The 112,475-nt window shown below is 68.2% G+C and carries 109 protein-coding genes and 1 pseudogene (1 of these 110 running past the window's edge); 46 read left to right on the top strand and 64 right to left on the bottom strand.

What is annotated here, in order from left to right; all coding sequences use genetic code 11:
- On the top strand, nt 1–336 hold the 3' portion of the coding sequence (locus LCL61_RS24920) for an AraC family transcriptional regulator (protein WP_340681954.1). Its footprint begins 603 nt before the window's first position; the window shows 336 of its 939 coding nt (coding positions 604–939); its start codon lies beyond the left edge, outside the window; its stop codon occupies nt 334–336.
- Here the strand turns inward: LCL61_RS24920 and LCL61_RS24925 are convergent.
- Together LCL61_RS24925 and LCL61_RS24930 are read right to left on the bottom strand one after the other, a co-directional pair.
- The gene (locus LCL61_RS24925) at nt 315–1,268 is read right to left on the bottom strand and encodes a YafY family protein (RefSeq protein WP_340681955.1); all 954 of its coding nucleotides are present in this window, start codon (nt 1,266–1,268) and stop codon (nt 315–317) included. The two genes, LCL61_RS24920 and LCL61_RS24925, sit on opposite strands and share 22 nt — an antisense overlap.
- Before the next feature lie 121 nt (nt 1,269–1,389).
- Nucleotides 1,390–2,193 (bottom strand): pentapeptide repeat-containing protein, encoded by an 804-nt coding sequence (locus LCL61_RS24930; RefSeq protein WP_340681956.1) that lies wholly within the window; start codon nt 2,191–2,193, stop codon nt 1,390–1,392.
- Between the two features lie 260 nt (nt 2,194–2,453).
- Between LCL61_RS24930 and LCL61_RS24935 the strand changes: the two genes are divergently transcribed.
- Nucleotides 2,454–3,635, top strand: coding sequence for a S8 family peptidase (locus tag LCL61_RS24935; protein WP_340681957.1), 1,182 nt, complete (start codon nt 2,454–2,456; stop codon nt 3,633–3,635).
- Nucleotides 3,636–3,781: 146 nt separating this feature from the next.
- Here LCL61_RS24935 and LCL61_RS24940 read toward each other — a convergent pair whose 3' ends face one another.
- Nucleotides 3,782–4,612: an SGNH/GDSL hydrolase family protein gene (locus tag LCL61_RS24940; RefSeq protein ID WP_425342064.1), complete on the bottom strand. Its 831-nt coding sequence runs from the start codon at nt 4,610–4,612 to the stop codon at nt 3,782–3,784.
- Between the two features lie 152 nt (nt 4,613–4,764).
- On the opposite strand from LCL61_RS24940, the gene LCL61_RS24945 reads away from it, so the two are divergent.
- The gene (locus tag LCL61_RS24945) at nt 4,765–5,997 is read left to right on the top strand and encodes a helix-turn-helix domain-containing protein (RefSeq protein ID WP_340681959.1); all 1,233 of its coding nucleotides are present in this window, start codon (nt 4,765–4,767) and stop codon (nt 5,995–5,997) included.
- Here LCL61_RS24945 and LCL61_RS24950 read toward each other — a convergent pair.
- Nucleotides 5,947–6,798 carry a helix-turn-helix transcriptional regulator gene (locus tag LCL61_RS24950; protein WP_340681960.1) on the bottom strand — a complete coding sequence of 284 codons (852 nt, stop codon included), beginning with the start codon at nt 6,796–6,798 and terminating at the stop codon, nt 5,947–5,949. The genes LCL61_RS24945 and LCL61_RS24950 overlap by 51 nt on opposite strands.
- 85 nt (nt 6,799–6,883) lie before the next feature.
- Here LCL61_RS24950 and LCL61_RS24955 point away from each other — a divergent pair, with 85 nt between their 5' ends.
- Together LCL61_RS24955 and LCL61_RS24960 are read left to right on the top strand one after the other, a co-directional pair.
- Nucleotides 6,884–7,663 (top strand): glucose 1-dehydrogenase, encoded by a 780-nt coding sequence (locus LCL61_RS24955; protein ID WP_340681961.1) that lies wholly within the window; start codon nt 6,884–6,886, stop codon nt 7,661–7,663.
- 96 nt (nt 7,664–7,759) lie between these two features.
- Nucleotides 7,760–9,409, top strand: a complete 1,650-nt coding sequence (locus tag LCL61_RS24960; RefSeq protein ID WP_340681962.1) for a WXG100 family type VII secretion target — start codon at nt 7,760–7,762, stop codon at nt 9,407–9,409.
- A gap of 12 nt (nt 9,410–9,421) precedes the next feature.
- Here the strand turns inward: LCL61_RS24960 and LCL61_RS24965 are convergent, their stop codons facing one another.
- The 8 genes from LCL61_RS24965 to LCL61_RS25000 all read right to left on the bottom strand — a co-directional run bounded on the left by LCL61_RS24965 (nt 9,422) and on the right by LCL61_RS25000 (nt 19,684).
- Nucleotides 9,422–9,769 (bottom strand): MarR family winged helix-turn-helix transcriptional regulator, encoded by a 348-nt coding sequence (locus LCL61_RS24965; RefSeq protein WP_340681963.1) that lies wholly within the window; start codon nt 9,767–9,769, stop codon nt 9,422–9,424.
- A 429-nt stretch (nt 9,770–10,198) separates the two neighbouring features.
- Nucleotides 10,199–11,323: a response regulator receiver protein gene (locus LCL61_RS24970; protein WP_340681964.1), complete on the bottom strand. Its 1,125-nt coding sequence runs from the start codon at nt 11,321–11,323 to the stop codon at nt 10,199–10,201.
- A 303-nt stretch (nt 11,324–11,626) separates the two neighbouring features.
- Complete coding sequence (locus LCL61_RS24975) at nt 11,627–13,054, bottom strand: methylmalonyl-CoA mutase family protein (protein ID WP_340681965.1); 1,428 nt, start codon at nt 13,052–13,054, stop codon at nt 11,627–11,629.
- An 11-nt stretch (nt 13,055–13,065) separates the two neighbouring features.
- Nucleotides 13,066–14,367, bottom strand: a complete 1,302-nt coding sequence (gene ccrA, locus LCL61_RS24980) for a crotonyl-CoA carboxylase/reductase (RefSeq protein ID WP_340681966.1) — start codon at nt 14,365–14,367, stop codon at nt 13,066–13,068.
- Between the two features lie 14 nt (nt 14,368–14,381).
- Nucleotides 14,382–15,959, bottom strand: coding sequence for an amino acid adenylation domain-containing protein (locus LCL61_RS24985; RefSeq protein WP_340681967.1), 1,578 nt, complete (start codon nt 15,957–15,959; stop codon nt 14,382–14,384).
- Entirely contained in the window at nt 15,956–16,615 is a 660-nt protein-coding gene (locus LCL61_RS24990) for an FMN-binding negative transcriptional regulator (RefSeq protein WP_340681968.1), read from the bottom strand. The genes LCL61_RS24985 and LCL61_RS24990 overlap by 4 nt, the downstream gene beginning before the upstream one ends.
- 12 nt (nt 16,616–16,627) lie before the next feature.
- The gene (locus LCL61_RS24995) at nt 16,628–17,974 is read right to left on the bottom strand and encodes a lysine N(6)-hydroxylase/L-ornithine N(5)-oxygenase family protein (protein ID WP_340681969.1); all 1,347 of its coding nucleotides are present in this window, start codon (nt 17,972–17,974) and stop codon (nt 16,628–16,630) included.
- 318 nt (nt 17,975–18,292) lie between these two features.
- Nucleotides 18,293–19,684: an MFS transporter gene (locus LCL61_RS25000; protein ID WP_340681970.1), complete on the bottom strand. Its 1,392-nt coding sequence runs from the start codon at nt 19,682–19,684 to the stop codon at nt 18,293–18,295.
- A gap of 43 nt (nt 19,685–19,727) precedes the next feature.
- Here LCL61_RS25000 and LCL61_RS25005 point away from each other — a divergent pair, with 43 nt between their 5' ends.
- From LCL61_RS25005 to LCL61_RS25015, 3 genes are all read left to right on the top strand, one after another.
- On the top strand, nt 19,728–20,849 hold the full coding sequence (locus LCL61_RS25005) for a GNAT family N-acetyltransferase (protein WP_340681971.1): 1,122 nt from the start codon (nt 19,728–19,730) through the stop codon (nt 20,847–20,849).
- A 63-nt stretch (nt 20,850–20,912) separates the two neighbouring features.
- Nucleotides 20,913–22,115, top strand: coding sequence for a cytochrome P450 (locus LCL61_RS25010; protein ID WP_340681972.1), 1,203 nt, complete (start codon nt 20,913–20,915; stop codon nt 22,113–22,115).
- The gene (locus LCL61_RS25015) at nt 22,108–22,326 is read left to right on the top strand and encodes a ferredoxin (RefSeq protein ID WP_340681973.1); all 219 of its coding nucleotides are present in this window, start codon (nt 22,108–22,110) and stop codon (nt 22,324–22,326) included. Before LCL61_RS25010 ends, LCL61_RS25015 begins: the two co-directional genes overlap by 8 nt.
- Here LCL61_RS25015 and LCL61_RS25020 read toward each other — a convergent pair.
- The 10 genes from LCL61_RS25020 to def form a co-directional block, all read right to left on the bottom strand.
- Nucleotides 22,310–26,050, bottom strand: a complete 3,741-nt coding sequence (locus tag LCL61_RS25020) for an amino acid adenylation domain-containing protein (RefSeq protein WP_340688672.1) — start codon at nt 26,048–26,050, stop codon at nt 22,310–22,312. The two genes, LCL61_RS25015 and LCL61_RS25020, sit on opposite strands and share 17 nt — an antisense overlap.
- Nucleotides 26,050–27,903 carry an asparagine synthase (glutamine-hydrolyzing) gene (gene asnB / locus LCL61_RS25025; protein WP_340681974.1) on the bottom strand — a complete coding sequence of 618 codons (1,854 nt, stop codon included), beginning with the start codon at nt 27,901–27,903 and terminating at the stop codon, nt 26,050–26,052. The genes LCL61_RS25020 and asnB overlap by 1 nt, the downstream gene beginning before the upstream one ends.
- 42 nt (nt 27,904–27,945) lie before the next feature.
- Nucleotides 27,946–29,499, bottom strand: coding sequence for a glutamine synthetase family protein (locus tag LCL61_RS25030; RefSeq protein WP_340681975.1), 1,554 nt, complete (start codon nt 29,497–29,499; stop codon nt 27,946–27,948).
- A 9-nt stretch (nt 29,500–29,508) separates the two neighbouring features.
- The gene (locus LCL61_RS25035; protein WP_340681976.1) at nt 29,509–30,927 is read right to left on the bottom strand and encodes an amidase; all 1,419 of its coding nucleotides are present in this window, start codon (nt 30,925–30,927) and stop codon (nt 29,509–29,511) included.
- Complete coding sequence (locus LCL61_RS25040) at nt 30,920–32,650, bottom strand: hypothetical protein (protein WP_340681977.1); 1,731 nt, start codon at nt 32,648–32,650, stop codon at nt 30,920–30,922. Before LCL61_RS25040 ends, LCL61_RS25035 begins: the two co-directional genes overlap by 8 nt.
- A 62-nt stretch (nt 32,651–32,712) precedes the next feature.
- Nucleotides 32,713–33,117 (bottom strand): GNAT family N-acetyltransferase, encoded by a 405-nt coding sequence (locus tag LCL61_RS25045; RefSeq protein ID WP_340681978.1) that lies wholly within the window; start codon nt 33,115–33,117, stop codon nt 32,713–32,715.
- On the bottom strand, nt 33,104–34,381 hold the full coding sequence (gene purB / locus LCL61_RS25050; RefSeq protein ID WP_340688673.1) for an adenylosuccinate lyase: 1,278 nt from the start codon (nt 34,379–34,381) through the stop codon (nt 33,104–33,106). The genes LCL61_RS25045 and purB overlap by 14 nt, the downstream gene beginning before the upstream one ends.
- 47 nt (nt 34,382–34,428) lie before the next feature.
- Nucleotides 34,429–36,492: a condensation domain-containing protein gene (locus LCL61_RS25055; RefSeq protein WP_340681979.1), complete on the bottom strand. Its 2,064-nt coding sequence runs from the start codon at nt 36,490–36,492 to the stop codon at nt 34,429–34,431.
- Between the two features lie 17 nt (nt 36,493–36,509).
- A complete protein-coding gene (locus tag LCL61_RS25060) occupies nt 36,510–36,725 on the bottom strand; it encodes a phosphopantetheine-binding protein (RefSeq protein WP_340681980.1) in 216 nt (71 codons plus the stop codon).
- A 565-nt stretch (nt 36,726–37,290) separates the two neighbouring features.
- On the bottom strand, nt 37,291–37,911 hold the full coding sequence (gene def, locus LCL61_RS25065; RefSeq protein ID WP_340681981.1) for a peptide deformylase: 621 nt from the start codon (nt 37,909–37,911) through the stop codon (nt 37,291–37,293).
- A gap of 372 nt (nt 37,912–38,283) precedes the next feature.
- Between def and LCL61_RS25070 the strand changes: the two genes are divergently transcribed.
- From LCL61_RS25070 to LCL61_RS25080, 3 genes are all read left to right on the top strand, one after another.
- Nucleotides 38,284–38,724 (top strand): cobalamin B12-binding domain-containing protein, encoded by a 441-nt coding sequence (locus LCL61_RS25070; RefSeq protein WP_340681982.1) that lies wholly within the window; start codon nt 38,284–38,286, stop codon nt 38,722–38,724.
- 137 nt (nt 38,725–38,861) lie between these two features.
- On the top strand, nt 38,862–40,055 hold the full coding sequence (locus LCL61_RS25075; protein WP_340681983.1) for a tyrosine-type recombinase/integrase: 1,194 nt from the start codon (nt 38,862–38,864) through the stop codon (nt 40,053–40,055).
- Nucleotides 40,056–40,237: 182 nt separating this feature from the next.
- On the top strand, nt 40,238–41,377 hold the full coding sequence (locus LCL61_RS25080) for a DDE-type integrase/transposase/recombinase (RefSeq protein ID WP_340681984.1): 1,140 nt from the start codon (nt 40,238–40,240) through the stop codon (nt 41,375–41,377).
- 741 nt (nt 41,378–42,118) lie between these two features.
- Here LCL61_RS25080 and LCL61_RS25085 read toward each other — a convergent pair.
- Complete coding sequence (locus tag LCL61_RS25085; RefSeq protein WP_340681985.1) at nt 42,119–43,024, bottom strand: NADP-dependent oxidoreductase; 906 nt, start codon at nt 43,022–43,024, stop codon at nt 42,119–42,121.
- Nucleotides 43,025–43,116: 92 nt separating this feature from the next.
- Here LCL61_RS25085 and LCL61_RS25090 point away from each other — a divergent pair, with 92 nt between their 5' ends.
- Nucleotides 43,117–44,091 (top strand): AraC family transcriptional regulator, encoded by a 975-nt coding sequence (locus tag LCL61_RS25090; RefSeq protein ID WP_340681986.1) that lies wholly within the window; start codon nt 43,117–43,119, stop codon nt 44,089–44,091.
- Here the strand turns inward: LCL61_RS25090 and LCL61_RS25095 are convergent.
- The 3 genes from LCL61_RS25095 to LCL61_RS25105 form a co-directional block, all read right to left on the bottom strand.
- On the bottom strand, nt 44,037–44,762 hold the full coding sequence (locus tag LCL61_RS25095; protein WP_340681987.1) for a TetR/AcrR family transcriptional regulator: 726 nt from the start codon (nt 44,760–44,762) through the stop codon (nt 44,037–44,039). The two genes, LCL61_RS25090 and LCL61_RS25095, sit on opposite strands and share 55 nt — an antisense overlap.
- A 66-nt stretch (nt 44,763–44,828) precedes the next feature.
- Nucleotides 44,829–45,518, bottom strand: coding sequence for a class I SAM-dependent methyltransferase (locus LCL61_RS25100; RefSeq protein WP_340688674.1), 690 nt, complete (start codon nt 45,516–45,518; stop codon nt 44,829–44,831).
- An 11-nt stretch (nt 45,519–45,529) separates the two neighbouring features.
- A complete protein-coding gene (locus LCL61_RS25105) occupies nt 45,530–46,096 on the bottom strand; it encodes a CGNR zinc finger domain-containing protein (protein ID WP_340681988.1) in 567 nt (188 codons plus the stop codon).
- Nucleotides 46,097–46,177: 81 nt separating this feature from the next.
- Between LCL61_RS25105 and LCL61_RS25110 the strand changes: the two genes are divergently transcribed.
- Entirely contained in the window at nt 46,178–47,323 is a 1,146-nt protein-coding gene (locus LCL61_RS25110) for an epoxide hydrolase (RefSeq protein WP_340681989.1), read from the top strand.
- 286 nt (nt 47,324–47,609) lie between these two features.
- Here the strand turns inward: LCL61_RS25110 and LCL61_RS25115 are convergent, their stop codons facing one another.
- On the bottom strand, nt 47,610–48,353 hold the full coding sequence (locus tag LCL61_RS25115; protein ID WP_340688675.1) for a dienelactone hydrolase family protein: 744 nt from the start codon (nt 48,351–48,353) through the stop codon (nt 47,610–47,612).
- Nucleotides 48,354–48,405: 52 nt separating this feature from the next.
- A complete protein-coding gene (locus LCL61_RS25120) occupies nt 48,406–49,173 on the bottom strand; it encodes an MBL fold metallo-hydrolase (protein ID WP_340681990.1) in 768 nt (255 codons plus the stop codon).
- Nucleotides 49,174–49,270: 97 nt separating this feature from the next.
- Between LCL61_RS25120 and LCL61_RS25125 the strand changes: the two genes are divergently transcribed.
- Entirely contained in the window at nt 49,271–49,861 is a 591-nt protein-coding gene (locus tag LCL61_RS25125; protein ID WP_340681991.1) for a CGNR zinc finger domain-containing protein, read from the top strand.
- On the opposite strand, the gene LCL61_RS25130 is transcribed toward LCL61_RS25125, so the two are convergent.
- Nucleotides 49,852–50,985 carry an NAD(P)/FAD-dependent oxidoreductase gene (locus LCL61_RS25130; protein ID WP_340681992.1) on the bottom strand — a complete coding sequence of 378 codons (1,134 nt, stop codon included), beginning with the start codon at nt 50,983–50,985 and terminating at the stop codon, nt 49,852–49,854. The genes LCL61_RS25125 and LCL61_RS25130 overlap by 10 nt on opposite strands.
- The gene (locus LCL61_RS25135; protein ID WP_340681993.1) at nt 50,982–51,656 is read right to left on the bottom strand and encodes a TetR/AcrR family transcriptional regulator; all 675 of its coding nucleotides are present in this window, start codon (nt 51,654–51,656) and stop codon (nt 50,982–50,984) included. Before LCL61_RS25135 ends, LCL61_RS25130 begins: the two co-directional genes overlap by 4 nt.
- A 214-nt stretch (nt 51,657–51,870) precedes the next feature.
- Here LCL61_RS25135 and rox point away from each other — a divergent pair, with 214 nt between their 5' ends.
- Together rox and LCL61_RS25145 are read left to right on the top strand one after the other, a co-directional pair.
- The gene (gene rox, locus LCL61_RS25140) at nt 51,871–53,298 is read left to right on the top strand and encodes a rifampin monooxygenase (protein WP_340681994.1); all 1,428 of its coding nucleotides are present in this window, start codon (nt 51,871–51,873) and stop codon (nt 53,296–53,298) included.
- A gap of 70 nt (nt 53,299–53,368) precedes the next feature.
- Nucleotides 53,369–53,758, top strand: coding sequence for a VOC family protein (locus LCL61_RS25145; RefSeq protein ID WP_340681995.1), 390 nt, complete (start codon nt 53,369–53,371; stop codon nt 53,756–53,758).
- Nucleotides 53,759–53,782: 24 nt separating this feature from the next.
- On the opposite strand, the gene LCL61_RS25150 is transcribed toward LCL61_RS25145, so the two are convergent.
- Nucleotides 53,783–54,229 (bottom strand): Lrp/AsnC family transcriptional regulator, encoded by a 447-nt coding sequence (locus LCL61_RS25150; protein WP_007034427.1) that lies wholly within the window; start codon nt 54,227–54,229, stop codon nt 53,783–53,785.
- 93 nt (nt 54,230–54,322) lie between these two features.
- On the opposite strand from LCL61_RS25150, the gene LCL61_RS25155 reads away from it, so the two are divergent.
- The 3 genes from LCL61_RS25155 (at nt 54,323) to LCL61_RS25165 (ending at nt 57,088) form a co-directional block, all read left to right on the top strand.
- Nucleotides 54,323–55,192 carry an LLM class flavin-dependent oxidoreductase gene (locus LCL61_RS25155; RefSeq protein ID WP_340681996.1) on the top strand — a complete coding sequence of 290 codons (870 nt, stop codon included), beginning with the start codon at nt 54,323–54,325 and terminating at the stop codon, nt 55,190–55,192.
- Nucleotides 55,189–55,614, top strand: a complete 426-nt coding sequence (locus tag LCL61_RS25160; protein WP_340681997.1) for a nucleoside deaminase — start codon at nt 55,189–55,191, stop codon at nt 55,612–55,614. Before LCL61_RS25155 ends, LCL61_RS25160 begins: the two co-directional genes overlap by 4 nt.
- Before the next feature lie 559 nt (nt 55,615–56,173).
- Nucleotides 56,174–57,088, top strand: coding sequence for a tyrosine-type recombinase/integrase (locus LCL61_RS25165; RefSeq protein WP_340688676.1), 915 nt, complete (start codon nt 56,174–56,176; stop codon nt 57,086–57,088).
- On the opposite strand, the gene LCL61_RS25170 is transcribed toward LCL61_RS25165, so the two are convergent.
- The gene (locus LCL61_RS25170) at nt 57,079–57,267 is read right to left on the bottom strand and encodes a hypothetical protein (protein ID WP_340681998.1); all 189 of its coding nucleotides are present in this window, start codon (nt 57,265–57,267) and stop codon (nt 57,079–57,081) included. The two genes, LCL61_RS25165 and LCL61_RS25170, sit on opposite strands and share 10 nt — an antisense overlap.
- Nucleotides 57,268–57,292: 25 nt before the next feature.
- On the opposite strand from LCL61_RS25170, the gene LCL61_RS25175 reads away from it, so the two are divergent.
- Nucleotides 57,293–57,805, top strand: a complete 513-nt coding sequence (locus LCL61_RS25175; protein WP_340681999.1) for a CGNR zinc finger domain-containing protein — start codon at nt 57,293–57,295, stop codon at nt 57,803–57,805.
- Between the two features lie 9 nt (nt 57,806–57,814).
- On the opposite strand, the pseudogene LCL61_RS25180 reads toward LCL61_RS25175, so the two are convergent.
- Both LCL61_RS25180 and LCL61_RS25185 read right to left on the bottom strand, forming a co-directional pair.
- Nucleotides 57,815–58,028, bottom strand: a pseudogene (locus tag LCL61_RS25180) (hypothetical protein); the annotation flags it as partial.
- 53 nt (nt 58,029–58,081) lie between these two features.
- Entirely contained in the window at nt 58,082–59,041 is a 960-nt protein-coding gene (locus tag LCL61_RS25185) for a zinc-binding alcohol dehydrogenase family protein (RefSeq protein WP_340682000.1), read from the bottom strand.
- 122 nt (nt 59,042–59,163) lie between these two features.
- On the opposite strand from LCL61_RS25185, the gene LCL61_RS25190 reads away from it, so the two are divergent.
- Nucleotides 59,164–59,766 carry a TetR/AcrR family transcriptional regulator gene (locus tag LCL61_RS25190; protein WP_340682001.1) on the top strand — a complete coding sequence of 201 codons (603 nt, stop codon included), beginning with the start codon at nt 59,164–59,166 and terminating at the stop codon, nt 59,764–59,766.
- 50 nt (nt 59,767–59,816) lie between these two features.
- Here the strand turns inward: LCL61_RS25190 and LCL61_RS25195 are convergent, their stop codons facing one another.
- Nucleotides 59,817–61,037 carry a hypothetical protein gene (locus tag LCL61_RS25195; protein ID WP_340682002.1) on the bottom strand — a complete coding sequence of 407 codons (1,221 nt, stop codon included), beginning with the start codon at nt 61,035–61,037 and terminating at the stop codon, nt 59,817–59,819.
- A gap of 152 nt (nt 61,038–61,189) precedes the next feature.
- Between LCL61_RS25195 and LCL61_RS25200 the strand changes: the two genes are divergently transcribed.
- Nucleotides 61,190–61,945 carry an SDR family oxidoreductase gene (locus LCL61_RS25200; protein WP_340682003.1) on the top strand — a complete coding sequence of 252 codons (756 nt, stop codon included), beginning with the start codon at nt 61,190–61,192 and terminating at the stop codon, nt 61,943–61,945.
- A gap of 51 nt (nt 61,946–61,996) precedes the next feature.
- The gene (locus LCL61_RS25205; protein WP_340682004.1) at nt 61,997–62,872 is read left to right on the top strand and encodes a LysR family transcriptional regulator; all 876 of its coding nucleotides are present in this window, start codon (nt 61,997–61,999) and stop codon (nt 62,870–62,872) included.
- On the opposite strand, the gene LCL61_RS25210 is transcribed toward LCL61_RS25205, so the two are convergent.
- Nucleotides 62,869–63,327, bottom strand: coding sequence for a MarR family winged helix-turn-helix transcriptional regulator (locus LCL61_RS25210; protein ID WP_340682005.1), 459 nt, complete (start codon nt 63,325–63,327; stop codon nt 62,869–62,871). The two genes, LCL61_RS25205 and LCL61_RS25210, sit on opposite strands and share 4 nt — an antisense overlap.
- Before the next feature lie 91 nt (nt 63,328–63,418).
- Here LCL61_RS25210 and LCL61_RS25215 point away from each other — a divergent pair, with 91 nt between their 5' ends.
- Nucleotides 63,419–64,522 carry an epoxide hydrolase family protein gene (locus LCL61_RS25215; protein ID WP_340682006.1) on the top strand — a complete coding sequence of 368 codons (1,104 nt, stop codon included), beginning with the start codon at nt 63,419–63,421 and terminating at the stop codon, nt 64,520–64,522.
- A 208-nt stretch (nt 64,523–64,730) separates the two neighbouring features.
- Here the strand turns inward: LCL61_RS25215 and LCL61_RS25220 are convergent, their stop codons facing one another.
- Nucleotides 64,731–65,456, bottom strand: a complete 726-nt coding sequence (locus tag LCL61_RS25220) for a TetR family transcriptional regulator (protein ID WP_340682007.1) — start codon at nt 65,454–65,456, stop codon at nt 64,731–64,733.
- A gap of 100 nt (nt 65,457–65,556) precedes the next feature.
- On the opposite strand from LCL61_RS25220, the gene LCL61_RS25225 reads away from it, so the two are divergent.
- A complete protein-coding gene (locus LCL61_RS25225; protein ID WP_340682008.1) occupies nt 65,557–66,012 on the top strand; it encodes a glycogen operon protein GlgX in 456 nt (151 codons plus the stop codon).
- A 9-nt stretch (nt 66,013–66,021) separates the two neighbouring features.
- Here the strand turns inward: LCL61_RS25225 and LCL61_RS25230 are convergent, their stop codons facing one another.
- The 7 genes from LCL61_RS25230 to LCL61_RS25260 all read right to left on the bottom strand — a co-directional run bounded on the left by LCL61_RS25230 (nt 66,022) and on the right by LCL61_RS25260 (nt 76,014).
- Nucleotides 66,022–66,744 carry a VanZ family protein gene (locus LCL61_RS25230; protein WP_340682009.1) on the bottom strand — a complete coding sequence of 241 codons (723 nt, stop codon included), beginning with the start codon at nt 66,742–66,744 and terminating at the stop codon, nt 66,022–66,024.
- Between the two features lie 124 nt (nt 66,745–66,868).
- Nucleotides 66,869–67,474 carry a TetR/AcrR family transcriptional regulator gene (locus LCL61_RS25235; RefSeq protein ID WP_340682010.1) on the bottom strand — a complete coding sequence of 202 codons (606 nt, stop codon included), beginning with the start codon at nt 67,472–67,474 and terminating at the stop codon, nt 66,869–66,871.
- A 28-nt stretch (nt 67,475–67,502) separates the two neighbouring features.
- Entirely contained in the window at nt 67,503–68,546 is a 1,044-nt protein-coding gene (locus LCL61_RS25240; protein WP_340682011.1) for a hypothetical protein, read from the bottom strand.
- Nucleotides 68,543–70,006, bottom strand: coding sequence for an FAD-dependent oxidoreductase (locus tag LCL61_RS25245; protein ID WP_340682012.1), 1,464 nt, complete (start codon nt 70,004–70,006; stop codon nt 68,543–68,545). The genes LCL61_RS25240 and LCL61_RS25245 overlap by 4 nt, the downstream gene beginning before the upstream one ends.
- Nucleotides 70,007–70,170: 164 nt before the next feature.
- Complete coding sequence (locus tag LCL61_RS25250; RefSeq protein WP_340682013.1) at nt 70,171–74,547, bottom strand: HAD-IC family P-type ATPase; 4,377 nt, start codon at nt 74,545–74,547, stop codon at nt 70,171–70,173.
- A gap of 79 nt (nt 74,548–74,626) precedes the next feature.
- Nucleotides 74,627–75,289, bottom strand: a complete 663-nt coding sequence (locus LCL61_RS25255; RefSeq protein WP_340682014.1) for a hypothetical protein — start codon at nt 75,287–75,289, stop codon at nt 74,627–74,629.
- A 2-nt stretch (nt 75,290–75,291) separates the two neighbouring features.
- Entirely contained in the window at nt 75,292–76,014 is a 723-nt protein-coding gene (locus LCL61_RS25260) for a MerR family transcriptional regulator (protein ID WP_340682015.1), read from the bottom strand.
- Between the two features lie 130 nt (nt 76,015–76,144).
- Between LCL61_RS25260 and LCL61_RS25265 the strand changes: the two genes are divergently transcribed.
- The 3 genes from LCL61_RS25265 (at nt 76,145) to LCL61_RS25275 (ending at nt 79,107) form a co-directional block, all read left to right on the top strand.
- A complete protein-coding gene (locus LCL61_RS25265) occupies nt 76,145–77,617 on the top strand; it encodes an alpha/beta hydrolase (RefSeq protein ID WP_340682016.1) in 1,473 nt (490 codons plus the stop codon).
- Nucleotides 77,618–77,909: 292 nt separating this feature from the next.
- Complete coding sequence (locus LCL61_RS25270) at nt 77,910–78,401, top strand: hypothetical protein (RefSeq protein ID WP_340682017.1); 492 nt, start codon at nt 77,910–77,912, stop codon at nt 78,399–78,401.
- Complete coding sequence (locus LCL61_RS25275; protein WP_340682018.1) at nt 78,349–79,107, top strand: SGNH/GDSL hydrolase family protein; 759 nt, start codon at nt 78,349–78,351, stop codon at nt 79,105–79,107. The genes LCL61_RS25270 and LCL61_RS25275 overlap by 53 nt, the downstream gene beginning before the upstream one ends.
- On the opposite strand, the gene LCL61_RS25280 is transcribed toward LCL61_RS25275, so the two are convergent.
- The 5 genes from LCL61_RS25280 to LCL61_RS25300 form a co-directional block, all read right to left on the bottom strand.
- Nucleotides 79,098–79,670 (bottom strand): TetR/AcrR family transcriptional regulator, encoded by a 573-nt coding sequence (locus tag LCL61_RS25280; protein ID WP_340682019.1) that lies wholly within the window; start codon nt 79,668–79,670, stop codon nt 79,098–79,100. The genes LCL61_RS25275 and LCL61_RS25280 overlap by 10 nt on opposite strands.
- Before the next feature lie 64 nt (nt 79,671–79,734).
- A complete protein-coding gene (locus LCL61_RS25285; RefSeq protein ID WP_340682020.1) occupies nt 79,735–80,151 on the bottom strand; it encodes an SRPBCC domain-containing protein in 417 nt (138 codons plus the stop codon).
- Nucleotides 80,152–80,171: 20 nt separating this feature from the next.
- The gene (locus LCL61_RS25290; protein ID WP_340682021.1) at nt 80,172–80,489 is read right to left on the bottom strand and encodes a metalloregulator ArsR/SmtB family transcription factor; all 318 of its coding nucleotides are present in this window, start codon (nt 80,487–80,489) and stop codon (nt 80,172–80,174) included.
- Nucleotides 80,489–80,875 carry a VOC family protein gene (locus LCL61_RS25295; RefSeq protein ID WP_340682022.1) on the bottom strand — a complete coding sequence of 129 codons (387 nt, stop codon included), beginning with the start codon at nt 80,873–80,875 and terminating at the stop codon, nt 80,489–80,491. The genes LCL61_RS25290 and LCL61_RS25295 overlap by 1 nt, the downstream gene beginning before the upstream one ends.
- A 32-nt stretch (nt 80,876–80,907) precedes the next feature.
- Nucleotides 80,908–81,912 (bottom strand): hypothetical protein, encoded by a 1,005-nt coding sequence (locus LCL61_RS25300; protein WP_340682023.1) that lies wholly within the window; start codon nt 81,910–81,912, stop codon nt 80,908–80,910.
- Nucleotides 81,913–82,032: 120 nt separating this feature from the next.
- Between LCL61_RS25300 and LCL61_RS25305 the strand changes: the two genes are divergently transcribed.
- Genes LCL61_RS25305 through LCL61_RS25315 form a run of 3 tightly spaced genes read left to right on the top strand, consistent with a single transcriptional unit; the run spans nt 82,033 to nt 84,433 of the window.
- Entirely contained in the window at nt 82,033–82,617 is a 585-nt protein-coding gene (locus LCL61_RS25305) for an NAD(P)H-dependent oxidoreductase (protein ID WP_340682024.1), read from the top strand.
- Complete coding sequence (locus LCL61_RS25310; protein ID WP_340682025.1) at nt 82,614–84,062, top strand: DHA2 family efflux MFS transporter permease subunit; 1,449 nt, start codon at nt 82,614–82,616, stop codon at nt 84,060–84,062. Before LCL61_RS25305 ends, LCL61_RS25310 begins: the two co-directional genes overlap by 4 nt.
- Nucleotides 84,059–84,433 (top strand): MerR family transcriptional regulator, encoded by a 375-nt coding sequence (locus LCL61_RS25315; protein ID WP_340682026.1) that lies wholly within the window; start codon nt 84,059–84,061, stop codon nt 84,431–84,433. The genes LCL61_RS25310 and LCL61_RS25315 overlap by 4 nt, the downstream gene beginning before the upstream one ends.
- A 214-nt stretch (nt 84,434–84,647) precedes the next feature.
- Here LCL61_RS25315 and LCL61_RS25320 read toward each other — a convergent pair whose 3' ends face one another.
- The 6 genes from LCL61_RS25320 to LCL61_RS25345 form a co-directional block, all read right to left on the bottom strand.
- Complete coding sequence (locus tag LCL61_RS25320) at nt 84,648–85,955, bottom strand: SPFH domain-containing protein (protein ID WP_340688677.1); 1,308 nt, start codon at nt 85,953–85,955, stop codon at nt 84,648–84,650.
- 58 nt (nt 85,956–86,013) lie between these two features.
- Nucleotides 86,014–86,445 carry an NfeD family protein gene (locus tag LCL61_RS25325; protein ID WP_340682027.1) on the bottom strand — a complete coding sequence of 144 codons (432 nt, stop codon included), beginning with the start codon at nt 86,443–86,445 and terminating at the stop codon, nt 86,014–86,016.
- Between the two features lie 95 nt (nt 86,446–86,540).
- Nucleotides 86,541–87,356, bottom strand: coding sequence for a DUF3097 domain-containing protein (locus LCL61_RS25330; RefSeq protein WP_340682028.1), 816 nt, complete (start codon nt 87,354–87,356; stop codon nt 86,541–86,543).
- A gap of 97 nt (nt 87,357–87,453) precedes the next feature.
- Nucleotides 87,454–88,353 (bottom strand): aminoglycoside phosphotransferase family protein, encoded by a 900-nt coding sequence (locus LCL61_RS25335; protein WP_340682029.1) that lies wholly within the window; start codon nt 88,351–88,353, stop codon nt 87,454–87,456.
- Nucleotides 88,338–89,120, bottom strand: coding sequence for an SCO1664 family protein (locus LCL61_RS25340; RefSeq protein ID WP_340682030.1), 783 nt, complete (start codon nt 89,118–89,120; stop codon nt 88,338–88,340). Before LCL61_RS25340 ends, LCL61_RS25335 begins: the two co-directional genes overlap by 16 nt.
- Nucleotides 89,121–89,124: 4 nt before the next feature.
- Nucleotides 89,125–89,700, bottom strand: coding sequence for a DUF3090 domain-containing protein (locus tag LCL61_RS25345; RefSeq protein ID WP_340682031.1), 576 nt, complete (start codon nt 89,698–89,700; stop codon nt 89,125–89,127).
- Nucleotides 89,701–89,821: 121 nt separating this feature from the next.
- On the opposite strand from LCL61_RS25345, the gene LCL61_RS25350 reads away from it, so the two are divergent.
- From LCL61_RS25350 to LCL61_RS25365, 4 genes are read left to right on the top strand one after another with little or no spacing between them, the layout of a single operon-like run.
- A complete protein-coding gene (locus LCL61_RS25350; protein ID WP_340682032.1) occupies nt 89,822–91,762 on the top strand; it encodes a S9 family peptidase in 1,941 nt (646 codons plus the stop codon).
- Nucleotides 91,759–92,646 (top strand): LD-carboxypeptidase, encoded by an 888-nt coding sequence (locus LCL61_RS25355; protein WP_340682033.1) that lies wholly within the window; start codon nt 91,759–91,761, stop codon nt 92,644–92,646. Before LCL61_RS25350 ends, LCL61_RS25355 begins: the two co-directional genes overlap by 4 nt.
- A 48-nt stretch (nt 92,647–92,694) precedes the next feature.
- Nucleotides 92,695–93,318 (top strand): class I SAM-dependent methyltransferase, encoded by a 624-nt coding sequence (locus tag LCL61_RS25360; protein WP_340682034.1) that lies wholly within the window; start codon nt 92,695–92,697, stop codon nt 93,316–93,318.
- 14 nt (nt 93,319–93,332) lie between these two features.
- A complete protein-coding gene (locus tag LCL61_RS25365; RefSeq protein ID WP_340682035.1) occupies nt 93,333–93,749 on the top strand; it encodes a TIGR03668 family PPOX class F420-dependent oxidoreductase in 417 nt (138 codons plus the stop codon).
- 566 nt (nt 93,750–94,315) lie between these two features.
- Here LCL61_RS25365 and mptB read toward each other — a convergent pair.
- From mptB to LCL61_RS25395, 6 genes are all read right to left on the bottom strand, one after another.
- Nucleotides 94,316–95,878 (bottom strand): polyprenol phosphomannose-dependent alpha 1,6 mannosyltransferase MptB, encoded by a 1,563-nt coding sequence (gene mptB / locus LCL61_RS25370; protein ID WP_340682036.1) that lies wholly within the window; start codon nt 95,876–95,878, stop codon nt 94,316–94,318.
- A 14-nt stretch (nt 95,879–95,892) separates the two neighbouring features.
- A complete protein-coding gene (gene nikE, locus LCL61_RS25375; protein ID WP_340682037.1) occupies nt 95,893–97,563 on the bottom strand; it encodes an ABC transporter ATP-binding protein in 1,671 nt (556 codons plus the stop codon).
- On the bottom strand, nt 97,560–98,465 hold the full coding sequence (locus LCL61_RS25380; RefSeq protein ID WP_340682038.1) for an ABC transporter permease: 906 nt from the start codon (nt 98,463–98,465) through the stop codon (nt 97,560–97,562). The genes nikE and LCL61_RS25380 overlap by 4 nt, the downstream gene beginning before the upstream one ends.
- Nucleotides 98,462–99,493: an ABC transporter permease gene (locus tag LCL61_RS25385; protein ID WP_340682039.1), complete on the bottom strand. Its 1,032-nt coding sequence runs from the start codon at nt 99,491–99,493 to the stop codon at nt 98,462–98,464. Before LCL61_RS25385 ends, LCL61_RS25380 begins: the two co-directional genes overlap by 4 nt.
- Before the next feature lie 8 nt (nt 99,494–99,501).
- The gene (locus tag LCL61_RS25390; protein WP_340688678.1) at nt 99,502–101,286 is read right to left on the bottom strand and encodes an ABC transporter substrate-binding protein; all 1,785 of its coding nucleotides are present in this window, start codon (nt 101,284–101,286) and stop codon (nt 99,502–99,504) included.
- A gap of 391 nt (nt 101,287–101,677) precedes the next feature.
- The gene (locus LCL61_RS25395; RefSeq protein ID WP_340682040.1) at nt 101,678–103,468 is read right to left on the bottom strand and encodes a hypothetical protein; all 1,791 of its coding nucleotides are present in this window, start codon (nt 103,466–103,468) and stop codon (nt 101,678–101,680) included.
- A gap of 111 nt (nt 103,469–103,579) precedes the next feature.
- Between LCL61_RS25395 and LCL61_RS25400 the strand changes: the two genes are divergently transcribed.
- The 4 genes from LCL61_RS25400 to LCL61_RS25415 are packed head-to-tail and all read left to right on the top strand — an operon-like array spanning nt 103,580 to nt 105,949.
- Nucleotides 103,580–103,945, top strand: coding sequence for a hypothetical protein (locus tag LCL61_RS25400; RefSeq protein WP_340682041.1), 366 nt, complete (start codon nt 103,580–103,582; stop codon nt 103,943–103,945).
- On the top strand, nt 103,942–105,165 hold the full coding sequence (locus LCL61_RS25405) for a hypothetical protein (RefSeq protein WP_340682042.1): 1,224 nt from the start codon (nt 103,942–103,944) through the stop codon (nt 105,163–105,165). The genes LCL61_RS25400 and LCL61_RS25405 overlap by 4 nt, the downstream gene beginning before the upstream one ends.
- Entirely contained in the window at nt 105,162–105,308 is a 147-nt protein-coding gene (locus LCL61_RS25410) for a hypothetical protein (RefSeq protein WP_340682043.1), read from the top strand. The genes LCL61_RS25405 and LCL61_RS25410 overlap by 4 nt, the downstream gene beginning before the upstream one ends.
- A 56-nt stretch (nt 105,309–105,364) precedes the next feature.
- Nucleotides 105,365–105,949 (top strand): dihydrofolate reductase family protein, encoded by a 585-nt coding sequence (locus LCL61_RS25415; RefSeq protein ID WP_340682044.1) that lies wholly within the window; start codon nt 105,365–105,367, stop codon nt 105,947–105,949.
- A 4-nt stretch (nt 105,950–105,953) separates the two neighbouring features.
- Here LCL61_RS25415 and LCL61_RS25420 read toward each other — a convergent pair whose 3' ends face one another.
- Both LCL61_RS25420 and LCL61_RS25425 read right to left on the bottom strand, forming a co-directional pair.
- Nucleotides 105,954–106,988: an RNA polymerase subunit sigma-70 gene (locus LCL61_RS25420; protein WP_340682045.1), complete on the bottom strand. Its 1,035-nt coding sequence runs from the start codon at nt 106,986–106,988 to the stop codon at nt 105,954–105,956.
- Nucleotides 106,978–107,544, bottom strand: a complete 567-nt coding sequence (locus tag LCL61_RS25425) for a TetR/AcrR family transcriptional regulator (protein ID WP_340682046.1) — start codon at nt 107,542–107,544, stop codon at nt 106,978–106,980. Before LCL61_RS25425 ends, LCL61_RS25420 begins: the two co-directional genes overlap by 11 nt.
- A 93-nt stretch (nt 107,545–107,637) precedes the next feature.
- Between LCL61_RS25425 and LCL61_RS25430 the strand changes: the two genes are divergently transcribed.
- Together LCL61_RS25430 and LCL61_RS25435 are read left to right on the top strand one after the other, a co-directional pair.
- A complete protein-coding gene (locus tag LCL61_RS25430) occupies nt 107,638–107,922 on the top strand; it encodes an antibiotic biosynthesis monooxygenase (RefSeq protein ID WP_340682047.1) in 285 nt (94 codons plus the stop codon).
- Complete coding sequence (locus tag LCL61_RS25435) at nt 107,919–108,497, top strand: DUF2867 domain-containing protein (RefSeq protein WP_340682048.1); 579 nt, start codon at nt 107,919–107,921, stop codon at nt 108,495–108,497. Before LCL61_RS25430 ends, LCL61_RS25435 begins: the two co-directional genes overlap by 4 nt.
- A gap of 46 nt (nt 108,498–108,543) precedes the next feature.
- On the opposite strand, the gene LCL61_RS25440 is transcribed toward LCL61_RS25435, so the two are convergent.
- A complete protein-coding gene (locus LCL61_RS25440; protein ID WP_340682049.1) occupies nt 108,544–108,990 on the bottom strand; it encodes a helix-turn-helix domain-containing protein in 447 nt (148 codons plus the stop codon).
- 88 nt (nt 108,991–109,078) lie between these two features.
- Between LCL61_RS25440 and LCL61_RS25445 the strand changes: the two genes are divergently transcribed.
- The 5 genes from LCL61_RS25445 to sigJ all read left to right on the top strand — a co-directional run bounded on the left by LCL61_RS25445 (nt 109,079) and on the right by sigJ (nt 112,436).
- Complete coding sequence (locus tag LCL61_RS25445; protein WP_340682050.1) at nt 109,079–110,260, top strand: thiolase family protein; 1,182 nt, start codon at nt 109,079–109,081, stop codon at nt 110,258–110,260.
- Complete coding sequence (locus LCL61_RS25450) at nt 110,257–110,874, top strand: hypothetical protein (RefSeq protein WP_340682051.1); 618 nt, start codon at nt 110,257–110,259, stop codon at nt 110,872–110,874. Before LCL61_RS25445 ends, LCL61_RS25450 begins: the two co-directional genes overlap by 4 nt.
- A 4-nt stretch (nt 110,875–110,878) precedes the next feature.
- Nucleotides 110,879–111,223: a hypothetical protein gene (locus LCL61_RS25455; protein ID WP_340682052.1), complete on the top strand. Its 345-nt coding sequence runs from the start codon at nt 110,879–110,881 to the stop codon at nt 111,221–111,223.
- A gap of 115 nt (nt 111,224–111,338) precedes the next feature.
- On the top strand, nt 111,339–111,482 hold the full coding sequence (locus tag LCL61_RS25460; RefSeq protein WP_340682053.1) for a hypothetical protein: 144 nt from the start codon (nt 111,339–111,341) through the stop codon (nt 111,480–111,482).
- Nucleotides 111,483–111,548: 66 nt separating this feature from the next.
- Nucleotides 111,549–112,436, top strand: a complete 888-nt coding sequence (gene sigJ / locus LCL61_RS25465; RefSeq protein WP_340682054.1) for an RNA polymerase sigma factor SigJ — start codon at nt 111,549–111,551, stop codon at nt 112,434–112,436.
- The last annotated feature ends 39 nt before the right edge of the window (nt 112,437–112,475 follow it).

Genomic DNA, 112,475 nt, shown 5'->3' on the forward strand with positions numbered 1-112,475 from the left:
TATCGCGCGCACAGCGACCCGGTCGTCGGGCGAGCGCTGAAACTGTTGCAGCACAAGCCTTCCGAACCATGGACCGTGGCGAGCCTCGCGGCCGACACCGGAGTTTCCCGCGCCGCGTTCGCCCGCCGGTTCACCGCCGCCGTGGGCGAACCGCCGATGGCCTACCTCGCGAGCTGGCGTATCGCGCTCGCCGCGGATCTCCTGCGTCAGCATCCCGATGTCACGATCGGCGCGGTCGCCCGCCAGGTCGGCTACGGCAGTTCGTTCGCGCTCAGCACCGCGTTCAAACGCGAGCACGGCGTCAGCCCGCAGGGTTACCGCGCCGGCGTCGCGTAACGCTCGACCAGTTCCGCGCCGATCCGCGCGAGTTCCGCCTGGACCGACGGCGGCCCCAGCACTTCGATCATCGAGCCCCAGCCCGCGAGCTGCTGGGCGATCATCCATGCCACCGGCGCCGACACCGTCACCCGCACGCGTCCATCGCCGAGCTTCTCCTCCACAGTGGACTGCCGTCCGAAGTGGTCCTGGAGGATCGGCAGATGCCGCTCGGCGATGAGCACGGTCGCGTCCAGCCCGGAACGGCGTTCCTCGACCCGGTCGACGACCCGTTCCCACGCTCTCGACAGCTCGAAGTCGTCCGGGCGACCGGCGGGCAGGTCGCTGACCTCGGCGTCGGACATGCGGTCGACCCGGAAGGTGCGCTGGCCCTTCTCGGTGCCCGCGATGAGGTACCAGATGTCGTCCTTGTCCACGAGTCCCCACGGATCCACGATCCGCTCGACCGGTTCCGCGCCCTTTTTCGCGTAGCCGAAGCGGACTTTGCGGCGGCGGACGATCCCGGCCTGCAGCACGGTGAGCAGTTCGGGCCGTTCCTTCTCGCGCTCGCCCCACCGGGACGGGTCGATGACGACGGCGTCCGCGGCGGCCTGCGCGTCGGCGCGGAAGGTGTCGGGCAGGGCCCGGACCAGCTTCCGCAGCGCGGATTTGACCTCGGGTGAGATCGACGCGGCCGGGCCCGCGAGCAGGAACAACGCCTGAGCTTCCGGCGCCGACAGTCCACTGAGGTCGGTCCGCGCACCGCCGACCAGCGACCATCCACCGCCACGGCCGGGCTGCGGGTACACCGGCACGCCCGCGGCGGACAACGCCTCCAGGTCACGCCGGGCGGTGGCGACCGAGGTCTCGAGCTCCTCGGCCAGTTCGGCAGCCGTGACGCGGCCACGAGCCTGCATCAGCAGGAGGGTGGCCACCAGGCGATCGGCACGCATGCGCCCAGTCTCGCAGCCAAACCGCTCACCCGATGCACACTTTGCTCTCCCGCGTTTCGTCCTCCGAATGCGGTGGTTCGCGATGCCAACCACCGCATTCAGAGGACGAAACGCGGGGGGGTTACCAGCGCGCGGGGTGCGCGAGCGACTCCGGCAGCTTCGTCGTCGCGTCACCCTTCGCCGCGTCCAGCTGGGACTGGATGAGGAAGAGCGCGTCACGGAAGTCCGCGCCGCGGATATCGGCGTCACGCAGATCCGCTCCGGTGACGTCGGCCTGCCGGAGATCGGCTCCCCTCAGGTCCGCGCCGATCAGGTACGCCCCGCGCAGCAGCGCGCCGCGCAGGTTCGCCCCCTTCAGCTTCGCGCCGATGAGGTCGGCGCCGCGCCGGTCCTTCTTCTTGCCGGGCACGACGGCGCGGGCGAGTTCGCTCGCGCGCACCAGCAGCCCGTTCACCGCCGCCCGATGCGTGGGGACGTCGAGCTTCCTCAACACGCCGGGCGTGTCCAGTGTCATCCGCTCGGTCCGGTCGATCATCTCGGCCAGGTCGTCGCGGATGGGCGCGGACGTCGGCAGCGCCGCCGCCTCGGTGAGGTAGTAGAGCAGTTCCTGCAGATCCCGCATGACCGGGAAGACCGCGAACATCGACTTGGCCGTCTTCGGCGCCTTCCGCCAGTCCTCGCCGTCGAAGGTGACCTGGGAGACCTTCTGGCCCGCGCCGAAGCAGTCATAGACCGTGCAGCCGGTGAAACCCTTCTTGCGGAGCTTGTCGTGGATGCCGCACCGGGAATCCTCGCGCAGGTTCGGGCACGCCTGACCGGCCGGTTTGGTGATCGCGAAATCGGCCGACGCCGCGAAGGCCGGGACGACACAGCACAGGCCGAAGCAGTTCTCGCAGTCGGCCCGCAGGCTGGAAAGGGCTGGCACGGTGGTTCGGACTCCAGATTTCGGCACGGTGTTCCAGCCACAGGGTACGGAGCGCACTTTCCGTGCAGGGCACCCGCCGCCAATGGCCGCCAGACGAAGGTCGGGTGCTGCCCCGTTCAGTCGATATCGGACATCTCGGCCGCTCAATAGCCTCGATCTTCGTGGGATTCGGCAGGTGCCGCCCCATGCGGTCGTGCCGGACCGCTTTCCGCCGCTGTGGTCCTGACCGGCCGGTCCCCTGCGAACGACAGGACGAACACATGCGAGAGACGAGACAAGCGCGTTGGCTGTCGCGTGCCGGAATGGTGAGCGCGGTCGCGGTGGCGGTCAGCGTGACCGCCGCTCCGGCCCAAGCCGCCGAAGGACGGATCCTCGCCGCGGGATCCGCCGAAGCGATCCCGAACAGCTACATCGTCACGCTGAAGGACGGCGGCATCGTCGACGCGCTGGCGAACCGCTTCGGCGCGAAGGTCGAGCAGGTCTACAGCAGCTCGCTCAAGGGCTTCTCCGCGACACTGTCGGAGCGGCAGGCCAAGCGGCTCGCCGCCGACCCCTCGGTGGCGTCCGTCGAACAGAACCAGCTCGTCCACGCGGACGCGACCCAGACCAACCCGCCGTCCTGGGGTCTCGACCGCGTCGACCAGCGCAACCTCCCGCTCGACAAGAAATACACCAGCACCAGCACCGGCGCCGGCGTGAACGTCTACGTCATCGACACCGGCGTGCGGATCAGCCACCAGACTTTCGGCGGCCGCGCCCGCAACGGCTACGACTTCGTCGACAACGACGCGGTCGCCCAGGACGGCAACGGCCATGGCACCCACGTCGCAGGCACCATCGCCGGATCGCAGTACGGAATCGCCAAGGGCGCCACCGTCTACGGCGTCCGCGTCCTCAACAACTCCGGCAGCGGCACCACCGCCGGGGTCATCGCGGGCATCGACTGGGTAACCAAGAACCACGTCAAACCGGCCGCGGCCAACATGAGCCTCGGCGGCGGCGCCTCCAGCACGCTCGATGACGCCGTCCGCCGGTCGATCGCCGCGGGCGTCACCTACGGCGTGGCCGCCGGGAATTCCAACTCGAACGCCTCGGGATTCTCCCCCGCCCGCGTGACACAGGCGATCACCGTCGGCTCGGCCATCGAAACCGACGCGCGTTCCAGCTTCTCCAACTACGGCAGCGTCGTGGACATCTTCGCGCCGGGCACGAACATCACGTCGTCGTGGAACACCAACGACACCGCGACGAACACCATCAGCGGCACCTCGATGGCGACCCCGCACGTGGTCGGTGTCGCGGCCCGCTTCCTGCAGAACAACAAGACCGCCACACCCGCGCAGGTGGCCACCGCGCTGATCAACGCGGCCACCCCCGGCAAGGTGACCAACCCGGGCTCCGGTTCCCCGAACCGGCTCCTGTACTGGGCGCCGTCCGCCTGAACACCTCGTGAGTGTAAGACGGTTCTGGCGGACCGGCGCTAGGCCGGGGCTTGTCCCGTGTCCATGAAGGATTGGGGACGACGAGTGTCCCCAATCCTTCATGGACAACCCCGTGCACCCCCTTGGCCTTACCGCTCACTAGCCCGCTACAGCACCTTCCGGATACTCGGCACCACGGCGGCGAGACCGGCGGCGTTCGGGTGCAGCGGAGCGAAGCTGTTGTTCACCACCGACGGGATGAGCCCCTCGATCCACTTGACGCCGATCGGCTGACAGGCGTCGTGCCCGATGCTCGGCGTCCGGATGTCGACGTACTTTGCGCCGTGCGCGGCGGACTGCTCGGCCATCCGCGCGTTGAGCCGGTCGATGTTGGCCTGGATGTAGTCGGCGTCCTGCGGCAGGACCGGGACGAGCGGCCAGCATCCGCCCGGCTTGATCCCGGTCGGGTAGCCCACCATGACGACCTCGGCGCGCGGGGCGCGCTGGCGGATCTGCTCGATGACCGTGCCGTAGGTCGCGGCGAAGGCGTCGATCTTGGTGGCGTACTTGTCCACCCCGCCCGTGGTGTTGGCCGCCTTGCAGGAGGCACCCACCGGCAGCAGGTTCACGCACGACGTCGCAAGCCCGACCAGGCCGACGTCGTTGCCGCCGATCCCGACGGTCACCAGTGTCGTGTCGGCCGAGAGCGCGTCGTACTGCGGCGGGTTGGTTCCGGAGACGATGCCCTTCTGCGGGTTGCCGAAATGGGACGTCGTCGCCGCGCCGCAGGTGACGTCGCGCAGTTCGTCGACGTCGAGCTGCTTCGCCAGCAGGCCGGCGTAGTTGATCGCCGACCGGGCGCAGGTGAGCAGATCGGACTGCGGCAGGACCACCGAGCCTGCCGAGAACGAGTCACCCATCGCGACGTACACCTGGCGTTCCGCCGTGGCGAGGGCCGGTGTCCCGATTCCGGCGAGGGTCAGTGCGGTGCCCGCCACCGCGGCGATCCGGGCGAGTCTTCCCCAGCGCGTACGTGTCACTGCCGCCTCCTGCATGCGTCGTCGAATGCCGCGATCAGCGTCCGCCGACCCGCGGAGAACCACTAGAACGGAGGCGCGCGTTCTTGATCGGGGTTTTGTAGGTTCCCTCTATGACGAAGGCGCCGGCACGGCCCTGGCGCAGGCTGGACGCTTCAGTGCTGACACGGCTGGAGCCGGACACCGCCGCGATCGCGTCCGCCGCGATGGACCAGGTCCGCGCCGGGCTCCGGACCCCGCTGGACGACCGGACGGCGGCGAACCTCCAGGTCACCCTCGACGTCGCCTTGCACGCCTTCTTCAGCGAGATCGGGCATCCCGACATCACGACCGACCGGGAGGTCTACCGGGCGCAGGGCCGGGCCCAGCACACCGCCGGCCGCAGCCTCGAGGAGATGCTCGGCTTTTACCAATCGGCGGCGCTGGGCGTCTGGCGGCAGCTCACCTCGGCGGCGCCCGCGGTGGATCTGCCGACCCAGGCGATCGTCGAACTCGGTGAAGCACTGTTCGCCTTCATCGCGGAACTCTCGGCCGCGGCCGCCGACGGGTACGCCGAAGCGCGATCACAGGCGGCGCGAGCCGGGCAAGCACGGCGCGACCGGCTCCTCGGCCTCCTGCTCGCCGAACCGGCCGCCACCCGCGACCAGCTCGACGACGTCGCGAACCAAGCCGCATGGGTGCTGCCCGGTCGGCTCGTCATCGCCGTCACCAGCGCCGATATGGCACCGCAGCTGCTGGACCGGATGCCGGGACGGGTGCTGGTCGGCCGTCACCATGATCTGACCGCGATCGTCATGCCCGCCGACCGGCTCGAGTGGTACCTCGGCCGGTTGCGGGACCTGCTCGGCGACGACCAGGCCGGCGTCGGCCCGGTCGTACCGCTTCGCTCGGCCGCGCTCAGCGCCCGCCGGGCGAGCGCGCTGTGGCGGCTGACGCGCACCGGCGCGCTCGGCGACAGCCCGCTGGTCCACACCGTCGACCACCGCATCGATCTGCTGCTGACCGCCGATCCCGAACTCGCCGCCGAGTTCGCGAAGGACGTCCTCGCGCCGCTGGCCGGTCTGCCCGAACCGGCGAGGCAACGGCTCACCACGACCCTCGCGGCGTGGCTCGCCCGGCCGGACCAGCCACAGGCGATCGGCGTCGAACTGCACGTCCACGTCCAGACCGTCCGGTACCGGATCCGGCAGTTGCGGACGCTCTTCGGCGGCACGATCGACGATCCGGCCGGGCGCTTCGCGCTGGCGATCGCGCTGAGAATCGATCCGCTGGTATCGAGGGAACCTACAAACCGCTCAGAGCGGGGCGTCCATCCGCTGCGTCCCGACGACGGACAGCAGGCGTAAGGCGTTCTCCGACGGCGTTCCGGGGTCGGCGGTGTAGATCACGACCTGCTGATCGCGGTCGGAAATGTCGAGGACGTCGCAGTTCACGCTGACCGGGCCGACCACCGGATGCCGGAAGATCTTGCACAGGGTGGGCGCGGCGCACACGTCGTGCGCTGCCCACAGCCGGGCGAATTCCTCGCTGCCGTCGAGGAGTTCCCGGATCAGCCCGGTGACCTCGGGGTCGTCGGGATAACGACCCGCGGTGGCCCGGAGGTTGCGGACCGCGCTCGCGGAGAACTCGTCCACATCGGACACACCGTAGAGCCGCCGCCCGTCCGGCCGCGGCGCGAGGAACGCGCGGCGCACGAGGTTACGGTCCCGCCGCGGCAGTGCGGAGAAGTCCTCCATCAACGCGGCGGCGAGGTCGTTCCAGGCGAGCACCTCGTAGGTCGCCGACAGTACGATCGCCGCCGCCTGCGGAAGACGGTGCAACAGCGCGAGAAGGCTCGGCCGGACCTCCCGGGACGGGCCGGGCGGTGGTCCCGGCGGCGCGCCGGCGAGGTGATGCAGGTGATCGCGTTCCACGTCCGACAACCGAAGGGCCCTACTCAGCCCGGCCAGCACCTCACGAGAGGGCCGTGGACCACGGGCCTGCTCCAGCCGGGTGTAGTACTCGGTCGAGATGAACGCCAGCTGCGCCACTTCCTCACGCCGCAGCCCGGGAGTACGGCGGCGGCGCCCGGCGGGGAGGCCGACGTCCGAGGGAGTGATCCGCTCGCGCCTGGTGCGCAGGAAGTCCGCGAGTTGTCGTCTGTCCACCACTCCAGTGTGGACGATGGCGGTACGTCAGCCAGGTACCGCCGGTGCCTGGATACGCGCCGACGGCGGAGGAACTCTCGGTGCCATGACCAACACAACGACTGTTCCAGGCCTGCTCGACGGCAAGGTCGCCTTCATCACCGGCGCCGGCCGCGGTATCGGCGCCGCCGCCGCGCGGCTGTTCGCCAGGGAAGGCGCCCGCGTCGTGCTCGCCGCCCGCACCGAGTCTCAGCTGAAAGCCGTGGCCGAGGAGATCCGCGCGGAGGGCGGCGTCGCGGACCACGTGGTGTGCGACCTCGGCGACGCGTCGAGCATCCGCGCGGCCGTCGGCCGTGCCGTGGAACTGCACGGCAGGCTCGACGTCGCGTTCAACAACGGCGCGACGAACGTGCCGCCCGGCCCGATGGACCAGGTGACCGATGCCGATTTCGACCACATCTACGCGGTGAACCTCAAGGGCCCGTGGCTGGCGATGGTCGCCGAGATCGAGGCGATCCGGGCCACCGCGAAAACGGGGGCCATCGTCAACAACACCAGCGTCGGCAGCCTGATGGCCAACCCGGAGCTCCCCGCGTACGGGGCCATGAAACGTGGCGTCAACAGCCTCACCGCCTCGGCGGCCACCACCTACGGCCCGGAGGGGATCCGCGTCAACGCCGTCGCCCCCGGCACGACGTTGACCGAGATGTTCGACGAGTGGGTCAAGAGCTCGCCGGACATCCTCGACCGGCTCAACGCGCGCACGCCGCTGGGCCGGGTGGCCGAACCCGAGGAGATCGCCGAGGCCGCCGCGTGGCTGCTGAGCGACCGCGCCTCCTATGTGACCGGGACGGTCCTGCGGGTGGACGGCGGCATGCTGTCCTGACCCTGGGGCGGGGTGGGTGATGCGGGGGAACCGGTGCCGTCCTTCCGGCGTCTGAACGCGACCCACCCTGCCCACGGGTTGCCCGAGGAGAAGCCGATGCCGTTCCTGGATCCCGAACCGCTCTACGCCAAGCTCACGTCGGGGGACGCGGCGGGCATCGCCGAGGTCGGCGCCACCATCGCCGACGCCAAGACGTCGTTGCAGACCGTGGCGGACGGGATCTCCGACGGCGCCCTGCGAGCGGCCAGATCCTGGCGCGGTACAGCGGCGGCGGAGTTCGTCGGCAAGGCGAAACAGTCCTCGGGCACCGTCGCCGAGGTGTATGCCCAGCTCAACACCGCCGAGGCGGCGGTCAAGGGCGCTGCCTCGGCGTACTCCGCGCTGCGAGCGTCGGCCGACACCGCCATCGGACCATGGCGCAAGCTCGGCCTGACCGACCTCCTCGAGGCGCCGGAGATCGCGATGAAGACCATCCGGGCACTCACGGTCGCGCAGCAGACCTACGAAAGCAGGCTCAACGCGCTGGCGGCCACGACCGACGGCGGCGCGAGCGAGGGCTGGGACAGCGAGGGCAACGCCGACATCAGCGGCGTCGATCCAGGGCAGCCGTGGACTTCCCAAGGTCTGGCCTACGACGGCAAGAACCTGCTCGTCGGCTCGTACCACGACGGCAACGGCGACGGAACGGGCGACAGCCCGATCGGCCCCGGCCTGACTCCCAGCAGGCTGACCTACGTCGACTACGAGACCGGAGTGGAAGCGGGGAACGTCTACCTCAACGGCAACGGCGAGGTCGGCGCGCCCACGCACACCGGCGGTGTCGCGACGGACGGCAAGCACGTCTGGGTTTCGTCCAACGGATACGTGTACGTCTATGACAAGACCGAACTCGACGCCGCGCAGGACAGCGGGGTGCCCGTCGACGCCGTGGACGTGGTCGATACGCCCGCCCACAGCTACGTCACCTACGCGCAAGGCAAACTCTTCGTGGGCGACTACGCCAACAACCGGCTCTATGAAGTCCCGGTCGGCCCGGACGGTTCGCCCCGCCCGGACGAGGCCGGAGATCCGATCGAGACTCCGAACAACGTCCAGGGCGTCGTGGTACGCGCCGACGAGTTCATCTTCTCCTCGTCCGATGGTCACAGCGGCAAGTTCTTTCGGCAGGACCGGACGCCGGAGTGGTACGACCTCAACGATCGCGAGGAGATCGAGCTGAAGGGCGGCGAGCCCGGCAACGAAGACGGCTACGACTCGCACGGTGTGGAGGAAGCCGTCGAGATCGACGGGGAGATCGTGCTGGCCCACGAATCCGGCGCCTACGGCTACCAGAAGAACCCGGGTTCGAAGTGGGACGAGCCCGAGCTGACCAGGATCTCCTTGGAGGAGCTGGGGCTCGATCCGGACGGCGCGCTCTCCCCAGGCGACGCCGGATACGAAACCGATCCCGATTCACTGGTCGGTGCCGCGGGTGTTCTGGACGGGGCGACGTCGACGTTGAGTACGGCGGCCGGCGCGGTGTCGCGACTGCAACTGGTGTCGCACCTGCTCGGCGAGGTTCCCGCTGCTACCACCTTCAGCGACGCACTGACCAAGCACATCAGCGCCGCCGGGGATCGGCTGACGGCGGGTGTGGACACGGTCGGTGGCATCGCCGACAGCCTGGTCACGGGTGCCGACACGTACCGGCGGATCGAGGACGGGATCCGCGAGGGGCTGGACAAGCTCGGCGAAGCTCTCCCCTGAACAGGCCGCTCTTCAGCCGGCGGGTGTGCCGATCCTGTCGTGTTCGAGCGCGGTCAGGAGTTGCCGCAATGCCTGCGCGGGGTCGAGGGCCGTCTGGACGAGCGCGCCGATGGCCGCGAACGTCTCGTCCGCTTCGTGGACGAGTTGCGTGCCGGTGTCGGTGAGTTCCAGTAGCGAGGAGCGGCGGTCGGCGGGATCCGGAAACGCGCCTGACCAAGCCGCGCCCTTCGAGGCGGTCGATTCCCTTGTTGGTCGCTCCGACGCCGATGGCGAAGAAGGCCGCGAGGTCCCCGACGCGTGCGTCCGGGTGGTCGCGCAGGTAGCGACGGCCGGCGTGCCGCACGTTTTCCAGTCCTTCATCGGCCGACTCGACGAATCCGACCAGGCCCCTCGTCCTCACCCAGCACGTGAACGCCTGAAGCAGCGCCGCGCGTCGATGTGACGTCTCACGGCAATGAGACATCACGTCTCACTTAATGTGAAATCGAATCTGAGTGAATCGCCCCGGGTTCGGTAGAGACTCGTTGTTGGGGTCAGGCGACCAGGCTGATCAGGTCGCCGTCCTCGTACAGGGTCTCGAACTCGACGGGTGGCCGGTCGCCGCATGCTCCGTGGAGTCGCTGGGTGTTGTAACACTCGATCCACGCGGGGCACCGGAGTGGTCGCCACGATCCGGCAGAAACCGAGCAGGACAACGGCGTCCGCTTTCGGCAGTTCATTCGTGTCCGCGAAGGACACAAGGGTCCGCTTGGAGCAACAGGAACGGCAGCCACAGGAGGAAACCTACCTCTACGACAGGTCAGGATCCCTCGACGCTGGACTCTCCGCGGTGTCGTCACGGAGAAGAATCCCCAACAGGTCGTTTCGCAGCGGCGCCGACGGTTCCTCTGTCGCGGCGAGGGCGCGTTGGCGGATGCGGGACAGTGTCGCCGTGGTCTGATCGTGCACTGCCTGGAATTGAGTGAGCCGAAGCTGGGCCGCGGCGAGTTGCTCGCGCGCTGTGGTCAGTTCAGCTTGAACGTCCGCGAGCTGCTCGCGCGAAGCCGTGTCACGCGCTGCCTGCTCGGCGACAGCTTCCCGATGACGGACGTCTTGATCTCGCAGTTCTCCCCGGACTACGTCCAACTCCGCGGTCAGCTCGCGCTTCTGCGTGTCCACGAGCCGCTCCCATGTTTTGCGACGCTCGTCTGACTCGGCCAACGCAGTCTGTGCGGCGTCTCGCTCGGCGGTCCGTGTCGCCAGTTCCTCACTGCGGGCCGAGAGCGCGGCCGCCAGCTCCTCGGCTCTGGTTCGCAGTGCCGCCGCTTCCTCGCTGACCTCCTTCACACGCCGGGTGATCACAACGGTGGCCGACTCCGCTTTGGCTTGAGTCAGCTGGGCGGCAACCCGGGCCTCGGCCGCCTCGTCCGCGGTCGCCTTGGCCAGTGACTCGGCGTGCTGAGCCGTCCGAGCCGCTTCCAGCGCCGCCTCGGCTTCGGCTTCGGCTTCGGCCGCTCGTGCCAGCGCGGCGTCCCGTTGCCGATCGGCCTCCACCGCGGCCTTATGCGCGGCGTCGGCCTGACTAACGGCCGCAGCGATCTCATCCCGCAGATGGGCCGTGACCGCGTCCAGCGCGTTGCTCAACGTGCGGAGGGGATCGATCAGCGCGGCAGCCGCCTGATCGAAGTCCTGACCGGCGTCCACCAGAGCCGCTGACGGCACGGCGTCGTCCCCCAGCGCCTCCCGCAGGGCCTGCTCCGCCGCGGCCAGCTGCTTGCAGCTCTTCCCGCCGGGCCACGTCCGGTCCGGGCAGAACTCATAAGGCCTGCCTCCGCGCGGTCCCGGCGGCGGCAGCGGATCCCGGCACTTGCGAAACCCGCATCGTGCCTGCTCAGGCACACCTTCCTCGGCGACCGCGTCCTCGTTTCCGATCATGTCCAGAGGGTACCTTAAGGGTTATTTAACCTATGACTTCGGTTGCAGTAATTCTAACTACAACCTAACTCAGCTACAGAAGATACATTTTGTAGCTAAGTTTGGAGACTGCTCTGCAGAGCTTCGAGTTCTACCGCGTGGGGCCCTGATCGCCACCCGAAACGGGCTTGAACGACCGTTCTGAAAACGCGTTTGGCGTTACGGCCGGTAACAGGTTCAGCCCGCCATGCCAGATGGCCATCCCATTTCGTCACGGTGACGGTCTGAAGCCGCCACCGTGACGCGGCGCCCGCACACCAGGGGTCAGTCTTGCGGCGCCATTGCCTCACACATCTGGCCGAGACTGGCACGAGCCCGTGCCGCCTCGATCAGGGTGGGCATCACGTTGACGCCACTCGCCACCGCGTCTCGTATCGCCTTCAACTCGGCATCGCAGGCCCGACGCTCCACCCCTCGTTGAACCGACGGCAAGGGTTTATGGCGCTCCCGCTGGAGAACGACCTCTTCGGTCTCGGACCGAAGCTGGTCCTTGACCCCCACCCGGGGCCCTGGTTCACGTTGAGCCAGATCCTCGATCTCGGACTCCAGCCACCCGCTCCGGATACTGCCGAGCATGCCGCCATGGTCCTCGATCCGGCGGAGCCAGTCCTCCACCTCGGACCTCATCTCCGCCGCGATCCGCTCGATCACCGCCGAACCACCTAGCGGATCGACGTACCGGGCGACGTCCGTCTCCTCCGCCATGATCTGGTGGGTTCGCAGCGCGATACGGGCACCCAACTCCCCCGGCGTCTGATAGGCCTCGTCGAAACTGCACACGTGCAGGGACTGCACCCCGCCCAGCACGGCCGCGAGCGCCTGGATCGTGGATCGGACCACATTGTTCAGCGGTTCTTGGTGTGCGAGCGCGGAACCGAAAGTGTTGACCTGTACCCGCATCTTCATCGCGCGTTCGTCTGTCGCTCCCCAGCGTTCCCGCAACCGCTGCGCGTAGAGCGACCGCACCACACGAAACTTCGCGGCCTCCGCCAGCAATTCCATGTGCGCACCGAAGATGAAGGTGAACCGTCGAGCCACCTCGTCCACCCCCAGACCGCGGTCGACCATGCCTTGGAGGTACACCTCCGCGTCCGCGATCCCACATGCCACCTCAAGCGCCCGGCTGGCCCCCGCCTCGCGCGCGTGTCCACCGGACAAAGACACCGGATTCACTGTCGGCAGGTGGCGAATACAGTGCTCCAGAACATCGAGCGAATAGCGCATGCTGGTGTCGATGTCGTAGATGTAGGCCTTGCGTGCCAGAAACTCCTTCGGCATCTCGTTCTGGAGCGTCCCGCGCAGCGAAGCCGGATCGACACCCGACTCCTCGGCCACCACCACCCACATGGCCAGCAGTATCGGTGCCGTGGCGTTGATGGTCATGGACACCGAGAGCCGGTCCAAGGGAATACCTTTGAACACCTCCGCGAGGTCGTCGACGGTGGCAATCGAAACACCCGTACGACCGACTTCGCCTTCTGCTCGGGGGTCGTCGGGGTCGAGGCCGAGTTGCGTCGGCAGGTCGAACGCCAGCGACAGGCCGGTCTCGCCAAGGCCCAGCAGATAGTGGAAACGTTCGTTCGTAGAGCCGGCAGTGCTCAAACCGGCGAGCTGGCGCATGGTCCAGACTTTGGTGGTGTATCCGGTCGGGTGGATACCCGCGTCATAGGGGTACTCGCCGGGCTCTGCCATTCATGCCCCCTTCAGGCCATCAACGGCGCGATGTCCGCACCGAATTTTTCGCGCATCACCGGATCGGTCACGCCGAGTCCTTCTTCGGGAGCCAGCGCGAGCACACCGACCTTCCCGAGATGAAGGTTCTCTTGCACCAGCCGTGCTGCTTCGGCGGCTTCGGCCAAGGGATAGACGACCGAAAGGGCTGATTTGACGCGTCCGAGGGTGATGAGCCGGTTGACCTCCCATTGCTCTTGGAGATTCGCCCCATGGCTGCCGATCACCCGCTTGAGGCGCATCCACAAATAGCGATTGTCGAACTCGTGCTGAAAACCGGTACTCGATCCGCAAGTCACGATCGTCCCGCCACGCCCGGCGACGAAAACCGAAAGGCCGAACGTTTCGCGCCCCACATGCTCGAAGACGACGTGCGGATCGTCACCGACCGCTTTTCGGATTCTCTTGCCGAGTTGTTTTCCACCTGTCACCGGATCTTCGAGGTCGAGTTCGCGCCGGTTGATGACGTGCTCGCAGCCCATCAACCGAGCACTTTCCGCGCGCTCTTCCGAGCTGACCACACCGACCGCGATGCCACCACCGTTCCGGACGAACTGTGCCGCGTACACGCCGAGCCCGCCGGCCGCGCCCCAGATCAAGACGACATCGCCCTGCTTGATGCGCGCCCCGTGCTCACCGACCAGCATGCGATAAGCGGTACCCGCGCACAGCGGACTGGCGGCGGCCTCCTCCCAGGTCAGATGAGGGGGCTTCGCCAGCAGTTGACTCGCCCGGACCACCGCGTACTGCGCCAGACCGCCGAAATTCGTCTCGAAACCCCAAGCGCGTTGCTCGCCGCCGAGCATGCTGTCTCCGTGCGTCGATGGCTCCTCATGGTCGACATGCGCCGTCGCGACCACGACATGATCGCCGACGGTCCAGCGGCGAACGCCGGAGCCGGCACGCACCACGACGCCTGCCGCGTCCGAGCCCAGTACATGGAACCGCTGGTCGTGACGAGCCGCGTCACCGCCCTGCCGTCCGAAATACTTGAGGAAGGCGAATGTCGGGACGGGATCAAAGGTCGCCGACCACACGGTGTTGTAGTTGATACCGCTGGCCATGACCGCGATGAGGACCTCGTCCGCCGCCAACGCCGGCATCGGCACCGGACCGATTCTCAACGAGCGCCGGACATCCTTGTCCTCGACACCTTGGAACATACCGACGTCTTCGGTGCGTGTGTGGACCGCGACGAATTCGTCAGGCACCGGTATGCGTTCCAAATCCTCCCTGGGCGCACCTTTGACTACAGCTTCAGCGAGAGCGTCCAAGATCCCATCCAATCTCATCGGTTTCGGATGTCTTCGACAATGAGCGCGGCGACCGCGTCGCGGTCTGTCTTCCCGCTCGGCGTACGAGGCAGATAGGGCAGAACAGTCAGCGACAAAGGCAGCGATGCCTCGGGAAGCACTTCGCTCAGATAGGCGAAAATGGCGTGCCAGTCCGGTGGCGGACCTTCCTCCGACGCGGTGACGGCTGCCCGCAGGGTTCGCGTACCGGTACTCGCCTCGACGACTACACAGGCCGCGGCCTCGACGCCGGGCCTGCTCAGCAGATGGACGTCGATCTCCGTCAGGTTCACGCGGTACCCGCGGATCTTGACGTCGCTGTCCAGACGGGACATGAACTGCACGACACCGTCCTGGATGCGCACCAGGTCGCCTGTGCGGAAGACCCGCGTGTGGCCATGAGGCGTGGGGGCGACGGTGACGAAGCGTTCCGCGTTGAGTTCCGGCCGGTGTGTGTAGCCCAGGGAAACCGGTGATCCGGCTACGAGCAACTCACCGACGTCCGGCGATTCTTCGTCCTCCGGATCGATCAGCAGCTCACAGCCCGGCAAGGGAACACCGATCGGTGGCAGAGCAGGCCATTCGTCGGGATCGGCGGGCAGGATGTGCGACGACACCATCGCGGACTCGCTCTGGCCGTAATGGTTGACCAACCGGGCACCGGGCAGCCGTCGGAACATCGCACGGATCTGCTTGGTGGCCACCAGTTGCTCGCCCGCGGTATTGACTTCGATCAGCTGGATCCCGGCCAGATCAGGTGTCGCCTCCGCCACGATCGCCAGCATCTGCAGGGCCACGTAAGGCAGGAACATCCGCTCGACGCGGTGTTCCATCAGCCAAGCGAGCAGACCGACCGGGTCACGGCGCAGCCGTTCCGGCACGACGACCACCGTGCCGCCACCGCGAAGTGTGCCAAGTACCTCCTGGAAGTAGACATCGAAATTGAGCGGGGCGAACTGAGCGGTGCGCAGGTCCCGACGCGGTGAGTGCGAGGCCTGCCACTCCACCATGTTGTCCAGGCAGCCATGCGGGATCGCGACACCCTTGGGCCAGCCGGTTGAGCCCGAGGTATAGATGATGTAGAAGGCGGTATCCGGGTCGCAGGTGGCGGGCGGCTGGAAGACGACCACTTCGTCGGCGACGGAGAGCGAGTCGAAAGCGGGGATCGGGAGCGGTACCGGCGAATCGCTCAAGGCCGGGTCCGGTCCACTGTGGAGCAGCACCTTGGCGCCGCTGTCCTGGAGCATGTACTTCAGCCGCAACTCCGGATAGGCGGGATCGAGAGGTACATAGACGGCTCCAAGCAGCCCCGTCGCCAGCATCGCCGCGATGGTGGGCGCACCACGCTCGCCCGTGACGGCGACAGGGTCTCCTGTGGCGACGCCTTGCTCGTCGAGCAGAGCGGCGAGGCTCTGGGCCCATCGCAGAAGTTCCGCGTAGGTGAACCGGTCCACGCCGTCGACGACCGCGATCGCTTGCGGCTGCCGGGCGGCTGTCCGCAGCAACGCGGTGATGAGGCAGGTCGGATTCGAGTCGCCACCCCACAGGGAGACCGGGAGACCGGCGTCCCTCATGCCCCCGCCTCCTGGCTCACCGCACAGGGTCCGTGCTCGCGCATCAGGCGCCCCAACTTCCGACGGTTTCCCTCACGGTCTTCGAAATGCCGGATCACCAGTTCCCGCATCTCGGCGGGCATCTCCTGGCTGAGCTTGAACATCGCGTCGACACCCTCGATCTCCAGGCGGAACGCCCCGACCCCCGGCAGAATCCGCCGGAAGTATTCCAGCGATGACGTCGGATCCCACTCTTCGCCTTGCGTGCTCTCCAGCTGTTTCACGGTCGCCAGGATGACTTCGAATGTCTCCTCGCGGTCCTGTACGAGACGGAGCCGGCCATGAAGGTGGATGGAGACGAAATCCCAGGTGGGGGCCGCCGGGTCCAGGCCATACGTCGCCGGAGTCACGTAGGCGCCCGGCCCCTGGAACACCAGCAGGGCCCGCATCCCGTCGGAGAGGGATCGCCAATGGGGATTGGCCCGATTCAGGTGACCTATCACTTCCGAGCCGACCAGCGGCGCATCGTCCGGAATAGCGGGCGCGAGCAGAGCCGGGAGATGCGTGGAATAGGGAACGTCCGCCCCATTGGTGTTGAGCGTCGCCAGCGGATGGTCCCGCATGACGTCGCGCAGCCACGTCTCGTCGCGTACTTGATAGAGCTCGGGAACGAACACCGGATCACTCCTTCAGTGTTCAGTCAGAGACACACTCGACGATCGATTACGGGGATGCCGGGCGGGTCTTCCGGACGCCTCCAGCGCATCGGCGATCTCCCCCGCTCGTACCGCCACATTGGAAAGAAGGCTGGACGAGATGCCGTGACTGTGTTCGGTGGAACCTTGCAGGAAGATGTCGACTTTCACGTCGTCCGTCGTCCGGACCCGGTAATCGCGCCCCACCTGGATGTTCCCGCGCTCGTCGCGCAGGCATCGCGTTCCGAGCTCGCCGAGCAATCGCAGCGGATCACCGGGGCGGTAGCCGGTCGCGTAGACGATAGCGTCGGCCCGGACCGCCGTGACATCGCCGGTCGGCAGGAACTCGAGCCGGACGTTCACGTCGTCGGTACCGACCTCTTGACCGCGCACCCGGGACACATTGTGGACGTGCAGACGCCGGACCCCGCTGAGGCTTTCCCGGTACACACGGTCATACAGGTCTCGTATGGTGTCGTCATCGACGACCGCGTAATTGGTGTTGGAATGGTAGTCGAGCAGCATCGCCTTCACGTCCGGCGGAGAAGTGAAATACCGGTCGACGGCGACCGGGTCGAAGACCTCGTTGGTGAACGAACTGTCGTCTGCGACGCTGAAGCCGTACCGTGCGAAAACCGCGTGCACCTCCGCCTGCGGGAAACGTTCGTGCAGATAGCCGACCACTTCCGCGGCGCTCTGCCCGGCGCCGACCACGACGAAACGGGCAGGTGTCCCTGTTGCCGCCTTCTCCGCCTGGTAGAGCAAGTCCGAGCTGTGCCATATCCGGTCCCCCGCCTCGATACCCGCGGGAAGGACCGGCTCGAGCCCGGACGCGACGGCGATGGCTCGCGTCCGCACGGTCGACAGCGCACCTTGTCCGCGGACGACCACGTCGACGGCGGCCGTGGTGCCGCGAGCATCCGTGACCGGTCGTATTTCGACGACCTCACTGCCATAGTCGACATCGTCGGCGAGCTGATCGGCCGCCCAAGCCAGATAGTCGTGGAACTCGGTACGAAGTGGATAGAAGGACTTGCGGTTGAGAAACGTGGCGAAACGGCCTTTGGCGTGCAAGTAGGACAAGAATCCGAACCGGCTCGTCGGATTGCGCGGCGTGACCAAGTCCTTGAGGAATGACACCTGCATCGTCGCGCCGTCGATCAGCATGCCGCGATGCCAGCCGAACTCTTGCTGCTTCTCGAAGAAGCGCGCTTTGAAGACGGCCGCGGCGGATTCGGCCGATGCCCGTTCCCTGAGGGCTATGGCGAGTGCCAGGTTCGCCGGACCGAAACCCACGCCCACGACGTCCGCCGTATCGTCCGCCTCTGACTCGTACGCCATCGGTGATCCCTCCGTCGTTTCGTCACGGCAGCAGCCGAACTACGCCAACCAGCCGGGTCTACCGGGACTGCGGCGAGGGCTGCCGGAGACGGTGGCAGAGACCGACGGCCTCGGGGCTACGGGATCGAAGCGTCTACAGGCGATGGCACATAGCATCTATTCCCCCATTGCGAATCAGCCGTTCCCGTGAAAGGAGGAGCGACCCATCAGGGTTCGTCCGTCTCCACGATGCCCCATACTGCCGTGCGAATACGTGGTGCGCAAACATTCCGATTGCGAAGGCCAGGGAGCGGGCACGGTGAATCCGGTGTCCGGTCCTCACGGCTTTGCCATACGAGCAGGTTGCGGTGCCAGGACTTCCGGCGTCGGTGTCGCCCTGAGCCGGGAAAGGTAGTACAGCGTCGAGAACACCAGCACCGTCACCATGAAGATCAGCATCGGCCCGTGTCCGATCGTCCCGATCGTCAAGGAGCCGAGCGCGATGAATCCGGCCTGTGGCAGGCTGATGAGTGAATCGGCGACCGCGGACACCCTGCCGAGCATCCTGTCCGGGGCGAGATGCTGCACCTGCGTGTAGAAACCCACGATCACCGGGGCGATCCCGCCGCCGATCACGACGAATCCCGCGATCGCGCTGATCGGGACCGGTATCAGGAGTGCGGCGTGTCCTGCGATGTAGAGGAGCAGCCCGCAGAGAAGCAGCCGACGGGCACCAAGCCGGTCGACCATTCGGACGGTGACCATTCCGCCGACGATGGCGCCGACCGCTTGACAACTGCTCAGTACGCCCACAAAAGTGACAGAGAGCTGCAGGCCGTTCGACACAAGGGCGAACACGGTCGGCTGGATCAACCCGAAGACGGCGAGCACGCCCACCAGTGTGAAAGCGGTCTCCCGAAGTGGGGCGCACTGCCACAGGAATCGCGCGCCGGCGGTCATCTGGCGCACGAGAGGCTCACCACGCTCGTACTGTGGCTTGGGGTCATCGACGTCCACCAGCCAAACGCACACCGCGGCGACCAGATAGGTCGCGGCGTTGATCACCACCACCGCTTCCACGCTCGACGCGGCGAAAAGCGCGGTGCCGACGACTGGCGCGAACAAACGACTGATCTCTTTCAGGGTGCGCAGTTTCGCGTTCGCCCGGCCGATCCCCTTCGGTCCGGCGATCCTCGGGAGCAACGCGCCACCCGCGGCGTTGTGCAGACTCGTCCCGAACCCGGTGATCACCAGCACCGTGTAGATGATCCACACGTCCGAACTCGTGGTGGCGAACAGCACCAGACACGTGACGGGAGCGAGCACGAGGTTGATCGTCAACACGAGCCGCTTGCGCCGCACCCGATCGACGACCACTCCGAACAGCGGCGCAATGATGCCGGGGGCGAGATAAGCCAGGAAGGTCATACCCGCCGCGCCGTCACTGCCGGTCAAACTCTTCACCCAAAGGGCCGCTACCAGCCAAAGTGCGCTATCGCCGAACAGCGACAGACTCACGCCGGACAACCACAGGTTCAGGCTGCGAGTGCGGTGAGGGTTGGGTTCCTCTTGCAAGGGCTCTGGAGACATCCGGACCGGCACGGTATGACAATGTATCGGATGGCAGTCGTCGACGCGCAGCCTTCGACTCCTCGATCTCCGTTTCCGTGAAAGGCCGCTTGTGAACCCGAGCAATGAGAGAACAGCCGCACCGATGACCACCTGGGTCACGGCGGACTCGATCGACGAGATCGCGCCGGCCGAGTGGGACGCCGTGGCCGAAGGCTCCTCGCTTTTCGCTTGTCACCGCTGGCAGCGGTTTCTCGAAGACCGGCTCACCACGAAAATCGCGTATCTGCTGTGGCACGACGAGGACGGCAAGTTGATCGCGGCCCTGCCGACTTACTCCGGTGGGCCGGACGAGACACCGTCGCCCTTCACACTGACTAAGGTCATCCACTCGGAAGCCGCGCCGCCGTCGGGATTCGCAGTTCTGGGTGGGACGGCCTACGGATATCACAACGATGGATTGCTCATCCGGCCCGATGTGTCCGCCGGGGAGCGCGCCTCACTTGCTCGGACTATGGTCGAGACCTTCCGGGAGTTCGCGACTTCTCTGGGAGCCGACTACACCGCTTTCCTCTGCGTGCCACAGGCGCGGCTCACCGAACTCTCCGAGGCGGGGTATGGGCACCCGTCGGTCGGACTGCTGAACACCGTCGCCACGCTGGATCTCCAGGCCACGACTTTCGAGGGGTATCTCCACACTCTCCCGAAGCGGCGGCGCCAGGAAATCGGCCGAGAACGCCGCATCTTCGAAAACAGTGGGCTCGTGTGGGGCCCCGCCACTTTACCGGATGATTTCGACGAGATCGCCGCGCTTTTCGAATTCACCTACCGCCAACATGGCTATCCCCCGGCCGACCCGGCAGGGCTCCGCCAGAACCTGGAGGCGCAAGCGCGCTGCTTCGGCGAGGACACCTTGGTCCTCACCTGCCGCGACGAAGGGCGCCTGGTCGGCGCGGTGAGCGGATTCGTGAACGGGTCGCAATGGGTGGTCCCGTGGCTGGGCTTGGACTACGAGGTGGCGCGAAGGACGGCGCTCTATTTCAACCTCGGCTATTATCTGCCCATCGAATGTGCGCTGGCACGAGGGGCGACGACGATCGACTTCGGGATCAAAGCGCTGCACGCCAAAGTGTCGCGAGGAATGACGATCGAGCCGAAGTGGGCACTGGTCGAACCGTCATCCGAAGGAGCAAGTGGTTGGTCGGCCGCCGTTCGCGAACACAACCGCCGGAGCTTCGACGAGTTCCAGGAGGAGAACGGCGAGCGAGCGACGGAGTTCCTCACCGCGAAGTGGAGTCCCCAGGCGCCGCTCCCCGGCGCCGATTGATCGGACGCCCGGTTCGATAACGAATCCCTTGGCGATCGATCGGATCCCGGCTACGTTTGTTTCATGGTGGAGATGATCCCGGAAATCCACGGTCTTCCGATGACGCGCTCCTGCCCCTTCGATCCGCCCGACGAGCTCAGCGAGCTCAGGGAGCAAGCACCCCTTTCGCGGCTGATATTCCCCGATGGCCACCGCGGCTGGCTGGTGACCAACCATGCGCTGGCCCGGACCGTTCTCGCGGATCCACGGTTCAGCAACCGCAACGAATTCCGGCACTGGCCGGTCGAACGCGCGCGGACACAGACACGGCACGTGCCGACGCTGCCGGGGATGTTCAGTCGTCTGGACCCGCCGGAGTACACGCGCTATCGCCGTCTCCTCGCCGGGCAGTTCACGGTACGGCGCATGGCGACGCTCGAGCCGAGGATCACCGAGATCGCCGACGCCTGTGTGGACGAGATGCTCCGGGTCGGGCCTCCCGCCGATCTCCAACGCGATTTCGCGGTGCCGATCCCGTCGCAGATGATCTGCGAGTTGATCGGTGTGCCGCTGGAAGACCGCGAGGCTTTCCTCGAACGGACGAACGTGCTGGTCGACATGAAGTCGACCAGCACGGGCTCCGGCCATGCCTGGGCGTACATCCATGACTACGTCCGCAAACTGGTCGCCGCCAAGCGGGCCGATCCGGGCGAGGATCTGCTGAGTGGTTTGACCGAGAGCGACCTCACCGACGAGGAACTGACCGGGGCAGGGGTGACGCTCATCGTCGCCGGCCTGGAGTCGACCGCGAACATGATCGCGCTCGGCATCCATGCGCTTTTGCAGAACCCCGACCAGCTCGCCCTGTTGCTCGATGACATGACGCTGCTGGAAAACGCGATCGAAGAGTTGGTGCGCTACCAGACCATCATCCACATCGGGCCGTTCCGCGGCGCGCTGGAGGACGTCGAATTGGAAGGCGTGCAGGTCAAACGGGGCGAAGTGGTGCTGGTGTCGCTTCCCGCCGCGAACCGTGATCCGCTGAGGTTCGACGACCCCGACCGACTGGACCTGCGGCGCACGACGACCGGTCACGTCGGCTTCGGTCACGGCATCCACCAGTGCATCGGCCAGCAGCTGGCGCGCGCGGAGTTGCGGATCGGCTACTCCGTACTGCTCCGGCGGCTTCCCGGCCTGAGGGTGACCCTTCCGCCGGAGGAGATCGCGATGCGGCACGACATGGGTGTGTACGGGGTCAAATCATTGCCGGTGGAGTGGGATGCCTGACCAGTTGAAGATCGAGACGGACGTCGATGTCTGTATGGGCACGGGAGTCTGTGCCCTGACGGCTCCGGCGGTGTTCACGCAACGGGAAGACGACGGAACCGTCATCGTCAGGGTGGCCACGCCGGGAGCCGAGTTGCACGAAGTGACGCAGGCGGCGGCCTACAACTGCCCGTCCGGCGCGATTCGGCTGAATGTCAGCGAGACTCCGTGACGAAGTCCGTCATCAGAGCGGTCAGCCGACCGACAGCGGGTCCCGTCACCAGGCCGAAGTGATCGCTGGAAAGCGTTTCCTCGATCACTGCCCCGGTGAGGAATTCAGTCCACTTCCTCGTGGGTGCAACGGTTTCCGATGCCGACACGAGCAGTGTCCGTACATCGACCGGGGCAGGCCGGTGGCGGTGGACCGCACGCACGATCGCCGAGTAGAGCCGGCGCCGATGCCGTAGTTCCGGAGACTCGCTCACGTCACGGTTGTCGAGCGTCAGCGCGATCTCAGCACGGAAATCGCTCGCGAGTCTTTTCTCATCGGGGAGTGAGCCGTCTGGCAGGACGGCGTCGACGAGAACGAGTCCGGCGATTTCGTTTTGCTGCCGCTGCCGCAGCCGGTGGGCCACGGCCTGCGCGATGATCCCGCCGAAGGACCACCCCGCGATGTACACCGGTCGGTCGGCGCAGAACCGGATGATCAAGTCCGCGTACTGGTCCGCCATGGAAGTCACGGACGTCGGAAGAGGTCCTCCCGGCCGTTCCTCCGCTCCGATCCCCCAGCACTGGAATCTCGAGCCGGCCTTTTGCGCGAGCGGGGCGTAGCAGAGCGCCGAGCCTGAACTCGGGTGAATCAAGAACACCGGTGCTGCCTCGCGGTCGAGCCGAGCGCTACTGGTCAGGGCGGAAATCTGTGCCGGGAGCGCCTGCTGGGGCGCGACCGCCACCCGGTCCGCGAGCGCCGCGACGGTCGAAGCGGCGTAAACGTCGCCCACGGGCAAGGAGATCCCCAGCCGGCGCCTGAGCTCGGCCAGCAGGCGCACGATCCGGAGCGAGGTGCCGCCGAGTTCGAAGAAACCGTCGTGGATCCCGACCTGTTCGATGCCCAGTGTCGCGGCGAACGCCTCGGCGACGTGCCGTTCCGCGGTTGTCCGCGGCTGAGCCATCGGGGAACCGGCGGATGCGCCCGGTGACGGGAGCGCGGACCGGTCGACCTTCCCGTGCGGGGTCAAGGGGATGGCGTCGATCACGTCGACCGAGCTCGGCACCATGTAGTGGGGAAGCGACTCGCCGAGCCATTGCCGCAGCCGGGCAGGGTCACAGCTACCGCCTGGAGCGGGCACCACCCAGGCCGCGACCCGGGCATCGGCGCCGGAACCCACTAGGTGAACCACCACCTGCTGCACGTCAGGATGGCCGGCGAGAACCGTTTCGACCTCCCCGAGTTCCACCCGGAATCCGCGGATCTTGACCTGACTGTCGAGCCGGCCGCGAAAGGTCAGCTCACCGTCGCGACCCAGAACGCACCGATCTCCCGTCCGATAGACCGTCCCGCGACCGGGGACGAACGGATCCGGCACGAAAGCCTCACGGGTGGCCTCCGGGGCGTTTTCATAGCCTTCGGCCACACTCACTCCCCCGATCCACAGCTCGCCCGGGACCCCGACCGGGGCCAAGTCTCCGAAGGCGTCGACCACGTAAGCGTGGGAATTGGCCCGCGGTCGCCCGAAAGGCAGGGGATCGACCTCGTCCGGCCCGCAGCGATGCCAGGCCATGATGACGGTCGCCTCCGTGGGCCCGTAACTGACCACCACCTCCCGTCCCGGCGCCGCCCAGCGAGCCGCGAGTTCAGCGGGGAACGCCTCGCCACCGATGTCGAGCAACCGGAGCGGCAGGTCGGGCCGGAGTGGCACGAGATCCACGAAGGTCGGTGGCAGGACCGCCACGTCGATGCGCGCGTTCTGCAGGTAGTCGGAGAGATCGTCTGGTGCGCGGATCACTTCGAGAGAAGGCATGCACACGGTCCCGCCGCGGCACAGGGCGGTGAAGATTTCCAGGACCGAGACGTCGAAGGTGAGGTTCGAGAACTGGAGGACCCTGGTTCCTTCACCGATGTCGAAACAGTCGCCGTACTGGCGCACGAAGTCGGCTGCGGCCTCGTGGGACACCAGTACGCCTTTGGGACGTCCGGTCGAACCGGAGGTGTAGAGGACGTAGGCGGGACGGCGCCGGTCCTCTCCGGACGGACTGCGTATATCCCCCGCGCCGACCGCGCGCACCTCCGTGCCATCCACCATGACTCGGACACCTGAGTCGGCGAACTGCTTGTCCACCCGTTGCCGAGGCGCTTCCGGATCCACCGGCAAGTAGGCGGCTCCGGTTTTGAGAACGCCGAGGACAGCGGCCAAGAGCGCTACCCCGCGATCGGCCTTGACGGCCACCCGGTCCCCCGGCTCGACGCCGGCGTGCCGCAGTTTCTCGGCGACGGTGTTCGCCCTGATGTCGAGCTCGGCGTAGGTGAAGGTGCCGTCCGGACACTCGGCTGCGATCCGCGATGGTGCTACGTGCACCCAATGTGCAAAGGAGTCGTGCAGGTCCACCGTGGGCACCGGCCGCTCCGGGCCGGTCAGAGATTTGATGAGCTCTTTTCGAGTCGCGGGGTCCGTCAGCGTGATCTCCCGCAAGGGGCTCCGCGGTTTGGCGACCGCCATCGTCACGACGTGTTCGAAGTGGTCCAGGAGCTGTTCGATCCGCCATCGGTCGAACAGATCGCTGGAGTACTCCACATAGAGAAGCGAACCGTCTCCGGCCGCCGACACCTGGATGTCGAGATCGAACTTCACCTGCCCGGTCGCGATCTCCCGGCTGTCTCTTGGCCGCAAGACCACCCCGGGCGCCAGAATCTGGTCCGGTGTTCCGCGCTCGAAGCCGAGCGCTGTCTGGAACAACGGGTTCGCACCTCGATGACGCGGCGGGCCGACCACCTCGACAACCTGGCTGAACGGGACCTCGCGGTGGCCGAGATCGGCGAGAAGGGCGTCCCGTGTCTGCCGGAGGAATTCGGCGAAGGGCAAGGTCTCGTCGATCCGGTTGCGGACGGCGAGCATGTTCACGAACAGGCCGACGGTGTCGAACGACTCGGCACTCGCCCGGCTTGAGGTCGGCACACCGATCGGGATGTCGGTACTGCCGGTCGTGCGGCTCAGCGTCCAGGCGAAGGCGGCGAGGATCACCATGAACGGCGATACCTGCTCACGCACCGCCAGATCCTCGACGTCGGCCATGAGCCCCGGCCGCAGTTCGCGTCGAAGCAGTTCGCCGTGATGTGCCCCCGCGGTGATCGGCCGAGGCCGGTCCGCGGGCAGTTCCACGTCTTCGAGGCCTGCGAGCCGCTTCTGCCAATATGCGAGATGCTCGCCGATCGCCTCCTCGCTTCCGGAGGCGCGCTCCGTCCGGACGTGGTCGGCGAACTGCGGCGGCTCGATCGCCGAGGTGTCCTTTCCCCCGGCCCGGTAGTGCCGTCCGATCTCCTCGACCATCAGCTGCACCGACCAGCCATCGGCCACAATGTGATGAAACATCAGGAGCAGCACATGATGCCCGGCGCTCAAGCGATAGAGGGTGACCCGCAAGCGGTGCGGTCCGCCGAGATCGAGCGGCCGGAAACACTCCGCGCGCAGGGCTTCCCGCAGCTCCGGCTCGCCCGACGTCAGTTCCACCAGCGGGCACGCAAGTGGCGTCGGAGGCCGTACCCGGGCCGTGGGGATGCCGTCGACGTCCACGTACTCCGTGCGCAGGATCTCGTGGCGTTCGACCAGCGTTCCCAGTGCTTCACGCAGTACCTCGACGTCCAGCGCTCCGATGACGTCGTAGGCGATCGGAACGGTGTAGGCGGCCGACGGCTCCATCCGGTGAAGGAACCACAGTTGTTCTTGGGAATGAGACAGCATCAGAAGTCCAACTCGACGCCACAGTCCGTGGTCCAGTAATAGAGCTGGATGGCGGCTTCGATACTCAGCCGATTCACGCCCGCGCCAAGCCCCTCGGACGGATCCGACAGCACCGCCTCGACCCGCTTGGCGTCCAGCAAGCCGGCGATACCGCTGGCCTTGTCCTCGCTGATCACTTGGAGCTGTTTGCGCAAGGATTGGCGATAGGCCGGATCCTGCGCCGTCGGAAAAGGAGACTTGCCGCGCCACAGGATACTTTCCGGCAGCAGGTCGGTCACCGCGGCACGCAGCAGGCCCTTTTCCCTGCCGTCCAGATTCTTCATGGCCCAAGGGATGTTGTAGACGTACTCGACGAGGAGGTGATCGCAGAAAGGCACACGTCCTTCCAACGGGCCAGCCTGGCCCATGCGGTCTCGTCGATCCAGAACCGTCCGTAGATACCTGGTGAGATTGAGATAGGTGATCTCCCGCATCCGCCGTTCCTCGGCGGTCTCCGTTCCGGTGAGCGGGGTCTCCGCGATCGCCTCCCGACAGCGCTGGTCGATGTAGCCGGGCAGATCGAGCTCCTGGTAGAGCTGCCGATCGACGAGCCCCGAGTACATCTCCATTCCGTGGAAAGGCCCGATCCAGGGAAAGGTCTTGGCCCGGACATACCAGGGATCCTGGAACCAGACGTAGCCGCCGAACAACTCGTCCGCGCCGTCGCCGCACAGCGCCACCGTCGCGGTCGGCTGCATCCGGGCCGCCAGCCGGCGGAACGCGACATGCGTGTCCAGGCCTACGACCGGCCGGTCCATCCCGCTCACCACGGCCAGCTGTTCCAGCGGATCCATCAGGTCGTCGGTGGTCACCAGCAGTTCGCTGTGGTCGGTGCCGAGGCGTTCGACCATCGTCGCCACGTGAGGACTGTCCGGGGACTCGTGCATCTCGTTGCGACGGAAGTGTGCGAGGTTGTAGCCGTACTCCATCGAGAAGGTGCGCAACCGGTCACCACCGGCCCCCGCGCCGACCTCACGGTCCACGAGCGTGGACACGATGCTGGAGTCGAGGCCACCGGAGAGCATCACCCCGAGCGGTACATCGGAGACCACCTGGCGTTTTATGCTGTCTTCCAGCAGCTCCCGCACCGTGCGGATGGTCTCGGACAGGCTTTCGGTGTGCTCCCGGGCGGGGAGCTGCCAGTAATGGCGCCTGCTGAGCCCGTCTCGGCCGAAGGTCACGATCTCGCCGGGCATCACCTCCCTGACACCTCGGAAGACCGTGAGGCCGGGGGTCGGCGTATAGCCGAGAAGTTCGCGCAGGCCGTCGTGGTCGACGACGGGCCGTGCCTGTCCGGTGTGGAACAGCGCTTTGGGCTCCGACGCGAACGCGAATCCTTCGTCGGTCAGCGTGTAGTGGAGCGGATAGATCCCGAACCTGTCACGGATGAGGTGGAGCTGTTCCTTCGCCGCGTCCCAGACCGCGAACGCGAACATCCCCCGCAGCCGCTCCGCGCACGCGGGCCCCCATTCCTCGAAGGCACGGAGCACGACCTCGGTGTCGCTTCCCGTGATGAAGCGGTGCCCACGCCCGGTCAGCTCCCGGCGCAGGTCCACGAAGTTGAAGATCTCCCCGGTGTACGCGAGGACGGCCGGTTCCGCACCGTCCTCGGCATCTGCGCCCACCATCGGCTGCCCACCGCCGATCGGGTCGATGACCGCGAGCCGGGTGAACACCAGCAGCGCATGCCGCCCCAACCAGCGGCCGCCCGACTCGGGGCCGCGGTCGTGCAACGCCGCCGCGAACCGGTCAGCGGTCTGATCCCGTCCGCCGAGATCCGAGCTGAAGGAGATGATTCCGCCAATTCCACACACGTCGACTCCTGGAGGAACGGGGCACAGAGCCCGCCGATCGGTTCAGTAGACCTCGAAATACTCGCGCTGTTCCCAGTCGGTGACCTGGTCGGCGGCGTGCTCGACGCCGTCCGCGGCCGCCCACTTCTGGTAGCGCGTCCATTCACTTCGCTTGAGCAGCAGAAGAGCGCGCCACAGCGGTTCGCCCAACGTCTGCTTGAACAGCTCCGACGACTCGAAGGCTTCGAGCGCCGCAGCGAGCGAATCCGGTAAAGGTGCGGCATCGGTCGCGTGCGGGTCTGTGGACGCCATCCCCGGGTCCGATCCGCGATCGATGCCGTCGAGTCCTGCGGCCGTTTGGGCGGCGATGAACAGATAGGGATTGGCGCACGGCTCCCCGATCCTGTTCTCGATGTGGGTCACCGGGTCCCCCTCCCCGCCAAGCACTCGAAGAAACGTTCCCCTGTTCTCCACGGACCAGACCACACGGTCCGGTGAAAGGCTGAACCGGTCGGCCATACGCCGGTAGCCGTTGACCGTCGGCACGCAAAGCAGGCTCGCGCTCTCCGCGTGCTCCAGCAGTCCTCCGAGATAGTGACTGCCGGTCGTGGAGAGGAATCCGCCCTCGCTCCCGGTGGCGAAGGCGTTGCGGTCACGGGCCAAGTCATAGAGCGACTGATGCAGGTGCCAGCCACTCGGGTCCAGGCCTGGAAGCGACGGGAGCGCCATGAACGAGGCGTGGTACCCGAGGCGAGCGCAGACCTGCTTGGTCAGGCTGCGGATCAGCAGCACCGCGTCGGCGGCGGCGAGACCGCTCATCGGGCTGAAGGTGCATTCCAGCTGCCCCGGCCCCGATTCGTGTTCGATCGTCCGCAGCGGGAGATCGACGTCCCGGTAGGCACGTGCCAACGGCGCGATGACCGGAAGCAGCTGATCGACGTAGAGATCGAGGTTGAACTGGTAGCCGGCGTTCACCGCCGCCACCGACGGTGCACTGCCCTGGATCCCGAAGCCGCCGGCGCTTTCCGGGCGGCCGTCATCCAGGAATCTGGTCAGTGTCCACTCGATCTCCAAACCGACGACCAGGTCGAGCGAGCGGGCGGCCAGCCGCTCGCTCTGCCGTTTCAGCACGGCCCGGCTCGACAGCGGATGCGGGGTGCCGTCCCTCAGGTACTCATCCGCGACGACCCAACCGATCGCCGCCTCCTGGTGCGGCAGAACGCGGAACGTGTGCGGGTCCGGGACGAGGACGAAGTCTCCGGCCCCGGTCAGCTCGGGGACGCCGATCCCCGCGCCTTCGGTGAAGAAGTCGATGGCGACGGCATGACCGGTGTCGAATACGAGGGGGCCGGGGCTCGCGTCCATACCGTTTCGGAGGACAGTCCGGAACGCGGGTACGGTCAGGGTCTTGGAACGCACAAGGCCGTGGGGATCGCCGTAGACCACGCGTACCAGGTCCAGCCCGTCGAGCACGGTATCGAGCTTGGCGGCCTCCTCGCGTTGGGCCTCGCTCCACAGCCCGTGCCGGTCGATGAACCCGGGCGTACCGGTGCTGAACCCCGCGTAACGCTGGACGTTCGCGTACGCCGTGGCGACGCCGGGCTTGGCCTCAGTCATCGTTCCTCCTCAGATCAGACCTGCGGCGGTGCGTCCGTAGGCTGCTGCCCATGGCCGGATCCGTTCCAGGTCGCGGGCGACCGCGAGCACGGCGGAGTCCGCACGCCAACGGCCTACCAGTTGCACTCCCACCGGGATCCCGCGCTCGGTGAACCCGGCGGGCACCGACACCGCGGGCTGCCCGGTGAGGTTGAACGGGTAGGTCGCCGGCGTCCAGGAAAGCCAGGAAAGCCGGCCTTTGTGGACGGCTTCGGCAGGTTGATGACGCTCAGCGGAGAACGGGCCGATCGGCACGGTGGGCATCGCCAGCACGTCCACATCGGCCATGGCCAGCCGTATCTCGTCGGCCAGCTTCCCCCGATCGCGCTCCGCGCGGGCGAGATCGATCGCCGACAGTTTCCTGCCGAGGTCGGCTACTTCCAGGCGTCCGGGTGCGGCGTGCTCGACGGGCTCTTCACCGGCACCTGCCGCTTCGGCGGCCGCGAGGATGGTTTCGAGAACGTGGTACGGGTCGGCGCAAGGGGGTCTCATCTCTCGTACCGTGTGCCCGGCCTCTCCGAGCGCCGCGACCGCGGCATATGCGATCCGTTCGATCGCCACCTCCGGTTCAGGGCGGCCGAACGAGCGGATCCACCCGATGCGCAGAGGCCGGTCCGTGGCTGGTCCCAGATCCCATTCGCCGGGCGGACCGGAGTAGGAATACACGTCCCTGGCGTCCGCCCCGGCCATGACCGACATCATCAGCGCCGTGTCGGAAACGCTGCGTGTCAGCGGTCCCAGATGTGACAGGTTCTCCGGACTTGTTGGTACGTAAGGAATGCTGCCGAACGACGGCTTGAACCCGACCACTCCGCAGAAGGCCGCGGGAATGCGAACCGAGCCCGCGCCGTCGGTGCCAACGGCACCCGCCCCCAGTCCGGCCGCGACGGCCGCCGCGGCACCCCCGCTGGAGCCGCCCGAGGTGAGTTCGAGGTTCCACGGGTTACGCACCGGGCCGGCCAGCAAGCTGTTGCCCGAACCGCTCCAACCGAACTCGGATGTCGCGGTCTTTCCGAGGAGCACCGCTCCCGCCGCTCGCAACCGTTCGACGACGGGGGGATCGAAGTCCGGGATCCAGTCGCGATGCTGCCAGGAACCTCTGGTCGTGCGCAGCCCTTTCGTCGCGATGAGGTCCTTGACGGAGATCGGAATACCCAGCAGCGGCGCTTCCCGCCAAGCCGTGTGACCGCCGTGTCGGATCCGGGTGGCGGCTGCCTCGGCCGCGGCCATCGCACCCTTCCGGTCCACCGTGATGAACGCGCCCAGCCTGGCGCCGACCGTCTCGATCCGCGCCAGCACGGTCTCCACGTGCTCGACCGGCGACAGCTCGCCTCGTGCGAACGCGTCGCGCAGGGTGGCCATGTCGCAGAACCGGTACTCGTCAGTCATCGAACCGGAACCCCCGATACCACGCGTTGTCGAACGCCGTGACCCGACGGCGATGAGCGGCCATCGCCTGGTGGAGCGTCGTCAGCATCTGGCCGACCGCGACCGCCGCGCGCAGATCGACGAGTTCGAAGGGCGGCTCCTCGGCCCGCATGAGCCGCAGGTCGTACAGGCCGGGGCGGTAGGAGCCGTCGAAGTGAATTCCGATGGGTACACGGATCGCGTGACGAACGCCGAACATGACATGGCCGGTGTGATGCTGGTCCGACCAAGTGGTGATGTCGGGCATCGAAGGCGCGAAGAACCAGTCGTCCCTGCCAGGGTGATGCCTGCCGAGCCCCATGGAGTCCGGAAGGTAGTGCCAGGTGTTGTAGCGCATCCTTGCGCTGTAGGAGGCCAGGGCTTTGATCAACGAGGCACGGTCATCGGCGAATCTCTCCCGGAACCGGTGGCTGGGCACGACGCAGCAGTAGTTCTCGTTCGTGGTCAGCCGCAGCACCCGCTCCGGTGAGTCGCTGCCGTCGGCCAGGTCGTCCAGACATCGAGGTCCGCGTGCCATGGTCACATCCGAATCGGTCGCCTCGGCGACGGCGCCGAGCAATCCGTGGAGCAGTTGCTCGAAAGCCGAGCCGAAACGAGCGTCGCCTGCCGGTTCGGCCAGCGCTCGTGCCAGGTCGTCGGGGACGCGGAACGTACCGTCGGCCGTCTCGTCCAGGCTTGCCTCTTCGCGCAGGAACCCGACCACCTCGGCGGGAAGGTCGGCCGGGCCGACCCGAGGAACCAGCGGCCGCTCCTCCTTGTAGAGGTTGACGCCCTGGATGTACCGGTAGAACTGTTGACCGGAGCGGATCGATTCCGACCGCCGGGCCGCACACTGGACCGCCAGATCATCAAGCCTGCCCAGGATTCCGCCGGTCGGCATGGCCGCCGCGTTGTCGATTTCGAGGCCGCTGTAGCTGCACGTTTTCCGCCGAAGCCACGCCTCCAAAGCGGACGGTGTCAGCTGGCGGCTGTTGAACTCTTCCAGCCGAACCGCCGTACCGGACTTAAGAAGCGCGGCGGCGCACGCGACGAAGACGGCGTCTTCGACCCGCCACTCCGCCACTCCCGTCCGGCTCAGTTCGGTCAACACCGAATCCGGCGCACCGACGGCCAGCGACTTCCCCGGCAGGTTGGAGTGGCTGCCCAAGTTCGAATAGGTCCGGTCGCCGACATAGATCCGCACCGGCGCGAGATGGACCAGCGCGTCGGAGACGGAGTTCAGCCGCTCGACGACCGCTTCGGGCGGCTCTTGTGCCAGCTCCGCAGCGAGATCGTCGAACTCGGATCGCTCGGCCCAGGCCGCTCCGCGCGCCAGGCGATCGGCAGTGGCGAGGGATTCAGGGGTAGGCCAGCAACCCTTGCCGATGCGGTATCCACCCTCGCCGGCGTCGGCATCACGTTGTCGGATCGCCAGCCTGCCTGTCGCGGTGAGCCAGAGCCACCAGCCGTCGTCGGTCCTGTCGTCGTCGGCCTCGGTCTCTCCATCACCTTCGAGCCGGATCCCCGAGCGGACCATCTCTTCCAGAAGACCCCGCTCCTGGCGACTGAGTGCGGCGATCCCCGTCTCCTCGTCGATGCGTCCATCCAGAGTGGCGGCGACGCGAGCCGCCTCCGACGCCGTCGACTGCTTCCTCGCCAGCGCGGCGGCCTCTGCCACGATCGCGTCGAAACCGTTTGTCCTCAAGCCAGTCACCGTTCGCCCCCCCCCGAACCGATCTCTTCCGACTTTCGTGGATTCGTCCTGACTCAGCCCAAAGCGTTCAGCACCCAGGCGGACTCGTGCCGGGTGAAGCCCACGTGGGGGTAGTAGTCGACCGCGGCGGGCGCGGACAGCAGGACGATCTTGGCTTGCGGCGCGAACTCCTGGGTGGCGCGGATCAGGCTCCGGCCCACTCCCTGGCGCTGGAACTCCACGTCGACCGCGATATCCGACATGTAGGTGACGTACGCTCCGTCGGTCAACGATCGGGCGATGCCGATCATGCGGCCGTCCAGCCGCGCGGTCACGATCAGGTTCGCCTGGCGGACCATGGTGGTGAAACGGTCACGTTGGTCGGTCGGACGGCGTTCGGCGAGTGTGGAAGCGTGGTAGAGCGCCGCCACTTCCTCCACATCGAGATCCGCGCCGTCTTCGATTTCACATTTCCACATGCGATGAGGTCTCCTTGATCAAGTCGTGCAGCCGTTCTTTGAGGTGGCTCCGATTGGCCAGATACCTTTCCGGCCCGACGTCCAAGGGTTGTGCGACACCCCGTTCGCGCAATGCCTGTGCGAAATCCGTGGTACCGGACCAGGCCGAGTCGGCGGCACTCTGGACTGTCCGGTAGGCCTGTTCGCGCTCCATACCGGAAGAGACCAGATCGAGGTAGCCCATCGAGCTGTAGATCAGGCCCCGCGTGGCTTCCATGTTCTCCAGCATGCGTTCCGAACGTACGGTCAGGCCCGCGATGACGTCGGCGGCCGAAGAGAAGAGGAAATGGGTGATCATCAGGCTGTCGGGAAGAATCACGCGTTCCGCCGCCTGGTGGGCCAGATCGCGCTCGTGCCACAGCGCGACGTTCTCGAAGGCCACACTCGCGTGGGACCGCAGCAGTCGCGCCAGACCGCACAACCGCTCACTGGTGTTCGGGTTCCGTTTGTGCGGCATCGCCGACGAGCCTTGGTACTCGGAGGTTCGGGGCTCTTCCACCTCGCGGACCTCGGTGCGCTGCAGATGTCTGAACTCCAGGGCGATCTGCTCGACCACGGCGCCGGCGACGGCCAGCGCCGCCAGCAGCTCGGCATGCCGGTCTCTAGCCACGACCTGCGATGGGATCGGCTCGAAGCCCAGCCCCAAGGACGCGCATACGTGCGTTTCCACGCCTGGATCGAGGAACGCGTACGTTCCGATCGCGCCGGAAATCGTACCGACCGCGACGGCGGTGCGAGCCACCCGGACACGCTCCAGGCTCCGGTGCACCGCGAAGGCGTGAACTCCGAGCTTCTGGCCGAAGGTGGTGGGTTCGGCGTGGACCCCGTGTGTGCGACCCACGCACATCGTGTCCCAATGCTCCAGGGCACGGTCGACGAGCGTGGCGAGCAGGCGCGTCCCGGCGTCCAGGACGAGATCACAGGCGGCCTTCAGTGTAGCGCCCAGACCGGTATCGACTACGTCATAGCTCGTCAGGCCGTAGTGGACCCAACGGGCGGCTTCGGCGGGCATGGGTTCGGTGTACGCGGCGAGAAATGCCAGGATTTCGTGATCGCGAGTCCGTTCCAGTTCGGCGACGCGGTCCGGGGTGGGCGGCGGTGCTTCGGCGATCAGGCGCAGTGTCGCGTCCGGGAAAGCCCCCTGCTCGGCCATCGCCTCGGCCACGAGGACTTCAATACGCGCCCACAGGCCATACTTGGCCTCGTCGGACCAGATGGCGGCCATCGCCGGCAACACGTAGCGGGGAATCATCCTCGTCCTTCGTCCAGGGCCTAGGGGATGTCTGCGGTCGACGGGCTCGTCGCATCGAGGCAGATCGACCGGACTCGCGCGAGGTCGACCCTCCCTGTCCGGTCCCTGGGCAGCCGTTCGGTCAACACCACTTCGGTGGGCCGGGGTGCTCCCGGCGGCCAAACTCGAAGGACTTTCCGGCGCCACGTCCTCTCCGAGGCGGGATCCGATTCGGCGGTGCCGTCCGGCACCAGCAGAATCCCGGGTGCCGGACGGCTCGCGTCGGCCCCGGGTACGACGGCCACCTCACGCACACCCGGCAGCGCCGCGATCCGGCGCTCGGCCTCCGCGCCTTCGAGATGCCGTCCCCCGAAATCGGCGGCCTGCCCCGCCAAGCCGAGGTAGTGGAGACGTCCCTTCGGATCGATGCGCGCGCGGATCTCGGTTTCCAGGTCGGGTCCTCCATCCCGCGGACGGAGCACCAGCGTTCCCGGAACCCGCGCCGGCAGTTCCCGCCCGTCGTGCGCGACCACGATCGGTCGCCAGTTCCCGGTGTTGTGGGCCAAGATCAGAGCGCCGTCGGGGACGTCCGGAGCCGGTTCCCACTCCCCCCACGCGATCGGGCCGGCTCGGTCGTCGTCGAGTACCAGCACGATCCGGCCACCCGAGTTCACGAAAGCCACCCGGTCCTCTGTGGGGAGGAACCGGTCGACCGGGACGATCATGGTGCCGGCTTCGAACTTCGGCACGGGTGCCACGGGCAGCGGGCAGCCGGGACTGCCGGAACGCCGAGACAGTGGTTCGTCGGGATCCGCGAGCGCCCGCTCCAAGGTCTCGTGCCAGCCTGACACGAAGTCCTCGGCGGTCTCGGCATCGAAAACGGAGGTCGCGTAATCCAGGCGGCCGAATACGCCTTCCGGGGTCTTTCGTAGCTGAAGCGTGACTTGGAAGGACTGGGACGAGTTCGGCGCGAAGAAATCCCAATCCAGCACAAGCCCCGGAACCTCGCCGAAGTCTGCTGCGACTCGCGGGTAGGAAACGCCGAACCGATCGAAGATGCTCGGCCCGATGTCGACGCCATAGCTCTGGCGGAGTTCGCGCATCAGAAGGTGGAACGGGACCCGCCGGAACCGGTCGATGTCGGCCAGGGCACGTCCGGCCGTGGTGACCAGGTCCCGAAGGCCGGCCCGCGGCGCATGCTCGATCACGCAGGGAACCATGTTGACCTGCATGGCAATGCGTTCCCTGGTGGCGGCGGTACTCGTGTCCGCCGGGATGCACAACGCGAAGCGGTCGTTTCCGTAGCGACCGAGCTGGGCGGCGGTGACGGCGAGCAGACCGGAGAAGAAGCTCGTCCCGGCTTCGGTTGTGAGAGCGGCGAGCCGCCGCAACCTTTGCTCGGGGAGTTCGAATCTCGACGTCGCGGCCATACTCGACACAGGATCGACGCGACTCGGCGCGGGCAGTACCAGGCTGGGAAAGGTGCGCAGGTCGTGCCCCTGCCAATAGGTTGTCGCCGCCGCCAGCCCGGCTTTGTCCAAGTCGTCGGAGCCGGCCAGCGGAGCGACGGCTTCGACGGCCGCGGCCGGGCGAACCCCCGCTCGGATCTCTCGCAAGGCACTGACGAACTGGCGCGCGAACACGAATTTGGACCGGCCGTCGAACGCGATGTGATGAACCGCGATCACCAGCGTCCGCCGCTCATCACCGTGGTCGAGCAGGAAGAAACGGATGGGAGCACGGGACGTCAAGTCCCATGTCAGCGGCCGCCGGGCGAGATACCAGGCGCGGGCCGTCTCGTTCTCGGCGCCCGGCGCGCACGGAACAATGGGGTATTCGATTTCGAATACCGTTTCGGCGTCGTTGATCCGAAACCAGTACCGGTTATCCTGGTCGACGATTGTTCCGCGCAATTCCGGATGGTTTCGGCAAACTTCGGCGCAGGCCCCAGCGACCGCGTCGGCCTCCACTGTCCCGCTCATCGTGACAACGAAGAATCCTGCGTTCACCTGTTCCGGATGCCGGAGCTGTTCCAGCCAAACCGGTTCCTGCGCCATCGTCAGTGGCACGGTCTCCCCGCATCCCCGCATCTGACTCTCTTCCATCGCTCGACGAGGGACAGTCAGGCGCTCTGCTCCTGCGCGAGGTCCGTCACCGCTGCCGCGAAGTCGCCGAGCACCGGGTTTTCGAACAACAGCAGAAGTGGGACGTCCACTTCCAATTCAGAGCGGATGAGAACGACGATCCGGGTGCCGACCAAAGAGTCGACCCCGAGCTTGAGCAGGTTGGCCGTCTGCGCCACCGGCTGCTTGAGGACGTCGGAGACAACTCTGGACACCGTCTCGCCGACGGCAGTGAGAAGGGGACCGGATATCGACAAGGAACGTAACCCTCCTGGTTGGGGACTTATCGTTCGCGCTACCTGGTGATGACCAATGATCCCAGTCTTACAGACGCCACCCCGAGCTGTCCACGAAGAACTGAAGAAATGGTTTCGCGGCAAGGAGTCGACCCGCGTCGTAACGAAGCCGGGACACCTGGGACATAGGACGGATATGCCGATTACGCGTGTATCCTCCCCCGATCACTGGCCATCCCGAGGCGACCGGCCGATGAGGGCGTAAAGATGAGACTTGCCGGGCATGTCACGAATTTCGTTGTCCAGCGGTGGTAAAAAAGCTATTCTCGCTCATTCGTGGAAGCTTTGCTTCCCATTTCGCACTATCGCTCGGCGGCGACACGGGATGAGCTGGACGAAATGAAGTGTGCGCCGATGGAACCAGTCCGGGCCCGCTGAAAGGAGTAATCACAACTCCTCAGCGGCCCCGGACGATACTCGAGGGCAGGAACGGGGTCGCCGGCACGGTCCGGACAGCCGTGAGCAGATCCCGGAGGCGCCGCGGCTACTTCCCCTTCTCGGTGGCACCGATCTCTCGTGCGCGTTCCACTCGCTGCGCGAACACGTCTTCCATGACGTCGGCCATCTCCTGGAGCACCGACCGGCGCCGTCGCTTGGCGAGCCGGTCGATGTAGAGGAGACCGTCGAGGTGATCGGTCTCGTGCAGAAGACAACGGGCGAAATATCCGGTGCCCTCGATCACCAGCTCGTTCCCGTCCTTGTCCTGGCCGCGCACCACCGCTTTTTCCTCGCGGTGCAAACCCGCGGTGGGGCCTGGTACCGAAAGGCAGCCCTCATGGGCGTCTAGCAGACGTCGCTCACGTGGACCGAGTGGATCGACCGTGGGATTGAGGATATGGCCGACATGGCGCACGCCGTCGTCATCGAAGCAGTCGTAGACGAACAGGCGCAGATCGACGCCGACTTGGTTTGCGGCGAGGCCGCAGCCCGCGGCCACGTACATGGTGACGAACATGTCGTCGATCAACCGGGACAGTTCCGGAGTACCGAACTCCGTCCGCGCGGGGGCGCAAGGCCGGTGAAGGATCTCCTCCCCCACGACCGTGACCCGCAGGACCTGGCCACGCGCGGCCTCGGGCGCACGGGCAGGGTAGTCGCCGTCCACAGGCACACCCTGGACTCGGGTGCGGCGGTCAGTGACCGGGATAGTTGCCATCGTCGTGCGATCCCTCCGAAATTCGCCGTCCCGTGACCAGGAAAGCCTGTTGGATTTGGTTCAATGGGCTCACTTTACCTTGGCGAAATGGCCCGTCCCGCAACGACACAGAGCCATCCGTGCGACAAAGCGAGTTCCCGTTTCCGCGGAGAATCGGACCGAAGCTGGCAGATGGAGCCGTCGCCGAAGTATCGTGACACCACGCGAGGCGGAGGGTTGCCTGGACCTCACCCGCACGGCCGGAGGTGGTGAGAATTCGGGCGCCCGCATCGATTCACGATCCCGGAAGTGCAGACCCCGAGCAACCCTTCGAGGAGGAGCATGTACACCGACGCGCAGACGCCGGGACGTCCACTGCCGAGTCCGATCCGGGTCGTGGTCGCCAAGCCCGGTCTTGATGGCCACGATCGTGGCGCCAAGATCGTGGCGCGCGCTCTACGCGACGCGGGCATGGAAGTTGTTTACACGGGGTTGCGGCAGTCTCCGGAACAGATCGTGCGTGTCGCCGTGCAGGAAGACGCCGACGCCATCGGCCTGTCCGTGCTGTCGGGAACGCACCTTTCGTTGTTCCGGCGCATTCTCGACCTGCTGGCCGAACAGGACGCGACCGACATCGTCGTCTTCGGCGGTGGCATCATTCCCGCCGAAGACATCGAAGAGCTGGCCGCGATGGGGGTCGCGCAGATCTTCACCCCCGGCGCCGCGACGACCGAAATCGTCGACTGGGTCCGGGACACCCTGGCCCCGGCCTCGATGGCATGATTTCCGCTGTTCTTGTGTACCCGGCACAACCACTACGGTGATCGGATGATCGTCGCGACCGACCGAAGCCCGGAGGACACCCGACAGTGAAACTCCTGTCCGGCCTCGATTCAGCCGCTGTCTCACCCGGAAAACCCGTGCGAGAGAGCGAAGTCTGGCCCGGGGTCACGGATCCGGCCGGTCTGCTCTCCGGCATCACGGAGTGGTTGACCGGATACGGCAACCACCAGACCCGCCGTACTTACGCCGAAGGACTGGGGCTGCCGGTGACCACCGACGATATCGGCGGCTGGATGGGGCCCCGGATCGGTGCCCCGGTCCGGGATCGGTGGGCTGACGCCTTGGCAGACTACGCCGAGGCCGTCGTCATCGCGCCCGCGGCCAAGCCGCCGGGACGGGCAGGACCTCCGCCTGCGGGCCGGGGACGGTTACGGGATTGCCATTGGCTGCGGTGGTGCGCGGCCAACGGGGTGGATCCGACGGTGGCGACATCGGCACAGGTGAAGACGTGGCTAAGAGACCTGGAGTCGGCGGGAGCGGCGCCGTCGACGCGGGACCGGATGTTGGCGACGGTGAAGACCATGTACGCATCCCTGGCCGATGCGGGGCTGGTGGCGGCAAACCCGGCAGCGCTGGACCGGCGGCGGCTCGGGCTGACCGCAGCAGCGGCGAGCACGTCGGCGACGGTCACCTTGACGACCCGGCAGGTCGCGGCATTACATCAGGCGGCGGGGACACCGCGGCGGGGTGCGAGTGCGTGTGATGTCGCGCGCGCGGTCGCGATCGTCGCGTTGTTCACGCTGGGTTTGCGGGTCAGTGAGCTGTGCGGGCTCGACGACGCCGACCTGCATGTGACCCGGGGGCGGCGGGCGCTACGCGTGCGCGGCAAAGGCGGGAAAGTGCGCATCGTGTATCTGAGTGTGCCCGCTGAGCGCGCGTTGGTGGAGTATCTCGCGCTGCGTGCGGACGGTACGGGAACCGCGGTGGTGACCGGCGCCGGCCGCCGCGCCCTGCCCTCAGACCGCCCGCTGCTGGTGACCCGTGGCGGGCGCCGATTCGCCCGTCAGGCGATCTGGCAGCTCCTGCGCCGTCTCGCCGCGGCCGGCGGCCAGGACTTGGCCGGCGTCGCCGAGGCGATGCATCCCCACGCGCTGCGGCACTTCTACGTGACCGCCGCGGTCGAGGCAGGGGCCTCGCTGGAATATGTGCAGGCCGACGTCGGGCATGCCAGCATCGACACCACCAGCGGCGTCTACGATCACGCGGCCCGTGACCCGGCGCGCAGCGCTGTCGACCTCGTCGCCGACGCCTGGCACCCTAGCGGCACCTAGCTCAGCCGGGCTGGTTGCACCGTTCGGTGGAGCCACCTTGACCCGAGAACGAAGCGCGCCGTCTCCTGATCTCGTAGCGGCCACCGAGGACACACCAGACACCGGGATGCGGGATGGTGACGCGAACGGCGGGTCGTCCGGGCCCCAAGGGTCCTCACGTCAGTGCTGAGGAACGGGCCAGGGTGGTGGTCCGGCTGCGGCAACTACGCGACCGCGACTGCCTCGACCGTGCCCATATCGTGGCCGCCGCGGACGGGGCGGGGGGGGTGTCGGACGCGACGGTGTACCGGTGGTTGCGCCGCGCCGATCGTGCGCCGGATCCCGCGCGCGGCCGGTTCACGTTGTCATCGACCGACGTGGCCGCGCTGCAGGATTTCCATGGCAGGGTCGCCGCGGTGTACCGCGCCCGATCGGCGGCGCTGGCCGGCCGCCGCCGCGCTGCTGGTGTCCCGATCGATCCACGGCTGTGGCGGGAGTGGCAAGGGCAGCGCGCGGTGTCGCGGGCGTGCTTCTACCGGGCGGTAGCGCGGCAATGGGATCCGGCTGAACGCGCGTATTGGCACCGTGGCGACGAGGCGCGGCGAGCGCGTCGGGTGTGGCCGCAAAGGTCGAGTCCGCACCGTAACGCGATCTGGCAGGCCGATCACACTCAGCTGGAGATCGTCGTGGTGCCTGGGCGCGGGCGGCCGTTGCGGCCCTGGCTTACCACCTTTGTCGACACCTACAGCCGGATGATCATGGGCTGGGCGATCAGTGAGCGGGGCGATGCGGGCACGGTGCTGTGCGCGCTGCGCTCCGCATTGCCGATCGACCCCCTGCGCGGCCCTCATGGCGGGGTGCCGGCGGTGATCGAATGTGACCACGGCGCGGATTTCCTCTCCCAGGCAGTCGAACGGGTCGCGTCGAACCTGGTGATCCACGTGCGGCCGGTGATGCCCCGTGACGGGCGAGGGAAAGGCACGATCGAGCAGATGCTGCTGGTCGCGGTCGCCGGTACGGAGGACTGGCCGGGTGCGGCGATGCTGACGCTGCCGCAACTGGGACGGCTGTTCACCGAATGGGCACGCTTTTCCAACCACGAGCACCATCACGAAGGCTTGCGCGGGCGGACGCCGGTGCAGGTGTGGAACGGTGACCCGACCCAGATCGACGTCCTCGACGCGGCACAATTGCGGGAGAGGCGTTCGTTACCCTGCATGCAGCCTGCTCCGGCAAGAACCCCACCCAGGGTGACGCTGAACTACTGGAACGCGGCTTCCTCGACCCCACCACCCGCTACCCCACCACCGACGTCCAGTTCGCTTTGCAGTGGTACCCGGTAGCCGCTACACATGTTGCGCACCTCCACGAGACCTTCCGCACGACTGACAGACCAAACAGGCTCGGCGAGCACAAGTCACTCTCCGAACAACGCCAAACATTTCGGAAATATCATTTGCCCCCCTCACGCAAGCGGAACAAAAAGCCCACTCAAGTTCGCCTGGCGCCGAATTAACTCGAGGGCACATCACCCGACATTGACCCGAAAACTCAGATGACATGCAAATGCGCTTCCGACCCCGAAGGGATCACTTGAAGAGAGCCCTAGAAAGCAGCACCACACACGACCAGTCAGCAGTCTGACGACAACGATTCGCACACAAGACCGGGCACAGGTGGGGTTGGCGCACAGAACACCGAAGACACTCTACAAGCCGCTGAACAGCTGCTTTGGCAATATCTGCGACCGATTATCAATAAGTGAGACCGCAGTCGACATTACACGAGAATCCCTCTACAATGCCTTGAGACGTCACGCCGCGCGTTGAGCTGATCCACTCCCGGCCGCCGATCGTGGGAATCTCTTGTCGTTTTTGACCGTTTACGCGATACGCGTATCTGGTTTCGCTTCTTGCGCACGCGTAACTATGACAGCGCCTATGTACCGTGATAATGCCCCTTATGACTGAGCATCCCTGAGAAAAGCGCGAAATACGCTTTCCTGAGAACGCAGAAGCCCGGAGCGAAGACACCAGGCGGCCCGGATTAGGCGCTCAGTGGCGATCTGAGAGCATTCTGCCTGGTCAGGCCACCGGCAGAACGACGACCTTGCCGCGGATACCACCCGCTTCGCTTCGGCGGTGCAAGGAGGCGAGCGCGCTGAGCAGGTGCCGTTCGGTGATCTCGACGGTGATCGTGCCGCTGTCGACCAAGGTCACCAGCTCGGCGAGCTGGGCGGAGTCGTTACGGGCGACGACACGTGTGGTGATCGGCGCCTTGAACTCGTTGGTGACCGAGACGATGCGGCCACCGGGCCGGACGAGCGAAGCCAGCGCCGCGCTCCGCGGCTCGTCGAGACCGACGAGGTTCAGGACGACATCGACCTGACCGTCGAGCGCGTTCCCGAGCGACGTGGTGGTGTAGTCGACGATCAGGTCCGCGCCGTGCCGCAGGACCGCTTGCCTGCTGCGCGGGCTGGCGGTGGCGACCACCTGTGCGCCGGCGCGTTTCGCGAGTTGGACGGCGAAGCCGCCGATGCCGCCGCCCGCGCCGTTGACCAGAAGTCGTTCACCCGGGACGAGGCGTGCGCGCTCGACCGCCTGCCACGCTGTCAACCCGGCGAGCGGCAGGGCGGCCGCGCCGGCGAGAGGGACGGCTGTGGGCGCGGTGACCAGCGCTGCGGCGTCGGCCACGGCGAACTCCGCGGCCGCACCGTCGATCCAGCCGATGACCTGGTCGCCGACCTTGTGCGTGCGCACTCCCTCCCCGAGTTCGACGATCGTCCCCGCGACATCCCAGCCCAGGGTGAGCGGCAGAGCCACCGGCACCAGGTCGCGGAGCGCGCCGGAGCGCAGGGCCACCTCGGTGGGATTGAAGGAGGTGGCGGCGACCTCGATCAGCGCCTCGCCCGCCGCGGGGACGGGCCGAGCGACCTCCTCGATGCGGATGACGGTCGGGTCCCCATGCTGATGAATCCGTGCGGCTTTCATGTTCTCGACCGTAGGGCCCCCTGGAGAGACGAACCATGTGCCAAAGCCGCCTATTTCCTTCGCAATCGTCTCCGAACGCGTAGGGTCGCGCCGTGGACGTGCTGAGCGACGTGCTGTCGGTGGTACGCGCCGGCCGTCCGAGGTCGGCGCTCGTGACGTGGCAAGGCTCCTGGGCGCAACAGTTCTCTCCGGTGCCCGGCGCCGTCGGCTTTCGTGTGGTGGTGCGGGGCAGTTGCGTCCTCGTCCCGGCCGATGCCGAACCGGTGCGGCTTGTCGCGGGTGACGTCGTGCTCCTGCCACACGGACGAGGGCACGTGCTGGCCGACAGCCCGGCCACGCCGCCGACCGCACGGCCTTGCGGTCCCGCCGCCGAGGACCATCCGCTCGCGCTCGCCGACGCGTCGGAATCCTCCACCGTCACCCTGTGCGGCGCCTACGAACTCGCACCCGAGGGTCTGCACCCCTTGCTGCAGGACCTGCCCGAGGTCGTCCATCTCGATACCCGCGCCGACGGTCTTGCCGAGCTGAGGACCGTGGTGGACATGCTCGGCGCCGAATCGGTTCGGCCGCGGCTCGGCACGGACGCGGCCATTCCCGCACTCCTGGACATGCTGCTGCTCTACGCCCTGCGCGCTTGGTTCGACAGCGCCCGGACCAAGACTGGCACCGGTTGGGCGACGGCGTTGCGGGATCCGGGCGTCGCGGCCGCGCTGCACGCCATCCACCGGAAGCCGGCGCACCCCTGGACGGTCGCGTCGCTCGCCACGCTCGCGGGTCTGTCCCGGGCTCCGTTCGCCAAGAGGTTCACCGAACTGATCGGCCGACCACCGATGCGCTACCTGACCTGGTGGCGCATGACCACGGCGGCCCGGCTGCTGCGCGAGTCCGACGCGCCGCTCAGCTCCATCGCCGATGCCGTCGGCTACCGGTCGGAATTCGCGCTCGCCGTGGCGTTCAAACGCCAGTACGAGACCCCGCCCGGCAGGTACCGGCGGTCGGCGGCCACTCCCGGTCAGCCCAGAGACGCGCTCGCGGAGCGCAGTTCTTCAAGGGCCTTGAGCAGGTAGGTGGCGAAGTCGTCCTCAGGAGCGCGGTCGCCTTCGGACCATTCGGCGTATTCCCGTTTGAAGGCGAGGACGCCGAGCTCGCTGGCGAGGGCGGCGGTCGGATCGGGCACGCCGCGGGCGACCAGGGCGGCTGTCATGGCGACGGCGAGGCTGACGCTCTTGAGGGCGTCTCGTTCCTGAAGTTCGGCGCTCGCGGCGACCGCGGCCTTGAGCCGCGGGGCGATCTCCCGGCTCATCGGGCCCATCGCGGTCGACGCGCGGACGAGACCCGCGGCGACCACCTCGAGCGGACTGGCTTCGGCGGGCGCTTCGGAGATCACTTCGGTCAGCAGCCGGCTCAGCGTTTCCTGTCCGGCGACCAGCAGTTCGCGCTTGTCGGGGACGTGCCGGAAGAAGGTGCTCTTGGTGACCCCGGCCCGTTCGGCACCGGCCGCCCCTTCGTGACCTGTTCGGGCACGCCCGCCACGCCGGGCCGCGCCCCCACCGAGAGTGACCCGCTTCCGACCGACGGGCCGTCCGCCTGCCGCAGACCGTTCACCACGAGGGCAAGGGCGGGTTCGCCGGTGTGCTGACCGGTATCGCGCGCCAGAGCGGGGTGTCCGGTTACCCGGGCGACGGCACCCAGCGCTGGCCCGCTTCGCGGCCGACCAGCCCTCGTCCAGCGCCCACACCCGCCAAACGTTCGGTTGGACTCCCCAGCACCCGAGCCTGCTGAAGGACCTCGAGAACATCCAGCCCTAGGCCTCGAGGACGAAGAACAGAAAACTCAAGAAGGCGGTCTTGCCCGCGAGTTCCTCGGGGAAGCGCTCGTGCGCGCCCGGTGCCGGATGGGGCTCACTGATGACGGCGGTCCGGAAACCTGCCGCGGTGAACGCGTCGGTCATCGCGTGCAGAGGACGATGCCAGTACGTCAGCACGGCTTTCCGGCCGTTGAAGGTGTACTCGTCGGACCACTTGGCGGTCTTGAAGTAGTCCGAGTCGGGATGGACCAGTTTGAAGAGGAGCGGGTGGTTGACGGCCATGATCAGCCTGCCGCCGGGTTTCAGTACGCGCCGGATTTCGGCCAGCGGCGCGGTCCAGTCTTCGAGGTAATGCAGGACGAGGACCGCGATGACGTCATCGAACGCGCCGTCGGGAAAGGGCAGCGGGGCACCGATGTCGGCGACCTGGAGGGCCGCGTCGTCTCCGAGTCGTTTCCGGGCCAGCTCCAGCATCTTGGCGCTGGCGTCGAAGCCGGTCACGATGGCGCCCCGCTCCCGCAGCGACTCGAACAGGGGGCCCGCGCCGCAGCCGGCGTCGAGGATCCGCCTGCCGGCCACGTCCCCCGCGAGGTTCAGGATCGCGGGCCGTGTGTAGTAGGCATTGATCAGGCTGTTCTCGGACTCGGCCGCGTATGCCTCGGCGAAGCCGTCGTAGTCGTTCTCCATCGCGATGCCTTTCACCGGGCCGATCCGGGGTTCTTGCGGTGGTTGGCGTTGAACCGCGCTTTCTTCTGGCGATTCCCGCACGTGTTCATGTCGCACCATCGGCGGGTGCGGCTTTGACTGGTGTCGAAGAAGGCGGCCTGGCAGGTCGGTGACGCGCACAAGGCGAATCGTCCGTCGCGTTCGCCCGCGATGATGCTGATCGCGTCGGCGGCGATCACACTCAGGGCGTCTTCCACGCCGGGAACCCGCCATCGCCGCTCACCCTCGGGTGTCAGGACGGCCGCGGCCCGGCCGCGGGCGCTGCACTCGTTGATGACCCGGACGGCAGGCGCGGGGAGCGTGTCCTGGAGCGCGGTCGCGGTCGCGGCGGCGTGAATCGCTTCCCTCAGCTCACGGGCGAGGTCGAGCTGGGCGGTGGTGCAGGAGCCCACGTCGAGGCCGTTCACGGCCAGCCAGTCCACGAGCCGCGGCGGTGTGGGTATGCGCTCGACGGCGTCGCCATGACGCTCGGTCAGAGTCGCCGTGAAGCTGGTCGCCAGCACGCTACCGAGGCGGAAGTCGGGAAACCCAGCAGGCATGGAACCACCTTAGCCGGTTGCACGCCGCCGGCCGGAACTGTTAGAACCGTCTTAGCCGGTTCCGCAATGCCAGGAGGTCTCATGACCAATGAGGTGCGAGCATTCGAAAGCCGGGCGACGGAGGCCGACCTCGAGGAGCTGCGGGCGCGATTGGCCGCGGCGCGGCTGCCCGAGGCCGAGACGGTCTCCAGATGGGAACAGGGCGTTCCTTTATCCGACCTCGTCGACGTCGTGGACTACTGGCGCACGGAGTACGACTGGCGGTCGTTCGAAGAGCGCCTCGACCGGATCGGGCAGTTCCGCACGACCATCGACGGCCTGGGGATCCACTTCCTGCATCGCCGATCCGCGCGTGCGGATGCCACTCCCCTGATCTTGACCCACGGCTGGCCGGGCAGCGTCGCCGAGTTCGTCGACGTGATCGAAGAGCTCTCGGATCCGAAGGACGCGGCCGCGCCGGCGTTCCACGTCGTGGCCCCGTCGTTGCCGGGCTTCGGGTACAGCGACAGGCCTGCCACCACCGGATGGGGCACCGAAAAGATCGCGTCCGCGTGGGTGGAGCTGATGGGAAGGCTCGGCTACGGCGAGTTCGTGGCCCACGGCGGCGACTGGGGAGGCAATATCACCACGGTGCTCGGCGGCAGGTTCCCGGCGCACGTACTCGGCATCCACACGACGTTCGCGCAGGGGCCGCCCGGGTTGTCCATGGACGGGCTGACGGCGGCCGAGCGCGAGTGGACCGAGCAGACCCGTGATTTCTGGGGCCGTCGCGCGGCGTACGCGAAACAGCAGGCGACCCGGCCGCAGACCATCGGTTACTCCCTCGTCGACTCACCGGTCGGGCTGCTCGCCTGGATCCTCGACAAGTTCGCCGAGTGGTCGGACACCGAAGACAGTCCGTTCGAGACGATCTCCAGAGACCGCGTTCTCGACAACGTGACCCTGTACTGGCTGACACGGACCGGCGCGTCGGCGGCCCGCATCTACTACGAGAGCCACGATTCCCTGGACCCCGGACTCCGGGTCGACGTCCCGTCGGCGATCACCATGTATCCCCGCGACATCGAGAAATGCCCACGTCCTTTGGCGCAGGAGCGGTACCGGCGGATCGTTCGCTGGAGGTCTCCCGAATCCGGGGGTCACTTCCCGTCGCTGGAGGTTCCCGGATATTTCGTCAAGGACCTGAGGGAAGGCCTAGCGGCGGTACTGGCCGCAGGGGGTCGTTGAGGTTCTCGGGGAACGAAGCGCTCGCCGTCGAACACCATCTCGAACGGCGGTCGTCGCGCGGCGGGCTGCCAGCCGGCGCGAAAGGCGTCACGAATGGCGCGGCGGACCTGCGTCTGCGTAGGCAGGAAGGCGTGGTGGTAGGGGTCGAGAACGAGAACCTGTCCGCCGGTGCCGTCTTCCTTGACGCGGATCACGCGCGTTGTCGTTTCCCAGCCGGCATCGAGGTGCCAGAGGAACGACTGGCCGTTCCGGAGCGAGACCCGGCGGGTGTCCTTCTCGGGCCAGGTCATCCCAGCGTGCTGCCGAGGAGGGCGACCAGTCGTTCCCAGTGGCGCCGCGATCCGGTCTCGTCGAAGGCTTCGGTGTCGGACATGGTGAAGCCGTGGACGGTGCCGGGGTAGATCTCACAGCTGTAGCCGACGCCGGCGGCGTCGAACGCCTGGCTGATCTCGATGATCGCCTCGGGTGTCATGTCGTTCTCGGCGAGTCCGAGGTGGACTTTCGCGGTGAGGCCCGGGATCTGCCGGTGCGGGCTGTCGGGCCGGTCGGTGACCAGGGCACCGGGATGGAACCCGGCGACGGCGGCGACGCGATCGGGGTGGGCCGTCGCGGTGCGCATCGCGAGGACGGCGCCCATGCAGTAGCCGATCGTGGCGACCGGTCCGCCGCGGACCTCGCGCCGGGAGGCGAGGAAGTCGAGGTACGCGGCGGCGTCGCTCAGTGCGCGTTCGGTGGTGTGCGCTTCGATGAGCGGCATGATCTGGCTGAAGAGCGCGGGACGGTTTTGGGTGGTGATGTGCTCGGGCAGGTCGAACACAGGTGCGGGGCGGTGCCGGTGGAAGACGTTCGGGACGAGTACGTAGTAGCCGTGTCCGGCCAGTTCGCGGGCCATGTCCCACAGGACGGGGCGTGGCCCGAACGCGTCCGGGTACAGGAGGACACCCGGATGCGTTCCGCCGTCGCAGGGGAAGGCGGCGAAGGCGTCGGACTGGCCGTCCGCGGTGGGAATGCTCAGCGTGGTGGCGGGAATGGCGATGCTCCCTCTGTCTCGTCGGTGTGCCTCCGAACGTAGACGATCAAGCTCAGCCCAGTCGCAGCCGATCGGCCAGCCCGGCCTCGGTGAACGCGGCGACCAGGTCGTCGCGGCCTTCGGTGAAGTGGCCCCAGCTGTCGATGTGCACGGGGACGACCGTGCGGGCGCCGAGAATCCGGGTCGCCTCCGCGGCCAGCGCGCTGTCGAGAACGAGCAGGGCGCCGTCGAAGACCGGCTTCAGCCGCGGAGCCCCGGCGAAGAGCACGGCGGTGTCGACTGGGCCGAACCGGTCGGCGACCTGCCGGACGACGTCGAGTGAGGCGTTGTCGCCGCTGACGTAGACCGTCGGCAGGCCCTGGCCGGTGAGTACGAAACCGACGACGTCGCCGGTGACCTTCTCCGAGCCTTCCGGCCCGTGGAGCGCGGGCGAGGCGGTCACGGTCACGACTCCCCCGCCGGGCCGGTCGAGCTCGACCGTCTCCCAGTTCTCCAGCCCTTTCGCGGTGCCGCCCAGCCTGCCCGCGCCGCTGGGCGTGGTGAGCGTCAAGGGGACGTCCGTCAGTAGCTTCCGCCCGGAGTGGTCGAGGTTGTCGGGGTGCTCGTCGTGGGAGAGCAGGACTGCGTCGATGCGGCCGAGGTCCGCGGGGGTCACCGATGCCGGCGCGGTCTTGGTGAGGCCGGGTTTCCCGTCGGGACGCCCGTAGTGGCCGGGCTCATCGAAGGTCGGGTCGGTCAGGAACCGCAGGCCGCCGTAGTCGATCAGGGCGGTCGGGCCGCCGGTGACCTGGACTGAGAGCTGTTCGCCGAGCTGGTGCATCGTTCACCTCACGGATAGATATTTCTTCTTCCGTGAGAACCCTAGCCAGTTCTCACGGAATAGTGCAACAACTTCCGTGAGGATCTACGATGAGACCGTGGACGACACCGCTGCCCTTCCCCCGGCCCCGGGCGCCGAGCAGTACGTCGCGCTGGCGCTCGCCAACACCACGATCGCGTTGCCCGGCGGCCAGTTCACCGATCTGCTCGGCACTCCGGCCGCCGCGACGAAGTGGCTCGCCGAACGGGGGCTCGCCCCGGTCGACGCCGGTCTGCAGGAGATGTGCGCGGGACTGGTCCGGTCGTTGCGCGAGCAGGTGCGGGTGCTGCTCGCGTCGAGGTCGTGCTCGGATCCGGCGCCGCAGAGCGCTCTCAACGCCGTCAACGAAGCGCTGAGCAAGGCGCCCACCGCGGAACTCCTGCGCTGGGACCCGGCCCGCGGGCTGTACCGCACCGCGTCGCATCCGATCACCCAGATCGTCGAGCACGCGTTGGCGACGCTCGCCGCCAACGCCGCGGACTTGCTGACCGGGCCGGACGCGGAGCGGATCGCCGCCTGCGGGTCGCCGCCGTGCACGCGGTTCTTCCTGCGCAACGGGCGGCGCCAGTGGTGTTCCGTGCGTTGCGGTGACCGGGCTCGTGCCGCCCGCGCCTATGCCAGGCGCTCGCAGCCGGCCGGTCAGCGGTAGGACGCGAACTGGTCCAGCAAAGGCTTCGGGGAGTCTTCGGCGAAGCAGAGAACGAGACTCGCGGCGGACTCGGCCGCCGACGCCTCACTGCGCGGGAACAGTGCCGCCTCGTACGTGTCGAGGGCGGCTTCGGCGTCGCCGGGATTCGCGGCGAGCGCGAGGCCGAGTTCCGCGCCGTCGAGCATCGCGAGGTTGGCGCCCTCTCCGGCGAACGGTGACATCAGGTGAGCGGCGTCCCCGAGCAGGGTGACACCGGGGACCCGGTCCCAGCGGTGGCCGACCGGCAGCGCGTGGATCGGCCGCGGGATCAGCTCGCCGTCGCCGTCGGTGATCAGCGCCTGTAGTCCCGCGTCCCACCCGTCGAAGTGGGCAAGGACGGCCGCCTTCGCGGCGGCGGTGTCACTGAAGTCGACGGTGGAGATCCAGTTTTCGGCGGTCTTCAGCGCGACGTAGACGTGGAGGCTGCCGGCGGTGTCGTGATGCGCCAGAAACCCTTTGCCCGCACCGAGCGCGAAGAACATGCCGCCGCCGACGAGGGCCGCGCTCGCGGGATGGCGGGTTTCGGCGTCGTTCAGGTGCACTTCGACGAAGGAGAGGCCCTCGTAGGCCGGCGCGGCGGCGGACACCAGAGGCCGGACTTTGGACCACGCGCCGTCGGCACCGATGAGCAGGTCCGTGGTGAACTTCATGCCGTCGGCCAGGACGACTTCGTGCCTGCCGCCGCCGAGCGGGTGGGCGCCGGTGACCTTGGCGCCCCAGCGCACGGTGCCGTCGGGCAGGGAGCCGAGCAGCAGATCACGCAGATCGCCCCTGGCCACTTCCGGGCGTCCGCCGTCACCTTCGTCGGCCTCCTCGTGATGCACGACCGCGTGCCGGTCGAGGATGCGCAGGGCTTCGCCGCCGGGATGCACGATCGCCCGGAATTCGTCGTGGAGGCCCGCGGCCCGCAGTGCGGCCTGCCCGGAGTCGACGTGGATGTCGAGCATTCCGCCCTGCGTGCGCGCGGACGGCGAGGCGTCCAGGTCGAAGACCGCTGCCTCGATGCCGTTGACGCGCAGGACCCGGGCCAGGGTGAGCCCGCCGAGACCGGCGCCGATGATCGCGATGGGGTGGTGTGTGGTCATGCCTGGTTCCTTTCGGCGGGGAGGCCGGTATGGGTGATTCCGGTGATCAGCACCCGCAGTCCCCACGACATCCGCTGCTCGGGTGCTCCGGTGAGCAGGTCGGCCGCGTGGGCGGCGATCTGGGGGTGGGTCGTCTCGTCGGCGTCCCGCACGGCGCGGGCCAGCGCGTCCCACTCCTCCGGTGACTCCTCGTCGGCATGCTCGGCCGCGGTCGCCGTCGCGTGCTGAAGGAGGATGTCGATCCCCCACGCGCGCCGTTCGGGCGCCACGTCGCCCTCGGCGAGGAGGGCGAGCAGGTTTTCGCACAGCGCGAGATAGTTCTCGCCGCTCGGGCGGGCCACCAGCGCGGACAGGGCAAGCCCCGGGTATTCGAGCAGCGTCGCGGTGTAACCCGTGAGCAGCCGTTCGAGCCGATCACGCCAGTCACCGTCGTCCGGCGGCGAGGGGATCGTGCCGAGGAGTTCGTCCAGGATTGCGGCGTGCAGCTCGGCGGTGTTGCGGACGTAGACGTAGAGCGAGGCCGCGCCGGTGTCGAGTTCCTGCGCCAGACGGCGCATCGTGACCTTCCGGAGGCCCTCCTCGCGCAGGATCGCGACCGCCGCGGCGACGATGCCGTCACGGGTCAGCGCGGGTTTGGCCGGTCGTTCCCGGCGGCTCTTCTCGGGTGCCATACGGCCACCATACCGAACATGTTCGTCCCGAACATGTTCGGCATGTGTCGTGTCTGGCTTGCTTCGTAAAACGGGGGTGAAATGACAACGGCAGAGAGATCGACTCTCCCTGCCACTTCCAACATATAGCGCACCCGGGGGCTTGCGGCAAGACCCCGGGCATGCCGCAGAATCCCCCGCCGTAGCGGCACGAGCTCGACAAACGGGGGGACTCTTGATCGACGTGATCATCGCCGGCGGCGGACCGACCGGCATGATGCTGGGCGCCGAACTGCGGCTGCACGGCGTCCGCGTGGTCGTCGTGGAGAAGGACCTGGAGCAGACCAAGGTCGTCCGCTCCATGGGCCTGCACGCGCGCAGCATCGAGGTGATGGACCAGCGTGGTCTGCTGGAGCGATTCCTCGAGAACGGAACGAAGTACCCGGTCGGCGGCTCGTTCGCCGGGATCGTCAAACCGGCGCCGCCACTGGACAGCGCGCACGCCTACATCCTTGGCATCCCGCAGACCGTCACCGACCGGCTGCTGACCGAGCACGCCGCCGAAGCGGGCGTCGAGATCCGCCGTGGCCGCGAACTGGCCGGCCTGAGCCAGGACGAGGACGGGGTGGACGTCGAACTGGCCGACGGCACGAAGTTGCGCTCGCGGTACCTCGTCGGCTGCGACGGCGGGCGCAGCACGGTGCGCAAGCTCCTCGGGATCGGTTTCCCCGGGGAACCCGCCACCGCCGAGACCCTGCTGGGCGAGATGGAACTGACCGAGGACTGGGAAACGGTGCTCGCCGTGATGACGGAGGTCCGCAAGACCCAGCTGAGGTTCGGCCTCTCCCCCCTCGGCGCCGGGGTGTACCGGGTCGGCGTGCCCGCCGAGGGCCTGGCCGAGGACCCGCGGATCCCGCCGACCCTCGACGAGGTCAAACGACAGCTCAAAGCCGTCGCCGGCAGCGATTTCGGCGTGCACTCGCCGCGCTGGCTCTCCCGCTTCGGCGACGCCACCCGCCTGGCCGAGCGTTACCGGGCCGGACGCGTGTTCCTGGCCGGCGACGCGGCGCATATCCATCCGCCGGTCGGCGGGCAGGGGCTCAACCTCGGCGTCCAGGACGCCTTCAACCTCGGCTGGAAACTGGCCGCCGCGGTCAACGGCTGGGCGCCGGACGATCTGCTGGACACCTACCACACCGAACGGCATCCGGTGGCCGCCGCGGTGCTGGACAACACCCGCGCGCAGATGCAGCTGATGTCGCTCGACCCGGGGTCCCAGGCGGTCCGGCGGCTGCTGGCGGAGCTGATGGACTTCGAGGACGTGAGCCGGTTCCTGACCGAGAAGATCACCGCGACCGCGATCCGCTACGACTTCGGTGAAGGGCACGAACTTCTCGGCCACCGGATGCGGGACCTGGAACTCGGGCAGGGACATCTCTACGGGCTGACCCGCGGCGGCCGGGGTCTGCTTCTCGACCAGACCGGCGCGCTGTCGGTCCGGGACTGGTCGGACCGGGTCGATCACGTCGTCGACGGCAGCGAGGAACTGGACGTACCGGCCGTGCTGCTGCGGCCGGACGGTCACGTGGCGTGGGCGGGCGAAGACCGGCACGAGCTCGTCGGTGCCTTGCGCCGGTGGTTCGGAGAGGGCGAAGTCCTCTAGCGCGCCCGGGGACGGCGGCTATTGGCTGAGGGTGTTCCGAATCCGCTGCCACGACAGGAGTTGATGACCAATGGCCGGACGGGTGGTGCACTTCGAGATTCCGTTCGAGGACGGCGAGCGCGCACGCGGCTTCTACCGGGAGGTCTTCGGCTGGAAGGCCGACACGATGCCGGGGATGGACTACACGATGGTCGCCTCGGGGCCGACCGCCGAGACCGGCATGCCCGCGGAGCCGGGGTTCATCAACGGCGGGATGCTGGCCAAGGAACTCAGCCCCGCGTCGGGACCGGTGATCGTGCTCGACGTCGACAGCATCGACGACACGCTCGCGGTCATCGAGAAACAGGGCGGCGCGACCCTCGTCGGCCGGACCGCGGTCGGCGACATGGGTTTCGCCGCCTACTTCAAGGACCCGGAAGGCAACACCATGGGGCTCTGGGAGAACGCGGGCCAAAGCTGATCCCCGTGGCCCGTGACCGCGTGGTCACGGGCCCTGCGGCCCCCGGTACGGCAACGTCTGGTTGTAGACGATGTTGGTGTTCGTGCTGCCGAAGAGCGCGAGCTCGTTGACGATCTCCTCCAGCCGCCCCATCGACGGGGCCGCGATCTTCAGCGAATAGCAGTCGTCACCGGTCGTGCGGAGGCATTCGAGGATTTCGGTCCGCTCGGCCAGGAGCTTGTGCAAGGGTGCGTGCTTGCTGCCCGGGTACTTCAACCGCACCACCGCGAGCACCACGTACCCGGCCTTCTCCAGATCGACCTCGGCGCGATAGCCGGTGATCACCCCGGCCGACTCCAGCCGCTTGACCCGTTCCGTCGTCGCCGACGCGCTCAAGCTGACCCGCTTCCCCAGCTCGGTGAGCGGCAGGCGCCCGTCCTTCTGGAGCTCGACCAGGATCGCCCAGTCCGTCGCGTCGAGAGTCTCGGCCATCCGGGGAGAATACCGGCAGATCCACGGCGGGAACGGCCATACGCAGGGAAAGATCCCTTCCCGGGATTCGGGCCCTGCCGATAGCCTTGACCTGTGCGAATAGGTGTCAACGTCCCGAATTTCGGACCGGGGACCGACCCCGGGATCCTCCGCGGCTGGGCCACCACGGTCGAAGGCCTCGGCTACGACCTGCTCATGGTGTCCGACCACGTCGTCATCACCCCCGACGTCGCCGAGCAGTACCCGGCGCCGTTCTACGAACCGTTCACGACGCTGTCGTGGCTCGCCGGCGTGACGGACCGGATCCGGCTGGGCACCACCGTGCTCATCGTCCCGTACCGGCATCCACTGCTCATCGCCCGTATGGCCGCGAACCTGAACCAGCTCAGCGGCGGGCGGCTCGTGCTCGGCGTCGCGTCAGGCTGGGCCCGTCAGGAGTTCGCGGCACTCGACGTCCCGTTCGAGCACCGGGGACGGCTGACCGACGGCCACCTCGACGCCGTCCGGAAGGCGTGGGCCGACGACGCCGACTACCGCGCCGGCGACATCCCGATCTGGGTCGGCGGCAACAGCGACGCCGGGATCCGCCGCGCCGTCCGGGTCGGGGACGCCTGGCACCCGCTGCGGGCCACTCTCCCCTGGCTCACCGAAGCGCTCACCAGGGTCAAGACCATCGCCGACGCCCACGATCGGCCGGTCCCCGCGTTCGCCCCGCGGATCCTGCTGAACGTCACCGAACACCCGGTCATCGGACCCGATCGCCCCGCCGGGGAAGGCACGATCGAGCAGATCGTCGACGACCTCGACCGCCTCCAGCACCTCGGCGCCGAGACGGTCGTACTCGACCCGTTCTCCGGCGACCCCGACGAGACTCTCCGCCCGGAAGCCGCCTGGCAGGCACTGGCGACCGTGGCCGCACACTGGGAACTGGGCCGCTACCGAACCGAACAGGACCGACGATGACCGAAGAAGACGAGAAGTTCCTCCGCCGCGCCATCGAGCTGGCCGCGAAATCCCGCAAGGACGGCGACCCGCCCTTCGGCTCGCTGCTCGTCGGCGCCGACGGCACGGTGCTGGCCGAAGACCACAACACCACGGTGTCGCAATCAGACATCAGCCTGCACCCGGAACTGAAACTCGCCGTGTGGGCCGCCCGCGAACTCGAACCCGCCGTCGCCGCGAAGACCACCATGTACACCAGCTGCCAGCCATGCGGGATGTGCCAGGGCGCCATCGAACGCTCCGGCCTGGGCAGGGTCGTGTTCGCCCTCTCCGGCGAACAGGTCACCGCGCTCAAGCCGCCCGTCACCGCACCGCCTGTTCGGCTGGAGGGACCTGCGCTGTACGACGAGGCCCGCGTCCCCGTCGAGGGCTACTACACCTGAGCCCCGGTCCGTGAAGGCCTCCTTCCCTACCTTGAGAGTCGGGGTCCCGGCGAAGTCGCCTAAACGCTGGCCGGTGCCGTTCTTGGTGATTCGAGGTGGGCCTCCCGAACGGGCCGATGACAGAGGCTCTGAACGGACGATGTCCACAGAGGACACCAGAGGGGCATATGAATGTCCGTTTGATGCTTATCTGTACGGTTTTGATGGGGGTCGTGAGTGGTAAGGACGGTTCTAACCCTCCTTATCACTCACGACCACTTCGCAAAACGCCCGAATCGGGCACGGTCACCCCGAAAGCCTCCCCTGTGGACAGTCGAGAAGTGTCAGGCCCTCCGCCACTCACTTGGGCAGCGTGAACACGACTTTGCCGGAACCCTGACCCCGAAAGCAGGGAAGGAGGCCTTCACGGACTTGCGGGTCGTGAAGGGGGACTTCACGGTCAAACGCATAGGATGATCACGATGTCCGCCGGACTCGTGCCCACCGCGCCGGAACCGCCGTCGCGCTGCTGCCCGCGCTTCCTCCGGCCGACCCGCTCGACCGGTACGCGATCCGGCACATCACCACGCTTTGGCTCGAGACCGACAAGACCGATCACACCCGCCGCGCCTACTACGCCGACCTCTCCGCCTGGCTCGGCTGGTGTGCCCGCACCGGGCGCGACCCGCTCATGGCGCGCCGCGCCGACGTCGACGCCTGGAAGAACACCCTCACCGTCACCGGCAAGGACGGCCTGCCCCGGCCCGCCGCGGACTCCACCGTCGCGCGTACCCTCGCCGGCATCTCCAGCTGGTACCGATACCTGCAGTCCAACGACATCGCCGACCGCAACCCGATCTCCGCGGTCAACCGACCCAAGACCGGCAAGACCCCGCCACTGCCCGCGCTCGGCGGCGAGTCGACGGCGAAACTGCTGAACCACATGGAGAAGCGCGCCCGCGCGAACGACACGGAACCGTCCTGGCGCGACGCCGCCGTCGTCGCGATCCTGTGCTACACCGGCTTGCGCGTCTCCGGCCTCACCACCGCCACCGTGCAGGACCTCGACACCGACTCCGGGCACACGATCCTGCGCTACACCGCCAAAGGCGGCCACCGCGACTTCGTCCCGCTCGCCCCCGCCGCCCAGCACCCGCTGCGCCGCTGCCTCGAACTGCGCGCCGCGCGTACCGGCGTCCGCTACGACAGCACCAAATCCGGCGGGAAACCACTGGCGCAACGGGATGTCTGGTTCCTTCTGCGGGCACAGGCCCGCGCCGCCGGACTCGCCGAAGCGAACACCATCTCCCCGCACACCGCGCGGCGCACCACGGGAACCCTGCTGCTGGCCAATGACGTTCCGGTCCAGAAGGTCCAGGACCTGTTGGGACACGCCGACATCCGCACCACTCGCGACCGCTACGACGCGCATCGCCACAAGCTGGAGACCTCTCCCGTGCACGCGCTCGCCGACGCACGGCACCGTCAGAGCTGAGCCTGCCCCAGCTGGGACTTCGTCGCCCCGATCACCACACCGTCGACACGCGCGAGCCAGCTCCCGCACAGGCACCGGACGTACTCAAGCCTCCCCTGGGAGACCCGCTGGGAATTCGTCGCGCTTCCAGGCAGTTCGGCCAGCGGCCACCCACACCGCGGGCACTTGTTCGCTTCCATGCCGCGATCGTGCTGTAATGAGTCAATGCACTTCAACCCTTACGGCGGTGCGGCGGCGCAGATCGCCGCCGACCTGGTCAACCTCGGCGACGCCGCCGACCCGGCGACGCTGACCACGATCTTCCGCGACCGCATGACCGTCGCCGCCGTGAAGGACCACGAATCGACCGAGATCATCGCCTGGACCAAGAGACTCCGCGACGTCTTCGAAGCCGACCCCGCCACCCGCGTCGACCTGGTCAACGCACTGCTCCACGATTCCGCGTCCAAGCCCTACATCTCCACCCACGACGGCAAGGCACCCCACCTGCACTACGTCGACGCACACGCCGGCACCGCGTCCCGAGTCCGGGCCTACACCGCGGGCGGACTCGCACACCTCGTCTGCGACGCCCCGGACCGCTTCGGCGTCTGCTCACGCGAAGGCTGCGAAACGGTCTACGTCGACGTCTCCCGCAACGGCCGCCGCCGATTCTGCTCCACCCGTTGCGCGACCAGGGTCCACGTCGCCGACCACCGGAACCGGCAAGCGGGCTAGATGTAGTCCGGCGTTGCCGGAGCACGGGCGCACGTACGCCCACTTGTCGAGCAGGGTGCGGTTCAAACGCTCGACCGCGGCAGGAGCCGTTGTCTGTGAAGACGCGTTCGGCGATGATGCCGTGGCCTGCCGATCATTGGCGATCCGTGATGCGATTTTCGCCGGGACGCTCGCGTTCGTATCGGCGGATGACCTGGCCGGCGGGCCGGTCCATCCAGCGCAGGCTGCCCGGCGACCTGGTGGTCGCGGTGATGGAGCACGCCGGCGGCGCCTGTGTCACAGGAGGATGACGGTGCGCTCGCCGGGTGCGTCCTGGTGAGCCCAGGCCGCCTCGACCTGGTCGAGCGGGAACGGGTGCGGGCGCACGGCCATGCCGCCCGCGGCGATCGCGGCGACGAGCTCGGTGAACTCCCGCTGCATGACCTGCATGTCCACTGAGCCGAAGCCACTGCCCAGGATGCGGAAGGCGTTGGAGCGCAGGGCGTGCCCGGACAGGGTGATCGCGTCTCCGCCCATGCCGCCGATCTGTACCCAGTCGAGCAGGCGGGTGTGCTGGGTCCGGGCGCCGAGGACGGCGCGCATGGCGAGTTCGGTGGGCGGCCCCCACACGTAGTCCAGGACCACGTCGACCTCCGCGGCGGCCTCGGCGAGCGTGGCCGCGGTGACATCCTCGTCGGGGACGAGCTGAACAACGGCATCCGCGCCCTGGTCCATGAGTTCGTCGAGGCGGGCGCGGTTGCGTCCGGCGGCGATCACTCGCCCCGCGCCGAGGTGCTTGGCGACCTTGACGGCCATCGAGCCGGCGTTGCCGGTCGCGCCGTGCACCAGGACAGACTGCCCGGCCTGGAACGGGACGCGAGTGCGCAGCGCCCCCCACGAGGACAGGGCAGGGTTCATGGTGGCGACCAGGAGTGCGGGATCGGCTCCGTCCGGGACTGGGATGACGGCGGCCGGTTCGATGACGATGCGCTCGGCCAGGGTGCCGGCGCCCATGACCATGACGTAGCCGAGGCTGCCGTCCGCCCGGCGGACGACGGCGTCTGCACCCGCCAGGGCGGGCAATGTCTCAGGACTCGTGTAGTGCTTGCCGGCGGCGATACCGCGGGTGGCGGGGTGCACGCCGACGGCGAGGACGTCCACCGTCTCCTGACCGGGGGCAGCCTCGGGGGCAGGGATGGAGCGGAAGTGCGGCGGCTCGTCGAAGGACTCCACAAGCGCGGCATCGATCATGGACATGCGCGTTTCCCTTACGTGGTCACACCGCTTAGAAACGGTTCAGTATCTTATTGCTTCGAGCGTACGACCGCGAGTTAAGATACGCAAGCGGATCCAAACGGCAGGATGGACATAGGGCAGTGGTGAGTGAACGGACACGGCGCAGGGGTGCCGTCCTGGAGAACGCGATCACCGATGGCGCCTGGGACGTGCTCGTTGAGCAGGGCTACAACGGCTTCACCTACGAGGCCATCGCAGCACGCGCCGGAACCAGCAAACCGGTGCTCTACCGGCGCTGGCCGCAGCGCGAGGACCTCCTCATCGCCACACTCACCCGACACTGGCGTCCACTCGACATCCCCGACACCGGCAGCCTGCGCCAGGACGCCCTCGCACTCCTGCGCACGGTCAACGCCGAGCGGGCCCGCACGATGATACTCATGCGCATCCAGCTGGCGGACTACTTTCGCGAGACCGGCACCGACTTCAACGACCTGCGCAGCCGCCTCCGCCCCGCAGACCAGACGCCCCCCTTCGCGAAGCTCGTCGACCGCGCCATCGAGCGCGGCGAGCTTACGGACGTACCGCGCCCCGAACGCGTCGTGAACCTGCCCTTCGACCTGGTGCGCCACGACATGCTGATGACCATGGGCGCGGTTCCGGACGAGGCGATCGTCGAGATCGTCGACACGGTGTGGCTACCCCTGCTCGACCTGCCGACCCACAGCACGCAAGCAGGACGCTGAGTCCTCCTCAGCCGCCCTGACCACGCCTACAACGCTTGTGGTCAATACAGCTAGATCGCGTACCGCCACGCCGTCAAAGCGTGCGCCGAGAACCACGCACCCAGCACCACCCACGCCACCGCGGCCGCCACCGTCGTGACCGTCCGCCGTTTCGACAACCCGATCGCGATCGGCACCAGCACCGGGAAGGCGGGCAGGATGAACCGGATCTTCGCGTCCGGCAACCCCCGCGTACCGATCGCCAGCAACAGCACCCCGGCCCCGTACAGCGTCAACGGCCACGGAACCCGGATGAACGCCGCCACCAGCACCAGCACCACCGCACCCAGCAGCAACAACACCGTCAGCGTGCTGAACACCGACTCGTCCCCGGTCAACCGCGCCAGCACCGAATCCGCGGTCTCCGCACCGAAGTCGAACTCGGTGTTCCAGCCCCGCAACTCGATGTCCTGCCAGCCGGTCCAACTGCCCGTCCGATACGCGACGAACCCCAGATACCCGGCGACCCCCAGCGGAGCCACCACCGCACCCGCCAATGCCCACCAACGCTTCTCGGTACGCCGGAAGACCGCGACCAACGCCACCACCACGACCACCGCGACCAGCACCACCGCCGTCGACCTCGACAACCCGGCCGCGAAAGCGCACAGGCCCGCCAGCATCCAGCGCCGCTCCAGCACACCCACCAGCGACCACACCGCGAAAGCGCAGAACACCGCTTCCGTGTAAGCCATCGAGAACACGATCGCCATCGGCGCCCCGGCCCACAACGCCACCAGCAACAACCCGGCCCGGTCACCCCGCTCCGGCGAAACCGCCCGCCCGATCCGGATCAACCCGCACGCCAGCACCAGACCGGCCAGCACCGACACCGTCAACGCCGCCGTCACCACATCCGGCCCTAGCCACATCACCGCGCCGACGAGCTTCGGATACAACGGGAAGAACGCCATCGGCGCGTCCGAATACGGTTGCCGCGCCGCGTCCAGCGTCCCCGGCAGATCCGCGTACCCGTGCACCGCCAACCGCAGATACCACTGCCCGTCCCACGCCGTGAGCCGATCGGTCAACGTGGCACCACGCCGAGCGGCCAGCAAATCGAGCAGCTGGACACTCGCCGTCCGGATCACGAGATACAACAGGATCGCCCTCGGATAAGGCGACCACGCCAGTCTGTCGAGCGCTCTCTCGAACACACGCGCCGGACGCCCCTGCCGGGGCGCCCTCTCGGGAGCGGCGGGCTGATCAAGGTCGTCGACTTCTCGGAGCACGCTCAGAGTGTCCACAATGCGGGGTCAGCTCGCCGTTCGATCCCGAAGATTCCCAGGCTCCGCGCAGGTGGGGAAGGCCACAAACCCGGCTTGTGACCCCACCTCGATCCTGTGTTTCCCAGCCACCGCCCCCGGCTCCTACGTTCGAAGTCATGAGCGAACAGAACCTCGAAGGCACAGTCGCGATCATCGCCGGCGGCGCGAAGAACCTCGGCGGGCTCCTCTCCACCACCCTCGGCGAAGCCGGCGCCAAAATCGTCGTCCACTACCACGGCGACGCCTCCGCGGCCGACGCCGACAAGACAGTCGAAGCCGTCCGCGGCGCGGGCTCCGAAGCCATCGCCGTCCAAGGCGACCTCACCGCGGTCGCCGACGTCCGCCGCCTCTTCGACACCGCCGTCGACACCTTCGGCGGCCCCGACATCGCGATCAACACCACCGGCATGGTCCTGCGCAAGCCGATCCTCGAAACGACCGAGGAGGACTACGACCGCATGTTCGCGGTCAACGCCAAAGCCGCCTACTTCTTCATCCAGGAAGCCGGACGACGCCTCTCCGACAACGGCAAGATCATCAGCCTCGGCACGTCGCTGCTGGCGGCCTTCACCGACGGCTACTCCACCTACGCCGGCGGCAAGGCCCCGCTGGAGCACTTCACCAGGGCCGCCGCCAAGGAGTTCGCCGACCGCGGCATCTCGGTCAACGTCGTCGCACCCGGCCCGATGGACACCCCGTTCTTCTATCCGCAGGAAACCCCCGAGCGGGTCGAATTCCACAAATCCCAGGCGATGGGCGGACGACTCACGAAGATCGAGGACATCGTGCCGATCATCAGGTTCCTGGCCACCGACGGCGCCTGGTTCACCGGCCAGACGATGTTCCCCAACGGCGGCTACACCACCCGCTGACCCTTACGCTGGCCAAGACGCCGTAGACCGGACACGAAGGGGAACCCCGGGGTGGGCCTCGACCTGTACAAGCTGAACCACCTCATCGCCGTCGCCGAAGAAGGCAGCTTCACCCGCGCGGCGGCCCGGCTGCACCTGAGCCAGCAGGCGCTGTCGACGTCGGTGCGCACGCTCGAGCGGGAGGTCGGCGTCCCCCTGCTCGAGCGGAGCGCCACCGGCATCACCGTGCTCCCCGCAGGACAGGCACTGATCGCCGACGCCCACCTCCTGCACGGCATCGCCGACTCCGCCGTCCGGCGCGCCAGGCGCATCGGCCGCAGCGAACCGGAACGACTCCGCGTCGGCCACACCCCCGCCGTCACCGGCGACGAGGTCACCGCCCTCCTGCGCAGACACCAGACCGACCCGGACCTGATCATCGACGTCAACCAGCGCTACCCCGACGAACTCGTCGCACAACTGCTCGGCGGGCAACTGGACCTGGGTCTCGGCCGCGCGCTGCCCCTCGCGCACGGCCTGGTCGGGACCACCCTGATCCGGCAGCGGCTCAACGTCGCGGTCGCCACCGGACACCGGCTCGCCGAACGCGAGTACCTCGCCTTGACCGACCTCGACGGCGAGGAGATCACAGTCTGGGGTCACCCCGGCCGGTCCGGATACACCGATCTGCTCGTCAATCTCTGCCGCGACGCGGGATTCGAACCCCGTATCCGCCGCAACCCCATCCAGGGAACGCCACCGGTCACCGCCGTCCTCGACACCGAAGGCGTCGCGTTCGTGACCGCGTCACCCGGACCGGCGGCGGGCGGCGCCGTCCAGGTCAGGGAGCTGCAGCCTGCCGCGCACGTCCCGCTGCAAGCCCTTTGGCCACAGCACAGCACTTCCGACGCACGCGAAGCGTTTCTCGCGTCCGCTCAAGGCTTCTAGGGCCCGAGCCGGTCGTGGTGGTCCAGTAGCTTCGACAGCAGCTCGGTGAACCGCTTCCGCTCGTCGGCCGAAAGCGGAGCCAGCAGCTCGTCCTGCCGTTCGGCCAGCTGTTTCTCCAGCCGTCGCAGTTGCCGCTTGCCTGCGGTGGTCAGCGAGATGACGTTACGCCGCCGATCGGCCGGATCCGGGGCACGCTCGACCAGCTCACGTTCGGCGAGCTCGTTGATCGCCGCGACCATCTCGCTCACGTGGATGCCGCTCCGGCGGCCCAGCATCGCCTGGCTGGCAGGCCCGAACTCGTCCAGCGTCGCCAGCACGCGGTAGTGGTAGCCACGGGAGTCGACCGCGGCGAACCCTTCGGTCACCAGGCGATGCGCGTGGTTCGCGGTCTGCGTGAGCAGCCAGCTGGGCAGCTTCCGCCAGCGGCCGCACGGCTCGTCCGAGGAGTTCTCCATGTGACGAGTCTAACTAATCGTTGGGCACCCGAACGATTCCGGTATCGTTTGGGTGCCCAACGTTTAGTGCACCAACGGATCGGGAGAGTACATGACGATCAAGCCCTTCCACATCGACATCCCCCAGGCCGACCTCGACGACCTCGCCGACCGGCTGGCCCGCACCCGCTGGCCCAACGAGGTCGCCGACGCGGGCCTGGACTACGGATTCCCGCTCGCCCGCCTCAAGGAACTCGCCGAATACTGGCGAACCGGATACGACTGGCGCGCCCACGAAACCGAACTCAACAAGCTTCCGCACTTCACCACCGAGATCGACGGCCAGAACATCCACTTCGTGCACGTCCGGTCGGCGAACCCGGACGCGCTCGCGCTGGTCCTCACTCACGGCTGGCCCGGTTCGTTCCTGGAGTTCCTCGACCTGATCGAGTCGCTCTCACCCGACTTTCACCTGGTGATCCCTTCGATTCCGGGCTTCGGGTTCTCCGGTCCGACCCACGAACGAGGCTGGAGCACCGACCGGATCGCCCAGGCGTGGGCCGAGCTGATGCGCCGCCTCGGGTACGAGCGCTACGGCGCACAAGGCGGCGACTTCGGCTCGGGGATCTCGACGGCACTCGGCGCGGCGGCACCGGAGCACGTGGTCGGGGTACACGTGAACTACCTGCCGACCCGGCCGGATCCGGACGCCGGTCTCGAACTGTCCGAAGAGGACGAAGCTCGCTTGGAGAAGGTGAAGCGACTCATGGTGAATCGCCCGCCGTATCAGGCATTGCAGGCCGCCACCCCGCAGACCATCGGCTACGCGTTGACCGATTCACCGGTCGGCCAGCTCGCCTGGATCGCCGAGCGCTTCGCACAGTGGACAGACCCGCGCACGCCGGTCAGCGACGACCGGATGCTCACCGACATCTCGCTGTACTGGCTGACCGCGACCGCGGCGTCGTCCGCGCGCCTCCACCACGACGCCGGAAGGGGGAACACTCCTTGCCGCGCACCACTCGGCGTGGCGGTGCTCCCGCATGACATCACGCAGTCGGTGCGACCACTGGCCGAGCGGCTGTACGACATCAGGCACTGGTCGGAGTTCGACCGGGGCGGGCACTTCGCCGCGATGGAGGTTCCGGACCTGCTCGCCGAAGACATCCGGAAGTTCTTTCTCGGTCTCACCTCAATGCAGGTTTTTGCGAGGTGATTCTGAGTTTTTCACTACGCTGTGCCGTATAGGTCGTTATACATTTCGAAAGTTCAGCATGTCGCCGGGAGGTCGGCCGGCCTCCCGGCTGTCCGGACGGCGATCGCCGCGCCACGCTCCCCCGCTGTCCAGCGTCCTGTATGGCACGCCACTCCCCTCCCCCTGGGCGACACCTGGCAAACACCTCCGTGGCACTGAGTGCCAGTCCTCACTGTTCGGTCAAGGCGGCGTTGACCTTGGCGATGACGGTGTGCAGAGGCGTCGAGGTGGTCATCACCGCCACCATGGTCGTTTCGGCTGCGGCGTCCTGGACCTTGAACGCGTCGATCACCAGCGCGAAGGCCTCCGCCGCGCTGGCGGCGATGTCGTCCTGGCCGCCGCTGCGCAGCCAGCGCCGGAGCACATGGTTGTTGGCGGCCGCGATCGCCGCCGCGGCCACGGCCGCCCGCAGGCTCGCCGTCTCGTCACCCTGTTCGGTGAACCGCGCCCGCAGATAGCGGGCGAGCACGCGCTGATAGCGGTCGACGGTCGCGACTTCCTTGTCCCGCAACGAAGGCACCGTCCGCGTCAGCGTGAACCGCTTGAGCGACACGTCGAGTTCCGCGGCGTAGGAGTCGAGGACCAGACCGACGGCGGCACATGCCACCTCGACGGGATCACGGTCCGGATCCGCGGCGGCGAACGTCTCCTCCATCTCCGCCACGATCTCGTCGTGGTTGGCGAAGAGCACGTCGTCCTTGGCGTCGAAGTACCGGAAGAACGTCCGGCGGCCCACCCCCGCCGCGGCCGCGATCTCGTCCACCGTGGTGGCCTCGTAGCCCTTCGCCACGAACAGGTCCACGGCCGCCGCCGCGAGCGCACGACGCAGCCGGCGCCTCCCCGCGGGGGTCGCGCCGGCTCTGGACACCGGCACCCGGCGCGGCGAATCGGTCATAGCGGGACGGTAGCAGCCACTTGCTAGTGGCACTGAGTGCCGTTAGGCTGTGCGAAGTTCCCGGGGCCGTGTCCCCTCCCCCGCTCGGAAGGCGCCGACGATGTCGCTGGACCACCAAGTGCTCCCGGTCGAGTCACGTTCGATCCGCCCCCGGGGCGATGCCTTCTACGGCAGGCTCTTCGGCTGGTCGCTCAAATGGCTAGGTCCACAGCCGTTCCTGGTCCTCGAAGGCGGGATCTGCGCGGTGACCCTGCCCAAGATCAACGGCGCCCAGGTCCTCGCCCGGCTCGCCGAGACCGGCTGCGAAGGCCCCGCCATGACGGTACTGACGCAGCAGGGACCGCGTGTGGCCATTCTCGCGGAGACCGACGGGCTGATCCCCTCTCGGGATTCCCTGCCGCAGCACGTCGAAGTACTCGCCTGGGGCACGCTGCTCCCCCTTCCCGCCGACTCCGGCCGGGCAGAGGCCCACGCGGAATGGCTCTCGGCACCGGATCCCCGGCAGAGGTGGCTTCCCAGCCTGGACGCCGTCCTCGCGGGCGTCCGGCCGAGGTAGCCACGCGGCTCATGCCGCCACCGACGCCTGCGCGGAAACGAGCAGCGCTCCACCGTCCGATTCGGACAGGGTGATCTCGAGAGTCGCCCCTTCCGCCATCGGCGGCAGATCGCTCAGGGTCACGCGGCCGATCAGCCGTTGACCGCGGCGGGCGTTCACCACACCGGAACGCCGGACTTCGATTCCCGAGCGGTGCCACACGCGAACGCTGCCCGTCGCCCGGCCTCGCCACCGGCTTCCGCACCAGGCCGCGAGCGCGGCCCCGGCCGTGTTGCACAAGACGTCGTCCAGCGAACCCACCCGTCCGGCGCCCTGCCAGACCTGAAGGCATTCGATCGATACGGACACCGCGAACGCCGCCAGGACGATCCGCGGAACCGGCTTCGTCCAGTCGAAGCGCACTGACGCCAGCACCGCGAGCGGCACCAGCAGCAAAACGTTGCCCGCCAACTGGAACAAGGCGAGGTCCGGGCGATCCTCGAAGACGGGCAGGACATCACCCAGCAGGTGGAGACTCACCGAGGAACCGCGACCCGCCATCGGCGCCGGCACGAACACGACCGGAAGCACCGCGAAAAGCGAGGCCAGCAAAGCGAAATCCAGCGCAATCGCGGACCGGCGACGCCGGTTCCCCCGAAGCCGCGCGACGAATTCGGCGACGACGGCACCGGCCGCGGCGGCGAGCAGCGACCACGGTGCGACGTCGGAGAACGCCCGCCACCACCATCCCATGCACTCCCCTTCCGCCGATGATCGTCTTCGGCGAGGGTGGCAGCATCGTGAAGACCAGACAAGGACCCTGGTTATTGTCGGTGAATAACTACCATCCGCGTTGATACTTCACGGGGTTCGATTGTCACGGCCGTGCGGTCAGCGCCGGACCGATCCACCGGCGGACCAAGGCCCTCAACTGTTCGTCGGTGTGCGCCGGTGTCGAGGGGTACTGCAGGAACGACAGGAACAGCCGCATCAGCATTTCAGCGAGGCCCTCGAAGTGCTCGTCGGCCGTGACGCCCGCCGCGGCCCAGTCGACCGGCACGTTCCGCAGGATCCGCGCGCCGAGCGCGAACGACTGCGAAGAAGTGACCGCCACGGTGAAGACATCGGCCTCGCCCGCTTTCAGGAGCAGTCCCAGGTACGGCTCGTCGGGGACCGCACGGACGCCGAACACGACGGATTCCACCGCGACCTCGGCGGGGTCGGCGAACGTGGCCAGATGCCGCTCCATCCGGCCGGCGAACTCCTCGACCCGGTCCAGCGCGACGGCGCTGAGAATGTCGGCGAGGCTAGGGAAGTAGCGGTAGACGGTCTGCCGGGTGACGCCCGCTTCCGCGGCGACGTCGGAGAGGCTGGTCTTGGCGAGGCCGACCCGGTCGATGCAGGCGGTCGCCGCCTCGACGATCCGGCGGCGTGCCTCGCGCTCGGTTCCGGGCGGATTGCCCCGCCATCCGTGGTGCCCCATACGCCTCATCTTCCCCGAACGGAGAATCTCAGACGGTGGCAGGTACCGAGCGGTGCACGCGGTACAGCGCGGTGAGCATCAGGCCGGCGGCCACGAAGCAGGCCAGTACGTACAGGCCGCTCCCCAGTGTGACACCGTTTTCGATGACGGCGCCCAGCCAGAACACGACCATCGCACCCAGATAGACGGCGGGATAGAACCGGGCGAAAGGCGCCAGAGCCTCTTCGGTACCCCAGTGCCGGACGAAGATCCAGGTTCCCGCCACCCACAGCAGCGCCAGCTCGGCGGCGAGAATCCAAGCTTGCGTGGTCACGTTGCCGCCGAGCAGGCTCGACGGGAGCCCGGCGATCGCCATGCTCAGCGGCGTGAGGACCCCGGCCACCACGATGCGCGCCACCAGCGACCACCCGCGCCTCGAACCACCGGCGAGCCGCACCACCAGATAGGTCATGGCGCCCATGGATACGGACGCGAAGAGCAGCATGCTGGTCATGGGCACGGAATCCAGTGCCGGGTGATTGACGATCCGGTTGTTCCCGTTCCAGGCCCACCACTTCAGCTGGGGCCCGAGGTGGTCGAAGACCTCGTAGAAGACCTGGCAGGCGAAGGCGACCGCCACCGACCCGGCCAGCGCGCCGCGCGCACGGAAGATCCCCAGCGACCGGACGAGTTCGTAGGCGAGCTGGCTGATCATCGGATAGAACGCCACGATGTAGAGGGGCAGCCGGTCCCACATGAACTGCACGGTGAACCGGTTGTGGGCGAAGATGAATCCGTACTGCCGCTCGAGGCCGAACCATTCCGGGAAGTACAGGGGCGGTTCGATGACGAACAGGTAGACCAGCGAAGCGCACCACAGCGCCAGATTGACCGAGTCGCCCTGGCGGTGACGGCGGACGGCGTGCACCAGCGCGAACACGGCTCCGCCGAGGACGAGCAGTTCCAGCAGCGGCATCGTCCAGTGCCCCGCCGCCCACGGTGGGCGGATCGAGAGCCAGGCGGCCACGTCGTGACAGTCGATGCCGAGGCCTCGGGTGACGGCTTTCGCGTCCGCCCCGCATACGGCGCTCATCGGGCGACCGCCGGTTCGGTGGAATAGTCCGTGACCGGCGGCTCGGCGCGGGCGTCGAAGTCGAACGGGATCCGGTGCCGCCCCAGCGCCGCCCGGATCCGGTAGCGCACGAGGCCCGCGATCACCCTCGGGTTCGTCATCATGTCGCGCAGCGACTCGTCGAGGTTGAACACCTTCGCGAAATGCTCGTCGACCACGTCGTCTTCGCGAGCTGCGCCGACGATGAGCCTGAACGCCGGGCCGGACACCGCCGAGAGCAGACGTCGCTTCCACTCTCCCGCCTTTTCGGTGCCCACCGCGCAGGCGTACCCCTGGTCCCTCGCCATCGCCAGGCTCCACGGCACGGTGAGCAGCTTGCGCTGGGCCGCGAGGAAACGTGCGGAGAACCCGGTGTCGAGACGCTCGGCGCCGGCGAGGTGCTCGCGCAGCAGCAGCGCCGAACCGGCGGCGGAACTGATGCCCTGTGCGTAGAACGGGTTGAACGCGCAGATCGAGTCGCCGACGAACGCCAGCCGTTCCGGCGGGGTGCGGAGCCGGTCGTAGCGCCGCCATTTGTTGCCGGTCGACCGGGTGAGGTGCACCTCGGAGGTCGGCGTGGACCGGTCCATCGCGGCCGCGAACAGCGGTGCCCGCACTCGGCGGGCGGACTCGACGAACGCCTCGGTGGTGCGTGGCATCTCGATGCCCCACGAGCCCATGCACGCGATGACCCGGTTGCCCTCGATCGGGAAGAAGTTCACCAGGAACTCGTGCTCTTCCGGATGCGGACCCTTGTCGGGGGTCGGCATGATCACCAGATGCCGCCACCACCACGACGGCGGGCGCTCCTCGGGTGACGGCAGGTCGTACCAGCGTGAGGTGTAGGTGACCTTGGCGTCGAGGGTCCGCACTTCGGGTTCCGGCCAGCCGGCCGCCACCAGCCACGCGCCGACCGGGGAACCGCGGCCCATCGCGTCCACCACGAAGTCTGCGTCGAGGTGCTCCTCGCCGTCGCCCGTGGAGAAGCCGACCCCCGTGACGGCGCCGTCCCGGGTCTTCAGCCCACTGACCGCGACGCCCTCACGGATCACGACGTTGGACAGCCCGCGGACCTTGTCCCGGAGCACGCGTTCGATGAGGATGCGCGAGCTGTAGATCATCGTCATCGCGCTGCGTTTCCGCGCCGACCAGCCCTTCCCATCGAGGTATGCGGCGTCCATGGACGGCATGAGATGCAGTCCGCCGGCGGCGATGAGGTCATCCTCCAATCCGGGGAACAACGCTCCGATCGCGCGGCGACCCGAGTTCAGGAGGAAATGCGGATGTTTGCTCTGCGGCACCCCGCGCCGGTGTTCGGCCTCGGCCGGAAGCTCGTCGCGTTCGAGCACCAGCACGCGGTCGAAGTACGGGGCGAGCGCGCCCGCGGTGCAGAGTCCGGCGGCGCTGCCACCGAGGACGACGGCGGTCTTGCCGAGTCGCATACGACCAACTCCCAGCGTCATTCATACAGTTTGACAACGCTTGTATGAATGTATGAACGACGCCACAGGCTGTCAAGGTGCTCGCGTTTCCGGCCTCCGCTGACGGGTGTGTCCGGAGCCGGATCCCGCGTGTCTGCGGACGGATCAGCGAGTTCGGCCTTCAGTCACGCGAGTTCGGGCGAGCGGACACGATCCGGAGCCTCGACCTCGCGGCGTCCGAGCAGCAGGCCGCCGACGGTCGCCGTACCAGCGCTGCCGAGTGCGATCCCCCAGCCGACCGGCCCGAGTGGCGTGCATCCGAAGAACTGGCTGACCCCGGGAGTCTGGACCAGGATCGCCAGCAATGCGGCGGAGCCCAGACCCGCGGCGAGGACGGTGCCGTCCCGGCCGCCGACGGCCAGCGTCTGCCCGAGCTGGGTACCGATCAGGGAGACGAGCGCGATCGTGCTCGCCCGCCGTCGCCTCCCGGTCAGCCGCGCGAGGGTCCACGCGGTGGATGCCCCGAGTGTCGTGGTCACCGCCCGCGTGGTGATGTCGCGCCGGAGAGCGTTCCCGAGCGACGCGCTGGGCCCTTCGCGCAGCAACTCCGGCACGGACTCGCCGTCCGGCCTGCTCAACGCGATCGCCAGCGCGGGCGCCAGGTCGGTGAGGAGGTTCATCAGCAGCAACTGGCGGGCGGTGAGCGGCGAACGCCCGGTGACGGCCGAGCCGAGCACGGTGAAGGCGATCTCCCCCAGGTTCCCGCCGAGCAGGATGCCGAGCGCCTCGCGGACCGACGCCCACATCGCCCGGCCTTCCACCAGCGCGGCGACGATCGTCTCCAGCCGGTCGTCGGTCACCACGAGGTCCGCGGCCGCCCTCGCCGCGGCCGTACCCCGCTGACCGAGCGCGATCCCGACGTCGGCGAGCCGGATGGCCGGGGCGTCGTTCGCGCCGTCACCGGTCATCGCGACGACCCGGCCACCGCGTTGGTACGCCTGGATGATCCGGACCTTCTGCGCCGGGCTGCACCGCGCGATCACGTCGACGTCGGCGAGTTCGCGATCGAGCTCTTCGTCGGCGAGTTCCTCGATCCTCGCGCCGGTGAGCACCTTGGTGTCGCCGTTGCGGCCGGTGATCTCCTCTGAGACGGCCTCGCCGGTGGCCGGATGATCGCCGGTGATCATCACCGTGCGCACTCCGGCCTCGCGAAGCCGATCCGCCGCCGGTGCGGCACTGTCACGCACCGGATCCGCCAAGGCGATGAAGCCGAGCAACCGGAGATCGGCGACGTCGTCCTCGGAAAGGTCCTTTGTGGACACCGTGCGCTCGGCGACGGCGAGGACGCGGTGCCCGGCAGCGGCCAGGCGGCCGACCCGCTTCTCCAGCCTGCTCCGCACACCCGCACTCATCGGCCGATCGCCGTGCCTGGTGCACAGCGGAAGGACGGTCTCCGGTGCGCCCTTGACGCACACCACGTGCCGTTCGCCGAGTTTCCCGTTGGTCGCGTGGAATCCCCGCGACGACTCGAACGGGACGGCGCCCGTCTTCTCCCAGCCGCCGGCGTCCACGCCCGCGGTGATGCCGCCTTCGAGCACGGCTTGATCCGTGTGATGCGGCAGCTCCTCGGGGTTCTCCGCCCGGGGCGTCGCGCGGACGGCGGCGGCCAGCACCGACCGGTGGCTCTTCCGCAGCCGGCTCACCGAGGCGGTGGCCCTGCCGTCGTCGATCCGGTTGACGCTCAGCTTGCCTTCGGTGAGGGTGCCTGTCTTGTCGAAACAGAGGACGTCTACCCGCCCAAGCGCTTCGATGGTCCGCGGATTACGGACGAGCGCGCCGTGTTCGGCGAGCCGTCGAGCGGCCGCCAGCTGGGCCGCGTTCACCAGGAACGGCAGGCCTTCCGGCACCGAAGCGACCGCGAGGTTCACCGCCGCCCCGACACTTTGCCGCAGCGGCACGCCACGGATGAGCCCGGCGCCCGCGACGGCGGCCGCCGAGCCGACCGCGACCGGCAAGGCTTGTTTGGTGAGCGACGCGAGCCGTGCTTCGACGCCGGTCTCTGGGGCGGCACCTCGTGCGGCGGCCATCCCCCGTCCGACCTCGGTCTCGTCTCCGGTCGCCACGACGACGGCGGACACCTTGCCCGCGGCGACCGTGGTGCCCTCGTACAGCATCGACGCCCGCTCGGCGAGTTCCGCGGCCACGACCGGCGCCGGGGTCTTCGGTACCGGCAACGACTCCCCTGTCAGCGAGGACTCGTCGAGTTCCGCGCCGGTCGCCTCGAGCACCCGGCAGTCCGCGGGTACGACGTCGCCGGACCGCAGCGACACGACGTCACCCAGCACCAGCGCGTCGGCGACGATCTGCCGCTCGGCACCGTCACGCACGACGGTGGTCACCGTCGCGGACCGTTCGAAGAGCCCGGCGAGCGCGCGGTCGGTGTGCACCTGCTGCGCGCTGCCGATCAGCGCCGACACCCCGACGATCCCGGCGACCAGCGCGGCGTCGACCGGAGAGCCCACCGCGGCCGAAACCGCCGCGCCACCGGCCAGTACAGGGGTCAGCGGGTTGGCGAGCTCGGCCATGAACGCCTTCGCGATGCTCGTGCCGGCGCCGCGTTCTGCGCCCGGGCGGTCGGCGGGCGCCCGCCGCCGGGCCTCGCGCTCGTCCAGACCACGCGGGCCCGAACCGAGCCGGTCGAGCACGAGGTCCGCCGGCATCAGGTGCCACGGCGGCGCCACACGGCCCGAGAAAGGAGCCTTCCGCTCGCCGGTGAGAGTGCGGGCGCGCCAGATCCCGTCACCGAAAGCCATGAGCGCCCCGGCGTTCACCGCGCGAAGCCCGCTCGCGGCGGGCCTGCGCCGGGCGCTGAGCGCGGTCACACCACCGATTCCGCTGGCCGCGGTCGCGAACATCGTCGAGTCACGGACGACCGCTTTGGCGGCGGTGATCGCCTCGGCGAGCAGGACGGCCGTGCCGATGTCGCGGCCGATCAGCACATGCGCGCCCCACGGCGGCGGGGTCCCGTCCTCGTGCACGCCGACTCCGCAGTCGGACGCCCCCAGCGCCCGGCGATCATCGGAGACCAGCATGACCACACGTCCCTCCGCCTGGAGTTCGCGGACGGCGTCGAGCACCACCTCACCGTCGGTCTGGACCACCCGCACCCCGGCGGCCTCGGCCGCGGAAGCCAACGCGTCCACGTCGGGTGAGCGCTCCTGCGCGACGGCGAGCAGTCCCGCCGGATTCCCGTCACGGACCAGCCCCAGCACCATGTGGGCGCCCTGGTCCAGCATCCGCTGCCGGTCGGGGAATCCTTCGCCACCGTCCAGGTCTTCGACCGGCCCGAGCGTCCACTCGCCGTCCCGCCGGACCACCTCGGGTTTCTCCGGGTCGAATAACGCGAAAGCGGCAGCCGTCAGGTCCACGGGGTCACCACCGGGCAACGGGACCAGATCGCTGAGGACGTTCGCCCCCGCACCGAGCGCCGTGGTGTCGATGACGATCGTGTCGAGCAGGTCGAGCCCGCGCAGCACGGACCGGTCCATCACCAGCGCGCCGCGCCTGGCGAGGACTTGGCCCAGCTGGGCGGAAAAGGCGGCCGCGCCGTTGGACGGGGCCTTGGGCAACGCGGAGATCCCGACCGCGGCGGCGCGCCTCGGCCCGACGAACGGCAGGGTCGCCGCGGCGGCCGCGGCTCCGGCGGTGATGGACCGGCGGGCGTGACGATCGACGGCACTTTCGGGAAGCGGCCGCGGTCGTTCGCTCACCACCGAGTCCGCGCCGGCGTGCTCGCGCTGTCCGACCAGCCTGGACTCGGCCTCGCACCAGGCCCGCTGGTGCGCCTTGGCTTCCCGCCATTGGGTGCCGCGGACCATGATGTCCAGGACCGTCCCCTCGCTGCGGGCCGCGAGTCCGTGGACCAGCGCCGCACCGATGGAGGTGGCCGAATCCGCCCTTTCCCGTCCGCGCAGCTTCCGGTCCGCCAAGGCACGCAACCGCGGGTGCAGGTCGACGAGTGACGCCAGCGCCGCGACCTCCGTCGGCAACGGAGCCCACGGCATGATCTTCGAAGCCACCGACAGCATCAATCCCGCGGCGTCCGCCGCGAGTGTGGAGGGCAGCCGGGTCGCCATGGTGCCGTCCGCCGGATGGTGCAGTTCGTCCTCCTCGACCCGCTCGGCTTCGGAAGCGGGCTCCGCCTCGGCTCGTTCGACCGCGCGGACCAGCTCCAGACGCCGGGGCCCCGGATCCTCGACCGCGACGACGACTCGCGACGTCGGCGCGTTCACCTGTGCCCATCGCACACCGGGGATCTCCGTCAAGGCTCGTTCCACCCGCCGGGCGACAGGGGCGCCGTCGGGTCCTTTCACGCCGTGGGTCTCGATGTAGAGCCTGCCGGGACACGACCAGACCGCCCGCCGCGGTCCGCGTCCCGGGATTCCCTCCAGCGGCAGAAGTGCCAGCCCGGCCAGCCCCCGGGCGACCCGCCCCAGCGTCCGCGACGGTTTGGGGAAGGCGACACCCAGCACGTCCACGGTCTCCAGGTCCGTCCGCCGCATGCGGAATCCTCCTCGCGCTCGGTGCCTTGTGGATCTCACCGAGTACCCGCGTGCCGGAAGGTCGAATCCCCTTTCCGCCTCAAGAGGTGACGGAGTCGATCAACCGGTTGTACCGGAGCCTCAGCGCGCGTTCGAGGGCGGAGAAGAATCCCGCCACCCCGAGAGTGATCTTCGCCCACTGTGGCAGCGGTACCGGCGAAGTGAACGTGCCGATGTGTTCGGCGACGACCGGGATCTTGGTGACGGCCTCCGCGCCTTGGAGCAGGCCGACGACGAGCGCGACCAGGAGGATGACCAGCGAGACCACGCCGATCGCGGCACTGGTACGGGGAAACCGCCGTCCGAACCTCGCCCGCAGTCCTTCCTGCGAACGAGGGTGAGGGCGCAGTGCTCGCTCGCCGCCGTGGTCGGGGACGAAGTGCATGCGCTTCAGCCCGACCGCGCTGGTCGCGACCTCGATGACACCTCCCGGCACGGGGAACGCCGTGGGAAGGTTGGACCGGAAGAGCTGGACACCGTCCCGGTACAGCGCGGCGGGACTCTTGCCGACCGCGTCTTCGTGCTGCTTCCGGGTTTTGGCGTCGGCGAGGTACCGGACGTCGACCGCGTAGACGTGTGCTTCGAGATCCAGGAAGAACAGCGAACGGGAGAAGAGCTGCCACCGGCGGTACTCGGCCAGGGCGGATCCGTCCCCGGACCTGACCCTGGAGAGCTGCCAGCGTCGTTTGAGCTTTTTGACCATCGTCAGGACGTCGCTTCCGGTGGGTTGAGGTCGAGGAGGGCGTTCACGCGCTGCAGAACGTCGAGCTGGGCCGGGTTGTACAGATCCACCACGCCGTGGAGGACGACCGGTTTGGTGAGGGCCTTCCACGTCTTCGCGTCCAGCAACCCGGGCTGGGCTTCGTACTGGTCGCGGGCGACCGGCGCGAGGGCCTCGGCGATGCGCTGCCTCGTCGCGTCGTCGGCGTCCGCGGGCAGTTCGTCGAACTCCGTCTGGACAGCGGGCCGGGACGCCGGTTGGAGCGCGTGCAGCGAAGCCATCGTGGCCGCGTCCAGCACGGTCGAAAAGATCATCATCAACGACCGTTCCTCCTCCGTCATGCCCTCGACGTTCCCGTCGAAGCCCGGTGGCAGGTCCACCAGGCTGCGGCGGCGCAGGATCAAGGCCAATTCGTCGCGCATCCGCTGCTGCCGTTCGATACTCGCCCGGAGTTCCTCGTCCAGCGCGCGCAGTGTCTGCTCCGTGCGTTCGTCCGAGTCCGCCATCGCAGGGATTTCGGACAGCGGTACCCCTAGGTCCACCAGCCGCCGGATCCGCAGCAACCGGACCAGATGCTCGACCCGGTACCGCTTGTATCCGTTGTGCGCTCGTTCCGGCTCGTCGAGCAACCCGATCCGGTGGTAGTAGCGGACGGTCTTCAGCGTCGTGCCGGCCAGTTCCGCCAGCTCCCGTGTGCTCCAGGACATCCCCCGCATTGGACACCGTGCCCCAGGGGCATGGTCAAGCGGCTTGACCATGCCCCGAGGGCACGGTCTCGAATACGCCCGTCGGTGATCATTCCAAGATCGGGGGAAGATGATGAGACGGAAGCGAGTTGTGGGCCTGGCGGTGATCCTCGGCCTCACGGCGCCGCTGTTCACGGCGCCGTCCGGGGCGGCCGGACCCGCGCCGGGCCTGGCGTGGGCCGCATGTCCCGAGGACGTGAAGGTGCCCGCGGGCATCGTGCTGCAGTGCGCCACGGTGCCGGTGCCACTGGACTACCGGTTGCCGGAGGGTGAGCGGATCGACGTCATGATCTCCCGGCTGGCCAGCACGAAACCGGCGGCGCGGCGAGGCGTGCTCATGCTGAACCCGGGCGGCCCGGGTGGGCCGGGGTTGTCGTTCCCCGCTGATCTGGCCTCGCACGGCATGCCCGCGAGTGTCCTGGACGGCTACGACGTGATCGGCATGGACACCAGAGGCATCGGGCACTCGACGCCGGTGAGCTGCGGATTCACGTCGGAGCAGGAGTACCTGGGCAACATCCCGCCGTACGCGGTGGACGAAGCGGCCGTCGCCGAACAGGCGAAGATCGCGAAAGGCGTGGCCGCGCAGTGTGCCGCGAACGACAAGGACGGCAGGCTGCGGCACATCTCCACGGCGAACATGGCGAGGGACCTCGACCGGATCCGGGCCGCGCTCGGCGAGGAGAAGGCCAGTTTTCTGGGGTATTCGTACGGTTCCGCGCTCGGTGCGGCGTACGCGTCGATGTTCCCTGAGAAGTCCGACCGGGTAGTGCTCGACAGCAACGTCGGCGACACCCACCTCAACCGCGAGGGGCTGCGCAGGTTCGGGCTCGGCGCCGAGGAGGCCTTCCCGGACTTCGCGAAGTGGGTGGCGGCACGGCATGAGTCGTACGGCCTCGGCCGTACCGCCGCCGAAGTGCGCAGGACGTACTTCGCGCTCGCGGAGAAGCTCGACAAGACCGCGGTGAACGGCCTCGACGGGCGTTTGTTCCGGCTGGCCACCTTCGCGGGCCTTTACGGGAAGACGCGGTACGCGCAGACCGCGCAGTGGTGGCAGTCGGTCCGTGACGGTGACCAGGCGGCGGCGGAACGCGTCGCCGCCGAAGCGAAGCGCCTGTCCCTGGCGGCCACGCCGTCGCCGACGGACAACGCGTGGTCGGTGTTCCTCGCGGTGACGTGCAATGACGTCGCGTGGCCATCGGAAATGCGCACCTATCAGCGGGGTGTGGCCGAAGACCGCGAGCGGTACCCCCTCTTCGGCGCCGCCGGAGCGAACATCCTGCCGTGCGCGTTCTGGCCTTACGCGCCGACCGAACCCCCGGTGGCGGTCAAGGGCAAGGGGCCGGAGAACGTGCTGGTCGTCCAGAATCGGCGGGACCCCGTGACACCGCTGCGGGGCGGGCAGCTGATCGACGAGAAGTTCGGTGACCGGTCGCGGCTGGTGACCGTGGACGCCGGTGGCCACGGCGTGTACGTCCTCGGCGGCAACGCCTGCGCGCTGAACACCACGACGGACTTCCTGATCTCCGGGAAGCTGCCGAAGCGCGACGTGTACTGCAGGTGATCGACAGCAAGAGGGCCCAGGCGCGGCCCTGGGCCCTCTTGCTCCGGGCACGACGGGTCCCGGCGATCGCCGAACCGCGGTAAATATTCGTAACACCGGAGCGGGTCCGGAAAAAGGACTTTCCGGCGAAGCCTTTCAACGAAAAGCACCAAGCCAATAGGATGATCGGGCGTGAACGGATATACCGAGCGCCGGTGACCCGTGAGAACCGGATGGATTGTCCTTCTCCCAAGGGCCTCCACGGCACAACAGGATCCGGCCTTCCACGGGTACTGTGCGACGCCAGCCCGACATGGTCATCACCGAGCTGTCGATCTGGGGTGAGCCCGCCGGGACCGCGATTCCGCGATCCAGCGCGAGTTCCCGCTCCTTCTGCCAGAGCATCGCCTCCAGCGCGATCTCCGGTCGCACCGCCGAATACGCCTCGGCCGGGCCGGGCAGCCCCGGTGAGCAACCCCTTTTCGGTCAGCACGCGAAGAACCGGGAGCAGCCGCTGCTCGGGCAACCCGGTTCGCTGCCGGAGTTCGGCGACGGTCATCGAACCGGTGCCGCCGAAAGCGTCGTAGACCTCGACGTCGATTTCGCTCAGACCGATGATGTCCAGCAATTCAGCTCCCGCCACGGTCGCTTCCGCCTGACGATACCGCTGGGCTTGAGCGGGCAAAAGGGACCACGTTCCGCCGAGGAGGGGGCTGCCAGACGCAGCGCACCGGTCTGGGTAGCATCCTGGTATGAGCAAGCGCTTAGTCAGTCTCGGAGACTCCTTCACCGAGGGTGTCGGTGACGAAGACCCGTCGTCGCCCAATGGCGTCCGGGGCTGGGCCGACCGCGTCGCGAGTACCCTCGCGGCCAACCACCAGGACTTCCGTTACGCGAACCTCGCGATCCGCGGCAAGCTCCTCGGGCAGGTTCTCGCCGAGCAACTCGACCCGGCACTCGCGCTGAACCCGGATCTCGTGACGCTGTACGCCGGCGGCAACGACCTGATGCGGCCGAAGGTCGACATCGACGCCCTCATCGACGACTACGACGCCGCGGTCGGCAAGGTGGTCGCCACGGGTGCGCGGGTCATCCTCTTCACCGGTGTAGACGGCGTCGAGGACGCGTTGTTCCGCAGGATCCGGGGCCGGGTCGCGATCTACAACGAGCACGTCCGCGGCGTCGCGGTGCGGCACGGGGCACTGCTGGTGGACATGTGGGCGATGCGGCAGCTGCGGGACAGGCGACTGTGGGCTCCCGACCGCTTGCACCTGAACTCGTTGGGGCACAACGAGATCGCCATCGCCGTCCTCGAAGCTCTCGGTGAACCGCACAAGCTGACTCCCGCCGAACTCGGACCGCGGCCGCTGCTGAGCCCGCAGGCGCGGCGCACCGAGAACCTCCAGTGGGGCAAGGAGCACGCTGTCCCGTGGATCAAACGCAGGCTGCGTGGGGAGTCTTCGGGCGACTCGCTCGCACCGAAGCGGCCGACGATGGAGCCCTACGCCTGACGCGGCCGAAGCCCGTCGAAGAGGACGCAGATCGTCCGGGCCCGGAATTCGGGCCCGGCATGCTCCGCCGCCTTCGCCGTTCCGATGATCACCGCGATCAGTTCGTCAACGCCGATGTCCTTGCGGACGTCGCCGGTGTCCTGTGCCCTGCCGAGCAGGACGCCGAGTGCGTCTTTCAGCCGCGCGCCGATGACTGACCCGGCCGACGGGACGGTGACCCCGGCCGCTGACAGCGCTTCGAAATAGGCGTTCTTGGCACCCGCCATCTCGATCCAGCCGGTCAGGAAGCCGAAGAACGTGGCGCCAGGGTCGGGCGACTCGACGGCCACCGTGGCCTCCGCTTCGTCGACGAAGCGGTGCAGACGCGCGAAGAGCACAGCCTCCAGCAGCGCTTCCTTCGTCGGAAAGTGCCGGAATACAGTGCCGACCCCGACGCCTGCTTCGCGGGCGACTTCTTCGGTCGGCGCACTGGTGCCTTTGGCCGTGAAGACGCGCTCCGCGGCCTCCAACACCCGCGTGCGGTTACGGCGGGCATCGGCTCGGAGCGGTTTCTCGTCCGTCACAGCGGGGATCCTAGACCCGTTGTCGAGGGGCACAGCAGAGGTACCGACCAAGAAACGACCGCTTTTAGCCGTCCGGCATCTCATCCAATACGCGCGCCAGCGCCTTCGGGACTCCGGTGCGCCAGCCACCGCCCATGATCCGGCGCGACATCCGCTGGAACTCGTCGTCCGGGTCGAAGCCCTCGTGGCTGAGGAACAGCCGCGTCCCACGCCCCTCGGGTTCGAGCCTCCAGGTGACCGTCCACTCCGGACCCCAGCTGATGCTGAGCAACCGCTCCGGCTCCACGGCCAGCACCTCGCAGGCGACCGGGCCGCCCGCGAACCCGGCGGCGGGAACCGGGTCGGCGAGCAGTTCGAACCGATGTCCCACAACGGGTTTGATGTCGTTCGGCATCCGCAGCCAGCGTTCGAGCAGCTGCGGTTCGGTCAGCGCGCGCCACACCTTGCGCGGAGGATGCGCCAGGAACTGGTCGACGTGCACGGCCGTCGGATCCTCGTCGTTCAGAAGTCCTCCTCGTCCAGCAGGTCGCGCAGGTTGCCCAGTTTGCCGCGCCAGTACCGCTCGTACGGCGAAAGCCAGTCGGAGACCTCTTGCAGCGGCGCGGCCTCAAGAGAGTAGACGCGGTTGCGGCCCTGCCTCTCTTCACGGACGAGCCCGGCTTCACGCAGCACGCGAAGGTGTTCCGACAGGCTCGGCCGCCGCATGTCGAACCGTTCGGCGATCTCCCCCGCCGCTCGTGGACCGTCGAGAAGGATGCCGAGAACTTCGCGGCGGGCCGGGTTGGCGAGCGCGGCGAAAACGTCGTCGTTGACCGGCACTAGCGCGGCCAGTTCCCGTAACTCGAGGGTTCGAGTAGGCCCATCGCGTTGCCGTCGGGGTCCTTCAGGGAGGTCACGCGACCCCACGGCACCTCCTCCGCGTCGCCGACCTCGACGCCTTGAGTACGGAGTTCGGCGATGTCGGCATCGACGTCGGCGGTGCTCAGCTGGAAGTGCACGCGTGTGTCAGGGTCCAGGTCGCCGACGGCGCGGTCCACGAGGACGATCCCGGTGGCCGCCCCCTTGGGGCCGACCATGACGAACGGACCGTGCGGGCCACTGACGTCGACGAGCAGGTCGAATCCCAGCTTGCCGACGTAGAAGTCCCGCGCTTTCACCTGATCGGAGACCGGCACGGTGAGGAACTGGATGCGGTCGATGTTCATACCGCGACCATACGTAGGAGATTTCCTACATGTCAACTCGTGCTGCCATCGACGACAAGGAACATCTGGGCAGCAAGAGCGCCAGGAGTCGCCTGGGAACCGCCGAACACCGCCGGTCGCCGGATGATTCCGGCCGCCTCCAAGGCTTCCATGAGGTTCCAGATCAGCTCATGGGCGGCCACGACCACACCGGGCTTCAACATGTCCCGCAGCAGCACCGAGACGACCTTTGCCGCGATCCGCAGGCCGATCGCGTGGACGGGATCGGACTCCCGCCGCCTGATGAGCGGAATCGTCGGCCACGCACCGTCGACGGTGAGCGTCCACGTATGCCCTTCACCTGCCATGAAAGTCGCGCGCGGAAGATCGCCACGACCGACCGCGCGCAAAGCCGGGCGCAGCGCCGGAGACTCGACCAGCCGGTTCAAGGACTCGACCGTCGGATCCGTCCAGACCATCGTCAATCCGACCCCGGCTTCCTTGATTTCATTCGTACCCATAGCCCCCTCCCGCGGCGGGTAGACCGCCCAAAAGGCACCATTCCAATAAGGGCGTTCGACACTCAGCTCACCGGCAGGAAGCAAGCCGTCCGACCGGAGACAGTCCCAGACGAGACCATCGATCACGTATCCGAAGAGCACTCCGTAGACACAGTGAGCCAGTCCCCGACCGGCCAAGACGTCAGAGAACGCGGACACGTCGGCCGCGATTTCTGGCGCGATCACGTCAGCGAGGCCGGCCATCCGGGCACGCAATGCGGCCGTCTCCTGCGAACCGAGCACGGGAAACGTGGTCACCAGCCGATCACCTTCGACCGCGATGAGGTGATACGCCCTCAGAAGCGCGATCTGACTGTCCAGCGGGTCGATTCCCTGGTGCCGCAGTTCCGTGCGACTGACGCCCAGACGCGCGCGAAAGAGAAGACGGCCGTTGTCATCCATCTTCACAACGTGATGCGGAGTGCTCCGCGCGCCGAGGCAAAAGCAGTGCAGACCCCATTTCGCCAGGTCATCCGGGTCATCGTCGAGGTGATCCATGACCGAAAGACATACCACACCGGCAGCGCTATAACCTCGACCTAACTAGAGGTCCAGGGTTCGTGACCAGGGACGCAAGAGCTTGAGTTCACCTATGGACGAACTTTTAGCGTCTTCGTCATGAGCAAAGAAACCACCGCCCAGTCCCCCGTTCGCCTCGCCGTGATCATCGGCAGTGTCCGCCACGAACGCTTCGCCGACGCCATCACGGGCTGGCTGCTGGCCGAACTCGCCGCGATCGACGGCCTGGAAGTCGACCCGATCGACCTCGCCGACGTCGATCTCCCGCTGCAGGGAACGCGGCCCGGCGGCACCCGGACGGTGATCAGCGACAGGCTGCGCGCGGCCGACGCCTACCTCGTCGTCACCCCGGAGTACAACCACAGTTTCCCGGCGGCGCTGAAGAACGCGATCGACTGGCACTTCACGGAATGGGCGTACAAGCCCGTCGGGTTCGTCGGTTACGGCGCGGGTTCGGGCGGCATCCGCGCGATCGAGCAGCTGCGGCTGATCTTCCCCGAGCTGCGGGCGACCACGATCCGCGACGCGGTCCTGCTGAACGCGCCGTGGACCCGGCTCGGTCCGAACGGCTACGAGGGCACCGAAGGCGAACGCGGCGCGCTGGTAGCGACGATGACCGAACTGACCTGGTGGGCCCGCACCCTGCGCGCCGGACGCGTCGCGGATCAGGTGAGTGCGGCATGAACCGCCTGACCGCACAAGAACTGCGTATCGCGGCGGTGATCGCGCTCGGCGGCTTGATGGCCGTTCTCGACACCACGATCGTCGCCGTCGCGCTGCCGCGGTTCATGACGACCTTCTCCGCGTCCCTCACCACGATCCAGTGGATCGTGACCGCGTACGCGCTCGGCATGGTCGCGGCGATGCCGCTCGCCGCGACCTTCGCGCTGCGGTGGGGAGCGCGCCGGGTGTATCTGATCGCGCTGCTCGTGTTCGCGGTGGCGTCCGCGGCGGCCGGAGCCGCCGGTGATCTGGGTTGGCTGATCACCGCACGAGCGGTGCAGGGCCTCGCCGGCGGCCTGATCAATCCCCTGGGCATGACCATCGGCTTCGGCACGGTGGCCCCGGAGCGCCGGAGCCGGATGACCGCGATCACCGGTCTTCCGTTGCTGATCGGGCCGATCCTCGGCCCGATGCTCGGCGGGATCCTGCTGGACAGCCTGTCGTGGCGGGCGCTGTTCTTCATCACCGTCCCCCCGGCTCTGCTCGCCGTCGTGGGGGTGCTGCGCTGGGTGCCCGCCGATACTCCTTCGGCGGAACGCGCTCCGATCGATTTCGCCGGCGGCCTGTTGCTCGTCCCCGGCGTGGTCGCCGTGGCGTACGGCTTCAGCGAAGAGACGCTCGGCGTGGACGTCCGGTCGAGCATCGTCGCCGCCGGGCTGGTGCTCATGGCCGTGTTCATCCGGAGGTCGTGGGGTCATCACGCGCCGCTTCTGAACGTCCGGCTCCTGCGCGACCGGACCTTCGGCCGCAACACCGCCGTCCTCGTCCTGTACGCCGCGCCCTACTTCGGCTCGATGCTGCTGATGCCCGCCTACATTCAGGTGATGCGCGGCGACTCGGCCCTGACCAGCGCGCTGATGATGGTCCCTGGAGCGATCGGGATGGGCATCACCATCCAGTTCGCCGCCCGCGTCCTGGAACGCTTCGGTCCGAGGATCGTCGTCGGGACGGGACTGAGCCTGGCGATCGTCTCGACCGCTCTGACGGTGCTCGTTCTCACGCCGGATACCCCGTACCTGGTGCTGGGGATCTTGGGAGTGCTCCAGGGAGCGGGTACCGGAGCGATCATGATGCCCACCATTGTGAGCGCCGGCCGCGAACTGCGGGGGCCGGATCTCGCATCCGGTTCCGCGATCCTCCCCTTGGCCAGCACCATCGCGAGCGCGGTCGGCACCGCGGTGGTGAGCGCGGTGTTCACCGGGCTGATCGCGTCCGCCACCGCTGGACAGGGTCTCGCCGCGCTGAGCGATCCGTCGGCGGGCTCGATGCTCACCGGGGAGATCGTCGACGCGTATCGTGTGACTCTCGTCGGAGTCCTCGCGATCATGGTGCTCGCCCTGGTGGTCAGGCTGCGGACACGCCCAGCCCCGACGACGAAACCCACCACGGTACGGAGCGCAGCATGACGACGTCGACACTGTCCCCGCTCGATGCCCGGCTGACCGTCAGCGAGGTCGCGAGCAAAGCCGGGGTCTCGGCGAACGCGGTCCGGTACTACGAGCGCTACCGCGTCATCACCGCGGAGCGGACAGCGGGCAACGCACGCCGGTTCACGATCGACGCCATCTGCCGGATCCGGCTCGCGGTCGCCGCCCAGCGGGTGGGGCTCAGCCTCGCCGAAAGCGCGGAGATCCTGGCCGAGATCCCGCCGATGTCACCCGATCTCGAACAGTGGTCGCGGGCGGGGCAACGGCTCATCGACGCCGGGCAGGCTCGTATCGCCGAGCTCACCTCAGTGGTCGACGAGTACCGGACACTCGAGTTCCTCAGGAGTTGAACGGTCCTTCCGCCGCGCTCGACCAGCGGAACACAGGACGGTTCTCGAGACCGCCGTTTCGACTCCCGCGAACGAGTCCGTGAAGGCCTCCTTGCCTACCCTGAAGGTAACGAAGGAGGCCTTCACTACCTATGCGGTCACCTGACTCGCCACCAGTCACAGCGGCAGCACGAAAGAGGGCCGCCCCGAACGGGACGGCCCTCTTTCACGTGACTCAGCGCTGCGGCGGCGGACCACCCTGCGGACCGCCGAACGGTCCCTGCTGCGGGAACGGGCCACCCTGCGGACCGGCGGGCGGCTGCGCCTGCGGCATCCGGGTGGGCGGCGGGGTCTGCGGCCGCTCCGGAGCGGCCTCCGGCTCGGGAGCAGGCGCGACCTTGGGGACCTGACGCGGAGCGGGCGGCTCCTGTCGCGGCGTCGCGACACCCAGCGCCGGAACCTCCTTGCGTGCCACGGCTTCCGCGGCCGCGACAGCTTCGGCGACCTTCGGGTCGCTGGAGGTGTCGAACCAGCCCTGGACCTCTTCGTCCTCCAGGTCCGGCTTCTCGACCGGGTCTTCCTTCGGCGGCTCGTAGCGGAACACGCCATCGTCGCCGGGTGCGCCGAGCGCGCGGGCGAAGCCCTCCAGGGCCTTGCCGTAGTCGCTCGGGATCATCCAGACCTTGTTCGCGTCGCCCTGCGCCAGCTGCGGCAGGGTCTGCAGGTACTGGTACGCCAGGACTTCGGGCGTGGGACGTCCGGCCTTGATAGCCGCGAAGACCTTCTCGATGGCCTTCGCCTGACCCTGCGCCTGCAGGTATCGGGCAGCACGTTCACCCTGCGCACGCAGGATCCGCGACTGCCGCTCGGCCTCCGCGCTCAGGATCGCGGCCTGCTTGGCACCTTCGGCCGCGAGGATCTGGCTCTGCTTCTGGCCTTCCGCGGTCTTGATCGCCGATTCACGCTGACCTTCGGCGGTCAGGATCATCGCGCGCTTCTCACGGTCGGCGCGCATCTGCTTCTCCATCGAGTCCTGGATGGAGGGCGGCGGGTCGATCGCCTTCAGCTCGACCCGGGCGACGCGGATGCCCCAGCGGCCGGTCGCCTCGTCGAGCACGCCGCGCAGCTGGCTGTTGATCGAGTCGCGCGAGGTCAGCGTCTGTTCGAGGCTCATGCCACCGACGACGTTACGCAGGGTCGTCGTGGTCAGCTGCTCGACACCGACGATGTAGTTCGAGATCTCGTAGACCGCGGCCCGCGAGTCGGTGACCTGGAAGTACACGACCGTGTCGATGGACACCGTCAGGTTGTCCTCGGTGATCACGGGCTGCGGAGGGAACGAGACGACCTGCTCGCGGAGGTCGATCCGCGCCCGGACCTTGTCCAGGAAGGGCACCAGAAACGTCAGGCCGGGAGAAGCCACCGTCCGGAACCGGCCCAGCCGTTCGATCACAGCGGACTGTGCCTGCGGCACCACCATGATCGCCTTGACCACGACGACGACCACGAACAACGCGAGCAGTCCGACGACGATGAACACCACTGTCTCTGACAACTACCTTCCCCTTACGTAGAAACCTGTTGCGGTGCGGCCGTCCGGCTTACAACTCGGCCGAGACGACCGCAGTGGCGCCCGAGATCTCGACGACCGTCACCGATGTCCCCGGGGCGATCGGTTCCCCGTCGGTCATGCTCCGTGCCGACCAGACGTCGCCTGCCAGCTTCACCTGACCCGTATCGCCGTCCACTGTGGACACTACTACCGCCCGCGCGCCGATCAGCGCGTCGGTGTTGGTCTTGATGTCCGGCCCCGCGAGGAACCGGCGTTTGAGGGTCGGCCGGACGAGGACGAGCATCCCGACCGAGGCGACGGCGAACACCGCGACGTCGATGAACGGGTTCCCGGTCAAGGCGGCCGAGCCCGCTCCGAACAGGGCTCCGACGCCGACCATGAGCAGGAACAGATCACCCGAGAGCAGCTCGGCGATGATCAAGAGGATGCCGGCGATCAGCCAGATGAGCGCGCCTGTCATGCGTTCATGCTCCCAGATCGCGCCGATTCATACCGAGGAAGCGAATCCGACGTGACCGACGCGTGACCTTGAGTGACCTCGCACAAACCGGGCATTCAGAACTCTTCGCCCGGGTCCGAGACGAAGTCGATGAGCCGTTCCACCGCTCCGATCAGCGGCGTTTCCAGATCCCGATAGCTGCCGACCGCCGCCAGGATCCGCTGCCAGCCCTCCCAGGGCTCGCCCCAGCCGAGCGCGTCGCAGACGCCCTGTTTCCACTCCGTGCCGTGCGGGATCTTCGGCCAGGCACGGATACCGACGACCGACGGCTTCACGGCCTCCCAGATGTCGATGTACGGATGCCCGGTGATCAGCACGTTCTCGTCGCGGATCGCGTCGACGATCCGCGACTCCTTGCTGCCCGCGACCAGGTGGTCGACCAGCACGCCGAGGCGTCGGCCGCGTCCGGTGCCGAACTCGTCGATGCGGTCGGACAGCACGTCCACCCCATCGAGTGGTTCCACCACCACGCCTTCGACTCGCAGATCGTGGCCCCAGACCCGTTCGACGAGTTCGGCGTCGTGCTTGCCTTCCACCCAGATGCGTGAATCGCGGGCGACCCGCGCCTTGAGCCCTTGGACCTGGACCGACCCGGACGCGGAGATCCGCCGCGCGGGGGCCTTCGGCGCGGCCTTCGACGGCACCAGCGTGACCGGCTTGCCCTCGAGCAGGAAACCCGCGGGATTCAGCGGGAACACGCGGTGCTTGCCGTGCCGGTCTTCGAGGACGACGTTGCCGTACTCGATCTTCACCACGGCACCGCAGTAGCCGCTGGCCGGGTCTTCGACCACGAGCCCCGGCTCCGCGGGCACCTCGGGGATCTTCCGCTTGCGCGGGCCGGACAGCACGTCGTCGTACGAATGGGAGCGCACGGCGGACGACGCTATCGGTGCCAGGGGCCGTCGTCTCCCCGCCACGCCGGTCAGGCGGCCATCCGCCGCCCTGCCGACGTCGATCGCGGACTCAGGTTCACCAACAGAATGACAGCATCGCGTCGACGAACGGGGTCCGCTCGCCCCGCTCGAGCGGGCGCATCACGAACAGCGGCGCGAGCGCGGCACACCACGCGCGCACTCGTCCGGCGTCGAAACCCGGCAGATGCGGCGCGATCGCGTCGAAACCGTCTTCGAGCGTTCCGCCGTCACGCATCGGCAACGTGACCCAGTCGGCCAGATCGAAGGACGGGTCGCCGACGCTCGGCCGCGGGTCGATCGCGACCGCTCCTCGTCCGGGCCCGCCGTCGAGGACATTGCCCGGATGCAGGTCCCCGTGCACGATCGCGTTCCTGCCCCCGCCGGTCGCGAGTTCGAGCGCCCGCAGCCGCGCGCGATCGAGCGTCTCCAGCGAGAGCGTGGCCTCGGCCACCGAGCCGCGCAGCCCCCGCTCGGCGAGCCGGTACATGAAGACGACACGGTCTTCCAGCGGCGGGAAATCCGACGGCGGGGTGACCGAGTGGATCTGGATCAGCAGGTCGCCGACCTCGGCCCACGGGATGTTCGCCCCCGCCTCCAGCAGCTGCGTGCCTGGGTCGATGCCCTCCAGCAGGATCGCCCCGGCGGCGAGTTCCGTGTCGAGCACCTGCACGACCCGCGAACAGCCGTCCCACGCCCGCAACGCGGCGGCTTCCGATTCGGCGATCGTGCGGTCCGGGGTCAGCTTGAGGACCTTCGTCAGGCCGTCGTCCCCGTGGCAGATCAAGGTCCGGCCGGTGTTGCCCGGTTTGGCGTCGACGACGGTGAGCCCCCACCGCGCGGCCAACCGCTCCACGAGGGCGGGCAGCTCGTCACACCACGTCGCGACGTCCTCGCCGAATCGCGTGATCAGACGCGCGCGGGCCTGCTCGTCCAGAACCTTCAGAACAGCGGCCACGGGATGGCGCGCCAGTCGTCGCCGGGCTCAGGGAAGACCCCCTCCGCCAGAAGCAGTTCGGTCCGTTCGGCCAGCGCGCGGATCTCGAAGCCGGTGAGGTGCTCGCCGAGCGCGTCCCCGAGTTCCCCGTCCAACCGCTCGCGAAGGCCGTGGAGCTTGCCGACCTCGTCATCGGTCAGCCGCTCGCCGATCCAGCCCCAGAGCACCGTCCGCAGCTTCGGGTCGGTGTGCAGGCAGATCCCGTGATCCACGCCGTAGATCCGGCCGTCGGCACCGGCGAGCACGTGGCCGCCCTTGCGGTCGGTGTTGTTGACCACGATGTCGAGCACGGCCAGCTCCCGCATGCCCTGCCGGTCCGCGTGCGCGAGTACCGCGGGTTCGCCGTCGCGATCGTGCGCGTGGAGCACGACACGCCAGTCTTCCGGCAGGCTCTCCGGCGACCGGACGTCGACGAGCTCCTCGTCGGTGGTCTCGATCCACAGCTGCACCATGCCGGGCCCGAACGGCCCGTCGCGCAGCACCGTGGGCGGGATCGCGCCCAGTCCGGAGGCTTCGGCGACCATGGCCGTCGCGACCTCGCGGCCCGCGAGCGTCCCGTCCGGGAAGTCCCACAGCGGCCGCTCACCGGAAACCGGCTTGTACACGACGTTCCCGGTGACGCCGTCGAGCTCGATCGTGCAGAAGAGCGTGACGTTGGAGGCGTCGACGAGCCTGCCTTCGACGTCGATCTTGCCGCGCGTCACCAGCTCCCGAGAAGACTCCTCCACCTCGTCAGTCCTCGAGGACGTCGACGTCGCGCCGGTACCCGTTCTGGCGCGGGCAGATGTGGCCCGCCGGGTCGAGCGGTTCCGCGCAGAGCGGGCACGGCTTGCGGCCGGCGTTGACCACCCGGTCCGCTCGTTCCGCGAACGCGCGCGCCGCGCCAGGACTCAGGAAGACGCGCACGGCGTCCGGCCCCTCTTCGGTGTCGTCCAGCACGACCGTTTCGTCCACCTCGCCCTCCGTCATCGCGAGCAGCTCGATCACGACGGCTTTGCTCTCGGCGTCCCAGCCGAGTCCCATCGTGCCGACGCGGAACTCCTCCTCGACCGGAACGGTCAAGGGGTCGACGTCGAGGAGCTCGTCGGGCGCGTCGTCCGGTACATCCGCTCCGAACCGGCTGGCGACCTCTTCCAGCAGCGAGGTGAGCCTCTCGGCCAAGACCACCACCTGCTGTTTTTCGATCGTCACACTGATCGTGCGGACGTCCTCGGACGCCTGGAGGTAGAACGTGCGGTCGCCGGGCTCACCGACGGTTCCTGCGACGAACCGGTCGGGCTGGCGGAAGACGTGGATTACGCGAGACATGGCACCTTTGACACTAGGCCACGGCCCCATGATCGGCATCCGCCGCCCCAAGGTTCAGCCCAGGGCGAAACCGCCGCGCCCCAGACCGTCATGGGCAAAGGGCCGAACCTAGTCTTCAATCGTGGTTGAGATCGCCCCTTACGGCACCTGGACGTCTCCCCTGTCGGCCGCCGCTGTCGCGGCCTCGGGAGTCAGCGCGCAATGGCTCGATACCGTGGGAAACGAGGTCTGGTGGGCCGAAGCGAGAACCGGTGAAGGCGGCCGCGTGACCCTCGTGCGGTCCCGCGCCGACGGCACGGTCGAAGACGTCCTCCCCGCTCCGTGGAGCGTCCGGAACCGGGTCCACGAATACGGCGGCCGGCCCTGGCTCGTCCTCGGTGACGTCCTGGTCTTCACCCACTGGGCGGATCAGCGCGTCTACCGCCGCGACCTGACCACCGGCGAGACGACACCGCTGACCCCGGAACCGGCGACCCGGCACCAGATCCGCTACAGCGACCTCAGGCCCGGCCTCACCGGCGAAGTGTGGCTGGTTCGCGAACGCAGCACCGGCCCCCGTCGCGTCGACATCGCCCGGGATCTCCTCGCGGTGCCCCTCGACGGCGGCCCGGAACGGGTTCTGACGGCGAGCCATCACTTCCTCACCGCGCCGCAGCTTTCGCCAGGCGGCGCACGCGCGGCGTGGATCGGCTGGAACCACCCCGCGATGCCTTGGGACGGCACCGAACTGTGCGTCGCCGAACTCGACGAGGACGGGGCGTTCGGCCCGCACCGTGTGCTCGCCGGTGCGGCCGGCATCTCCGTCTGCCAGGTCGAATGGGAGTCGGCGGACAGCCTGCTGGCGTTGCTCGACCCGGACGGCTGGTGGAACCTGCACCGCGTCGGACTCGACGGCGGCATCACGAACCTCGCCCCGGCCGAACAGGAGATCGGCGGCGCGCAGTGGAAACTCGGCACGCGCTGGTTCACCCCGCTCGGCGACGGCAGGTTCGCCGTCATCGCGTCGGGCAGGCTCGCCGTCCTCGACGAAGCGACGCGGGAAGTGACCCCGGTGGCGGCCGCCGCCGATCTGACCGCGTGGTCCACCAACGGGTTCGCCATCCACGAAGGCGACATCGTCGGCGTCGCGGCGGGGCCGAAGCGCGAAGGTGCCGTCGTGAAAGTCGGTCTCGACAGCGAAACGGTGACCGAACTCGCCTCGGCACCTGAACCGCCCTCTCCCGCCTACCTGTCGACGCCCGTCGAACGGACCTTCAAGACCGACGACGGCGATCGGATCCCCGCCTTCGTCTACCTTCCCGCCAACGACGACTTCGCCGCTCCGGACGGGGAACTGCCGCCGTTGCTCGTGTACCCGCACGGCGGGCCGACCGGCCGGGACAGCGCGGTGCTCGACTACGAGATCGCCTACTTCACCAGCCGCGGGATCGCCGTCGTCACGGTGAACTACGGCGGCTCGACCGGCTACGGACGCGCTTATCGCGAGCGGCTGCGGGAACAGTGGGGCGTCGTCGACGTGGCCGACTGCGTCACCGTCGCCGAAGCCCTCGCCGCCGAAGGCACCGTCGACGGCGACAGGCTGGCCATCCGCGGCGGCAGCGCGGGCGGGTACACCTCCGCCGCCTCGCTGACCACCACCACGACCTACCGCGCGGGCACCGTGATGTACCCGATCCTCGACCTCACGCAGTGGACCGGCGACGGCGGTGAGACGCACGACTTCGAGTCCCGCTACCTCGACGGGCTGATCGGGCCGCTGCCCGACGCCGCACAGCGCTACCGGGACCGGTCGCCGATCAACAACACGGGCACCCTCGCCGGCCCGCTGCTGTTCCTGCAGGGGCTGGAGGACGAGATCTGCCCGCCCGAACAGGCTGACCGGTTCGTTGCCGGACTGGAAGGGCGCGGCATCGAGCACGCCTACCTCAGGTTCGAGGGCGAGCAGCACGGTTTCCGGAAGGCGGAGACGATCGTGACCGCGCTCGAAGCGGAGTTGTCGTTCTACGGTCAAGTCCTCGGCTTCGAGACACCCGGCGTGCCGAAACTCCGACTGAGCCGATGAGGCCACCGAAGACACGGCCGGGTGACACGATCGCCCTTGTCGCCCCGGCGGGGCCGGTCCCGCCGGACCTCGTCGAGAAGGCCCTGCCGGTGCTCCGCGGCTGGGGCGTCGATGTCCATGTCGGTGAATGCGTCCGCGCGACCTCCACCGGCTATCTGTCCGCCTCCGACGAGGCGCGGGCCGCCGAGTTCACCCGCGCCTGGCTGGACCCGGGAGTCACCTGCGTCCTGGCCGCACGCGGCGGTTACGGCTCGCAGCGGATGCTCGACCTGCTCGACTGGACGGCGCTCAAGGCGGCCGGGTCCAAGACGTTCGCCGGGTCGAGCGACGTCACCGCGCTGCACCGGGCGGTGAACGTCCACTTGGGACTGGAGACGCTGTTCTCCCCGATGCCCGCGACCACCCTCTTCGACGCGGTGGCCGCCGAACACCTGCGGCTGTCGTTGTTCGAGCCGGAGAGCGTGCGGCTGATCGCCTCGCCGACGGCGTCGCCGCTGGTGCCGGGCACCGCGACCGGGACGCTCACCGGCGGCAACCTCGCCCTCCTGACCTCAGGCCTCGGCGGGCCTGAGCAGGGCACCGGGCGTGACGCGCTCGTACTGCTGGAGGACGTCACCGAGAGTCCCTACCGGATCGACCGGATGCTCACCCAGCTGCTGCGTTCCGGCTGGCTCGACGGCGTCCGAGGATTCGTGCTGGGCTCATGGAAGTCCTGCGGTGATCCGGAGGCGGTCCGAGCCCTGATGTTCGACCGCCTCGGCCCCCTCGGCGTGCCGATCGCCTGGGACTTCGGCGTCGGGCACGTGCCGGCGTCGCCGACCATCCCCCTCGGCGCGCGGGCCACCCTCGACGCCGACGCGGGTACGCTCCTGACTTTGCCATAACGGCAACGGAACTTGCGGTATCGGCCGAGGCGGAGGCATCTTGCGGTCATGGATTCCACACAGCAGTTCTGGGAAGACTTCTACCGGGACAAGGATCAGGTCTGGAGCGGGAAGGCGAACCCGATCCTGGTGAACGAGGTCGCCGCGCTCACGCCGGGGACGGCGCTCGATCTCGGCTGCGGCGAGGGCGGCGACGCCATCTGGCTCACCCAGCAGGGCTGGCGGGTCACCGCCGTCGACATCTCGGACGTCGCGCTCAAGCGTGCCGCCGAGCACGCGGCCGAGGCCGGCGTCGAGGGCATCGTCTGGGAACGCCACGACCTGGCGAAGTCGTTTCCGGCAGGACGCTTCGACCTCGTCTCCGCACAGTTCTTCCACTCCCCCGTCGCCGAGGACGGCGAGCGGGACAAGGCACTCCGCCGCGCCGCCGAAGCGGTCGCGCCGGGCGGCACGCTGGTGGTGGCAGGCCACGCGGGCTGGCCGACGTGGATGGAAGAGCCGCCGCACAAGCACGCCCACTTCCCGACGACGGCCGAGGTCCTCGAAACGCTGGCGCTGGCCGACGGCGAATGGACCGTGGAGCGGCAGGATCTGATCACCCACGACTTCCCGGGACCGGAAGGACAGCAGGGAACGCGTTCGGACAACGTGCTCCGCGTGCGCCGCGCCTAGGTACCGTCTGCGACATGCGGATGACGCGTGCCGAAGCCAGGTCACGATTCGAAGGCGAGCGGATAGCGAGGCTGGCGACGACGGGTTCGGACGGCGTGCCCCATGTGGTGCCGGTGACGTTCGTTCTCGAAGGCGACTCGGTGGCGTTCGCGATCGACCACAAGCCCAAGAGCACGACGGCGTTGCGGCGGCTGAAGAACATCGCGGAGAACCCCGCGGTCAGTTTTCTGACCGACCACTACGACGAGGACTGGGCCGGACTGTGGTGGGCTCGGGCCGACGGTGTCGCCCGGATGCTGACTGATCCCGACGAGCAGGCGCTACCGGCGCGCCTGCTGCGGGACAAGTATCCGCAGTACGAGGCGCAGCCTCCTCCGCATGTCGTGGTGACCACGCTCGTTCACTCATGGAGTGGGTGGCGTGCTTCCTGAGCTTTTGGCCTTGTTGCCGTTTTACGGCAACAAGGCCTTCACCATGCCGTATATGTCGTTATACATTTTGGTGAGACTCCTTGGGGACCCCGGGGGCCGTGAAGGTGCCCTTCACGGCCCGCTTGAGCGTCTCAGGAGTCACAACCTTCACTCCAGAGCACGTGAAGGCTCCCTTCACGTGGCTCAGCTGAGGAAACTCGCCCTTCACGATCGCCAGGCCCTCACCTGACGTCCGTGAAGGCCTCCTTCCCTACCTTCAGGGTCAGGGTCCCGGCGAAGTCGCCTAAACGCTGGCCGGTGCCGTTCTTGGTGATTCGAACTGGACCTCCCGAACGGGGCCGAATGACAGCGGCCCTGAACCGACGATGTCCACAAAGGACGCCAGAAGACAGATGAATATCCGTTTTATGCTTATCTGTACGGGTTTGACCGAGGTCGTGAGTGATCAGGACGGTTCTAACCCTCCTTCATCACTCACGACCACTTCGCAAAACGCCCGAATCGGGCACGGTCACCCCGAAAGCGTCCCCTGTGGACAGTCGAGAAGTGTCAGGCCACCGTGACGGTCAGCACGAGCGTGGAGCCTCGGCAGGCAGGAACTGCTCCACCGGCTTCCCCCGCCAAGCGGCGACGATCCCCAGCGGATCCGGCCGCAGCAGCGAAGCGGCCGCGTACACGCTCGCCGCGACGACGCCCGCCATGAACCACCAGTCGTACAGCGCCTGCTCCCCCGTCGGGTAGTAGACCAGCGTCACGAACACCGACACCGCGACGACGACCGCGAGATTACGGCGGCGCCATTCGAACGCGGAAAGAACGACGAAACCCCAGGTCAGGTACCACGGCAACGAGGGCGGCGGGACGATCGCACCGGCCAGCAGCACGATCGCCATCCGGTGGATCGCCGGGTAGCCGCCGTCGCGGGCGAGCCACCACTGCCAGCCGGCGAAGACGAACAGGCCGACCATCGCGATCGCGCGGAACACCGTGACGAACGGCGAGACCTCGACGTCGATCACCAGGTTCACCAGCGAGTAGAAGATCTCACCGATCCCCGTCGGGAAGTTCATCCAGTTCGCGATCAGCGTCGGCGCCTTGAGACCGGTCAGCCAGCCGAGGTTGACCGAGCCGAGCGACAGCCAGGTGCCGGCGACGAACACCGGCAGGAAGATCCCGACCGACGCGGCGCCCGCGCGGAAGAAGTTGACCACCTTCCGGTCGCCGGGCAGGTGGTTCGCCCACACCCAGACCAGGAACGGCAGCGCCCACGCCGCGGTGGGCTTGATCAGCATGCCGATGGTGACCAGGACGATCGCGACGACGTGCTTGCGCTCCAGCGCGGCCAGCACGCCGACGGTGAGGAAGCCCAGCATCAGCAGGTCGTTGTGCGGTCCGCCGACCAAGTGGATCACCGTCATCGGGCTGGCGATGGCGAGCCACAACGTGATCGGCAGTTTGCCACCGAGGTGCTTGACCAGCCGCGGCAGCGACCACAGCATCCCGACCAGGCCGAGCATCAGGACCAGCCGGGTCGCGATGACGCCGGCGATCATGTCGTTGCCGGTGACCGAGACGATCCCCTTGGCGACCAGCAGGAACAGCGGGCCATACGGCGCGGGCGTGGTCTGCCACAGCGGATGGACGTTCTGCACGACGTCCGGCAGTACGGCCAGTTCGGCCGGGCCGTTGGCGTACGGGTCGAGCCCATTGAGCAGCTGCGCGCCCTGCGCGAGGTAGGAGAAGACGTCGCGGGTGAACAGCGGCGGCGAGACCAGCAGCGGCGCCATCCAGCAGGCGGCGGCGATGACGATCGGACGGCTGCCGATCCGGCCCGCGAGCGCGTAGCGCCCCAAACGGACCCACGCCCAGATGATCAGCGCGAAGCCCGTGTAGAGCATCACGTTGGCCAAGATGCGGCCATGGCCGTAGCGGATCCACGACAGCGGTCCGTGCCCCAGGATCGGGTCACGGATGAGAATTCCACCGGCGCCGAGCGCCGCCAGCATCAGCAGCGTGCTGCCTATGGTTCCCATCGCGATGGTGCGGTACGGGAACCGGGAAGGCACCCGGAGCCGCTCGCCGAGGGAACCGGCCGAGGGCGTCTGCTGGGGGTCTGTAGTGGTCGCCATTTCGAGATTGGAGGTTACACACCGCGCCTGTGCGAGTGCGCGGCAATGGGTGTTTCCCGCGCGGTGCCACCGGGCAACGCGGCGAGCAGCGACTTCGTGTAGTCGTGCTTCGGATCCAGCAGAACCTCCTCCACGGTGCCGACCTCCACCAGCTCCCCTCGGTACATCACGGCGACCCGGTCGGCGATGTTCCAGGCCAGCCCGAGGTCGTGGGTGATCACGAGCCCGGCGAGACCGAGTTCACGCCGCAAGCGCAGCAACAGCGCGAGGATCTCCCCTCGCACCGACGCGTCGAGCGAGGCCACCGGTTCGTCGGCCACGATCACGCCCGGATCCAGCGCGAGCGCGCCCGCGATGACGACCCGCTGACGCTGCCCGCCGGACAGCTCGTGCGGGAGCCGGTCGAGGAACTTCTCCGCGGGCCGCAGTTCGGCCGCTTCCAGTGCCTTGACGACGATCTCGTGCTCGCTCGCGCCCATCCCGTGGATGCGCGGGCCTTCCGCGACCGCCTCGTACACCGTGTGGTTCGGGTTCAGCGCGCTCGTCGGGTCCTGCAGCACGAGCTGGACCTGCCGCCGGTACGCCTTGAGCCCGGCGCCACCGAGCGGGACCGGCTTGCCGTCGTATCGCACCGCGCCGGAATCGGGTTTCTGCAGCCCGAGCAGCGTCCTGGCCAGCGTCGTCTTGCCGGAGCCGGACTGGCCGACGAGCGCGACGATCTCGTCCTTCCGCACCTGCAGGCTCACCCCGGCGACGGCGTTGATGCGCTTGCCGGTGCGATCGCGGAAGCTGACGCGCAGGTCTTCGGCCTCCAGCAACGCGGGCTGGTCGGCGCTGCGTTCCGGCTCGGGCGGCAGCGGTGTGCTGGTCGCGGGCGCGAACCGGGACACCGGGTCGCCGACGGTCGGGAACGCGGCCGCCAGCGCCTTGCTGTGCTCGTGGTGCGGCGCGCTCATCAACTCGACGCTCGGCCGCTCCTCGACGATCTCGCCGTCGTACATCACCGCGATCCGGCGGCAGGTCGCGGCGAGCACCGACAGATCGTGACTGATCATGATCAGCCCGATCCCCTGCTCGGCGACGAGCCTGCCCAGCAGGTCGAGCACCTGGGCCTGGACGACGACGTCGAGCGCGGTCGTCGGCTCGTCCGCGATGATCAGCCGCGGCGAGCAGGCCAGGGCCATCGCGATCATGACGCGCTGCTTCTGCCCACCGGACAGTTCATGGGGATACGCACCGGCACGACCAGGCGGCAGATCGACCTGTTCGAGCAGTTCCTTGACCTTGGCCTGGATCTCGGCGTCCGACAGCGCCTTGCCACCGGGCGGATGCAGGCGGATCGGCTCCGCGATCTGCTCGCCGATCTTCCGCACCGGGTTGAGCGCGTGCATCGCGCCCTGGAACACGACCGAGGCCTCGGCCCAGCGCACCGCGCGCAGCCTGCCCCACTTCATGGCCGTGACGTCTTCGCCGTCCAGCAGGATCTCGCCACTGACCTTCGCCGAACGCGGGAGCAGCCGCAGCACGCTCATCGCGACCGTCGACTTCCCCGACCCCGACTCCCCCGCGACGCCGAGGGTGTCGCCGGGCTCGAGCACGAGGTCGACCCCGCGGACGGCGGCGACCTCGCCGCTTCCGGTGGCGTAGGTGACGCCGAGGTTCTTCAGTTCCAGCAAGGGGCTCATGAGTGCTGTCCCTTCAGGCGCGGGTTCAGCACGGTTTCCAGCGCGCGTCCGACGAGGGTGAAGGCGAGGACGACCACGACGATCGCGACACCCGGCGGCAGCAGGTTCCACCAGGCGCCCTTGCTGATCGCGCCGTTGTTCAAGGCGGTCTGCAGCATGGTGCCCCAGGAGATGGTGTTCGGGTTGCCGACGCCGAGGAACGCCAGCGTCGCGTCCGCGATGACCGCGTTGCCCACGACGAGCGTGGTGTTGGCCAGCACGAGCGGCATGACACCGGGCAGGACGTGCTTGCCGACGATGTGCAGATGACCGCCGCCGAGCGCCTTCGCGCGCTCGATGTACGGGCGGCCTTCGATCGTCAAGGTCTGCGCGCGGACCAGCCGCGCGGTGCTCGGCCAGGCGGTGACCCCGATGGCGATGATCACTGTCATGGCGCCCTGGTCCAGCACCGAGGCCAATGCCACGGCGAGCACGAGCGACGGCAGCACCAGGAAGAAGTCCGTGAACCGCAGCAGGAGTCCGGACAGCCAGCCTCGGAGGTGCGCGGCCGCGATCCCGACGATCGTGCCGATGAGTACGGAGAGGAGTGCCGCCGAGAAGCCGGTGAGCAGCGAGATCCGTGCTCCCCAGAACGTCATCAGCAGCACGGAACGGCCGTCGATGTCGGTGCCCAGCCAGAACTCCCCGCTGGGTGGGTCCAGGGAAGTGCCTTCGGCCTTGGTGACGTCGAGGCCGGACTCGTCCGAGATCACCGGCGCGAGGATGGCCAGCAGCGTGATGACGCCGAGGAAGGCCAGCCCGAACACGCCCGCCTTGTTCGTCGTGAACTCGTGCCAGCGCTTCGCCACGGCCTCGCGGCGGCGGCGCCAGACGATCGAACCGGGTTTTTCCGCTGTGGTCATGCCGTCCGCACCCTGGGGTCGAGCACGCGGTAGAGCAGCTCCGCGAGCAGGTTCATCAGCACCACCGCGCCGGCGAGGGTGACGAAGACTCCTTGCAGGACAGGCAGATCAGGCCCGCGGAGCGCTTCGTAGAGCAGTTGCCCGAGCCCCGGCCAGCTGAACACTGCCTCGACCGAGACAGCTCCCGAGACCACCATGCCGAACTGCATGAAGACCAGCGTCACCGTCGGGAGCAGGGCGTTGGGCACGGCGTGCCGCTTGCGGACGAGGTCGTCCCGCAGTCCCTTGGCCCGAGCCGTGGTGAGGTAGTCCGAATCCATCTCGCTGATCAACGACGACCGCATGACCAGCATGTACTGCGCGTAGAACACCACCAGCAGGGTCACGCACGGCAGCACCAGATGGTGGAGCACATCGAGCCCTTCGCTGAAGAAGCCCGGCTCGACATCCGGGGAGTGCATGCCGCGGCTGGGAAAGAGGCCGTTGGTGGCCACCAGCAGCATGAGCCCCAGCCAGAACTGCGGCACCGACCACAGCGTCAAGGCGACCCCGGTCTGGACCTTGTCGAATCGGCTGCCCCGGCGCCAGCCCGCGCGGACGCCGAGCCACAGACCGAGCGCGATCGCGAGCACGGTCGCGCTGCCGACCAGCAGGATCGTCGGCCACAACCGCTCGCCGATCATGTCGACGACCGGACGCCGTTGCAGGTACGAATCGCCCATGGTGCCTTGAAGCAGGCCGACGACGTAGTCCCAGAACTGCTGCAGCAGCGGCTTGTCCACGCCCATCTGCGCCCGGAGCTCCGCCATCATCTTCGGATCGGTCGGCCGGTCGCGGACCATGAACCGCACGGGATCGCCGGGCAGCGTCCGGAACAGGAAGAACCCCAGCACGACGACGAGCGCGAGGCTCGCCAGCGCGCCGCCGATCTTGGAGAGCACGAACCGGGCGGTGCCGGTCCCGCCCCGGCGCTCGTCGGGATCGCCGAGCGCCGGGGGCTTTTCGAGGGAACTGAGTGCTTCGGTCAACGCTGCTCTTACTCCCGGTCGTCAGCCGACTTGCCGCGCCGCCCGAGCAGCACGCCGCCGCCGACGAGCACCACGAGCACGACCGCGCCGATGCCGATCCACAATCCGGTGTTGCTGCTTTCCTCGGCGCCCGCCGCGGCGGCGTCGGCCGGAGTGGCGCCGTAGACGCCCCAGTAGCCGGACTGTTCGAGGATCGCGCCGTCGGGCTGCGGCTGCTTGGTGAACGAGGAGAACTTGTCCGAGCGGTAGGCCTCGAGCACGTTGTCGTAGTCCAGGACGACGTCGACGTACTCACCCGCCAGCACCGCCTGCGCCTGCTTGACGAGTTCGGCGCGCTTCGCCGGGTCGAACTCGGTCAGCTGCTTCTTGTACAGGTCTTCGTAGCGCGGGTCGCAGAAGAACGTCGCCGAGCTGCCGCCGTTGCCCTCCGCGTTCGGGCGGCCGGCGCAGGTGTTCAGGCTGAGGGCGTAGTCCGGGTCGGGTGACGTGCCGTAGCCGGAGATCGCGAGGTCGTAGTTGCCCGCGGTGGTGCGGTCGTCCAATTCGTCGTCGGAGACGAGCTCCTGCTTGACACCGATGCCGACGTCCTTGAGCCAACCGCTGACGAACTGCGCGACACGCTGGTCGAACGGCCGGTTCGCGTGACCGGCGAGCCGGAACTCCAGCTTCGCGCCGCCGGGGGCGACGCGGATGCCGTCCGCACCCTTGGCGTAGCCGGCCTGGTCGAGGGTGGCGTTCGCGGCCGCGATGTCGAACTTGGTCTTCTCGGCGTCCGACGGGCTCCAGGTGTAGGCCTTGTAGATCGCCGGAACGACACCGGTCCCCGGCTGGCCGTACCCGTTCATCACCTTGTCCACGATGGTCTTGGTGTCGATGGCCTGGGCGATCGCCTTGCGGACGCGGAGGTCCTTCAAGATCGGGTTGCCGTCACCGATCGGCTGGTCGAGGACGTTCTTGACGCCGAAGTTGATGATCAGCTCGTTGTACCGGCGGCCCGGCGCCTTGTTCGTGGTGATGTTCTTCTCGCCCTTGAGCGCGTCGAACTGCGTCGGCGTGAGCCGGTTGATGACGTCGACCTCGCCCTGCTTCAGCGCGTTGACCGCGGCCTCGGCGTCCTTGAACTGCAGGAGTTGCAGCTCGTCGACCTTGGGCGCACCGCGCCAGTAGTCCTTGTTCGCCTTGAACTTCACGAACTCGTTCTTCTTGTACTCGGTCAGCAGATACGGTCCGCTGCCGACGCCGACCACGGCCATGTCGTCGGTCGAGGGGGCGTTGAGATCCTTGATCGGCTCCCAGATGTGCTTGGGCACGATCGGGACGTCGAGCGAGGTCATGGTCGCCTGCGGGGCCTTGGTCTTGATGACCAGCGTCTTGTCGTCGGGTGCCGACACCGAGGCGAAGTTGGTGACGTAGCTGCCGTTCGCGGTGCGGGCGTTCTCGTCGTCGAGCATCCGCTGGAAGGTGTACGCGGGGTCCTGCGCGGTGATCGGCTTGCCGTCGGACCACTTCATCCCCTGGCGGATGGTGAAGGTCCAGGTGAGCTTGTCGTCGGAGGTCTTCCACGACTCCGCGATCCCGCCCGTGGGCTGGGTGTCCTCGGCCGAGGGCAGGGTCAGGAACTCGTAGTTGAACCGGCCGACCTGCGTCGACGCCGCCAGCTGGGCGGTGAAGGGGTTCAGGTGGTCGATGCCGGTCGTGAGCGCCACCCGGAGCACCTTGCCCTGTTGCTGCGCCGACGCGGCGGGCACGAAAGGCACCGTCGCGACCGCCGAAGCGGCGAGGACCGCGACCACGCGAAGACCGCGCCGTCGCTTCGGAAAACGCTCTGTGCGCACGAAGACCACCCCATCGAACTCGCTGTAACCCAACCCCCGAGGCGGAAAAGTAACCACATGTCGCGGTAACCGCGCAATGACTCGCCAATACCGATCGTGCACAGCGGATGTCGTCACGTGGTCGACAGCTACTTTAAGTCTCACAGACGTTGCGCTGTGTCACCATTTCGGCGCACGAACCGGCAACACGTGCGGTGTCCTGGATATTCAAGGGAAGCGGGCTTGCAAAAGCCTTGCGCGCGATGATGCCCAATCGATACGTGCGACGAAGTGAGAGCAAAGCGTTTCGTCCTCTGAACGCGGTGGTTGCACACGCAAGCACCGCGTTCAGAGGACGAAACGCGAGGGGTCAGCCGACCGGGACCTCACGCCGCCGCGCGGTGGCCGCGGCAGCGTAGAGCCACGCGAACAGCGCCCACATACCGGCGAAGATGAGCCCCACGGTCACGTAAGCGACAGTCCACAGCACGGCGGGTGTGTCCGACTTCCGCTCCCGTTGCAGGAACTCGATCTCCGACATGAACGGGCGCGTGCCGGACGTCGCGTCGATCGACGGCGCGTTCGCGGCCGGGTCGGCGGGCGCGTAGATCGGGGCGAGCCCCATCACCCGGTTCGGGACGTGCACGCGGATCCCCGTCTTCCACTGGCCGAACACCGGCAACGGCTGGGCGGTGCGATACACCCCGTCGCCGATCTTCTCCAGCGGCGCGGTGAAGAAGTCGCCGCCCTGCCAAGCGAAACCGTTGAGCCACACGGCATCGTCGGCCAGGTCGGGCCGCGAGATCGTCACGGTCGCGTCGACCCAGCGGGGTGTGCCGCCGCCGTGCGGATTCGAGATCGGCAGCCCGGTCGCGGCCTCGGTCAGCCGGACGTCGGCGGTGAACCCCGGTTCCGGATCCTGCGGGACGGCGACCGCCGACATCAGGGCGACCGCGCCCAGCGCGCCGACGAGTCCGACCGAGTGCCGGGGCCCCGCCGCGGGCACCCGCGTCGCCGTCTCCTCCACTCGCTGGTACTGCCAGACACCGATGAACGTACCCGCGAGCGCCGCGCCGGTCCCGAACAGGACGAACAGCGGCAGATGGGCGGCGGGCCACGGGTTCGGCATCAACCAGTGGGTGAACGCCGCCTCGGCGAGCATCCCGGCGGTCCCCACGAGCAGACCGGCGACAGCGGCGAACGTGTAGCCCTGCCGGTTGCGCATCGCGAGGGCGACGACCTCGATGATCACCGCTTCGGCGACGTACGGCAGCAGCGAGGCTACGTGCAGGTCCGCGAACAGCGGGATGACGGCGAACGAAGCACGGGACGCGAGGAAGACCGCGAGCACGATCAGCGCGCCGCCCGGACCCCAGGACAGCCGCCCGTAGGTCAGCGTCCAGGCGCCGATCAGGCCGACGAGCACGACCTGCGACAGCATCGGGAACTGCGGGACGCCGAGGTCGAACTCCATGAGGAACGCCGAAGCACCCATCATCCAGGCACCGGCGAGCACCGGGCCGAGCAGGCGCACCACCGGCCCGGTCGCGCCGACCTGACGGGCCTCGCCGAGCAGCAGTTGCAGGCCCAGCACGACACAGACGCCGCCGCCGATCATCAGGACGTGCGTCGGTCCCCATTCGGTGACGTCCTGGCCGAACAGGCGGTGCCACACGTCGTCGAGCGGGAAGCCCGCGATGCCGACCAGGCCGGTCGCCATCATCTGGATGGACCCCATCGGCGCCCGCCAGTGCGGGCCGATCTTGAACGTGCGCTTGGGCAGGTCCTTCGTCGCGAGGGTCGCGCTGAGCACGCCGCTGGCGAAGATGCCCATCAGTCCGAAGTAGATCGGGTAATGCGAAGGGTTCGCGAGCGGGCCTTCGTCGCGGCCGAGTTCCATGTGGATCGGCACGTCCCAGTAGACGCCGATCAGCGCCGACATCCCGGAGAGGAAGGCGACGAACATCGGCAGCGCCGCCCAGCGCGGCAGACCGCTGAACTCGCCCATCCAGTCGGCGACGCGGCCGAAGACCGTCCGCTTCCCCGCGCGCTCGCGGAGCACGAAAAGGGCCAAGGGCAGGAAGACCGCGGTGAACATCAGGCCCGCGATGACGATCTGCCCGAATTGCGCGCCGCCGGCAGGCGGGCTCTCCTGAGCCATGAACACCGTGCTCGCCTTCCTGCTAACCTGAGTAACTGTTACCTTGGGGTAACACGATAGGCGCAAGGTCCCGGCCGGGCAAGCCGGGGCGTACGACTTGGAGGCACCTCGATGCGGAGGATCGGCGGGATCTGCGGGATCACCGTGGCCGTACTGCTGGCCGTGACCGGCTGTTCGGGAACGACCGGTTCCGAACAGGCGCCGGGCGCCGGCACCCGGACCGTCAAGTTCTCGATCACTGAGGGCAAGCGCACGGCGGGCCCCGAGGAGGTCGCGGTGCGCACGGGCGAGAACGTCGCACTCGAAGTCACCTCGGACCAGCCGGACGAACTGCACGTCCACGGCTACGACAAGGCCGCCCAGCTGTCTCCCGGGGTTCCGGGGACGGTCGCCTTCACCGCGAACATCGACGGGATCTTCGAGGTGGAACTGCACAAGAGCGGCGCGGCGGTGACCAAGCTCCGGGTGAGCGGATGATCCTGGCGCACGGTCTCGGCGGCCGGTCCGATCTGCCGGTCCCGCTGTGGCTCGCGCTCTACGCGGGAGCGGCGGCCGTCGTGGTCTCCTTCTTCGCGCTCACCGTGCTTTGGAAGAAGCCCAAACTCCGCGGCGCCGACGCCGGCCGCCCCCTTCCCGAAGCCCTGCAACGGTTCGCCGATGGTGGGTTCTCGCGGATCGCGGCGCGCGTACTCGGCTTGGCGCTGTTCGCGGGCTTTCTCGCGATGGCGTGGGCAGGCCCGGACAACTCGGCCGGCAACCCGGCTCCGGCGTGGTTCTACGTCTGGTTCTGGGTCGGACTGGTCCCGCTTTCGCTCCTGCTCGGCCCGGTCTGGCCGCGGTTGAATCCACTGAGGACGATCGCGGTGCTGATCCCCGCGCGACAGCGCGAACTCCCGGATCGACTGGGTTACCTGCCCGCGATCGTCGGCCTCCTGGCGTTTCTTTGGCTGGAACTGGTGTTTCCGCATTCGGACTCACCCAGGGCGATCGCCTTTTTCGCCACCGTGTATGCCGTTATACACATCGCTCTCGGGGCGGTGTTCGGTCCGCGCTGGTTCGACCGCGGGGACGCTTTCGAGGTCTACGCGCGTCTGATCGCGGCCCTCTCCCCTTTCGGGAGGCGGACAGATGGGCGCCTGGTGATCCGGAATCCGCTGGACGGCCTGCTCACCGTCTCCCCCGCGCCTTGGCTGACCGCGCTGGTGCTGGTGGTGCTCGGCTCGACGGCGTTCGACGGCCTCACCCGGCTTCCGTTCTGGACGTCGCTGGACGCGGGCGTTTTCGGCGGCACCGCCGGGCTCGCGGTCTGTATCGCGCTCACCTACGGCGCCTATGCGGGCGCCATCAGCCTGACCAGGCCGTATCTGCGCCGAGGGTTCGACCCGTATCCCGCGTTCGCGCCGTCGTTGATCCCGATCATGGTCGGCTACACGGTCGCGCATTACTTCTCGTTCGCCGTGTTCTCGGGCCAGCAGGGATTCGGCCGCGCGATCGACTACACGGTCGTCTCGGCCGAGGTGATCGCGCTGGTGCAGATCGCCGGGATCGTCGCCGGGCACGTGCTGGCCGTAACCTCGGCGCATGACCGTTCCGTCGGCGTGCTGCGCTCGAACTACGTCAAGGTGGGCCAGTACCCCATGCTGGCGCTGATGATCGGCTACACCGTGCTCGGGATCGCGCTGGTCTCCGGCTCATGACCATCGCGGCGCGGGTGGTGATGATGCACCAGGGCGGCTGGGACGAGATCCTCATCTTCGCCGGCCCCGTGGTGATCATCGGGCTGCTCGTCTACGTCGCGCGCAAGCAGGCCCCGACGACACCCGAAGAAGACGACGATTAGTCTTTGGCGCCGCGCCCGTCAGTACGTGTGAGATCGACTCACAGGAGGCTGACGCCATGCGGAAATTGACCTTCGGCATGAACCTGACCGTGGACGGCTACATCGCCGCGCCCGGCGACGACCTCGGCTGGAGCGGCGGTGACGGACCGGACTCGTCACCGAGCGACGAGCTGTTCGGGTGGTGGTCCGACCGGGTGGCGGCGACGGGCCTGGCGCTGTACGGACGCAAGCTGTGGGAGGCGATGAGTTCCCACTGGCCGACCGCCGACCGGCAGCCCGGCGCCACCCCGGCGGAGACCGAGTTCGCCCGCCGCTGGCGGGACATGTCGAAGGTGGTGTTCTCCTCGACGACCGGCACGGTCGACTGGAACACCCGCCTGGTCACCGGCGACGCGGTCACCGAGATCACCCGGCTCAAGGCCGAGGACGCCGGCCCGATGGACATCGGCGGCGCGACGCTCGCCGGGGCGGCCATGCGGGCCGGACTGATCGACGAGTACGTACTGGTCACCCATCCGGTCCTGGTGGGCGGCGGCACGCCGTTCTTCACCGCCCTGGACAACTGGGTGAACCTTGCCCTGGTGGAGACGCGGACGTTTCCCGGCGGCGTGGTGCTGACCCGCTACGAGACAAGGCGCTGAGTGGTCACAGTGCCGGGGGTACGTCCAGCCATGGTTTGCCGGCGGCGTCGAATCCGGTGAGCTCGGCGATCTTCCCGTCGACGATGCGCAGGACAGCGATGGCGAAGAGCCGGTACTCCGGATCGCCGGGGGTGCGCAGGTAGAGCGCGGCGGCCGGCATGCGGTTGACCGTCGTGGTGATACCGCGCCAGTCGTCGTGACCGCGCTGGAAGAGCCCGCCGGAGACCCAGCCGTCCACCGCGTCCTTGGCCGTCCTGACCACGGTGCCCGATTCGGGCAGCATCGCGAAGCGCAGATCGCCGCGCAGCAGGGAGATCAGCCCGTCGAGGTCGTTGCGCTCATGGGCCTCGATGTACGACTTCACCACTCCGCGCTCGTCATCCGACAGTTCGTGGGTGGTGGGGCTCCGCCAATCGAGGCGGCTGCCGGGCAGCCGCTCCCGCATCGTCACGCGCGCTCGCTGCAGTGCGCTGGTCACCGACGCGACGGTCACCTCGAGGGCGTCGGCGGCCTTCGACGCCGGCCAGCCGAGGACGTCGCGCAGGATGAACACCGCCCGCTGGCGCGGCGGCAGATGCTGGACGGCGACGATGAACGCCAGCTCGATCGTCTCCCGCACCACCACCGATTCCTGCGGGTCCTCGGGGAGCATCCGGTCGGGGTACGGCTGCAGGTACAGCACCTCGGAGTCCGGCAGCTCGGACGGTACGGGCGCGCGGTCGTCGCGCTTCTCCAGGAAGTCGAGGCAGACGTTGGTCGCGATCCGGTACAGCCAGGTCCGCAACGTGGCGTCGCCTTTGAAGGACTCCCGCTTGTTCCACGCCCGCAGGAACGTCTCCTGCGTCATGTCCTGGGCGTCCTCGTAGTTCGCGAGCATCCGGTAGCAGTGCACCTGCAGCTCACGCCGGTGGCGCTCCGTGATGAGCGCGAACCGCGCGGTATCGCCGGAGCGGGCCGCCGCGATGAATGTGGCCGCGTCGGCGCGCAGCGGTCCAGCGTCGGAACTGACGACGTGGTGGCCCGCCTCCTCAGCCGTCATGACCGGGCCGACCGCCGAGGAGCAGCGCTCCGGCCAGCTCGGTGACCTCGTCTCGGGTACGGCCACCGTGGTCGGCGGCCATGAAGTGCTTGCCGATGAGGAGCGAGAACGCGAGCAGGCAACGGGCCTCGACCTCGTCCTCGTCGGCGAAGATCTCGCGCATGAGGGAACGCAGGTAGTCCATTCGCTGGTTGTCGACCCGGCGGAGCCGCTCGGCCACCGCCGGGTCGCGCCGGGCCCAATCCCGGATGGCGAGGTCGATCGGCAGCAGACGATCGCCGGCGAGCAGACCCGCGCGCCGGATCTTCGCCCTGGCGTCACCGCCTTCGCTCTCGACGCTTTCGAAGAGCAGGTCGGTGCTCATCCGCTCCCACGTGGCGAGCATTCCCTCCAATAGCGCGCCCCGGTCGGCGAAATGTCCGTAGAACCCGCCTTTGGTGACTCCCAGGGCTTTCGCGAGCGCCTCGACGCGCACGGCGTCGGGACCTCCGGCGGCGAGGGCGTGCAGCCCCGCGTCGATCCAGGCGCTCGGCGGGGTCCGGGTTTCGGCGGCCATGGGATCACCGTATCTCCCGTCACTCCGGCACCACGAGGACGATATATACGCTACCGTATAGGTGGCGGAAGTTCACTGGGAGGAACAACGACGATGACTGTCGGATTCGTGGCCACGCATTACCCGCACACCGACCACCACGACGAATTCGTCGCGCGAGTCCGGCGAGTCGCCGACGTCTTGCGCTGCACGCCGGGCTGTCTCGCCGCCGAATGCTGGGTCACCGCCGCGGGTGACGCCGTGGTGTCGATCGTGCGCTGGGAATCCGAGGCGGCACAGGCGGCCTCGATGCAAGCTCTGGGGTCGGCGGCCGTGGACGTCGCCTTCGACGACCGCGAGGTCCGTCCGCGCGAGATCGTCCAGTTGGTGTCGGCATGAAGCTCGCGAACACGGCCCACACCACCCGCTCGTGGCGGATCCACGAAATCGCCGGGGACTTCGACCTCGAAGACGTCTGGGCGCTCGGAACACCCGGCGGGCCGGACGATTTCGGCAAGCTGGTGGTGCAGTTCTCGTCGGGGAATTTCCCGGACGGGGCACCACTCCCCGTCCGGGCGCTGTGGGCGCTGCGCTGGAAGCTCGGTCGCCTGCTGGGGCTGGACGAACGGAATTCCGGCCTCGACACCCGGGTGGGATCGCTCCGCGGCAAGCTGCCGGAAGACCTCCGCGGCACACCCACCGGCCCGGACGAGGCCTGGCTTCCGTTCACTCCGCTCTACCGGCTCGACGACGAATTCGCCGCCGAAATGGCGAACCGGACCATGCACGGCGTTCTGCACATCGCCTGGGTCGAAGACGGGCGTGGCGGGTATCGCGGTCAGATGGCGGTGCTGGTCAAACCCAACGGGTTGTTCGGCCGGGTGTACATGGGATTCATCAAGCCGTTCCGGTACCTGATCATCTATCCGGCGCTCATGCGGATGATCGCGCGGGAATGGAAGAACCACTCCTGAGACCGGCTTCGTGAGTGGTAAGGACGGTTCTAACCATCCTTACCACTCACGAGGAAGTGGCGCGACGACTGCTCCGTATCAGCGTCATGTCCTTCTCCCGCACCGGTTCGCGGCAGTGCGCGCATACGGTCTCCGGCGCGAGGACCTCGCCGCACGAATGCCGCCACACCGTCGGCGGCGGCCCCTCCGTGACGTGCGCGTCGCCCCAAGCCATGAGGTTCAGCAGCACGTGATTGAGGGCGTGCCCGGCCTCGGTGAGCACGTACTCGTAGCGCGGCGGATGCTCCTCGTAGAGGCGCTTTTCGAGGATTCCCGTCTCGACGAGCTTCCGCAGCCGCGCGGTCAGGATGTCCCGGCTCGCCCCCGTGTTGCGGACGATCTGGTCGAACCGCCGCGCACCGAAGAACACTTCGCGCAGCGCGAGCAGGCTCCAGCGCTCCCCGATCACCTCCATCGCGTTGGCGATCGAGCAGTCCCTCGGTCCTTCGGTCATGCGACCAGCGTAAACCCAGTGAGTCTTGATTTCCAACCCACTCGATGCCACAGTGAGTTGGAAATACCAACTCACCCTGGAGGCAGCCGTGCACGACGCGGTCATCGTCGACGCCGTCCGTACCCCGATCGGCAAGGGCAAAGCCGGTGGCGCCCTGCACGGGGTTCATCCGGTCCAGCTGCTCGCCCATACGCTGCAGGCTCTCGTCCGACGCAACGGCCTCGATCCGGAGCTGATCGACGACGTCATCGGCGGTGCGGTCGACCAGGTCGGCGAACAGGCCCAGAACGTCACACGGTGGGCGGCGCTCGCGGCCGGGCTGCCGGAAACCGTGCCGGCGACCACCGTCGACAGGCAGTGCGGAAGCAGTCAGCAGGCCGTGCACTTCGCCGCGCAGGGCGTGATGGCCGGCGCGTACGACGTCGTCATCGCCTGCGGCGTCGAGTCCATGAGCCGCGTCCCGATGTGGTCGAACGTCCTGCCGGGCACCGATCCGCTCGGCCCGGGCGTCGCCGCCCGCTACCCGGAAGGCCTGGTGCCCCAAGGGATCAGTGCCGAACTCATCGCCGCGAAGTGGTCGCTCAGCCGCCAGGCCATGGACGAGTTCGCGATGTTCTCGCACCAGAAGGCGGCCAGGGCGCACCAACTCGGGCGGTTCGCGAGCCAGATCGTGCCGATCGAGACACCGTCGGGCCGGGTGTCCACCGACGAGTCCGTCCGGCCGGGGACCGACCTCGAAACGCTCGCCAAGCTGCGCCCGGCGTTCCAGGATCCGGCTGTCGCCGCGCGTTTCCCGCAGATCGACTGGTCGGTGACCGCGGGCAACAGCAGCCCGATCAACGACGGCGCCTCCGCCCTGCTCATCACCTCGAGCGCGACCGCGGCCCGGCTGGGCCTCCGCCCGCGCGCCCGCCTGCACAGCTTCGCCGTCACCGGATCCGACCCGCTGCTCATGCTCACCGGGGTCATCCCGGCGACCGAGAAGGTGCTGCGGCGGGCGGGGCTGAGCCTGGCGGACATCGACCTCTTCGAGATCAATGAAGCGTTCGCCAGTGTCGTGCTGGCGTGGCAGCAGGACACCGGGGCCGACCCGGCCAAGGTCAACGTCCACGGCGGCGCGATCGCGCTGGGCCATCCGCTCGGCGCGAGCGGGACCCGCCTGATGGGCACCCTGGTCAACGCGCTGCACCACCACGGCGCCCGGTACGGCCTGCAGGCGATGTGCGAAGGCGGCGGCCAGGCCAACGCGACCATCCTGGAGGCGTTGTGACCGGCAGGCTCCCCAAGAAGCTGGCGGATCATCCGTCAGTGCGGGCGATACTCGCCAAACCGCGGGACAAGCCGTCCCCGGTGATCGACGCCGCCTGGCTCGAGGAGATCTGCCTCGCCGCCGGCGCCGACGACGCGGCCGCGGTCTCGCTCGACCATCCTGATCTGGCGGGCGAACGCGAGCACGTCGAGCGCGCCCTCCCCGGCACGAAAACCCTCGTCTCGCTCGTGGTGCGGATGAACCGCGACGACGTCCGCTCCCCCGCCAACCAGGAGTTCCATCGCACCGGAGAGATCCTCAACGAGGCCGGACACACGATCGTCCGGACGCTGCAGGACGCCGGCTACCGCGCGATCAACCCGGCCGCGACGTTCCCGATGGAGATGGAGCACTATCCCGGCCGGATCTGGGTCGTCGCGCACAAGACGGTCGCCGTCGCGGCCGGTCTCGGCGCCATGGGACTGCATCGCAACGTCATCCACCCGAAGTTCGGCAACTTCGTGCTCCTCGCGACGTTGCTCGTCGATGCCGAGGTGTCCACCTACGGCGAGGCTCTCGATCTCGAAGACCGGCGAATTCGACTTCCTCGCCTGTTCGACGCACAACTACCGTGAGTTCATGAGCGGCTTCACCGACTGGGCGCAGACCGTGGCCGACAGCGAGGACGCCGCTGACTTCCAGTCCAGGGTGACCGACTCGGAGAACGTGTCGATGTGGCAGAGCCTCGCGTTCAAGCCGAACTACAAGGCCGCGTACTGCATGGCGGTCTGTCCGGCGGGCGAAGACGTGCTCGGCCCGTACCTCGAAGATCGGCGCGGCTTTCTCGGAAACGTCGTGAAACCGTTGCAGGACGAAGTGGAGACGCTGTACGTGCGAGAAGGATCGGCAGCGAAGGCCTACGCCGAACGCCGTTTCCCCCACAAGCCGGTGAAGGAGGTCGACGGCGGCTACCCACGACGGTAGGGCCGTCCCTACCCGCGTCCGAGGGCCTGTCCCCTGACCGATGACGGCCGGCCTCCCTAACCTCGCGGCAAAGCCTGGGGAGGACCTTCCGCATGATCGCGACCAAGCGGTCGGCGTGCTGTTCGGCTCGCTCGCCGCGGCGGTCACCGTGATCCCCTACAGCGTCGCCGTCGCGGGGACCCTGACGCTCGGTTCACACCTGGGCGCGGCGGCGAAGGCGATGCGCACCCCGGCGATCCGAGCGGATATCCGCGGCTGAAGACCTGTCACATCTCCGATCCCCCACGCGTCAGGGTTACGGACTGATCGATGAAGGATGGGGACCGTGGACGAACACGACTGGTTGGCACGGCGCTTCGAAGGGCACCGGACGCATCTGAGGGCGGTGGCGTACCGGATGCTCGGTTCGCTGAGCGAAGCGGACGACGCCGTGCAGGAGGCCTGGCTGCGGCTGAGCCGCTCGGACTCCGGCGACGTGGACAACCTCGGCGGATGGCTGACCACCGTCGTCGGCCGGATCTGTCTCGACATGCTGCGATCCCGCAAGTCGCGGCCTGAAGAGGCGGTCGGCGCGCAGCTCCCCGACCCGATCATCGGCCGTGAGGGCGGGATCGACCCGGAACACCAAGCACTGCTGGCAGACTCGGTCGGGCTGGCGCTCCTGGTCGTGCTCGACACCCTGGACCCCGCCGAGCGGCTGGCGTTCGTCCTACACGACATGTTCGCCCTGCCGTTCGACGAGATCGCGCCGATCGTGGGCCGGTCCTCCGCGGCGACCCGGCAGCTCGCCAGCCGCGCGCGCCGCCGTCTGCAGGGCTCGCCGACCGTCCCCGACGCGGATCTGAGCCGTCAGAGGGAAGTCGTCGACGCGTTCTTCGCCGCCGCCCGGGGCGGCGACTTCGACGCGCTGGTTTCGGTGCTCGACCCGGACGTCATCCTGCGCGCCGAGGGTGGCGCGGCTCCGGCGGGGACCTCGCGTTTCGTGCGCGGGGCGGCCACAGTGGCGAGCCAGGCGCTCATGTTCCGCTCGGCGGGCGACGGCGGAGTCCCGCGTCCCGCGCTGGTCAACGGCGCGGCCGGGATGGTGATCACCAAGGACGGCGTCCCGACGACGGTCTTCGCGTTCACCGTCGTGGGCGGCAAGATCGCGGCGATCGACATCCTGGCCGATCCGGACCGCCTGGCCGCGCTGGACTTCGAACCGCTCGGCTGAAATGTCAGGAAAGGGTCGTTCAGGACGGAAAACGTCCTG

It is taken from the genome of Amycolatopsis coloradensis (assembly GCF_037997115.1).
Classification (GTDB): domain Bacteria; phylum Actinomycetota; class Actinomycetes; order Mycobacteriales; family Pseudonocardiaceae; genus Amycolatopsis; species Amycolatopsis coloradensis_A.

Excerpts from the sequence above, each read along its gene's own strand:
- LCL61_RS25045 (WP_340681978.1), bottom strand. The coding sequence starts at position 33,117 with ATGTGGAAATGTGAAATCGAAGACGGCGCGGATCTCGATGTGGAGGAA.
- LCL61_RS24975 (WP_340681965.1), bottom strand. The coding sequence starts at position 13,054 with ATGGCAGAGCCCGGCGAGTACCCCTATGACGCGGGTATCCACCCGACC.
- mptB (WP_340682036.1), bottom strand. The coding sequence starts at position 95,878 with ATGGCGACCACTACAGACCCCCAGCAGACGCCCTCGGCCGGTTCCCTC.
- nikE (WP_340682037.1), bottom strand. The coding sequence starts at position 97,563 with ATGAGCCCCTTGCTGGAACTGAAGAACCTCGGCGTCACCTACGCCACC.
- LCL61_RS25430 (WP_340682047.1), top strand. The coding sequence starts at position 107,638 with ATGACTGTCGGATTCGTGGCCACGCATTACCCGCACACCGACCACCAC.
- LCL61_RS25100 (WP_340688674.1), bottom strand. The coding sequence starts at position 45,518 with ATGGAGAACGACTACGACGGCTTCGCCGAGGCATACGCGGCCGAGTCC.
- LCL61_RS25030 (WP_340681975.1), bottom strand. The coding sequence starts at position 29,499 with ATGACTGAGGCCAAGCCCGGCGTCGCCACGGCGTACGCGAACGTCCAG.
- LCL61_RS24945 (WP_340681959.1), top strand. The coding sequence starts at position 4,765 with ATGACGAAGGCGCCGGCACGGCCCTGGCGCAGGCTGGACGCTTCAGTG.
- LCL61_RS25435 (WP_340682048.1), top strand. The coding sequence starts at position 107,919 with ATGAAGCTCGCGAACACGGCCCACACCACCCGCTCGTGGCGGATCCAC.
- LCL61_RS25130 (WP_340681992.1), bottom strand. The coding sequence starts at position 50,985 with ATGACCACACACCACCCCATCGCGATCATCGGCGCCGGTCTCGGCGGG.
- LCL61_RS25355 (WP_340682033.1), top strand. The coding sequence starts at position 91,759 with ATGAGGCCACCGAAGACACGGCCGGGTGACACGATCGCCCTTGTCGCC.
- LCL61_RS25110 (WP_340681989.1), top strand. The coding sequence starts at position 46,178 with ATGACCAATGAGGTGCGAGCATTCGAAAGCCGGGCGACGGAGGCCGAC.
- LCL61_RS24925 (WP_340681955.1), bottom strand. The coding sequence starts at position 1,268 with ATGCGTGCCGATCGCCTGGTGGCCACCCTCCTGCTGATGCAGGCTCGT.
- LCL61_RS25175 (WP_340681999.1), top strand. The coding sequence starts at position 57,293 with ATGCACTTCAACCCTTACGGCGGTGCGGCGGCGCAGATCGCCGCCGAC.
- LCL61_RS25020 (WP_340688672.1), bottom strand. The coding sequence starts at position 26,050 with ATGCTGTCTCATTCCCAAGAACAACTGTGGTTCCTTCACCGGATGGAG.
- LCL61_RS25225 (WP_340682008.1), top strand. The coding sequence starts at position 65,557 with ATGTCGCTGGACCACCAAGTGCTCCCGGTCGAGTCACGTTCGATCCGC.
- LCL61_RS25200 (WP_340682003.1), top strand. The coding sequence starts at position 61,190 with ATGAGCGAACAGAACCTCGAAGGCACAGTCGCGATCATCGCCGGCGGC.
- LCL61_RS25085 (WP_340681985.1), bottom strand. The coding sequence starts at position 43,024 with ATGAAAGCCGCACGGATTCATCAGCATGGGGACCCGACCGTCATCCGC.
- LCL61_RS25420 (WP_340682045.1), bottom strand. The coding sequence starts at position 106,988 with ATGACGGCTGAGGAGGCGGGCCACCACGTCGTCAGTTCCGACGCTGGA.
- LCL61_RS25250 (WP_340682013.1), bottom strand. The coding sequence starts at position 74,547 with ATGCGGCGGACGGACCTGGAGACCGTGGACGTGCTGGGTGTCGCCTTC.
- LCL61_RS24965 (WP_340681963.1), bottom strand. The coding sequence starts at position 9,769 with ATGAAGGACTGGAAAACGTGCGGCACGCCGGCCGTCGCTACCTGCGCG.
- LCL61_RS25440 (WP_340682049.1), bottom strand. The coding sequence starts at position 108,990 with ATGACCGAAGGACCGAGGGACTGCTCGATCGCCAACGCGATGGAGGTG.
- LCL61_RS25120 (WP_340681990.1), bottom strand. The coding sequence starts at position 49,173 with ATGCACCAGCTCGGCGAACAGCTCTCAGTCCAGGTCACCGGCGGCCCG.
- LCL61_RS25455 (WP_340682052.1), top strand. The coding sequence starts at position 110,879 with ATGAGCGGCTTCACCGACTGGGCGCAGACCGTGGCCGACAGCGAGGAC.
- LCL61_RS25270 (WP_340682017.1), top strand. The coding sequence starts at position 77,910 with ATGGTCATCACCGAGCTGTCGATCTGGGGTGAGCCCGCCGGGACCGCG.
- LCL61_RS25245 (WP_340682012.1), bottom strand. The coding sequence starts at position 70,006 with ATGCGACTCGGCAAGACCGCCGTCGTCCTCGGTGGCAGCGCCGCCGGA.
- LCL61_RS24995 (WP_340681969.1), bottom strand. The coding sequence starts at position 17,974 with ATGGCGTACGAGTCAGAGGCGGACGATACGGCGGACGTCGTGGGCGTG.
- LCL61_RS25150 (WP_007034427.1), bottom strand. The coding sequence starts at position 54,229 with ATGGCCGAGACTCTCGACGCGACGGACTGGGCGATCCTGGTCGAGCTC.
- LCL61_RS25055 (WP_340681979.1), bottom strand. The coding sequence starts at position 36,492 with ATGGAAGAGAGTCAGATGCGGGGATGCGGGGAGACCGTGCCACTGACG.
- LCL61_RS25160 (WP_340681997.1), top strand. The coding sequence starts at position 55,189 with ATGACCGAAGAAGACGAGAAGTTCCTCCGCCGCGCCATCGAGCTGGCC.
- LCL61_RS24960 (WP_340681962.1), top strand. The coding sequence starts at position 7,760 with ATGCCGTTCCTGGATCCCGAACCGCTCTACGCCAAGCTCACGTCGGGG.
- LCL61_RS25380 (WP_340682038.1), bottom strand. The coding sequence starts at position 98,465 with ATGACCACAGCGGAAAAACCCGGTTCGATCGTCTGGCGCCGCCGCCGC.
- LCL61_RS25405 (WP_340682042.1), top strand. The coding sequence starts at position 103,942 with ATGATCCTGGCGCACGGTCTCGGCGGCCGGTCCGATCTGCCGGTCCCG.
- LCL61_RS25315 (WP_340682026.1), top strand. The coding sequence starts at position 84,059 with ATGACGACGTCGACACTGTCCCCGCTCGATGCCCGGCTGACCGTCAGC.
- LCL61_RS25170 (WP_340681998.1), bottom strand. The coding sequence starts at position 57,267 with ATGGAAGCGAACAAGTGCCCGCGGTGTGGGTGGCCGCTGGCCGAACTG.
- LCL61_RS25010 (WP_340681972.1), top strand. The coding sequence starts at position 20,913 with ATGGTGGAGATGATCCCGGAAATCCACGGTCTTCCGATGACGCGCTCC.
- LCL61_RS25400 (WP_340682041.1), top strand. The coding sequence starts at position 103,580 with ATGCGGAGGATCGGCGGGATCTGCGGGATCACCGTGGCCGTACTGCTG.
- LCL61_RS25240 (WP_340682011.1), bottom strand. The coding sequence starts at position 68,546 with ATGAGCGCCGTATGCGGGGCGGACGCGAAAGCCGTCACCCGAGGCCTC.
- LCL61_RS25185 (WP_340682000.1), bottom strand. The coding sequence starts at position 59,041 with ATGTCCATGATCGATGCCGCGCTTGTGGAGTCCTTCGACGAGCCGCCG.
- LCL61_RS25220 (WP_340682007.1), bottom strand. The coding sequence starts at position 65,456 with ATGACCGATTCGCCGCGCCGGGTGCCGGTGTCCAGAGCCGGCGCGACC.
- LCL61_RS25210 (WP_340682005.1), bottom strand. The coding sequence starts at position 63,327 with ATGGAGAACTCCTCGGACGAGCCGTGCGGCCGCTGGCGGAAGCTGCCC.
- LCL61_RS25410 (WP_340682043.1), top strand. The coding sequence starts at position 105,162 with ATGACCATCGCGGCGCGGGTGGTGATGATGCACCAGGGCGGCTGGGAC.
- LCL61_RS25105 (WP_340681988.1), bottom strand. The coding sequence starts at position 46,096 with ATGCCTGCTGGGTTTCCCGACTTCCGCCTCGGTAGCGTGCTGGCGACC.
- LCL61_RS25365 (WP_340682035.1), top strand. The coding sequence starts at position 93,333 with ATGCGGATGACGCGTGCCGAAGCCAGGTCACGATTCGAAGGCGAGCGG.
- LCL61_RS25035 (WP_340681976.1), bottom strand. The coding sequence starts at position 30,927 with ATGACTGACGAGTACCGGTTCTGCGACATGGCCACCCTGCGCGACGCG.
- LCL61_RS25310 (WP_340682025.1), top strand. The coding sequence starts at position 82,614 with ATGAACCGCCTGACCGCACAAGAACTGCGTATCGCGGCGGTGATCGCG.
- LCL61_RS25235 (WP_340682010.1), bottom strand. The coding sequence starts at position 67,474 with ATGGGGCACCACGGATGGCGGGGCAATCCGCCCGGAACCGAGCGCGAG.
- LCL61_RS25015 (WP_340681973.1), top strand. The coding sequence starts at position 22,108 with ATGCCTGACCAGTTGAAGATCGAGACGGACGTCGATGTCTGTATGGGC.
- LCL61_RS24955 (WP_340681961.1), top strand. The coding sequence starts at position 6,884 with ATGACCAACACAACGACTGTTCCAGGCCTGCTCGACGGCAAGGTCGCC.
- LCL61_RS25415 (WP_340682044.1), top strand. The coding sequence starts at position 105,365 with ATGCGGAAATTGACCTTCGGCATGAACCTGACCGTGGACGGCTACATC.
- LCL61_RS25260 (WP_340682015.1), bottom strand. The coding sequence starts at position 76,014 with ATGTCCTGGAGCACACGGGAGCTGGCGGAACTGGCCGGCACGACGCTG.
- LCL61_RS24985 (WP_340681967.1), bottom strand. The coding sequence starts at position 15,959 with ATGAGGGACGCCGGTCTCCCGGTCTCCCTGTGGGGTGGCGACTCGAAT.
- LCL61_RS25300 (WP_340682023.1), bottom strand. The coding sequence starts at position 81,912 with ATGGATCACCTCGACGATGACCCGGATGACCTGGCGAAATGGGGTCTG.
- purB (WP_340688673.1), bottom strand. The coding sequence starts at position 34,381 with ATGGCCGCCATCTGGTCCGACGAGGCCAAGTATGGCCTGTGGGCGCGT.
- LCL61_RS25305 (WP_340682024.1), top strand. The coding sequence starts at position 82,033 with ATGAGCAAAGAAACCACCGCCCAGTCCCCCGTTCGCCTCGCCGTGATC.
- LCL61_RS24970 (WP_340681964.1), bottom strand. The coding sequence starts at position 11,323 with ATGATCGGAAACGAGGACGCGGTCGCCGAGGAAGGTGTGCCTGAGCAG.
- LCL61_RS25275 (WP_340682018.1), top strand. The coding sequence starts at position 78,349 with ATGAGCAAGCGCTTAGTCAGTCTCGGAGACTCCTTCACCGAGGGTGTC.
- LCL61_RS25230 (WP_340682009.1), bottom strand. The coding sequence starts at position 66,744 with ATGGGATGGTGGTGGCGGGCGTTCTCCGACGTCGCACCGTGGTCGCTG.
- LCL61_RS25360 (WP_340682034.1), top strand. The coding sequence starts at position 92,695 with ATGGATTCCACACAGCAGTTCTGGGAAGACTTCTACCGGGACAAGGAT.
- LCL61_RS25255 (WP_340682014.1), bottom strand. The coding sequence starts at position 75,289 with ATGGTCAAAAAGCTCAAACGACGCTGGCAGCTCTCCAGGGTCAGGTCC.
- LCL61_RS25295 (WP_340682022.1), bottom strand. The coding sequence starts at position 80,875 with ATGAACATCGACCGCATCCAGTTCCTCACCGTGCCGGTCTCCGATCAG.
- LCL61_RS24935 (WP_340681957.1), top strand. The coding sequence starts at position 2,454 with ATGCGAGAGACGAGACAAGCGCGTTGGCTGTCGCGTGCCGGAATGGTG.
- LCL61_RS25070 (WP_340681982.1), top strand. The coding sequence starts at position 38,284 with ATGTACACCGACGCGCAGACGCCGGGACGTCCACTGCCGAGTCCGATC.
- LCL61_RS25345 (WP_340682031.1), bottom strand. The coding sequence starts at position 89,700 with ATGTCTCGCGTAATCCACGTCTTCCGCCAGCCCGACCGGTTCGTCGCA.
- LCL61_RS25395 (WP_340682040.1), bottom strand. The coding sequence starts at position 103,468 with ATGGCTCAGGAGAGCCCGCCTGCCGGCGGCGCGCAATTCGGGCAGATC.
- LCL61_RS25135 (WP_340681993.1), bottom strand. The coding sequence starts at position 51,656 with ATGGCACCCGAGAAGAGCCGCCGGGAACGACCGGCCAAACCCGCGCTG.
- LCL61_RS25145 (WP_340681995.1), top strand. The coding sequence starts at position 53,369 with ATGGCCGGACGGGTGGTGCACTTCGAGATTCCGTTCGAGGACGGCGAG.
- LCL61_RS25425 (WP_340682046.1), bottom strand. The coding sequence starts at position 107,544 with ATGGCCGCCGAAACCCGGACCCCGCCGAGCGCCTGGATCGACGCGGGG.
- LCL61_RS25325 (WP_340682027.1), bottom strand. The coding sequence starts at position 86,445 with ATGACAGGCGCGCTCATCTGGCTGATCGCCGGCATCCTCTTGATCATC.
- LCL61_RS25215 (WP_340682006.1), top strand. The coding sequence starts at position 63,419 with ATGACGATCAAGCCCTTCCACATCGACATCCCCCAGGCCGACCTCGAC.